Genomic DNA, 115343 nt, shown 5'->3' with positions numbered 1-115343 from the left:
CCTGCTGTATTTGTATTAACCGTCCCTGTAACAACTATACTAGACGTTAAATTTCCATCTATATTATCTGAAGCAGTTGCTCCAAGCTCACTATAAGCATCACCAACTGTTAAATTAATTGTTGCTGCACCCACCAATGTAATAACTGGCTTAACCGTATCTGCAACTCCAGCAACGATATTTACCGTATAGTCTTCTACTTCTCCATACGAAAAAGCCTCGCATGAAGTTGGCACACCATTATACTTCATAGCCACACGTAATCTAGTACTTCCAGTAACTGCACTTGTAGACACTGTAAATGTTCCGCTTGCAGGTGTTACTGAAGACGCTGCTTTAGAAAACACTTGTTCTCCTGAGTCTGTAAAGTCTCCATCATTATTATAATCTATCCATGCCGCATATCCTTCTGCATAAGTACTTCCTGTCCAAGTTGGCGTAATTGTAATTGTATTTGTAGCCCCTTTGGTAAGGTTAGTAGATACACTTGTAAAATCTGAATATAACTGAGCTCCAGAAGTATTGTTTATAGATCCAACTTGCACACGACTAATATATTCGTCATTGACACTGTTTCCTTGAGACGCACAATATTGTGGTCCTGTGCTACATGGTGTACAAGAAGAACCACCACAATCAACACCAGTTTCATCTCCATTTTGAACACCATCTGTACATGTAGGCGTTGTTACACTTCCACCACACTTATCAGACAATGCTAAAGCGCGTCTTACACCTCCTGCATCTAATACAGCACGCATACGTGATTTTTGTCCTTGCGTAAATAAGTTCATACAAGAGTCATTAGTATAATCCATATAATTCTGAACCATATCCGTAGAGCTACAAGACACTTGTCCAGTAGGACACCCGCCATTTGAAGTTTGATGTGTTGGCGTATCACTTACAAAATCATTACCACAGTTTGAGTCACCCCAAATGTGTCGTAAATTTAAATAATGCCCAACCTCATGTGTTGTTGTACGTCCTCCATCAAAAGGAGCAGACACATTACCAACACGTCCAAAATAATTATAAGCCATAACCACACCGTCAGTAGCAGTACTACCTCCAGGAAATTGTGCATAACCTAAAATAGTCCCTCCTTGGCTAAGCATTTGAGGCACAATCCACATATTTAAATACTCCGTAGTATCCCATGGATTTACACCACCTGTAGACGTCCTTTTCATATCGTCTGAAGTCCCCCAATCTTGTCGTGTCACTTGCTTTCTGGTTATACCCGTTGTTGTATTTCCGTTTGGATCCACAGTAGATAAGCAAAACTCAATTTGCGTATCTGCAGCCTGTGACCACGTATTATCTGCATCAGGATTTGTACGTCTAAAATCTTCATTTAACACATCTAATTGTGACTGTATTTGGGCCACACTAATATTTTCTGTGCTGTTTCTATAAAGGACATGAATAACCACTGGAATAGTAATTATACTGCCGTCTACTCTAGCATTTTGATTTTCTGCAATTTTTTGCTGAGTAAAAGCTTCTATTTGATCCATTCTTTGTGATAAATTTGGATCAAGCTGTTTTCTGTATTCTAAGTTTTCCATGGAAGAACAATTTCGTTTCTGCTGAGCAAAAACTGAAAATGTCAATAAAAAACTTAATAATGATAAAGTAATTGTTTTTTTCATACTAATAGTTTAATGGATTAGACTATATACTGTTAAATTATTGTGAAAATTATAATAATTTAAACAATAAAACATCGTATTAATAATTATTCGATTAAAAACAACCTAAAAAATACCATTCGACTTTATGTGTGGTTTAACCCACAATCAATTGAAAGAAATTAATTACTTTTACCCTATATGAGCGACATTTTACTAAATATAGAGCACCTCTCTATTGACTTTAAAAACGAAAAGTCATACAAAACCATCATTAAAAACATTTCTTATCAAGTATACAAAAATGAAATTGTTGGTATTGTTGGCGAGTCAGGATCTGGTAAATCCGTATCATCTTTAGCCATATTAGGCTTGCTGCCAAAACGTATTTCTAAAATCACATCAGGAAGCATCACGTTTAATAACCAAGATTTAACCCAATTAAACAGCAAGCAGTTCCAAACCATTCGAGGACAAAAAATAGCAATGATTTTTCAAGAACCTATGAGTTCTTTAAACCCATCGATGACCTGCGGAAAGCAAGTAGAAGAAATCCTATTTCAGCACACCACATTAACAAAAAAACAAGTTAAAGCAGAAACACTCTTTTTATTAGAAAAAGTAAAATTACCAAATCCAGAACGGGTTTATAAAGCCTATCCGCATGAAATTTCTGGAGGTCAAAAACAACGTGTCATGATTGCTATGGCAATTGCATGTAAACCACAATTACTTATCGCTGATGAGCCTACAACTGCTTTAGATGTAACAGTACAAAAAGAAATTATTAGTCTTCTAAAAGCGCTTCAAGCAGAAACCAAAATGAGTATTATTTTTATAACTCATGATCTAAGTTTAATTTCTGAAATCGCAAATCGCGTTTTAGTGATGTACAAAGGTGAAATTGTAGAACAAAATACAGTAGATACCATTTTTAAACATCCAGAACATAGCTACACAAAAGCACTTATAACGTCGCGACCATCATTACACGTGCGTCTAAAAACGTTACCAACTATTACAGACGTATTAAACAACACCGTTTCTAATACTATAATTACCAGTGACATGCGTAAAGTACAGCATGAAAAAATATACTCAAAACCACCATTACTTCAAGTTATTAATCTTGAAAAAGAATACCTCTCTAAATCTGGTTTTTTCGCTAAAGCGGAAACTTTTAAAGCAGTAAACAACGTTAGTTTTAATGTATATGAAGGCGAAACACTTGGCTTGGTTGGCGAGTCTGGCTGTGGCAAATCTACCTTAGGAAACGCCATATTATTACTAGACAAAGCAACAAAAGGTCAAATATTATATAAAGGACAAGATATAACCCACTTAACTAAAGCTGAAACTATAGCCATTAGAAAAGATATACAAATTATCTTTCAAGATCCTTACGCCTCCTTAAATCCAAGAATAACCATTGGAAATGCCATTATGGAACCCATGAAGGTCCATAAGTTATATGCTTCAGAAATAGAAAGACGAGATAAAACTTTAGAAATATTAAACCGTGTTGGTTTGGACGACACTGCTTTTAACAGATATCCACATGAGTTTTCTGGAGGACAAAGACAACGTATTGGAATAGCACGTACTATTGCATTACAACCTAAATTAATAGTCTGTGATGAGTCTGTGTCCGCATTAGACATATCAGTTCAAGCACAAGTATTAAATCTTTTAAACGAATTGAAAGACAACTTTGGATTTACTTATATATTTATCTCTCATGATTTGGCAGTAGTAAAATATATGAGTGACCAACTATTAGTAATGAGTAAAGGTCAAATTGAAGAATTAGATGATGCTGATATCATTTACAACACACCTAAAAAAGCATATACAAAAAAGCTAATTAATGCAATCCCTAAAGGCTTATAGCATAAATAGTTTTTTAGTTAAATAAAAAATGCTGCTAGTAAAATTAACAGCATTTTTTAATCCACTTTTAAAATTTTTAAAAAACATAAGTAGGTTAGGTTTTTGATAAATTTGAAACAAAAAAGTATTAAAAACAGATTTGGTCTTTTAGACTTTGGTTAGTTTTAATGGTTTGGTTTGGGATTGTAAACATACAATCTCTTTTTAAATTTATCAGTCAAAAAGCGTAATTATTCGATTAAATACACTTTATTTTAACATTTACCCTTTTTTAGCCTTCTTAATCGTTAATACGCCACGTGTTGGATAATAACTTCTACCATAGTTAGATCTTCTATCCTCACCTAATCTTGAGGCCACCTGATTGGTCATTTTTATAACAAAGACCTCCTCTGCATTTGGAAACGACAAGTCGCGTCCATCCATATCAACTTTTTCCCCTTTAGAAGAATGATCCTTTTTTCTGTGATGATAATCTTCCGTATCATACAACTCATTATAGCAATGTATTAGCTCATGTGATAATAAAGAGACCGGAGAATTATATCCTTTATTACGTGTAAACCATTTCTTTTTATGATTTTTTCTAAAAACTACACCATGTGTATCATAAAATAAAACGGTATTATGACTAGGACTATATGCGTTTTTTTGAGCCGGAATAATTGTTATATTATTTACTACATCTGCTACTAAAACATCAATAACGTCAACCCTCTGTACTTGTTCGTCTTCTTCAAACGTAATGGTAAGCGCGCTAGTCTTCACTAAAAAGTCTAATGCAATTGTTGTGTTTCTTAAAAAACGATCTTCAATTAAATCATGATTCCTCTCAGCAACATAATTATAATCTACATATTGATTGGCTAACGTTTTTATGCGCATAAATCTATTTTGTATTAAAATGTAATAACAATGTTACTACTATTACAAATTCATTTCAGGAATATCTCCCTCAATAATCAATGTTCCTTCTGTTGCGTTTTGAATATCCTCTACAGATACACCAGGCGCACGTTCTAACAACTTAAAACCCTTATCTGTTACTTCTAGCACTGCTAGGTTAGTGACTACTTTTTTTACGCAACCAACACCTGTTAAAGGTAAACTACATTTTTTAAGTAATTTTGATTCGCCTGCTCTATTAGTATGCATCATAGCCACAATAATATTTTCGGCACTAGCTACTAAATCCATTGCACCCCCCATACCTTTAACCATTTTACCAGGTATTTTCCAATTGGCAATATCTCCATTTTCGGCAACTTCCATTGCTCCTAAAATAGTTAAATCTACATGTTGCCCACGTATCATTGCAAAGCTAGTCGCGCTATCAAAAAAGCTAGCACCAGGTAACGTTGTTATGGTTTGTTTACCTGCATTTATAATATCAGCATCTTCTTCGCCTTCAAAAGGAAAAGGCCCCATACCTAATACTCCGTTTTCAGATTGAAACTCTACTTCTATATCGTTACGTACATAATTAGCCACTAAAGTTGGGATTCCAATCCCTAAGTTAACGTAGTAACCATCTTGCACTTCCTGTGCAATACGTTTTGCTATTCCTGTTTTGTCAAGCATGTTATTTTCTTTTTGTAATTTCTGCTTAAGCAGAAAATTATTAAAATTTATTCTTTAGTACGAACCGTTCTTTGCTCGATTCTTTTCTCATATTTCTCACCTTGAAAAATACGCTGTACAAATATCCCTGGAATATGAATTTGATTTGGATCTAATTCGCCAACAGGCACTAAATGCTCTACCTCAGCGACTGTAATTTTTGCTGCTCCAGCCATACACGGGTTAAAATTTCTTGCAGTTCCTTTAAAAATTAAATTACCTGCAGCATCTCCTTTCCAAGCTTTTACAAAAGCAAAATCGGCTTTAAACGCATGCTCTAATACATACATTTTACCATCAAATTCTCTAGTTTCTTTTCCTTCTGCCACTTCTGTCCCATAACCTGCTGGTGTAAAAATAGCAGGAAAACCTGCTTGAGCAGCACGACAACGTTCTGCCAAAGTCCCTTGCGGAATTAACTCCACATCCAATTCTCCAGACAACATCTGTCTTTCAAACTCATCATTTTCTCCAACGTAAGAAGATACCATTTTTTTTATTTGCTTCTTTTGAAGCAATAAACCTAAACCAAAATCGTCCACTCCTGCATTATTTGAAATACAAGTCACGCCTTTAACATTAAGCTTTACAAGCTCTGCAATAGCATTTTCAGGAATACCGCTTAGCCCAAAACCACCTAGCATAAACGTCATATTATCCTGTACACCTTCTAGCGCATCTGAAACTGAATTAACTGTTTTTAGAATCATTATTTTTCTAATTTTTTGTGGTTTAAATTTAAGAAATAAAAAAGCCATTCTGTTATGAATGGCTTTTATTTTTTTAAACTAAAAAGGTAATTAAAACTCTAGTTCGTCTGGAATATCGTCTTCTGGTGATACTCCTTCTTCACCATCTCCTTCATCTGGATTATAATTCTCACAATCAACTTCAATACTTAAATCTTTAGGTTTGATAAAATCTGCTTTAGACACTTCTAAAGTTTCATCTTCATAGCAGCTCTTCATGTACATCCCCCAAATAGGAAGCGCCATAGATGCCCCTTGACCATAGGCTATCCCTTTAAAATGAACCGCTCTATCTTCTGCACCAACCCAAACACCAGTCACTAAATTTGGTACCATACCCATAAACCAACCATCTGATTGATTTTGAGTGGTCCCTGTTTTACCAGCTATTGGATTATTAAGCTCATATGGATATCCCGTAATAATTTCTTTATACATTGGTAAATTTGCACGCCACTTACCTCTTAAACGACCTCCTGAACCAGACTCTACCACACCTTGCATTAGCTTAACAGTTACATACGCCGACTCTTCGCTTAATACATCTTTAGTCTCTGGAACAAATTGATATAAAACGGTGTCGTTTTTATCCACTATTGTGGTTATCATAACCGGCTTAGTATAAACTCCTTGATTAGCAAATGCCGAATATGCACCTACCATTTCGTAAACACTAATATCTGGCGTCCCTAAAGCAATAGATGGTACTAATGGAATATCTGAAGTAATTCCTAAATTTTTAGCTAATTCTGCTACTGGTTGTGGACCAACCTTATCCATTAATCTAGCCGTAATTGTGTTAACAGAGTTTGCTAAAGCCTTCTTTAACGTTACCTCTCCATCATAATCACCACCATCATTTGTTGGTGTCCACGGTTCTGGATTACCATATTTGTTAGCCTCAATAGTTATTGGCGCTAATGGTAATTTATCGCATGGCGACATGTGTAATTGGTTAATAGCAGTTGCATAAACAAAAGGCTTAAATGTAGACCCCACTTGACGCTTCCCTTGTTTTACGTGATCATATTGGAAGTGTCTATAATTCATACCCCCAACCCATGCTTTAACATGTCCTGTTTGCGGATCCATACTCATCATTCCTGGATGTAAAAAAGACTTGTAATAACGCATAGAATCTATAGGCTTCATGATTGTATCAACCTCACTAGGCCTTCCATCTTTTTCCCATTTAAAAACCGTCATTTTCGTTGGTTCGTAAAAAGAAGCCTCAATCTCTTTAACGCTTTTACCCGCTTTTTTCAAGAGTCTCCAACGCTCTCCACGACGCATAGCTGTTTTTAAAAGCTTATCAATCTCGTCATTATCTAAATCTAAAAATGGCGTAGTCTTATTACGTTCTGGTGTGTTTTGCACAAAAAATTCTGCTTGCAATCTTGGCATATGCCTAGCAACCGCTAACTCTGCATATTTTTGCATACGCGAGTCTATAGTTGTGTAGATTTTTAAACCATCGCTATTTATATCATACTTACTTCCATCTGGCTTTCTGTTTTTTGGATCGTTCATCCAATCTTTCATAAAAGCTCTTAGATATTCTCTAAAATAAGTTGCAGTTCCTGTACGGTGTGTTTGCGGCGAAAACCTTAAATCTAATTCTGTTTTTTGTAACGAATCTTTTACTTCTTTAGAAATAAAACCATAATTTTCCATCTGGTACAATACCACATTTCGTCTATTTTTTACACCTACTGGATTTCTTGAAGGAATTGGATTGTAAAACGAAGAGTTTTTAAACATCCCAACTAACATTGCCGACTCTTTAATACTTAAATCTTTTGGCTCTTTGTTGAAATAAATATTTGAAGCAGAACGAATTCCGTCACCGTTATTACCAAAATCATAAATATTAAAATACTGTGCTATAATTTCTTCTTTAGTGTATTGACGTTCCAAACGAATTGCAATAACCCACTCTTTAGCTTTTTGAATAATACGCGTAAAAATATTAGTTGACCCTTCACCATGTAGCAATTGCTTTGCTAACTGCTGAGAAATTGTACTTGCACCACCACTTCCTGGCTTTAAAATTGCACGAAGCGTACCACGTCCATCAATACCAGAATGCTCATAATACCTTGCATCTTCAGTAGCTATTAAAGCTTCAACCAAATGGCTAGGCAGCTCATTAAAAGGCACAGGCGTCCTATTATCATTAAAATAAAACTTAGCCAATGTTTTTCCGTCAGACGAAATAATTTCTGTAGCTAAATTTGTTTTAGGGTTTTCCAATTGTGTGTGATCTGGTAATTTACCTAAAGCACCCCAAGATGCTAATAAAAAGAACAACACTATTGACAGTATACCTCCTAAAAATAATATCCAAAACCATCTGATATATTTTTCGAAACCTACTACTTCTGCTTTTTTTGCTTTTGCCATACTAACTTTTAATATCTCTTTTAAATATACACTTTGACTAAATTATGTCTGTGTGTGACACTATTTTACTCTGTTTTTTCTATTCTAAACCCAACATCTGTAATACCTTCTAGACTAACAACACCATTAACCTCTCCACTACCTCTCATAGCCTGTTGGATGCTTACAGTATACGTCCCGTCTTCGTTAAAAACAACCCCATCTTTATACCACAACTTGTTTTCTTTAACAGCAGACAAACCTTGACCTAGCCATTCGCCATTTTTCTCTGTCATTTTATATTCTAATGTATCCGTTACTGTTTTACCGTGAGGAAAATCCATTTGAACAATTAAATATAAATTATTGTATTTGTAAGCGTTGGTGTTTCTAACGTTTACAAACAAATTATACGGTTTAATAGAGTCTGGTGCGTTTATTTTAAACTGTACTACATCTTCTTTATTCCAAGAAGTAGAGACGCTTTTATACTCGTCAAAGACTGCTTTAGAATCGCAAGAAGACAATACAATCAAAAATAAAACAACTACAATTCTACTTACTCTCATTAGGTTTATTGTTATTGTTTTCTGGTTTCCTTTTGTTTGGTTTACGTTTTGGCCTAGGCTTAGGCTTTGCACTATTGGCTTGATTTTTAGCTTTTGGCGTATTGCTTTTATTAGCAGTATTCCCTTTACTAGCATTCGTGTTGTTATTTTTAGCCTCAACCTTGTTCTGAACCGGCTTTTTATTTCGGCTTCTATTGTTTTTACGTTTTTTATTGCCTTTTGGACTATCAAAACGTGTTAAACTATCTTGACCAACTACATTTTCAAACTCTGTTTTCTCGTCTTCTACCAAGTCAACCGCGTATTCTTCAAGGCTTGCAACTTTTTCTCTTTTTTTATTAATTGCAATAATTTCGCTAGCTTGATCTGTAGTAATTAGGTGCCAATTCATCCATTCTCCTTCATAAGCATACCACATATGCCCTTTAAAAATGTCTGTTTTTTGACAAACTGCAGTTCCTTTTTCTGTATATAATTTGGTGTCTGCTTTTGGGAATGCTTTTAAGGCATCTAAATACGAATCCAACTCGTAATTTAAACAGCATTTTAGTTTACCGCATTGCCCTGCTAATTTTTGAGGATTAAGTGATAATTGTTGGTAACGTGCGGCACTTGTACTTACAGATCTAAAATCTGTTAACCAAGTAGAACAACATAGTTCGCGACCACAAGAACCAATACCACCAAGTCTAGACGCTTCCTGGCGGAAACCGACTTGTTTCATTTCTATACGTATTCTAAACTCTCTTGCGTATATTTTAATAAGCTCTCTAAAATCCACGCGCTCTTCAGCTGTGTAATAAAAGGTTGCTTTACTACTATCACCTTGAAACTCTATATCAGAGATTTTCATCTGAAGTTTTAAATCGATAGCAAATTGACGTGCTTTAACCTTCATAGGCTCTTCCTTGTCACGTGCTTCGCTCCAGATATCTATATCTTTTTGAGAGGCTTTACGATAGATTTTTAAAATATCGTTTTTAGTATCTATTCGTTTACGTTTTATTTGAACACGCACTAATTCGCCCGTAAGGGTAACCATACCAATATCATGTCCTGATTGCGCCTGAGTGGCAACAATATCTCCGATACTTAAGGTTAAATTTTCTGCGTTATGATAATAATGTTTACGTCCGTTTTTAAAACGAACCTCCACCCAATCAAATGGTTTTTCGCCATTTGGAACAGACATATTTGCTAACCAATCAAAAACGGTTAATTTATTGCAACTATCTGTACCACATGTTCCGTTATTTTTACAACCTTTTGGTTGTCCGTCTTTTCCTGTAGCGCAACTTTGACAAGCCATACTATTTATGTGTATATATTGAATCTTAAGGTGTTACCCTAAAGATGAAGATTAATAATTAGTTGTTTCTGCGTAAGCAAACCTCAACTCTTGCTAATTTGTAAAGATAAGATTATTTGTCTGACTTTAAAACATAAAAAAAACGATAGTAATTATCGTGTTTTTAAAAGTTTTATACTTTTCTAAAAAAACAATTAATTACATCTATTTTGTTATAAAGACTTAATTTTTAAGTCAATTGCGGTTTTAACCACAGTGACAACTTGGCAAAAGACCTCTTTTTCGATAAACTGCAGGATTTATTAAAAAATAGTTTTGTCAAGTCGTTTTTTTTTTTTGAATTTTAAACCCTATTACAATAATTTAATTCGTAACTAAAATTTATTTAATTCAAAATGAAAAAATCAAAACAAATTTTTAAACTATTTTTATCAACATTCGCCATTTTATTATTAAAGGGAATAAGCCTATAGCTGAAACCGAAACCGTAAACAGATTTGATAATAATGGATTAAATGATAAATCTGACGCCTTCCGACATGCTTTTTTTAATGCTTTAAATGCTGCTGAAATAGGAAAAAGATTAGCTAAGCGCTTTGCTAATGCTCACGAAACAGAAACTCCTGAAATTTTAATAATAGAAAAAGAGATGGATTTATTTAATAATGAAGTAGGTTTAAATATCGGTGATGAAGCTGGATTTTTTGCTTCAAATGAAGAATTGTCAAATCTAGTCTACCAAACTCATTTAGAAGGAAATATACTATATTTAAATCCTTTAGACTTTTCTCTTTCTCCAAGATATGATATTAACAATGATGGTGTGCAAGATTGCCTAAATTGCCTGAACGGTATCATATCTTTAACGCAACTTATTGCAACCGATTTACCTTAAATTATGAATCATAAAATTTTAACAATAGTACTAATAATATTATGTTTTTTTTCTTGTAATATAAAACAAGACAAAAAACATAATATTATTAAAACAATTAAGTTTGAAAATATTAGTCAAGAAAAATGTTTTTTCTTTCATAAAAAGAATAATGACACTTTATTTTTTGAAAGAAAAATTTCAATTATTGAAAATAATATTTCAGATACAATTTTAATAGGTCATTCTATTTTATTACCTAAGCAAATTGGTCTGATTAGTTATACTAAATTTAAAGATAGAAATGATATGGCTCTTGATTTGAGATATGAGAACCCTAAATCTGATAGATTATGTATTAAGCCTTATGGTAAAAATAAAAGTGTTAATGGAAAATTAAAAATTGAATTTAGTTTTTAGTTCCGGATATTATATTGCAGGAATTTCTTTCTGGAATAACCCACTAACTTTAGAATCAAATGATGGACATCATGGTTTGAGTGATATCACCAATATCACCTACAAACTTTTAATGCCTATACACTAATGAAAAAACTATTATTTATTGGAATTTTATTATTCATTTAGTGTAAATACGGAGTAGATTTTAATTTATCAAATAACACGAAATCAAAAATGGGTTTAATAATCTAATTATAAAAAACATTAAAAGAGACAATAAAGGACTCTTTAATGATAGATGAATATATTAAAGTTGCTAAAACAGTTTATTCAAATAATGTTATGGAGTTTAGCCCCGGTGGAATTTACACTCAAAAAACAGAGTCCAAAATTACGCAGTATGGGAAATATAAAACCAACCTCTTAGATAAAAAAATTAATATTACTCTTAAAGATGATATTAATTTTGAAATGGAATATAAATTTGAGAACGCTCTTTTATATTTATGATAGACAAACTAAATTTATACTTAAAAAATTATAATAAAAAAAACGCCAGCTTTTTAGTTGGCGTTTTTTTATTCTATTCTTTTTTAAAAGTCTCAAATATATTACGTAAATCCTTTTTATACGGTAAATGATCTGCACGTCCTTTTTTAAAGATATCATTACTATTACCTTGCCCTTTTCTTAATTCTTTCTGCTCTTCAAAAGGCAATGCGTGTATTTCTTTACAGGTTGTAGAACAACAATTATCCATTTCTGCTTTACAATTATCACATTGGATAAATAATAAATGACAGGCATCATTGGCACAGTTAACATGTGCATCGCATGACGTACCGCATTGGTGGCATTTAGCAATAACATCGTCACTGATTTTTTCTGAGCGACGCTCGTCAAAAACAAAGTTTTTACCGATAAATTTATTGTCAATACCTTCTTCATTTACCTGTCTAGTGTATTCAATAATACCACCTTCTAACTGATACACGTTTTTAAAACCTTTGTGTTTGTAATAGGCACTTGCTTTTTCGCAACGTATACCGCCTGTACAATACATTAGCAGGTTTTTTTCCTCTTTATGTTCTCTTAAATCCGCTTCAATAATATCTAAAGATTCTCTAAACGTGTCTACATCTGGTGTTACTGCACCATCAAAATGTCCAATTTCGCTTTCGTAATGATTACGCATATCCACACACACCGTGTTTGGATTAGCTAACATCTCATTAAAGTCTTTTGCTGATAAATGTACCCCTTTGTTGGTAACATCAAACGTGTCATCATTTAAACCGTCCGCTACTATTTTATCACGAACTTTGACTTTAAGCTTTAAAAAAGACATGTTGTCTTGCTCTACAGCAATGTTAAGTCTAACATCTTTTAAAAAATCAATACTATCTAAATGGATTTTAAAAGCGTCAAAACTATCTGCCGGTAAAGACAATTGGGCATTAATCCCTTCCGTTGCGATATATATACGTCCTAAAACGTCTAGACTATCCCATTTGATAAATAGTTGATCTCTTAATTCTTGTGGATTGCTAATGCGAGCATACTGATAAAAAGACAACGTCAAACGGTCTTTCCCAGCTTTTTCAATAAGTTCTGCTCTTTCAATAGCGCTTAATTTGTTGTACAGTTGCATGCTATACTTAGTTTTAAGTGTTAATAAAAAGTTTTTGCAAAGGTATTGTTTTTGTTGAAATAAGCAAGTTGTTAACCACTTATAGCCATTTAAAACACGACATCAAATATCTTATTTTAATAAAAAAGGGCCAAAAAAAAGTCCTTTACGCTTTGCAAAGGACTTTTAATAGACTAACTCGTTATTACTATTTAATTTAATGTATTAAACAATATCCCGAGCTAACCTCCATCGGCTTTACAGCTGCTGTTAATAAAAATAGCAACTGAAACGCCTAATGTTTTTGTGTGTACTAACTTTTTTAAATATTTCATACCCTTAAAATTTAAAGGATTAACATTTTTAAAAGCGGATTAAATTTTCTTTTTCATAGCATATCTTTTCCACTTCAATAAGTAGATGCAAAAACTTTAAAAAGGTTGCGTGAGAAAATTAAAATTCTTTAAAAAAGTAGTATTTTAGCATAGAAAAATTTTTTTAATAAAACTTGACGTATGAGTAAAGAGAAAGAAGCAAAGCTAAAAGCATTACAATTAACCTTAGACAAATTAGACAAAGCCTACGGAAAAGGTACGGTAATGAAAATGAGTGATGCTGCTGTTGTTGATGTAGAGGCTATCCCATCGGGATCTTTAGGTTTAGATATTGCATTAGGAGTTGGTGGTTACCCAAGAGGTAGAGTTATAGAAATATATGGTCCAGAATCTTCTGGAAAAACAACATTAACGCTTCATGCCATTGCAGAAGCACAAAAAGCTGGAGGTATTGCTGCATTTATTGATGCAGAACATGCTTTTGATAGATTTTATGCTGAAAAATTAGGTGTTGATATTGATAATCTTATTATTTCTCAGCCTGATAACGGAGAGCAAGCTTTAGAAATTGCTGACAATTTAATTAGATCGGGTGCAATTGATATTGTTGTAGTCGATTCTGTTGCTGCATTAACTCCAAAAGCAGAGATTGAAGGCGAAATGGGTGACTCTAAAATGGGATTACACGCACGTTTAATGTCTCAAGCCTTAAGAAAGTTAACTGCCTCTATTAGCAAAACTAATTGTACAGTAATATTTATTAACCAATTACGTGAAAAAATTGGTGTAATGTTTGGTAATCCAGAAACAACAACGGGTGGTAACGCTTTAAAGTTTTATGCTTCTGTAAGATTAGATATTAGAAGATCTACACAAATCAAGGATAGTAACGGAGCTGTATTAGGTAATAAAACTAGAGTAAAAGTTGTAAAAAACAAAGTTGCTCCACCTTTTAGAATGGCAGAATTTGACATCATGTATGGAGAAGGTGTTAGTAAAGTAGGTGAAATATTAGATGTTGCTGTAGAAAAAGAAATCATTAAAAAAAGTGGTTCATGGTTTAGTTACGGAGAGACCAAATTAGGTCAAGGACGTGATGCTGTTAAACTAATTATAAAAGACAATCCAGAACTGTTTGACGAGCTGGAAGAAAAAATTAAAATAGCTATTAAAGAAAGTATCTAAAATTAAAAATCCCGATTATATCGGGATTTTTTTTGGTTTAAGACGCAACCTTTTAATAATTTAAGCATCTATTTAATAACAAATATTTAGTTTACAAAAAATGAAAAAGCTTTTAACCGCTTTGACAATGTTAATTGTCTTGTCCTGTAGCTTAGATGACCAAGAGCAAAATATGCACCTAGAGACCCTACCAATAGATAGTGCCTCCATGCCTGAATACTTCCAAGAAGGACAAACTTATCAAATAGACTTAAATTACACAAAACCAACAACGTGTCACTCCTTTTACGACTTATATTATGTCAAGGATGGCAATACTAGAACTGTTGCAGTTATTAACTCTGTGCTTGATAATACCAGCTGCGAAACGGTTGATTTAGAAATGGAAAAGTCGTTTAATTTTGTAGTTAACAATTCCGAAACCTATGTTTTTAAATTTTGGCAAGGAGAAGATGATGAAGGAAATGATATTTATTTAACCATGGAAATACCTGTACAATAATAAAATACTAATTAATACGATATCCAAAATTGGGTTTAGACCAACTCATACACAACTGCAAGTCCAATGATACTAAAGCACAAAGCGATTTATATAAGCTTTTTTCAAGCAAATTATTTTCGGTTAGCTTAAAGTATTCAAGCTCCTATGCCGAAGCTGAAGACAATTTGCAGGATGCATTTATTACTATTTTCAAAAAAATAAAACAATATAAAAATAAAGGTAGTTTTGAAGGTTGGCTGAAGCGAATTACTATAAACACCGCTTTACAACGTTATAGAAGTCAAAAGGTTTTTGAAATAATTAACGAAGAAGCTATAGTAGACGAAGAAATAGATATAGATGATGATGCTGTTAGTATTGATTATCTGTTGCAATACATACAAGAATTACCAGATAGATACCGGCTAGTATTTAACCTTTATGTTTTAGATGGTTATTCACATAAAGAAATCGCAGAACTACTATCCATAACCACCGGAACCACAAAATCTAACTTGGCAAGAGCTAGACAATTATTAAAAGAGAAAATATTAGCACACAAAATGGGATTAAACTCTCAATCACTATAAATGAGTAACAAAAAGAACATAGATAGACTATTTCAGGAAAAGTTTAAAGACTTTGATGTTAAACCAGACCCAAAAGTTTGGCAAAAAATTCAATCTGAATTAAACGAAGAACAGGAAGACAAACCAGTGTTTATCCTTCCATTTTGGTTAAAATTATCGGGTATTGCTGCCAGCGCATTATTACTAATGTTTATTGGAAAAAGCATTTTTAATACAGACCAAAATACAATTACACCAACTGTAGTAAATACTGAAAAATTAAACAAAACAAAGAGTAAAGAAGAAATAGATCAAACGCTAAATACTACTCTTGACGACAAAATAAAAACTAGTCAAGACGACTCAAAAACTTATAAAACTGCAGTTTCAAAAACAATAACAACACCCAAATCTACAGACAAAAATAAATTACCTACAGATCAAAAAGTTAGCAATAATACTAATAGCGTAAGTAGTCGTGCGGTTAAAAAATCTTCTTATAACAACAACAATAGCTTAAAGGCTGCACAAAACTCAAACCCGTCGACACAAAGTGAAGCAAAAAACACTTACGCAACAACGGTAAAAAATTCAACAAAACCAACTACAGTTATTCGTGAAAACACAACAAAAACAGAAAACCAAAGTAACACGGTTATAACTCAAAATACAACTAAGACACTACTTAACAACAAAGAAAGTATTGTATCAAACACTACTGTATCCGAAACTCCAACACAAACGATTACCGATACATTAAAAACACAAAAACCATCTATTGAAGATGCTATTGCAGAAAACATTGCAAAGGAAGACGACGTTGATACCGAAGAAAAAAATAGTAATAAATGGGTTGTTAACGCCAATATTGCTCCTGTGTATTATAACATTATGGGAGAAGGGTCCCACTTAGATGAACAATTTAACGACAATAACAAATCTGGTGAAATCAATTCTAGTTATGGTGTTAAAGTTGGGTATGCCTTAAACAAAAAACTAACTATTAGATCAGGTGTTAACCGTCTTAACCTTAGTTATGATACGGACGACATTATTGTTTACGAAAAATTTAGTTCGTCAAACAGCATAACCTCAATAGGTAACGAATCAAATTTAAAAAATGTTAATTTCGTTTCCATACCTTCTGGACAACAATTAAGTATGATTAGCGCGAGCAACGTAAACACAATGGAAGTAAGTAGAAGCCTTAATGCTGCTATAAGTCAGCGCATGAGCTATTACGAGATTCCGTTAGAATTAGAATATAAATTACTTGACAAGCGTTTTGGATTACATCTAATAGGCGGATTAAGTACTTTTGTTTTAAATGACAACCAAGTGGTTTCTGAATTAAATGGATCAAATGTTAAAATTGGAGAAGCCAACAACATCAATCCCGTTAGTTTTAGCACCAATATAGGAATTGGACTAAATTTTAGGTTTAGTGATGCAGTGATTTTTAATGTAGAGCCAACATTTAAATATCAGCTAAATACGTTTAACAATACCTCAGGCGACTTTAACCCTTACATTATTGGTTTATATACCGGGTTAAATTATAGATTTTAATTTTTAAGTGCCCTATATTTAGGGAAGTATATTGAAAAGCTGCTCTGTGCCAAGAGTGGCTTTTCTATTTTTGGAACGCTTTTAGTTGCTCTAAAATAACTTGTCTAGACTTATAGTTTAAAGCTCTAGTATCTTCTTTGGCTAAACCTTCTGTTGGAATAAAATGATGCATCTTTGCTCGCATAACACCTGGTCCTCCGCTAAAAAAAGTATATGAAAAACGTTTTTTATTATCAGCAAAAGTAATTGGTACTATTGGCGTATTGTGGTTTATCGCTAAACGGAAAGCACCGTCTTTAAATTCTCCTAATAAAATCTCCTCATCAGGAACAAGACCTTCAGGAAAAATACAAATACTCAATCCTTGTTTTAAACGTTTTTGAGCTCTTAAAAATACAGCTTGTCTACTTTGCGCACTGCTGCGATCTACTAAAATACAGGTTCTTTTATAGAAAAACCCAAACAATGGTATTTTAGACAACTCTGCTTTACCAACAAATACAAATGGATTTTTGGCGGTAACTAACATCAACATAATATCTACCATAGAGGTATGATTAGCTATAAACATATAACTTTTATTAGCTTCTGGTTTCTGAAGATATTCAGTCTTTGTAACAAACCCCATACCAATTAAAATAAATCTAGCCCAAATACGTGCTAACTTAAAAAAATAAGGATACCAAGATTCTTTTAAAATAGAAACTAACAAAAACGGGAACATGATAATAATTGGTAATGCTACTAAGATGTAGAACCAAATACGGTATAATGTCCAAAAAATATATTTAAATACAATCATTATACGTCAAAACTAACTAAATTAATTGAGGTATTCTACTAAAAAAATTACCTTTGCTACTTAGAACATATTTATAATTATGCCAAGAATACTCACAGGAATACAAAGCACAGGAACACCACATTTTGGAAACATCATGGGCGCGTTACGTCCTGCAATAGCATTATCTAATGATGCTAAAAACGAATCGTTTTTATTTATTGCAGACATGCATTCTTTAACTCAAATTAAAGACGCTGAGACACTTAGAAACAACACCTACTCTACTGCTGCAACCTGGCTTGCATTAGGATTAGATATAGAAAAAACAGTGTTTTATAGACAAAGTGATATTCCTCAAACTACTGAATTATCTTGGTATTTAAGTTGCTTTTTTCCTTTTCAACGTTTGACTTTAGCGCATAGTTTTAAAGACAAAGCGGACCGTTTAGAAGATGTAAATGTTGGATTGTTTACCTATCCAATGCTAATGGCTGCAGATATCTTGTTATATGATGCAAATATAATTCCTGTTGGAAAAGACCAATTACAGCATATAGAAATGACACGTGATGTTGCATCAAGATTTCATGCCAAATTAGGAGAAACTTTTGTAATCCCAGAAGGTAAAATCCAAGAAAGCAACATGCTTATTCCTGGTACGGATGGTGCTAAAATGAGTAAAAGTAAAGGAAACACTATTAACATCTTTTTACCAGAAAAAAAATTACGAAAACAAATAATGTCTATCGAAACGGATAGTACAGCTCTAGAAGATCCAAAAGATTGGTCTACATGTAACTGTTTTGCTTTATATAAATTATTAGCTTCTGAGAGCGAAATAGCAACTATGAAAGCTAATTACGAAAACGGTAATTACGGCTATGGGCATGCTAAACAAGCGTTATACGAATTAATCTTGGTTACTTTTGAAACTGAGCGTGAACGCTACAACCATTACATGTCTAATTTAAACGAAATAGATGACGCCTTAGCAAAAGGGGCTGAAAAAGCTAAAAAAGTAGCTAACGACGTTTTAGTTAGAGTAAGAGAAAAACTTGGGTATTAATTTTAGGACCTAAATAACCTCAAACAACTTACCAGGAAGTGGTCTAATCACCCCTTTTAATTCCATATTAAGTAAAATGCCAGCTAATTTATACGTTGGCATTTTGCAATTAATAGCAATAGTATCCAACAGTTCCTTTTCTTTATCTTTTAGATAATTGTAAACCAATTTTTCATCAGGTTCCAACGCGATAAATAACTGTTTTTGCACTGGTGCTTTTTGCAAGTTCTCTAATTGCCAATTTAAGATATAAGGGACATCTAATGGTGTAGACAACAAATGGGCACGTTGCTGTTTTATTAAGTTATTACAACCAATACTTTGACTATCTGTAACACGTCCTGGCACAGCAAAAACGTCTCTATTATAAGAGTTTGCAATGTCTGCAGTAACTAGACTCCCGCCTTTTTCGGCAGACTCAATAACAATGGTTGCCTGACTTATTCCGGCTATAATGCGGTTTCGTTTTAAAAAATTATTCCGATCAAAATTATCGCTACTCCAAAAATCAGTAAAAAAACCACCGTTATTTTCTACTTCTGCGACATACTTTTTATGCACTTTAGGATAAATTTGATTTAAACCATGTGCTAAACACCCTATAGTTTGTAAATTATTTTTTACCGCAGCTTTGTGCGCGGTTATATCCGTACCGTAAGCAAAACCAGAAACAATAATAGGCTTATAAATAGCCAATTCTTCTACTAGTTTTTCGCAAAAAGCAATCCCCGATGTTGTTATTTTTCTTGCACCAACAATACTTATAATATGTTTGTTATTTAAATTAATGTTTCCGCTTTCAAATAATACTAATGGACTATCAATACAATGCTTTAAATTTTCAGGATAGGTTTCGTCTGTAAAATGATGATGTTTTATGTTTTCATCCTTAATAAACTTTAACTCATTATCTGCTGCTTCCAAATGATTAGATTGGTAGAGTTCACTTAAAATAATTTCGCCTATACCATCAATTTTTAATAGGTTTTGTTTTTTTTCTTTAAAGACACCTTCTGCACTTCCGCAATGGTTAATTAGCTTTTTTGCTGTTGTATCTCCTATTTTAGAAACGTGTTGTAGGGCTAAATTGTACCGTAATTGATCGTCATTCATTGTTTATTGCACTGATTTTGAATCTACAAGAAAAGAAATTTAACTCTGTTAATAACTAATACCGTCAAAATTTTATTGGTTTTCAAAATTTTCTAACTTTGTTTCTATGCAATTAGAACATTACATAAGCGATTTACTATACAGATATGACTGTGTTACGATTCCAGAATTTGGGTCGTTTTTAACACAACGTCAATCTGCGCAAGTACATGATAATACCAATGCGTTTTATCCACCAAAAAAAACCTTGTCTTTTAACGAACAAATACAAACTAACGATGGGTTGTTAGTACGTTACATAGCAGATGTTGAAAAAATACCTTTTGAAACTGCTTTACAAAACTTATCTAAACGTGTTAAGTCTTTAAAGTCTTATTTAACGGAAGGTGAAACATTAAGTTTTGAAAACATTGGTGATTTAGTATTTAATGAAGCAGGTAAAATAGAGTTTAGCCCATCATACCATCTTAATTATTTAACGGATGCTTTTGGTTTATCTCAATTTGTATCTCCTGCAGTTACTAGAGAAGTTTACAAAGAAGAAGTAGAAGCTATTGAAAAAGTTATACCACTTACTGTAACTCCAGAAAAACGTAATAACAGATCATATTTAAAATATGCAGCTGTAGCAGTTGTAGCTTTAGGGTTATTTGGTTTTGGCTTTAACAACCATATTAATAGTGTAGACCAACATAATCAAATGGCGCAAGAAGAAGCTAACGCGCAATTAGACAGTAAAATACAAGAAGCTACTTTTGTAATTAGCAATCCATTACCTGCTATAACATTACATGTAAACAAGCAAAGTGGTAATTACCATATTGTAGCTGGTGCATTTAGAGAAGAAGAAAACTCTGATAAAAAAGTAGCACAATTACAAGACGAAGGATTTAAAGCACGTAAGATAGGTAAAAACAGACATGGACTACACCAAGTAGCTTATGCCAGTTATACGTCTAGAGAAGATGCTTTTAAAGCTTTAAACAGTATTAGAAAAGAACAAAACAAAGATGCTTGGTTGCTTATTAAAGCAATAGACTAAACGAAGCCCTTATTTTATATAAAAAACCTCAAAGATTTAAAAATCTTTGAGGTTTTTTATTTCTTAATAAATTGTAAAATCTGCAATCTAGATATTTAAATCCGCTTACCTTTGTGGCTGAAAAGAAAAAATTATGATGAACGCAAGAACTGCCGAACACTCTAGAACAGTAATGACAGATTTAGTTTTACCTAGTGAAACTAATCCTTTAAACAACCTTTTTGGTGGCGAGTTGCTAGCTAGAATGGATCGTGCTGCTAGTATTAGCGCTAGACGACACTCTAGACGTATTGTTGTAACCGCTTCTGTAAACCACGTCGCATTTAACAAAGCTGTCCCTTTAGGAAGTGTTGTAACTGTAGACGCTAAAGTCTCTAGAGCCTTTAAAAGTTCTATGGAAATATATATTGATGTATGGGTAGAAGACAGAGAGTCTGGAAATAGATCTAAAGCCAACGAAGCTATTTATACGTTTGTTGCTGTGGACGAAACCGGAACACCTGTTGCTGTACCAGAGTTAATACCTGAAACAGATTTAGAAAAAGAACGATACGCTGCTGCTTTAAGACGTAAACAATTAAGTTTACTATTAGCAGGAAAAATAAAACCTAACGATGCTACAGAGCTTAAGGCTTTGTTTGAATAGAAACAAAAAACCCAATGCAATGCATTGGGTTTTTTATTGTTTAATATGCTGTAAAATACAATCCTGTTACATCTTATAAATCCATTCTGCAGGATTTACAGATTTGTCGTTTTTATATAAACTAAACCATAAAATAGTTTCGCCATCTCCATTGGTAAACACCTCTCCTATTTCTTGTTTAGAAACCACTTTGTCACCTGGTTTAACAGATATTTTCTTTAGGTTATGATACGCCGTAATGTAATTACCATGCTTAATTAAAACCGTTGGATTTCCTCTTTTCTGAACTATAATTTTTAAAACTTCGCCTTTAAATACCGTTCTTACAATTGCATTTTCTTCGGTAGCAATACGCACACCAGTACTATTTATTGATAGTGATGCATCAGTAGGATGACGCTGCACACCATACCTTACTTTAACCAAACCTTTCTCTACAGGCCAAACTAACTTTCCTTTATTACTTAAAAAATCTGCTGCCAAAATTTTAGCCTCAGGTGTTAAAGCAAATGTTGTGGACGATTTAGCTGTCGTGTTTTTTGTACCTGCTTTTTTGTTAGAATTAGCAATGGCTTCTTTAATAATACGGTCAATCTCACGATCAATCTCTCTAGCCTCTTTTTGCTTTTCTTTAATTTGTGCGGTATATTTATTTAGGTCCTTTTTAATAGAAGCCATGATAGTCTCATGCTGCTTCATATCTACTTCCAATGCTTTTTGCACCTCTCTGTTTTCTGCAATAAGTTTGTCTTTGTCCGCTTTTTGCTGGCCTAATTCTAAATTTAATGACTGCAATTTTAACGTCTTCTCTTTAATATTCTCGCCTTGTTCCTTTTGGTATTTAGAGTACTGATTCATGTACTGTAAACGTTTGTAGGCTTGTCTAAAATTATTAGACGATAGTAAAAACATCACACGACTTTGATTGCTTTTATTTTTGTAAGTATTACGGATTGTTTTTGCGTAATTATCCTTTAAAATAGTCAACTCTTCTCTTAAACTAGAAATCTTCTTTTGATTGGTATTTATAGACCGTGTAATTAAATTAGCTTGTTGGTTTGTGACTTTAATTAGGTTACGTCTAACGCTTAATTTGTAATTAACATCCTCTATTAAAGACGTCTGACTTTTCTGTTTTGATTGATTTGAAAACAACAAATTATTAATTTGTTTAATTTGGTTTTTAATCTCTAAACGCTGTGCTTCTAGTTGATCTATTTTGTTTTTTTGCGCTAAAGCGGAAGTACTGCCAAGCACTATAAAACAGAAAACTGGCAAAAGGAGTAAACGAAGCTTCATAAATTACAACTCTATTTTTTTATAACCAGAAGGAATAGTAAACGGAAAACGAATCTTCTCGTTTAGCTTAACCGATTTTAACTCAAGATTAATCTCTAGTTGTTCTTGGTCTTCTATAGCTAGTATTTTGGTTTGTTCAGGTATTGTTTTTTTATCTACTTCTTGATACGTTAAGTAATCAATATGTAAAATACGCTTTTCTTGAGGTTGCGCTATTTCTTGAGAGTCCATTTTAAAATGACTTGGGTTTACAAATAAAAATAACTCGAACAACTCGCGTTGCTTTTTAGGTTGCAGTATATACGATTTATCGTTTGCAGACAAGTCGTATTTATCATCGTTTAAATCAAAAAGAGATTGACCTAATAACATATTTTGTACTTTATCAAAATCTAAATCTGTACCTAAAAGATCACTTAAATAAGCAAAATCGCCATCAAAATAAGTGTTGTCCCATTTGTTATAAAACGCTACTCTAGTTGGTGTAATTAACGCCCTAACAATACTAACAGGTGTAGACGTAATTAATATTTTTTTATCTTTTTCTATTTTAAGACTAACGGTATGATTTTGCGATTTTCCTTTTTGGATAACCTCTATTTTTAGTCTTGCGAATAACGTTGTAAAATCAATACCTGCTTTGGTGCTATTTTTAATAAGTTGTTTAGCGGTTAATTTAGTATTTATCTCTCCATTAGACACTACTGTTTTAACCCCTTTACAGCCAGTAAATATTACGGCTATAAGCAGTATTACAAAAGATATGCGGGTTTTTAATGCCATTAATTTGATCCTTCTAATTTGTTAGCTTTATCTGTAAACGTTTTTGCTTTAGATAAATTGTTGTTTGCGGTATAGGCTTTAGCTAATTGCTTATAAAAATCTATTTCCATTTTTGTGTCTTCAATAATATAATCTAATCCCATTTCTAGGCTATTAATAGCATCCTTTGGACGGTTTAAATAATTTAAAGCAACACCATTGGCCAGATACAAAACAGGTTGCGATGGAAATATCTCTAATCCTTCCGCACTTTTTTGTTCTGCTTGGGTAAACTGTTGTAAATCTATATGCAACAGTATAATGTTTCGTAAAATACCAAAATTTTCTTCTTCCTTTTGAAGTGCTTCTTCGTAAAAATTAAGTGCTTTTTGCTTTTCACCTTTAAGTAAATAATACTGCGCTAATTCGACTAAAGTCTTACCACTAGATTCAATTTTAGTCAACATAGATGTTACATCTACCAAATCCTGTTCGTATTGTTGGTTTTTAGCCACAAATTTGACAAAATCAGCCAACACCTTAATTTTAGATTCTGGATTGATCTGACTGCTTTGTAAAGCTATTTTCATGGATTTGATTGCTTTATCATTGCTACCTTCCTGAAGATAAAATTTATAAAGCGCTAAATGCACTAACTCTGACTTTGGATTAACTTCCAAAAGTTTTTTAGCAGTTTCAAATGCTTTTTTAAGTTCGCCACTTTCACTATAGCGGTATATTAACCTTAAATAAGTGTCTTCAGAATCTGGATGCTTATCCACACGTTCTTCTAGATTTTCTATTTGATCCTTTTTTTGCCCCGTAGCATTATAAATTCTGTTTCTTAAAATATCACGATCTTTAGTAATACCTAACTCCTCATCTAACTCGTCAAGTACTTTTAAGGCTTCTTTAAAATCGCCGGTTTGCATATAGATATTAGCTAAATCTTCTCTATAGCTAGGATGATATTTTACTAATTGCTTTACCGTTTTAATGGCTTTTTTGTATTCTTTTTGCTGAATGTAAGTCGAGTATAACTCATCCAGAAACCACTCGTTATCCGGAATTTTACTGACAGCAATCTTAAGCGCATCTTCTGCTGCACCAAAGTTTTTTAGGTTATTATAATTTTTACCTAATTCAAAATACAAAATAGCATCAGAATCGTCCATCTCTATACACTCCAGTAAATTATCTACTGCGCGTTGGTAATTCTCAATCCCTTTTTGCTTTAAAGCTTCAAAAAAATGTTCTTGATATGCATCAGACACATCACCTAAATCGTCATCAGGTTTAGCATTTAAATCCTCTTGCGCACTACTAACTTGCGGAAACAAAAGTGTCCCGAAGCAAATAAGTACTATGTAAAATTGTCTTTTCATTTTTAAAGATTCTTCGCTATGCTCTTAATGACGTGGTTTACGTAATAGTCTGTAGTATTACATTATTATGATTCTAATACTGAGTAATCTCCGATACTAATTTTAGTGAATTTACCATCAAACTTAACATGATTACCAATCATAGCTTCGTCTAAATTAGCATTTTTTATAGTAGTATGGTTTTGTATTAGGCTATTTTTAACTGTTGAATCCTCTATAACACAGTTATTTCCAACAGATACAAATGGTCCAATTGTTGTGTTTTTAAGCACTACGTTTTCTCCAATATAACAAGGTTCTATAATTGTTGAATTTGTATTATTAACAGTAGATGCTATTAATTGCTCTTCTCCATCTGCTTTCAAAAATCCTAACATACGTTGGTTAGTTTCTAAGGTTATGGCTTTATTACCACAATCCATCCACTCACTAACTACTCCTGTTTTAAAGACTTTACCTTCAGCCATCATACCTTTAATACCATCGTTAATTTGGTATTCTCCACCATGTATAATATTATTATCTAACACGATTTGAAGTTGGTCCTTAAGTTGGCTTACCTCTTTAAAATAATAAATACCGATAACTGCTAAATCGCTAACAAACTGTTCTGGTTTTTCTACCAGTTCTATAATTTCTTTTTGATCATTTAATTTAACAACACCATAGGCTTCTGGCTGCTCTACTTGTTTAGCCCAAATAACTGCATCCGCGTCTGGATCTAAATTAAAATCAGCCCTAATTAACGTATCTGCATATGCAATTACTGCTGGACCAGATAATGAGTCCTTTGCACACATTATTGCATGACCTGTCCCTAAAGGTTGGTCTTGTCTGTAAATAGATGATTTGGCACCTAAACCTGTTGCTAACGCTTTTAAACTAGCCACAACATCCTCTCCAAACCAAGCTGGATCGCCTAAAACAAAAGCAATCTCTGTAATTGGTTGATTTAAAACTTTAGCAATATCTTTTACCAAACGGTGTACAATTGGTTGTCCTGCTACTGGAATTAATGGTTTTGGTACTGTTAAACTATGTGGTCTTAGACGAGATCCTCGTCCTGCCATAGGTACTATTATTTTCATATTATTAGTCTTCTGAAATTTGAATTTTATATTTTTTTGCTATTCTATTGAAAGCATCTACTTTTCCTTGATTTTCTAACTCTGTATACAATATTGAAATAAATTTCTCTGCATCTTTTATATAAGGTGAGTTTATTTTTTGATACAATAAATAAGCTTGCATCATATTATCTAAGGCATTTTCCATATCGTTATCTAACGCATAAATCCTACCTAAACCAAAATAAGTTTCAGGATTGTTTTCAAAAACCTTACCATATTGTCGATATGCTTTTTTTGCTTTATCAAATTGCTTTAAATAACCATAAGCTACCGCTATATTCATTAAAGGCATACCTCCTTTTGGATCAATTCTGAGTGATTTTTTATAACACTTTATAGCCTCTTTGTAATTTCCTAATTCTCTATACGTACGTCCTAGATTATCCCAAGCAAAAGCAAATGTTTTATCTTCTTTAACTGCTTTTTTATAGAGGCTGATTGCTTTTTTATAATTTTGATTATCAAAAGCAACCAATCCTTGGTTATAAAAATCCATTGCCTTGTCTTTATCAGAATAGGAATTTTCTGTTGTTTCGTCTTCTGCAAAATAAACCGTTTCCATATCCCCGCAAGTTTCTAAAAGATACGCTTCAATCTCTTCATAATCTGAATCAGAAACTAATGAAATATTTAAATTATCCGATGGTATTATTAGCGAATCTATTTTTGAAATATCTTCCAATTGCCTTAAGGTGTCACTTACTTTTTCAGACATCTCGGACATTGACTTACTTAACTGCCACGCCATATTAGCAGACGTAATGCATGATTTTATTTGTTCACTTTTCTCTTCAGTACTTAGATTTGTTTGAATTTTACCAATACAATCACAAGCATCATAAGCAACATCAACTATTTTCTCTGAGTTATCTTGTGCAAATCCAATGCTACTTATTAATAGCGCTATTAGTACTGTAATTGGTTTCATATTTGGTTTTATTTAGTTCCTGTACTTCCAAAGCCACCTTCACCCCTAGAGGTCTCAGATAATGTTTCTACTTCTAGCCATTCTGCACGCTCATGTTTAGCAATTACAAGTTGTGCGATGCGTTCTCCATTTTGAATAGTAAACATTGTATTAGATAGATTAACAAGAATCACACCAATCTCTCCTCTGTAATCAGCATCCACAGTTCCAGGTGCATTTAATACTGTTACTCCGTTTTTTGCTGCTAGACCACTTCTTGGTCTAACTTGTGCCTCAAAACCTATTGGTAACTCTATAAATAAGCCTGTTTTAACGATTGTACGTTCTAATGGTTGCAATTGTATTGCTTCTGTTATATTAGCTCTTAAATCTAATCCTGCAGACGCTATGGTTTCATAATGTGGCAATGCATGACTAGACTTATTTATTATTTTAATTTGCATAATTATATTGAATTTGCTCTGAAGTACAGAACCGTTTAATTACTTTTTAATAATCGTATTATTTCTTTTTTTTCAAAAAGCGCTATTAGTCCCAAAAATACTAAAACTAATATAGTATTTATATAATAATTAGCGTCGGTACTTAAAGCAACTAGAGACAATACTATTGCAATGGATAAATAGCCAAGAATCTGTTTTAGATTATAAGGTACTGGATAGTATTTTTGACCTAAAAGATAAGACAAAACCATCATAGTTCCATAAGCCGCCAATGTTACCCAAGCTGCTGCCATAAAACCAAATTTTGGTATCAAAATTAAATTGAAACTGATGGTTACAATTGCACCAATAATTGACAAATACATACCGTACCTAGTCTTATCCGTCAACTTATACCAAATACCTAAGTTAAAATAAATACCTAAACATAAATTGGCAAGCAATACGATAGGAACAATTTGCATCGCTTCCCAATAACTTGAATCTTTTACCAACCACGCTTTAAAAATGTCTAAATAAGCAATTATAAATACTAACATTAGACTACCAGCAATTACAAAATACTTCATTATTAACGCATAGGTCTGTTTTGCGTTTTTCTCCTTGGCATGAGAAAAGAAAAAAGGCTCTGCTCCTAAACGGAAAGCTTGTATAAAAATGGTCATAAATACTGCTATTTTATAACAACCACTATAAGCACCATTAATATCCTTATCTAATAAGTGAGGAATAATCCATTTGTCAAAATTTTCGTTAACCACATAGGCTAAACCTGCAACCATAATAGGCCATCCATAACCAAGTAGTTGCTTAAATATAGTTTTACTAAACTGTAATTTTACTTTAAAAAAATAAGGTATAAGTAATAAGAAAGTAACTGCACTAGCCGCCAAATTAGAAATAAAAATATACTGTACTAAATTGGATGGCTCATAATTAGGGAAGTTTATACCAAACTTGGGTATAGCCCAAAAGAAAAAATAGTTTAACACTACAAAAATCACAATATTACTAAGCTTAACAGCTGCAAAGCGCATTGGTCGTCCTGTTGCACGTAAGTAAGCAAACGGTGCGACTACCAATACATCTAAAACCAAAATGCCAATTAATAAATTAAAATACGTTTGATTTAAATCTAACCAATTTGCTAACTGAGAACTAAAACACAATACAACAACAAGAAACGTAACTGTAGTGACTATTAAACTAATAAACGTAGTCGAAAAAATTTTATCCTTCTCTTGAGATTTACTAAAAAATCTAAAAAAAGCGGTCTCCATCCCATAAGTTAACAATACATTAAAAAAAGAGGCATAGACATAAAACTCTGTCGTATCTGAATAGCTAACTGTTTCTAATTTACCTGTGTGTAGTCTGACCAAAAGGATATTCATCAGACGAGGTAAAACCGTAGCTAAACCATAAATTATTGTGTCTTTAAAAAACTTTTTTAGAACGCTCAATGTGTTTTATAATTTGAATTAAAAGAGTCTGTTTGTAACCAAGAAAATAAAGGCTAAATACTAGTTATTGCTTATTACGGTTTCTTGGTGGCGCACTTGGATATTGTTGCATTTGTTTTTCAACAATATTATCTATTTTAAAATACTTGGTTATACCATTTTCTATATAACTAATTACTGCTTGATTATCATTTAACTCAAAAGGCATTTCTGTAGTACTAGCTTTAAAATCTTCCCTTTGATTGGCTTCTGTAATAATACGTCCCATAAACAAACTACCATTACTTGGTTGTGATTGCAATAATACTTTTTGTCCTCTAAAATATAAGCTATCTAATTTTACAGACTGTAATGCTGTTGTCACAGGAATAAATACATTTATACCAGAACCACCACCTTGAATACCTGCGATCCATTTTTGGTAATACGCCTTACTAGTTTTAAAGGGTGCGTCTTGCTCTAATTTTTGAGCAGAACTACACTGTACAAAAAACAAACTGGCTAAAACAGAAACACTTAAATATTTAAAAAATTGCATGATAAATTGTATTTAGTATAAAGGTACTTAATCAAAACGTATTCCATAAAAAAACCTTATTCAAATTGAATAAGGTTTTAATAAAATTATAAAATAAAACACTTAGTATACTATGTGCTCCTATTATCTTAGTTATTTAATGCTTCTGCACCACCAACAATCTCAAGGATCTCATTAGTAATAGAGGCTTGACGTGCTTTGTTGTAAGTTAACTTAAGTTGATCTCTTAACTCAGTAGCATTATCTGTTGCCTTGTGCATTGCTGTCATACGCGCACCATGCTCTGAAGCAAAACTATCTCTTATACCTTTGTATAATTGAGTCTTAAGTGACTTTGGTATTAACTCCTCAATAATTTCTAGCTTAGATGGCTCAAAGATATAATCAGAATTAGCTTCTACTTCACCTTCCATTGGAATAATTGGTAAAAACTGCTCAGTCATTACTATTTGAGTTGCTGCATTTTTAAATTTATTGTAAACGATTTCAATTTTATCAAATTCGCCTTCACTAAATTTATTCATTAACATCTCTGCAATATCAGCAACGTTATTGAATGTTAAATCATCAAATATTCTGCTTTGATTTTCGATAACAAGTCCCTTTTTAGAAAATGCATCGTTAGACTTTTTTCCTATTGCTAAAACAGATACTTTTTTACCTGCATACACATTAGAAATCAAGTTTTGTGTTTGCTTAATAATGTTAGAATTAAAAGCACCACATAAACCTCTATTAGAGGTTATAGATACAATTAATACATTATTAACGTCGCGTTGTTCAGCAAATTTACTTCCTGCATCTTCATCTAAAGTTGCACTTAAACTTTGTAAAAGCTCAGTTAACTTGTCCGAATAAGGTCGCATTGCTGTAATAGCATCTTGAGCTTTTTTCAATTTAGCAGCAGATACCATTTTCATGGCACTAGTAATCTGCATCGTTGAAGATACTGAAGCTATTCTGTTACGTATTTCTTTTAAATTAGCCATTTTTATTATCCTAAGTCCTTTCCTAAAAAAGGACTTTTTAAAATGTTATACTTTACAAACTCTCGTTTCTCTTTAAAAAGAGATAGGAAGAATACTATGCTCTATACTTAGCAGATAATTCTTTAGCAACAACTGTTAACACATCTGTAACTTCATCTGTTAATTTTCCAGCTTTTAAACTATCTAATATATTTCTATGTTTAGCATTTAAAAACTCTAAATAATCACGTTGAAATTCTTTAACTTTTTCAACAGGAACATCTTTTAATAAGTTTTTAGAACCAGCATAAATAATTGCTACTTGATCTTCAACTTTAAAAGGATCGTTTTGTGCTTGCTTTAAAATCTCAACATTACGTTTTCCTTTGTTGATTACATTTAAAGTAACTGCATCTAAATCTGAACCAAACTTAGCGAAAGCTTCAAGCTCACGGTATTGTGCTTGATCTAGTTTTAAAGTACCAGACACCTTTTTCATTGATTTAATCTGTGCATTACCTCCAACACGAGATACAGAAATACCTACGTTAATTGCTGGACGAACACCAGAGTTAAATAAATCTCCATCTAAGAAAATTTGCCCATCTGTAATAGAAATTACGTTAGTAGGGATATATGCCGAAACGTCTCCTGCTTGTGTTTCAATAATTGGCAAAGCAGTAAGAGAACCACCACCTTTTACGATTGGTTTTAATGAATCTGGTAAATCATTCATCTCTCTTGCAATTGCATCATTATTAATGATTTTTGCAGAACGTTCTAATAATCTTGAGTGTAAATAAAATACATCTCCAGGATACGCCTCACGTCCCGGTGGACGTCTTAATAATAAAGATACCTCACGGTAAGCAACTGCTTGTTTTGATAAATCATCAAATACAATTAAAGCTGGTCTACCAGTATCTCTAAAATACTCTCCAATAGATGCTCCTGTAAACGGTGCATATACCTGCATTGCTGCTGGATCTGATGCGTTAGCTGCTACTATCGTAGTATACGCTAATGCTCCTTTTTCTTCTAATGTTTTAGCAATAAGTGCTACTGTTGCAGCCTTTTGACCAATTGCAACATATATACAATATACAGGTTCTCCTGCATCGTAAAATTCTTTTTGATTTAAGATAGCATCAATACAAACTGCAGTTTTACCTGTTTGTCTGTCACCAATAACTAACTCACGTTGTCCTCTACCAACTGGGATCATAGCATCAATAGCTTTAATTCCTGTTTGTAATGGCTCTGTTACTGGCTCTCTGTAGATAACTCCTGGTGCTTTACGCTCTAGAGGCATCTCATAAGTTGTTCCAGTAATTGGTCCTTTACCATCAATTGGGTTACCTAGTGTATCTACAACACGTCCAACAATACCTTCACCTACTTTAACAGATGCGATACGATTAGTACGTTTTACTGTAGATCCTTCTCTAACTCCTACTGAAGTTCCTAAAAGTACAATACCTACATTATCTTCTTCAAGGTTAAGTACGATACCTTCTAATCCACCGTCGAATTCTACTAATTCACCATATTGTGCGTTAGCTAATCCGTAAGCTCGTACAATACCATCACCTACTGTTAATACTGTTCCAACCTCGTCTAATGAAGCGCTAGCTTCAAAACCTGAAAGTTGTTGTTTTAAGATTGCTGATACTTCAGCTGGTTTTACTTCTGCCATCTTTATTGATATTTAGACCCTTCGACAAACTCAGGGTAAGTCTTAGTTTATTGTAAATTCTCTTTTTAACTTGCTTAATTGGTCAGCGATACTAGCATTATACTGTGTATCTCCAACTCTTAGAATAAAACCACCTAAAATGCTTTCATCTACTATATTTTTAATTGCTGCCTCTTTACCTGTAAGCTCCTTAACTTTTGCTAAAACTTTAGCTTCTAAAGCTTCTGTTAAAGGCACTGCTGTAGTAACGGTTGCAATTTGACTACCTTTTTGTTGCTCAAACAAAGTTATAAACTTTGAGGCTACATGTGGTAATAGGTCTACACGCTTATTAGTAATTAAAGTATCTATTAAATTAACCGTTGCCTGGTTAATACCTTTAAAAATTTCTAATAACGCTGATTTTTTAATACTTGCACTAATTACAGGACTGTAAAGCATGTCTTTTAAGTCTTTACTTTGCGCTACTGTATTATTTATTAGCTCCATGTCAGTATTTACAGCCTCAGCTATATTATTATCTGTAGCTAAACTTAAAACCGCTTTTGCGTAACGTATTGCTGCTCTTTCTCCTGCCATGTTTTGACTAGTTTAATTTAGCATCATTTAACATAGACTCTACTAATTGTAGTTGTTTGTCTTTGTTAGATAATTCTTGACCTACTACTTTTTCTGCAATTTGTAAAGATAAACCTGCAACATGACCTTTTAATTCTGCCATAGCTGCTTTCTTTTCGCTTTCAATAGCAGCTTGTGCTTGAGCAATCATATTGTTTGCTTGTGCTTGAGCTTCCGTTTTAGCGTCTTCAATCATTTTATTCTTTAATTCTCTTGCTTCTTTAAGCATAGACTCACGTTCTGCACGTGCTTCTTTTAATAACTTCTCGTTATCTGCTTGAAGATTTTGCATTTCTAATTTAGCATTTTCAGCTGAGTCTAATGCATTTTGTATACCGTCTTCACGAGTTTGTAAAGCGTCTAGAATAGGCTTCCATGCAAATTTTCTCATTAATATAATTAATATTAATAAGATAACACCTTGCATTACAAACAAGCCTACTGAAAAATCGTTTAATAAAGTTTCCATACTATATAGATTACTATAATTGTCTTTTTGTTTAATTTAAAACAGTTTCTGCAACCAACCGTTGCAGAAAGCTGTTTCTTTTTGTTTTAGGATTATGCTCCTAAGATTAACGCACCGAATGCTAAACCTTCTAATAAGGCTCCGATAATGATCATTGCAGTTTGGATTTTTCCAGCTGCTTCAGGTTGACGAGCAATACCTTCCATTGCTTTTCCTCCAATTTGACCTAATCCGATTCCTCCACCGATTACGATTAACCCTGCTCCAATTAAATTGTACATACTAATTTGGTTTTATAAATATTAATTAAACAAATTCTTGTTAGTGATGATCGTCGTGTTCTTCGACTGCCATTCCTATAAATAACGATGATAACATCGTGAAAATAAACGCTTGTAAAAAGGCTACTAAAATTTCAATAACCGAAATAAATAATGCCAACACTAAAGACATCCCTGTTGATCCAACAGCTCCAAATGATTCTTTCATTGTTATCATTAATGCTATTAAGCTCATTACAACAAAGTGACCTGCTGTCATGTTTGCAAATAAACGAACTAATAATGAGAAAGGTTTAATTAAAATAAAACCTACTAACTCTATTACTGCTAATATTGGACGTAAAATTACAGGCACCCCTGGCATCCATAATGTGTGCTTCCAAAAATCTTTACTTGCACTAAATAAATATATAACTGCTGTAAAAATTGCTAAACATGCTGTTACTGCAATCTGACCTGTAACGTTAAATCCTATTGGTGTTAATCCTAATAAGTTTAAGATCCAGATAAAGAAAAATACAGTTAGTAAAAACCCCATAAATTTACGGTATTTTTTCTCTCCAATATTTGGCTTTGCAATATCATCTCTTACATATATTACTAAAGGCTCTAAAACTCTACTAATACCTTTTGGTACTGAATGTCCTTTTTTATACCCTCTTGCTAATGCACTAAAACCTAATAACATTAAAACTCCAGTTAATAACATTCCAACTACAGATTTTGTGATTGAAAAATCTATAACTTTATGTGCATTTGTTGGATGATGTTTCTCATCAAAAGCTACTGTTGTTGCTCCTGCATCCAACTCGTATATTTTACTGTGTAGTTTTACTAAACGTGTATCTCCTTTAGTTACAATTTCGCTTCCACTATCATCATGATGAAAAGCAGAAGACATAAATGTTTTTAAACCATCTTTAGTCCAAACGATAACTGGTAATGGAAAACTATAATGCGTTCCAGACTCATTATGAGTGAAAAAGTGAAAATCATGAGAATCTTTTAAGTGATGTTTGATATACTCCTTAATTTCTTGAGCAGTGTTCACTTGATTCCCTGGTTCTTGTTTAGTATCGTCTCCATAAGAAGAGACTGAAAATAACATTAGAACTAATATTGTTATAAAATTGATAGATTTTTTTGCCAACATCATACTTTTTGTAACTAATAAATTTATGGTCTGTAAATTTTGTGCAAATGTAAGTAATAATTTAAAAAGGTAAACGCTTTTTTTAATTAGATTTTTTTTATGTCCAACCTTATCGCTATAACACTATACTTCACACACTTACTTGCTTTTTAATAATTTGGCAATACAAGCTGTTTCTGCTATTAAAAACAAAAAAAACGGTATTACTAAGCCTAAACGATCTGTTAAGGTCAAATCTTTGATTGAAAAGATGGTGCTTTTAAATAATAATATAAAAGTTCCTATTTTTAAAAACATCAATGTAAGATAAGCTGTCCCTATTTGGTTAGGCATTTTATCGTGTATAATCTCAATACCTAAATAGACTATTAAAACAGCAATCCCATGAAAAATATAAAGCTTTTGTAAAGAGTACGGTACGTTATCGTCCGTTAAGTAGCTTTGAAGATTATAGGCTACTACTAATATTACAAGTATTGAAGCAACGACATATAAAATACGTTTATTCATTTTTGTTTTTTTGATTGTTAGTGATTTTTATAACTTGTTTGATTACCGCATACATGGCTATAAACACAGCTATTAATGTTATTGTTTTAAAATAAAATTGATTGTCGCTACCATAATTAGTATCCAACCAACTACCCAATAGACTTCCTAGCCAAATGGTAATTCCCATTTGGAATGCTATTGAAGTAAACCTAATATAAGGATTAAGCTGTTTTTTTGGTTTTCGAGCCACTATTTAGATCTTTTACAGTGGTTTTCATAACGCAAGACACATTAAAAGTTGCCCCAGGCTCTACCGCTAATTTCTGAGTAATTACATCCCCTTCGATATACGCTGTAGATTTTAACGTAAGTGTTTCTGTAAGCTCTAAAGTACCGGTAAGTTTACCTTCAAAATACGCATTACTACACTTTAATTTCCCTATTATTTCTCCTTCTTTACCAATAACAACTTTTCCAGAAGTTTCTATATTACCTTCTATTGTACCGTCAACTCTTATATCACCATCACTAAAAAAGTCTCCTACTATTTTTGTGCCTTTTGCTATTATATTTTGAATAGAAAACTGCTCTTGCTGCTTGTTTTTCATTTTAAAGGGAAATTATTTAATTGCTAAATATTCGTTTAGATTTTTATGTATTTGAAGCGTCTTATAGTTATCAGACGAAATTCCAAAATAAGGTCTGCTAATTTTATACTTATCCTCTGCTTTCAATATATCTGCAAAGCCTTTTGCGCCTTCAACACTTTTTAAACCATGCACAACAACAAATGTTGTTTCTGCATTAAATATATCTACAGACGTTGACATATTATAATACGTAATTTTTTGCGTTACCTCATCCAAAATCTCTTTGAAGCTACTAATGGCTTCTAACTCATTGTTACTAAACTGAAACACGACTTTAAACTTAGTAGACTCAGTATCTGGTTTAAACGTTTTATCACTAACCGATTTTAAGCTAGCTATAATAGATTGCGCCTGAATGGCTTCTTCTGTATTAGCAAATGTTAAAGCAACATCGTTAAGCCCATCAATATAGGCTTGATATCCGTTTAATCTTCCCTCTGCAGTTGCTTTAAGCAATGCAAATTTAGGAACCATACCATCACCATCAAAAAAGGACATATACTTTTTAGAACGCGTAATGACTTGCTGGTATTCTTGTCCTTCTAATAACTTATAAGTGTCTTCATATAAACTTTCCGGACTACTATCATCTCTTGTTGCTGCTAATTCTGGGTTTTTCAAAATCTCAGCATATCTAGAATTTGCATGATTAGCAATAATGTCTGCTTTGGCGATAGAAGCCTCATCATTTTGTCCTAAGATCTCGTAAATCTTAAACAAATTATATTTTGATGGTAAGACTAATTTCTCTTCTGGATTACTATCTAATAAGTTTAAAAATTTACTTTTAGACAAGTTATACTCTTTAAACTTCTCTTTATAGATTAACCCTAATTGGTAATACGCATAATTACGATCTTTTTTAATGCTATCTAACTCTTTTTCTGTTGAAGGTAGTTGCGACATATAAAAGTCAGGATTTAATAACACATTATCTTCATCCTCCAGTGCAGAGACATCTAAATCCGATTGATTAGCAAATCCTCCTGCTCTAGCAGAAGACCATCTCCAATTATCTTCATTTTTACGATCTCCCCAAATACGTGAAAATTCGTTTTTACCATATGCAACAGTACTTGGATTATAAAAGTAAAAGTTAGAACCCGCTCCTGGCAAACCACCTCTTGGTGTGATTGTATTATTAAACAAATTGTCATTTGTTGCTAATCCACTTTTACGTGCTTCTATTTCTAATTTTTCTTTTACTGCTTCTAAGCGCTGTTTTAATGTATTGGTGTAGTCTGTAAAAAACGCTAAACGTTCTGCTTCCGGCATTTTTACTAGTCTAAGAATACTGTCATTAACCTCAGCAATACCTTCGTAATAAATAACATCATCTAAGTTTTCGCGTTTACGCTTAATAGTACGGAATGGCTTACTGTTTTCTACCATGCTTGTCATTGTACTATCAAAGTACGCACCTGCAAATTTGTAGTTGTTTCTGTCAAAGTAAAAATCGCCTAAAGTCTCATAGTTTTTAGCAACTAAAATTCTATCCTTAGATTTTTCTCTTAAAGACTTATTGTAATACGCAACCGCTAAAGAATCTGATTTATTAGCTAAATGATACTCGCCAATTTGATGATAAATCTTATCTAAATATGGACGATTTTCTCTATCTTTTTCTAACTTACTTAAGTGCTTTAAAAATGCTATTTTATCACCTTTATCGTAATCAAAGTTTTTTGCTTTTTCTATTTGAGCCGCCATTAAGTAACGACGTGGAATTTTTCGGTTTAAGTCAATAACCTCATCAAATGCAAGGTTAGCACTGTCTTTATAAGTTAGCACATTGTAAAGTTGTCCTTTTATAAAGTTGAAACGTCCTTTTTCGTCATTAACTTTAGTTGCTTTTGATGCAATTTTAATTTGGGTTAATGCGCTGTCTAAAGATTTTGTGTTAATATAAGCTTGTGCTAAGATTGAAGTCGCATCTGCTAATTCTTGTCCTTCTAACTCTTCTTGCTCGATAAGACGTTTAAGATTTGTAATAGCCAGCTCGTCATTTTCTAAACGCATGTTGGTTTTTTCTCTCCATACCTTTGCAGTGTTAATCTTATCTGACGCTGGATATTTGTAAAGGATGTAGTTAAAAGCTTCTAATGCTGGCACAAAACGTTGATCAAAATATCTTGCTTCTCCTAACAATAAATAAGCTTCGTCAATTTGCGGGTTATATTCTTTACCCTGAATATTCATTCCGTGTTTCTGAATTGCTTTTACCGCTTTTTCTTCTGCTTTTGTAAAATCTTGATTTTTTGATTGACCAGGCAATACAATCTCTTCACTAACTTGCATACGCTCTACCGGTAAAATCTCCCAATAGTTGTCCTTGTAGTCGTTGTTTAGATTATCTCGACCTTGTTTTAAGGCTTCAAAACCATTAAACAAAGCGTTATATTCTGCAGTAACTGCATGAAAACTACGATTTATGAAGCTGTTTTTTTTTCTTGAACAACTAGTGACTGTTGCTAAGATTAATCCCGAAACTATACAAATTTTTAATGCTATCTTCAATGCGGTTGTATTTTGTGTAATACATAACTAATTAATGCAGAAAATAGTATTAATACAGACTGCAAGTCCGTAAAAATAAGCATCTTTTTTACTTTTTTCGAAAAAATGAACTGAAACTTACCTTTAAGCCATGTCTACCGCACCCGAAAAGTGTGCTTCTAATTCTTTTAAAGTAGCCTCACTAGTTTGTATATCCTTAATTACGTGCCCCTTATCTAACACAACAATACGCTCGCACACATCTGTAACATGCATTAAATCATGACTAGACACCAACACTGTTACGCCTTTTGTCTCCGCTAAATCTTTAATAATTTCCTTTAGTCTAATTTGTGTTGTTGGATCTAAATTAGCAAAAGGTTCGTCTAAAATAATCACTTCAGGATTACCTATAAGCGCAGCAACAATACCTGCCTTTTTTTGGTTTCCTTTACTTAAATCGCGAAGATATTTTTTCTGACCAAGAATTTCGCCATGAAAGAAATCTGCAAACTGAGCCACTAAATTATCTACATCTTGCTTGTTTTGACCACGCAAATCACCGATAAAATAAAAGTATTCTTCTGGGGTTAAATAGCCTATCAAAAAACTTTCGTCTATAAATGCAGAAGTAAACGGTTTCCAGTCTTCACTTTGACTTACTAAAATACCATTGTTTTTAATATCTCCTGTTGTTGGTCTTATTAAATCTAAAAGCAAACTAAAATAGGTTGTTTTTCCTGCTCCATTATTACCTACAAGCCCAAAACTTTGACCTTTAGGAATGTCTAAACTAGAAATATTTAATACTTCTTTTCCGCTATATTTTTTTGAAAGATTTGTTGTTGTTATCATGATGTAGTAGTTGTAAAGGTTGATTTTATTGATTAATTGTCTTCATTAAAAGCTTTGACCATCTCATATTTAGAGGCCAAGTACTTTTTGGTAATAAAGCGCATTGTTTTTAGATGAAATATAATACCTATTAATCCTAAAGCTATTAGTGCAGAAATACCTGCATAAAAACCAACAAAATAGGTTAACGATCCAAAAACGGCTAGCGGAATTAATAACAACGGAATACCAATAATCCATTGTACTGCTCCAGTCCCTTGGTAGTTAAAAGCTGCACGTTGGTTTAGGTCTATTTTTTTTCGATTAAAAGACCCACCAAGCATAATTACGTAAGTATTAATACCAATATTATAGACGGCTGCTGCAAAATGTGCGACTAAGATTTTCCATCCAAAATACACATACGGTATACTTAACACAAACATGATAATAACGCTTAACATCATTAAGGTGTATTTAGATTTTAAATACTGCTCATACTTGATGTTCTGGCTCATTAACATTTTGTAATACCCACTATCCCATGCCGGAATAAATTGCCCAAAGTTGATTAAAAATATCCCTGTTACAAACACACCAATAAAACCATACATTATTGGCATATCTCTGTACATTGGTTGTGGGTAAAAAAACAATCCATACAAAAGTCCAATTACCAAAATAAACACTGCAGACCTTGGACGTTTATTACGCCAGATTAGTTTTAAATCTAATTGCATAAATGGTGCAACCTCTCCGAAACGTTTAGTCCAACCTAAATCTGAAGTCGTGACTTCTTTTATTTTTGTTTTAAGTGAATTGTCTAAGTATAATTTTTTGATCAGTATTTTATGATTAAAAACAAATAGCCCAATTAATATCGCCAAAAGCACCAATAAATACAAAGGATTATTAGTAATAGCTAACATGGCTGATGATAATAAATCAGCAAAATTGACAATATTAAAATGGTTTAACCCAAATAATGCTCCTGCAAAAAGTATGATTGGAAGGAATGAAAACTCTGTATCTGCCGAGAAACTTTCAATAATAAAATTTAAAAAATTATTAATCAACGTTAGTAATAGCATCGCTAACAACCATGTAATAACTCTAGTAACATCATAATCCTTTGTTATTAAAACAATACTAAATGGCACAATTGCAAATAAAGGCAGAAAGTTAAAAAAAGATAACGCAGACTTACCTAAAACATAATTAACCACTGTACGCCTTTTAATTGGCACGGTTAATAAAGGTTTTACGCTCATAACTGGTAGTTTTTGCAAGAAGAAGCGCAGCATTAAATCTGCTAAAAACCAGAAAAACAATAATGTATTGACCACCACAAAAGGATCTTTGTCTGGAAACGTATTTTTAAGCGCTGGATAAATAAAAACACCTAAAGACAAAAAGACAGCTATAAAATATAAGGCAAAAAACCCCATCAATATTTTTATAGCTAAGCCTTTACCAAAGTTGGAAGACCGTATAAAAGATTTCCATTCTAGACTTAAAAATTTACTAATCATAGTGGTTAATGTTTGGTTGGTTTAATAGATAAGTATACAAATGTGTAAAAATGTTACAAACAAAATTCTGGATAGGTTTCATTTAAAAGTTGTTCTGCTTTGTTTGGAATCACTTCAAAACTAATATACATCCAAAGACAAAACAGTGTAGAGAAAATAGAGACACCTAATAAAGCATAAGGATTATCTAAAAAATGATTAGAAAAATTATACCATTGTGGTAATTGGGATAACAGTATTATGGCAGATCCACCTGCTTGTCTAAATATTATTTCTTCTAACATCCATTTTTTATTGGACAATGCTTTACGCTGTTTAAATTGTCTGTTTAACTGTGTGCTTTTATAGATTGTAAAAACACATATTATTACAAAAAGACCAATTAAAAACGATTTTGCAAAAATGGTAGACAACCCTAAATAAATACCAAAAAATAAAGCTAGCGTAGTAATTAATTTAGGAAACGTAAACCACTGCTTAAGTTCTGTCCATAAGTATTTAAAGTAGCGTTTATTCATTGCTTTTTGACGACGTTCTAACACGTCCATAAAGCCAAAGACTCCAAATTTTTTGAAAGCTTTATCTCTAGCATCTTCAAAAGACAAGCTGGTTTGCGTTTGCCAAACAGACTCAATATCGTTAGCTAAGTGATCTACTAATTCGGTTTGTAAATCGTAATGCTCCACGTAATGTTGCCTTGTAAAGGCGTATAGGTTTTCTATTTGAGGTGGGGTTAACTTCATATTAAATTATACTGTTGCTTATAATCATTAAAAATTTCTAAATATACTTTCAAACCTGATCGCACTAATGGATAGCACACAATGGTTAGTATAAATAAAATGTAATAGGGTTTACTGGCTTGATCATCATAAAAACCATTAAATGATAACAATACCAAATTGTAAATATTCCATGGTAATCCAATTATCCCAATGGATAATACAATATTTAAAGATCGTCTTGCCATTTTACTTATAGCCGAATGGTAACCACTATATAAAGTAGGTATTGTTAAAATTATAAATCCTAAGATCAAAGTTGCCTTAATATTTAAAATAAAACATAGGTAAAACATCACACAAAATAATAGATACTCTAGTAAAAACTTTGGCGATTTAATTAGTTGTTTTAACCCTTGCCAATGTAACCGTCTATACTTTTTACCAATGTCTTTTTGCTTTTGTTTTTCAAAATCCTTAAAGCCCTGGTTGTCGGCATACAAACCTTGTTTCATTAACTTACCATGATAAATACCATGTACTTTAGTTTGGTTACCAAACGCTTGATGGGTTACCAGTAAGGCTTTATCAAAAGACATCCCGTTAATATTCATATAATCCTCTACTGACAATGCAATATGATCTAACAATTCTAATCGTACATCCCAGTATTTTACCTCATTTTTAATAAGGTAATTATCGATGTATTGTATTTGCTCTTTGGTTAACTTCATTAAAAATTATGCTGCTATTTTATATTGATAATACAGTGCTTTTTGGTCTTTATAAATGTGTCTTGACACAACTTCCGACGCAATACAAAACAGAAAAGAAATCACCCATAAAACAATAAACCAAAGTATGCCTTGACCTTCAACAAAACTTGATTTAAAAAGTGTAAGAGAAAAACTAAATAACTGAGTCAACATATTTACAAACTGCGAAACGGATTGCATATAACTTAATGACAAATGTTTTTTATTATCTATTGTTTTACGCCTATAAGACCACCAAAATGAAAGAATAGTAAAAGCAAATAATACACCTACTAAACTATTAAAAAAGTATACTTTAACCTCAACAACATTAAAAAGGGTGATTAATACATACATTAAAGCTGCTGTAATAATAATTTTAGGCAAACTAAAAAAGGATATTAGGTACTTAAAAACCCTTTTATAAAAAGATTTTTCAATTTGCTTAGTTCTATTAGTTATTAACGGTCTGAAGCCTTTTGTCCCAAAAGCTATTTTCGCTTTTGTTACTGCATCCTCAAAAGGCAACTTTGGATTGTCTTCTAAAATTTGAGCAGCAGCATCAGCTAAATGGTCAACTAATTCGATTTTCAAATCAAACCATTCTATACCACTTTTTTCAACGTAGGTATCTATATATTGTATTTGCTCTTTGGTTAAATTCATGATTTAGATAATAGTTTTTGAATACTCTAAAATCCTATTCTTTTTGTTTCGTAACTCGATTCCTCCCGCTATGTTAAATAAAATTGCTAAAAACCAAAAGGCGATAAAAAAATATTGATTTTCTAACAGTGTTTTAGCTGCTCCCATGGTATATAAAAACAAAGACGGTAAAGCCGTTATTGAATATAAAGGCTGTGCCATTTGCAACTTTTTAAAAGTTTTAAGATGAGAAAAACCCGTTATAAGCGCCCAAAAATGTATAATTGATAGACTAACCATAAGTATTAAAGTAAATGCTGTATTTGGCTGCAAATGCTGCATCCAATACACTGCAAATCCAAATACTATAGTAAAGGGAAGATAATTAGGCTTATAGAAAAACATAGCTAAACGTCGCCACATTTCTCTTTGATAACTCCAATGGATTGTTTTTTGACGTTTCTTTTCAAAGTCTTTTATAAAATCAATTTTAGATTTAAGATAATCTACTAATTGCTCTTCTTTATTTGACGCTTCAAATCCTGATGCTAAATGATCGATAAGTTCTAATCTAACATCTACAAATTTCACCTTAAGTTTAATCAGGTAATTATCTATTTGTTTTATATTTTCTTCGGTTAAGTTCATTCTTAAACAAGTCTTTTATATTCCTTTTTATAGTTTCTCATAATACTAACAGCTGTTTTTACAAACGTATAAATCAGGGTACAAGTAATAGCAAAAACGCCTGCAACAATCCAATAACCGCTTTCTTTTTTAGCTTCATGCATCATAACGACTTGAAAAAAATTAATTAACTGATACAAAATCACAAATACAAATCCAATGCGCTCTACACCAGAAAATCGATCATAATTAAAAACCCTTAATACAACTAGATAAACAAGTCCTAAAGCTATAAGGGATAATAATGGTAAACTAAAAAAAGTAGTCTTTAATGTTTCAAAACCATAATTATTCATTAAAAAACGAGTCCCAAATAATACAATTAAAAACACTAAAAAGCCACCTACGTTCAAAATATTTAACCCCATTAGTTTCATTAAATTCTTATCCGTGTTTTTTATAAAAGTCTTATTATTCTGTATCAATTTAGCTTTATTACAAATCATATACGCTTTAAAAGCATCGTAAAAGGATAAACCTTTCTCCTGATCCAATTCGACTTCTATTGAAGATGCTATGTGATCAACCATTTCCATTCTGATATCTGCATAAGATATCTCAGAATTCTCTAAATAAGTATCTATAAACTGTATGTTTTCTTGACTTAACTTCATACTAATCCAAACTAAATTTAGGATTCATAAAGGTTTCCATCGTTTTAATATAATCCTTAAGTTCTTCCAATTTACTAACCGTTTCTTTATTACCTTTTTCGGTAAGTTTGTAGTATTTACGCAAACGGTTATCTACTTTTTTAACTTCGACATCCAACAACCCTTCGGCCTCTAACTTATGTAACGCAGGATACAGAGCACCTTCGGTAATATTAAGTTCACCTTTAGTAATTGCTTTCACTTTTTGCGTCATTTCGTAACCATACATTTTTTCGCTTTCATTTAAAAGCTTTAAAATAATAGTGGTCAGACTACCCTTATATAATTTTGAATTTGCCATATTACAAACATACATAATTTTCTTATGCATAATAAACTTATGTATTAATTTTTTTCTAAACAGCGGGCAAAACGGTAAAGCTTCATTATTTTTACATAAAAATTAAAACCATGTCTCAATTTAATACACTAACTATTTCGGATATCACACGTCAAACAGACCAATGTGTTACTTTGACTTTTAATGTACCAGACCACTTAAAACAAGACTACGCGTTTAAAGCTGGACAATATATTACACTAAAAACTAAAATTAATGATGCAGAAGTAAGACGTGATTACTCATTATGTTCTTCTCCGTCAAGCGGAAAACTTACCGTTGCGGTTAAAGCAGTACCAAACGGAACCTTTAGTACTTACGCTAACAACAGTTTAAAAGTTGGAGACACTTTAGACGTTGCAAAACCTCAAGGTCGTTTTGTTTTTGAACCAAAACCTACAGAAGAACGTACCATTGCAGCCTTTGCTGCCGGAAGTGGTATTACACCAATATTAAGTATTGCAAAAACAGTTTTAGAACAAGAACCTAAAAGTCACTTTGTACTGGTATATGGTAACAAAACACAAAATGACACCATATTTTTAGAAGAATTATTAGCACTACACCATAAATATGTAGATCGTTTTTACATTCAGTTTTTATACAGCCAATCTCAAGAAGAGAATGCCTTATTTGGACGTATCGAAAAAAGTACAGTTAACTTAATTGTTAAAAACAAATACAAACATGTTACCATAGATAACTTTTACCTTTGTGGACCAGAAGCTATGATTAACACTGTAAAAGAGGTGTTAATTGAAAATGATATTGCCAAAAGCAGTATTCATTTTGAATTATTTACAGCCGCTACACAAGCAACAACTGAGACTGTAACCACAAGTGAAGGCAACTCTGAAATTACGGTTACTGTAGATGATGAGTCTGAAACGTTTATCATGTCGCAAAAACAAACCATACTTGAAGCTGCATTAAAACAAGACTTAGATGCACCATATTCTTGCCAGGGCGGTGTATGTAGTAGTTGTATTGCTAGAGTTGTAGATGGTAAAGCAGTTATGAGACAAAACAACATATTAACAGATGCAGAAGTTGCAGAAGGCTTAATACTTACTTGTCAAGCGCATCCTACAACACCTACTTTAACTGTAGATTATGACGACGTATAATACATAATTATGCAGTTAGTCGATTTTAAATGATTTTAATCGAAAGCACTTTAAAACCGACCTTCAAAAAATAGAATAAGTAGTCAATCCCATAGATTTGTATCAGATTATAACACTAAAATTTGTTAGTTTAAGGGATAATATTAATTTTATATTAGTAGTTAAAATCAGAAGCCTCAATTTATATTGAGGCTTTTTTTTGTGTCCTATATTTACAATAAAAAAATTCCGTCCACTTGACCATTATTTTATCCTGTACTTCAATATTAGCAATGCAAACCAATATATAAGATCAATAAAAAAAAACATAATCACGCAGGCAAGGACTTTATATAACATTTTAATTTACACTAGACAATCTAGTATTGAATTAGCATTCAACAAGTGTTTAAATCGTGATAGTAATTTCTTTTTGAATAGAAAACAATCAAAAAACAGTTATTCACCCCTTTTAATAGCTTTTAATCGAAAGCACTTTAAAACCGACCTTCAATAAAGCCGATAAGCAGAACATCGGCTACATTTGTAACAGATTATAACGCTAAAATTTGTTAGTTTAAGGGATAATATTAATTTCATATTAGTAGTTAAAATCAGAAAGCCTCAATGTAAATTGAGGCTTTTTTTATGCTTTTAACACCGCTTTTACTCGGTCTATAATTTGCGACGGTTGTATCGTCCCCGCTACCGTTTTGTAGTCTTCGGGATATTTATTACCATAAATAGAAGTTGGCAATTTTGGATAGGCTTCTATATCTGGCACTACATTATTAGCATTTGGTTGGTTAAACGCACCAAAACCAGCATACGGATGTGTTACCCCCCAAATAGTAACCACGTTTACACCTAGCATAGCTGCTAAATGCGCGTTACCAGAATCCATACTAATCATAACGTCCAAATTAGAGATTAAATCCAACTCTTGGTTTAATCCATATTGTCCAGCGACATTAATAACGCTTTTATTATCTACCAGCAATGTATCTAGCTGTGCTTTATCAGCCTTGCCTCCAAATAGAAAAATAATGTAATCTTTCTGTAATTCCGCAATAACAGTCTTCATTTGCTCCAAAGGATACATTTTAGAGGCGTATTGAGCAAAAGGCGCAATACCAATCCATTGTTTCCTGTTTTGCGTATCAACAGCTTCTAAAATAGTTTTCGGAATGGCTTTCTTATCAGAAAACTCAGGGTTACTTAAGTCCAATTTAAACCCTAAAGCCTCAAAAACATCCGCATAACGTTGGTGGGTGCTTTTTAAAGGCGCAAATAAATCACCAGAAACCAATGCTTTTTTCTCGTTACGACCTTTATCCAACTGTTTTACAGTTTTCCCTATTAAAAACAACTTTAATATTTTTGTTCTTAACACATTGTGCAAGTCCGCAACAGCATCCACCTTTAGCTTACGTATTGCTTTTGACAATTTAAAAAGTCCCAAAACACCTTTATGTTGGTCTTTTAAATCTATAGCAAACACCTCAACATTTTTTAAATCTCTAAAAAAAGGCGCAAAAAAAGGACGTGTTAAAACTGTTAATTTAACATCAGGATATTGTTTATTAAAAGCGCGTAACACAGGTACAGTCATAGCAACGTCTCCCATTGCTGAGAGACGAATGACTAAAATATGTTTTAGTGTTTTTGACATCTAGAAACGTCTTATATAAAAGACAAGTGTGTCTTATTATTTTTGATTTCTTAATACAGGATTAAGCTCGTCGTCATTATACATTTTCATTTGCTTATACACTTTCATGTACTTGTCTCCATTTTGGATATCCGTTAATAACGTATCAATTGCAGTACTTAAATCTACACGTTGCTCTAATAAAATATCAAATTTTATTTGACAAGCCGCTTTATGTATATCAGAAGCATCGGTTCTTGTTGCTTCTTCTTCCATATGGTATACTTTTAAAGCTAAAATTGACAATCTATCAACTCCCCAAGCCGGACTTTCTGTATTAATAGTCGCATCACTTTTAGGTGTTACGTTTTTATATTGTTCTAAAAAATAACTATCAATATACTCCACCATATCCGTACGATCTTGGTTAGAAGCATCAATTTTACGCTTTAACGTTAAGGCTGCAACTGGATCTATTTGTGGATCACGAATTATATCCTCGTAATGCCATTGTACAGTATCTATCCAACATTTACGGTATAAAAGGTGCTCTAATAAATGTGTGCTTTTATCATAAATATTAGTAAACGGTTGGTCCACTGTATTAATAATATGGTACTTTTTTATAACGTCCTGAAATATGGTATTTGCTTTATCTGTAAACATCTTCTAATTTTTAAGACTGTAAAATTACATAAATTAAAATGAATTTTAGTTGGTACGTGTTTTGGCTTTTTAAATAATAGAGTAACTTTACTTTTTAAAGATCCAATAGTCATGCATATTCATAATTTATCAAAAGAAAATTCTATTTTAAATCAATTTATTGCTGAAATCAGAGATGTTTCTGTCCAAAATGACAGCATGCGTTTTAGACGAAACATTGAACGTATTGGTGAAGTTTTGGGTTATGAATTAAGCAAAGCTTTAGAATTTGAAACGAGATCTATTACTACTCCTTTAGCAACTATAACAACAGAAACTCCAAAAAATGATGTTGTTTTATGTTCTATACTTAGAGCAGGCGTCCCATTACACAATGGACTACTTAACTATTTTGACAAATCAGAAAATGCTTTTATATCTGCATACAGACATCATTTAGACAGTCCAGAAAGTTTTGAAATTGTTGTTGAGTATCTAGCGTGTCCTGATTTAACAGGAAAAACACTAATTCTTGCAGATCCCATGTTGGCTACCGGACAATCTTTAATTGCAACTTATAAAGCATTAGAGCCTTTTGGAAAACCAAAAAATGTCCATATTGTAGCTGCTATTGGTGCCGAGCCTGGTGTCGCGTTTTTAAAAGAAAATCTACCAGAAGACACTAATCTATGGATTGCTGCAATAGATAAAAGCTTAAATAACAAAGGCTATATTGTTCCTGGTTTAGGAGATGCTGGAGACTTAGCGTTTGGTGCAAAATTACAACACTAATAACACGACTGGAATAATAATTAGTAGTCCTAAAAAGACTTCTTTAAACCATTTTTCCTCAATTGTTTCTATGTAGTTGGTAATAATAACTGCTAATGGTGCAAATAGGAACAAAAATTCGCTGCCATTTTTTTGAGGTGCAAATACCGTTATTGCTGCAGCAAACATGCATGAAAAAAATAGTAATTTATAAGATGGCCTGAAGCTTCGCATTTTTTTTCTAATATCTTTTAGATAAAATAAAGACGACCATATCCCAAAGGAAAGCAACATGGTTATAACAGTTATAAACTGAAGCGAGTTATAATTACTAAAATCAAAATTAACTGCTGGGTTAATGTGTAGTGCTAAAAAATAATCATCATAAAAAATTATAGAATAGCAAATAGCCAAAACAGCAACTGCTGCCAAACCTATAAACGGAACCAAATAGTGTTTTACTGTGGTTTCAGAAAACAATAATAATGCGATAAATATTAACGGGAAAAATACAATTGCCCAAAAATAAAACAACGTCGCAATACCAATTAGCAAACTTGTGTCAAACAGTTTTTTAATAACTTCTTTCTTAGACCTAACACTAATTAAACGCCTCAAGGCTAACAATATAAAAAAGTTAGACACCATGATTTTGTAATCCGAAAACACCTGAGGTATAGCCAAAAAAAACAAAGCAAATAGTAAAATTTCGTAGTTATTTTGTTGTGATAATAAGTTTTTTGATACTATAAAATCCAGCACTAAAATTGACAAAAAAGCGATTAAAAAAACCCCTCCTAAAACCCAAATAACAGGTTCTTGAACTACTACATTTGGGTACTTAAAAGGCAACAATAAACAAGCAATTAGTGTAATACTAAAAACAATTAAAAAATTAATTGGTTTGGATTTGCTAAAAATAGTTGTAATCATTAACTCTTTTTGTATTTTTGTATTATAAATATACTATTATATAATTATGAAAGATTTTTTTGAAGCTATACAAAGCCTATTTGTTGACGTATTATTTGCTCCTTTTGACATGCTAAAAGCATTAGAATTAGAAAACTGGTGGGCAGCAAACTTTATGTCTTGGATTTTTATCACTATCGGATTTGTAGCTTTTGTATATTGGATGATCCAATTAAAAGGTTACGCAGCTAATAATGAAGAAGACAAAAGTATCTCTTCACACTCATATCTATAAAACTTATAGGTCAAACCCTATATCTTTTCTATAATACATCTTATCAAAGCTTAGTTTATCTATGCTTTGGTAAGATTTTTTTATGGCCTCTTCGTACGTGTTTCCATAACTAGTTACAGCCATAACACGACCTCCAGAGGTTACAATAGCGCCATCTTTATTTTGTGCTCCTGCATGAAACACAATAGAATCGGTTACGTTTTCTACTCCTGTAATTACTTTTCCTTTTTGATACGCTTCCGGATAACCACCAGACACTAGCATAATTGTAGTTGCTGCTCTTGGGTCTACCTCAATAGTAATTTGATCTAACGTTTGATTAGCAATAGCTTGAAAAACCTCAACTAAATCGTTTTTAAGTCTTGGTAAAACGACTTCCGTTTCAGGATCACCCAAACGCACATTATACTCGATAACCTTAGGCTCATCACCTACTTTTATCAATCCAATAAACACAAACCCTTTGTATGGTAAATTGTCTTTTTGCAAACCAGCAATCGTCGGCTTAACCACTTGCTCTTCTACTTTATCTAAAAACGCTTGGTTAGCAAAAGGCACTGGAGACACTGCTCCCATTCCTCCTGTATTTAAACCTGTATCCCCTTCTCCGATACGTTTATAATCTTTAGCTGTTGGTAATACTTTATAGTTTTTACCATCTGTTAATACAAAACAACTTAATTCTATCCCGTCTAAAAATTCTTCAATAACAACTTTAGTACTTGCTTCGCCAAACTTAGCATCTACAAGCATGCTTTTTAATTCGGCTTTAGCCTCATTTAAATCATTTAAAATAACAACTCCTTTACCTGCTGCCAGACCATCTGCCTTTAAAACAAAAGGAGGACTTAAAGTTTCTAAAAACGCATACCCCTCTTCCACAGTCTCTTTATTAAAACTTTGGTAAGCGGCTGTCGGGATATTGTGTCTGTACAAAAACTCCTTTGCAAACTCTTTACTACCTTCTAAGGTTGCAGCTGCTTGTTGTGGTCCAATAACTGCCACATTTTTAAGCGCTTTATCTGCCAAGAAAAAATCATGAATACCTAATACTAAAGGATCTTCAGGACCAACCACTACCATAGTAATATTGTTGTTTAATACCACATCTTTTATCGCTTGAAAATCGGTTACACTAACAGGGACATTTTTTGCAATTTGTGCTGTTCCAGAGTTTCCTGGTGCTACAAAAAGTGAGTTACATTTTGGACTTTGTTTAAGCTTCCATGCAATTGTGTGTTCTCTTCCTCCTGATCCTAAAATTAAAATATTCATCGTAGTAATGTTGTGTTGTTGTTGTTTCCACAAAAATAATTATTTAAAAGAATTTGATTGACTTTAAATCCAATAGTTTTTTATTTCTTTATTTTACAGAAAATATATTGCATTGAAACAATTTGAATGGTCTTTACGGTTAAAAGGATTCCCTGTTAATGAAGCTAAAAAAACACAGGCAATTATTGATGGGTTTACCAAAGCTGATTATGCCAACTATTTAAGCAAACAGTTGCAGGCTATTGTTGCGTTTCATTTAGAGCACACCCCTTTTTACAAGGCATTATGTGGCGATATAAACACTTCAGATTGGCACACATTACCTGTGTTGACTAAAACCGACTTACAGCAGCCTTTGGCTGATCGTTTGTCTGACAAATACACTGTAAAAACGGTACACAAACATAAAACATCAGGCTCTTCCGGAACCCCGTTTGAATTTGCTAAAGACAACTTTGCGCATGCCATGACTTGGGTGACGTTTATGCAACGCTATAGTTGGTTTAATATTGACTTAAACACCTCTAAACAGGCGCGTTTTTATGGCATTCCGTTAGACACAAAAGCATATTATAAAGAACGGTTAAAGGATTGGTTAGGGAATCGGTTTCGGTTTTCAGTATTTGATTTGAGCGATGCTGCTTTAGACAAAGTACTGCACAAATTTATGCGTACTAAGTTTAATTACATTAACGGTTACACAAGTGCTATTGTACAATTTGCGAAATATTTAGAGCGTAAAAACATTATTTTAAAAGACGTTTGTCCCACTTTAAAAGTTTGTATTGTCACTTCTGAAATGTTATTTGAAGACGACAAAAAATTGTTAGAAAAACAGCTTAATATTAATATTGTTAACGAATACGGTGCAGCCGAATTAGGGTTAATTGCTTTTGAAGACAAAAACGACAATTGGATGGTTAACTCTAACCATTTATACATCGAAATATTAGATAACAACAATCAACCAGTACCTTTTGGTCAACCCGGAAAAATAGTAATTACAGACTTATACAACCGTGCACATCCCTTTATAAGATACGAGCTAGGCGATTTAGGGCAACTGTCCACAAAAAGCACGTTACAGCATCCAATTTTAGAATCTTTAACAGGACGCACAAGTGATTTTATTTCGCTTCCAAGCGGAAAAATTGCAGCAGGCTTAACCTTTTATTATGTGACTAAAACCGTCATGACGAAAGAAGCTAATGTAAAAGAGTTTATAATTGAACAAATTGAAATTGATACCTTTAAAATTGATTATGTTGCTACCGAAGCCTTAAGTAAAACGCAGCAAAAAGCAGTACAATTAGCTGTAGATAAGTATTTGGAACCTAATTTAAATTTGATTTTTGAACAGAAAGCTGTTTTAGAACGGGAAGTTAGTGGTAAACTGAAACAGTTTAGGTCTGGATTGTAGGTTAAAATCGGTATTCTACCCTTAAAAGCAGCATACGTGGTAGTAACCTAACCTCTGTTGTTGAAGATCCTAAATCGCTTATAGAAAAACTAGTATACCGTTTGGTATCAAATAAGTTTTTACCGGTAATACCTAATGTTAGTTTTTTATCAATCAATTTGTATTGCGTTTCAAAATCTAAAAAATAATAAGTATTATCTGTATCTAAACTCCCAAAATGATAACGTTCGGTTTTTACTTTTGCATCAAACTTTTTACTAAAGATAAAGTTAAGATCTAAAAAAGATTGATTGTTAGTAAACTTACTATTAGCAAAAGTTTGAATTTTATTGGTTGTCCAAGCAGTACCTAAATGGTAATTAAAAACCCCTTTAAAAGCAGACCGTAATTCTAATCCATAATTATAATTACTAGACACCACTGTTCTTAAATTAGAATTGTTTACTACGTTTTTAAACTCGTTTTTAGTATACCCTAAATCTAACTTAACATTAGACGACATAAACTTAAAGTAGTAATCAAACTTGGTGTTAATAGTTAAAAACTGACTGTCTTTAATAAGTGTTTTCTGGGTTTGCGTATAGTTTTGATTAATTAGCGTGTTGGTTGACAAAAAATCATGGTTTTTAGTATAAAGCACCAAAGTGTTTGCAAAAAATCGATTTGCCCAATTACCCAATTGATAATTAAGCATCATACTAGAGGCTTTTAACTGGTTAAACGTATTTGTGCCTTTACTAAACGATCTAAATCCTGTTAACACATAATCACTGTACACGTCTAATACATTGGCATTAGTCGTATTGTAAGTATAAGTGGTTAGTATTTTATTATTACTATTTATAGTCCACTCTGCTCCTAGACTTGGATTAATATAAAAAGGGGTTTGTTGGGTAGACGTATTGTTACTGCGTAATGTATTAAACAACTGATGCGCTTCAAGGTTACCACTAAATGCAATATTATCTAGTTTTATCCTATATTTGCTTTTAAAATATAAATCATTAACCTGATATTTAGTCTGATTTTGGTAATCTATTGGCTGATGTAATGACACATTATCTTCCAATAGTGTAAAACTAGTGTTTAATTTATCCTCTCTAAACTGATTACCAAGTTGTAACTCTAATAAATGTCCATTTGATTTACGGTCTAAAATATGGGCATTTACACCAACAAACTGCATTTGGTTACTACTAACCTGAAAGACATTATTTGCAGTATTATACTCCGGAAATAAATCTTGATATAAAAACTGATTTATAGTATAATTTTGTGGCTTTTTTTCGGTTATAAATCGACCAGTAAGCAACAGTACCTTTTTGTCTTTAAACTTATTAGTATAATTTATTTTTTGATCAAAAAAAGTATTGTTTTGTTCTAAATTTTGAAGTGTAGACACACCATTAAACACTAAATTAGCATCATTATTATAATTTCCATTATTGTACTTTGTAGTGGACTCTAACATTTTAGTCTTAGAAGGCTTGTAAATAAAATCCAACTTCCCAAAAGCTAATTGTCTTTTATTATCCAACTTATAATCTTCCGTGTTAGTAAAACTGTTTGTATTGGTGGTAATATTATCCACTTGATTTCTAAAAAAAGAGGTTTCATCCCAATTAAAAAATCCTAACGTTTTTATCTTTAATTTATCAGATGGGTTAAATATGGCATTTAAAGAGACTAACTCGGCATTATTAAAATTGGTGCGTTCTTTTTTAAAATTAGAATCCGAATCCGATAACCCTATTAAATTACCAACCGACTGGTTATCTCCGATACTTCCTGGCTGATTAAACCTAAATGGTTTTATTAATTGCTGAATGTCTCCAGTAGCATTATATCCAATACTATTGGCATTAGCTAAAAAATAGTATTTATTTTTCTTTCCAAAATTCATTAAATTGGCCTTGTATTGATAAAAACTATCGTTACCAACATTAGCTTCTAGATTACCAAACCAAATGCGTTTTGACTTATCGTTTAATTTTAAGTTTAAAGCCACCTTATCGCTTTCTTCAATGCCTTTAAGTAAATGATTGTTGGAGTAGTTTTGCAACACCTCAACCGCTTCAATGGGATAAGCAGGCATGTTTTTGGATAATATTTTATACCCTTTTTCAAAAAGATCATCACCATCAATCATTAGTTTTTCAATCTCTTTATTACCAACTTTTATAGTACCCTCACTATCTACAGTTAAACCGGGTATTATTTTTAATAAATCTTCAACTGTTTGCTCGTTGCCTTTAGTAAAAAATTTAGTTTTAAATGTTATGGTGTCTTTTTTAATAACTATTGCACGTTCCGACTTAATAACAACCTCGTCCAGCGTAAATGGTTGTTCTTCCAACAAGACGTTTATGGTCTTATTGTGTTGACCCTCATCTAAAACTAACGGTACAATTTTAGTTTTATAGCCTAAGGCATTAAAAACCATATTAAATTGACCTTGGTTTTGGGCTACCAACTTATAGTTTCCATTATTGTCTGAGTACGTATAACTAATTATACGATTGGATAGTGTGTCTTTTATTGTAACACTAACAGAATACAAACTACCATTACTATCCGATACAGCACCAGACAACGTTGTCTGCCCAAAACCAATGGTTTGGAACACTAACAGTAATGTTATAAAAATTAGTTTTTTCAATATTACTATTGTTTTTTGTCTTCCCATTCAAACAACAACTCACGTCCTTGCCTTTTATTAAAGGTGTCTACTGAAACATTTGTCCCTCTGTCTTGTCTTGATTTTAGATTGTTTTTAAAGTTATTCATCTTTTTATTAAACACCTCTTCTCTTAATGCTACAAACGCTTTTAAATCTATGTTTACATCATGCTTATCTTGATTAAGCGTTTTTTCATTAATTACTTTTTTACTTATTTTAGTTACAATCCATTCAAACTTATGTGTTTCGTCATACATATCTAAAATTAAACCTGGTAATCCATGAAATTTCCATGGTCCAAAAGTAATGGCAATATCATTAGTATACCATGCTATATAATTACGACCTCTAAAACTTGTTGTTGCTTTATTACATATATATGTGCCTATTTTAAGGGTGTCGGCATGGCTTAGATCCCACTGCAATTTTGGGAGTGCTTCGGTTACTAAATACAAACTCTTGTCAAACGTTATAGTCTCTGTAGAGGATAGCTTATTTGTATTAAGGTTTGTATAGTTTCGTTTTATGACATTTTTTTTACCAACAACAATAGTTTCGTTTATTTCCGAATCATCCCGATCGTCTTTTGTTGCTTTATCTTCATCAAAAGGCATTTCGTAATAATTAGATTTATTTTCTTTTAGGTACGGTATTAAAATTCCTTTTTTAGAGAGAGGAATATAATTATTGAAATTAACCGTGTATTCTATTTGGTATTGGTTGTTCAGGGTATCTATTTTAGTAGCTCCCTCGTTGTTTTGAGCCCTAGTTAGACTAACAAAACATAAAATTATTATTAAAATGTTGATTTTCATAGTGACATTTTAGTTGTTTTCGAGTGCTTTAACTTCCCATTCGTAACTAATTTCTTGTTGGGTATTTCTATTTGGCAGATTCATCTCAACCGAACTGTTTCTTGGTAATTTAGACCTCATTTTTTTTTCGATGTCTTTCAAATACTGTGCTTTGGCTTTAATAAAACTTTGAAGCTCCATGGCTTCATCTGTATTAATTGAATCTATTATCACCGGAGAAACACTAACTTTTTTTGCTCGATAACTAACTATATTCTGCTCATCATTAGCCTCTAAAATCAATCCTGGTAAGCCTTGTAATTTCCATGGGCCAAATCTGACTGGAATATCTTGCGTAAACCAAGCATGATAAGTCCTTCCTCTAAATTTTCCAATAGCCAACTGACACTTAAATTCTCCAATTATTTTGGTACTGTCTTGAAGCTTCCATGGAACAACAGTTGTTTTTTCTTTTGTAATAGGTGTTTGTTTAAAGAATATTTCTTGATTAAATAATGAGTCTTTTTCCAAATCATTTAAAACAAAGCGATCAGTCTTTGAACTCAAAATGACTGTCAAACCACCTGTTTCCTCATCAGTAGTCATTTCTGAATCACCTTCAACCTTTTTAAGCGCTGTAAATATAGATTGTGTCGCATTAAAACGTAACGTTTTAACAGTATGAAACTCCCCTGAGAAATTTTTACTGACATCATACTCCACATATCCGCTAGTTTGACAGAGGGTATTTACAGAAAACAAAAGACATATAGCACTAACTTTATACATGTTTCTAGTGTTTGTTTAGATTGGAAATAACAACATAGCTATTACATAAGTACTATAAAGGCATGTCTAATCCGTATTTAAATTGACACGAAGTATCAAATAAACACAGTGTGTCAACCAAAAATTAAAATACTAGCGCTAGTTAAAATTAAAATGCGTCAAAAATTGGTTTTTTAATGACTAAATCAAACGAGTTTCTAATTGACAAAGCTAAACTATGTTTTTTCTTACAGATAGCTAATAAATTAATCGATTTTTTTATGCCTTTTGTCGAAAACATGCTGTTTCGCTCAATTCTTGCTGTGGTAAAAACCACACCTTTGTGTTTTTTAAGTGTTTACAAACGTAATTACTGTGTTTTTCCTACAATTTGTAAGCTACTTTAAACATGATAATTCTTGGTAAAATAAAAGATTGACTATCCTGAATCAAAAAGTCACTAAAGTTATTGGTTTGTCTAAATTTAACATCAAAAATATTAGTGGCACTAAGCTCAAAACCCCACGGACTATCTTCGGTTTGATAAAACAAGCTGGCATTAGCCATATCAAATTGATTGGTGTTGTTTGTTGTTTTGTTATTAAAGGTATCTAAGCTGTAGTCTGCTTTAAAAATAAAGTTGTTTAAAAAATCATATTCTAAATTGGTAAAAAAACTGGTATTTAAAAATTGAGTAAGATTTCCTCTAGATTTATAATTACTAGTAACATACTTATAACCAACCTCAATATTGGGATGGTTTTTAAAATTGGTTTCTAAGCTTAGCGTATTATTAAAATCTTTAGAACTATTTAAACTAGTATTTTGATTTACAATTTGATAGTAATCATTATAACTCCATCTAGAATTAAATTTCAGCTTTAGCTTCTTAATACTTTTAGAAATACGACCGGATACATTAACAGTTTGCTCCGGCTGATCAAACATAACAGATGTACTAAACTGCTCGATACCCTGTAATTGTATTGTGTTTTTTATGCTTTTTATACGCTTATTATACGTTGTACTTAGGTTATAATTTAACCCTCTAAACAAACTAAATCTATGATAACTAATACTTGCCGAATGGAATAATGTGTTGCTTAAATTAGCATCCCCTTTATAGACGCTATTAAAATTGTTTAACACAAAATTATTAGCGATCCTGGTAACAGCAGGAAAAGTAGCGTCTAGCTTGTATTTTACACTTATTTTCTCAGAATTACTAAATTCTATTTTACTTGTAAATTGCGGTAAAAACAACGTTTTAGAGTTAGCATTACGATTGGAAAAGGCATTGACTTGCCAGTTATAAAAATGAAGATATGCTGCAGGCTTAAATGTCGCAATCCCTATTTGAAACTTGTACTCCAAGCCTAAATACGTATCTATTAAATTATAATGCAACTGATTATTAAAACCGGCAGTTTCAAAATTATTAATAGTCCCATCACTAAGCTGTTGTAAATCTGTAGTATTAAAACTATTAAATGCTGCATTTATACCCAAAGACATGTAAACGTGATTAAAATTATTTAGCACCCAATAGTCTTTTAAAATAGTATTGAAACTATTGGTGTTTACTGTTTTAGTCTGCTTTATATTATAATTTATATCCGTTTGCAAGGGTATTAAACCCTGTAATATTTGTTGGTCCGTCAACCAATTAGTTATAGGCTGATCGTTTTGATAACTATATGTACTTTGCAACGTTGCAGTGTGCGTTTTAGATAGCTTCCTGCTATAACTTAGATTTTGCTTTAGATTTAATCCTGTAACATTGTTAGTGGTGCTAATGGTATTATCCTGTGATGGATTAATAGTATTTATTACCCCTAAACCTTTGTTATTAGTCACTTTTACTACCGTGCTTACATTTAGGTCTTCTTTTACGGTTGGTTTATACTCTAAAGTTACTTTTCCTATTGTAAAAAAATTATCCAACGCATTGTTATCAAAACGTTGCTCCGTAAATGGCTGATCAATGTTTTGATAGGTATTTAGGGTATTACTTGCTGTCGTGTTTTTTTCGTTATTAACAATCGCGTAAGCACTTAAATCTGTAGCAGCGTTAATGGATTGCCTGATGTTAAATGCCCCAAATTGGTTGGTGCTAGACTTATAGTCTTGATTATCTAAAAACTGCGCAAAATCGCTGCGATATAGTTTAAAATAGCTTCCTGCATCCGTTAACAACTTACCAATACCACCTTCAAACTCTAAATAGTCTTTTATGGTAAAACTTTTAACGCCTGTGTTATTAAGATCACCAATAACGTTAACATTGGTTTTGGGGCTGTAATAGAAAACACTTGGATGCAACACATAGCGGTCTTTAATACCTGCACCAGCCTCTATGTCTCCAAACATAAAGTTTTTTTTGTCCTCTTTTAATTTGATATTTAAAGCCATGTCATCGCTATCTTGCAAACCTTTTAACATAGCCACATCACTATAGTTGTCTAAAACCTCAACTTTATCTACTGCATCCGCAGGAATATTATTAATTGCTAATTTACTATTACCCGTAAAAAAGGTTTTATTCTCCACTAAAACTTTAGTGACTTTAGTACCATTAACCGTGACATTACCGCTACGATCCACGTCTACACCTGGTAATTTTTTAAGGACATCCTTAAGTTTACGCTCTTCACCTGTTACAAATTTATCCGTTAAATAAATAATGGTATCCTTTTTTACCACCATGGGCGGTGTATACTTTATAGTCACCTCATCTAATTGGTTTAGATTTTCTTTTAAAACGATATCTTTGAAGGTGTCTTTTTCTAAATTAAGATCTTCAATATTGGGTAAAAACCCTAAATAACTTGTTGTGACGGTATAATTTTGATTTTTTTGTAACTTTAAGTTATAAACCCCATCCTGATTTGTGATTGCAAAAGTAACATCTACACCGTCTGCACTTGGCACTGCTAATAGATTAGCATATTGCAAGGGTTGCTGTAAACTGTCCAAGACTTTACCTTGGATGGTAATGGTTTGGGCTTGTAGAGAAAATCCTGCTGTTAGAAGCAGGAATATTACAACATTGAACTTAAGGTTACAAACCATATCTATAATTAATTTCTAGACATATTTGTAGCTTTTTTAACTACTTTATTAAACTCAATTTGAGAGATGTTTTTTCCTTTTTTGGGTAATTCTATTTTTATTTGATCATTACTAAATGAAATAGATTTTAAATAAGTCACAATACGTCCCTTTGTTAATTCCATAATTAATCCAGGTAAACCAGCATAACCTTCAGGTCCAGAATTAATATTTATTTCTGGAGTATACCAAGCAACAACCTCAACCTCGACATCTCCCCTTCTAGTTTCTACTATTTCTTTTTTTGTAGCTTTAAAACATTTGTAACTACCTACGTTTTTTGACTCTTTAGTTAACGTCCAACTGTTTATTGTGTCTTGTGATTTTACCAAAAAAATTTCTCCTAAAAAATCTTTTCTTATAACAGTCTCTTTGGTATTTAAATTAAAATAAATATCACCCTGGATCCCTGCTACAATTCTTGCCATTTTCAATCCCATTCCATCAACCTCCGATGATTCCAAAAAAACATTCTCTTTAAATAGAGTAAAATGCTTATTAAAAGATAGTTGATATTCTAATTTAGACAAATTCTCTTCCATTAATTTTATATGCCCTTTTACCTCTACAGAAACATTAGTTTCTTCAGTAATTGACTTTTTTAAATAAATAGCTATACCATTTTCGCTTTGTCCAAAGCAAACAAATGAGTAAAAAAATAAAAATATAATTATATTGATTTTCATATATAAATGAGTAAAAAATATTGACTGACCTATAAAGATCAGTCAATGTGATAATAAAACGAAATAGTTAGAGAAGTAATAGTATTATTGAACAATAACTTTAATCTTTTGAATATGAATTTTGTTACGGTATTTAATTTATAACCCAATTTGTTTTAATTGCAATTTGATAAAGTCATTACAAGAAATAATTTTTCCTTTTTTTGGATAAAAACGACTTGGATCAACTTCTACATTATATTTAATTTTATCAGCATATAAGATAATTTTACCTATTTGCACTTCTAAAATTAAACCAGGTAGATTATTAAAACCAATAGGCCCAAAACCAATAGGTACATCCAAAGTATACCAAGCAATAACTTCTTCTTCAATTAAACCTGATCGTGTCACTTTGGTTACTAAAGTTGTGGCTTTATAAACCTTGTGTCCATCAATGTCTTTATTAACATTATGTAAATCCCATTTAAGGCTATCCATATGACTTTCGATTAGATACAATTTATCGTAGGTTGTCGTTTGTCTGACTGTTTTTTTATCTTTAAGACTGGCAAAAAAAACACCATCAGTTTCTCCTAATGAAGAACTAAGCTTTGTAATTAACTCGGAATTATCATTATCGCTATTTAGTATTTTGGTCTCCTCAAAAAAAGATACACTGTCATTAAACACCAACTTATACTCTTTAGTTAACATGTCGTTTTGAACTATTTTCAAAAGTTTTAAAGCTTTATTTTCAACTGAAGCATTTTCATCATTATTTAAATTATCAAAATTTATCGTTGTAGATTTTTTATAAGTTACTTCTATATTGTTTTGTGCATTTAAAATAAGAAAGAAAAAAAATAGTATTGAAGAAAAGAAAAATTTCATAATTTTTATTGTGTTTTAATTTTGTTAAAAAATTAAGGAGATTATCATTTTCACATAATCCCCTAATTTTTATTGCCTATAAATTTGACATTGCTTCACAAGCCATTCTAAAAGATTCAAATTGTTCAAAAGTCATTTGTTTCCCCATGATTCTTTCTACTTCAAAACCTAATTCAACACAAGGTTCTGAGTACTCTATCTCTTCAATCAATATTTCCGGAGCCATACTCATCATAAATACCGCAACAAAAGTTAATCCTAATAATTTTTTCATAATTTCTAAAATTTTAAATCAGTATTTTATTTTAACTGATTGGTTAATAATTTAATAATTAGCCGATAAAATTTAGTCGAGAGGATTAATTAATAGTTAGTCTTCTATCAATTAAAATAGTAATGTTAAGTCGAAATAAAAATAAAAAAACTAGCGCTAGTTAAAACATTAATGCTGTGTCAAAAAAAGATAATTTGCTCGACTAAAAACAAACCCACTTTTTATAACACAAATCGAAACTAGGAATTATATTACAAAACGTGTGTTTTTTAATCGTTTTTTTTGCGCCTTATCGAAAACAGTGTGTTTTATTCGTTTTTAGATGTGGTAAAAACCACACTTTGCTGTTTTTGACGCTATTACGGTTATAAAAAGCTGTTTTTTTTATGATTTATAATTACCCTCTTGGTTTGCAATTGCAAACGTAACTGCGCAAACCTCCGAAACAGATACTGCTAATAGATTAGCATATTGCAAGGGTTGCTGTAAACTGTCCAAGACTTTACCTTTTATGGTAATGGTTTGGGCTTGTAGAGAAAATCCTGCTGTTAGAATCAGGATTAAATTTAAAATAATTTTGTAATGCATTAGATAATGTTATAATCTTTTTTATTAAAATTTATTTCTAAAAGCTGTCATATATTTTTGATTAAATTCATTTAAAGAAATAGTAGTTTCCTTACTAATTTCAGGGTATTCTATATTAACATTCTCTTCTTTTTTATAAGAAACCATAAGAAATGAGATAGGGCCTTGCTTTAGCTCTAATATTAATCCTGGCAAAAAACCATAACCTAATGGCCCAAAGGAACATGGGATATCACTTGAAAACCAAGCTTCAATATTAAGCTTATTTTCTTTTTTAGAATTAACATTAATAATAGTTGATGTACCAATAGCCTTTAAGCAATTAAACTCTCCTATTTTCTTTGTTGAATCACTTAAAATTTTCCAAGTTATTTTATCCTTGCCTTCATTGATATAGTACTTTTCTTCACCTACAATTTTTAATCTTAAAGAGTTAATTGAATCTTTACGTTGAAAATACACACCATCAGATACTATTTTTTTCGCAATATCATATGGCATTTCAAACCCCTCTATTGGTAAAGATTTAACAGCTTCAAATTTCGAATATTTTTCATTGTATTCGAGTTTCAGTTCAATATAGTTTGCCTGTTTTCTAACTTCATCAAAAAAATCAACAATTTGCTTTTTTGCGTCCGGTTTATCTTTATAAATATCGGCAATCTGCACACTATATTTTATTTTTCCAGATGTTTGAGCAAGAGTCAAAATACAGTTACCCAAAACAAATAATAGAAATATACTTTTTTTCATATATAAATAATTAAAAAAAACTAAAAGCCTTAATTAGTTTGATAAACCATTGTATTCACTTTCGCTTATTATTCTTCCTTTTAATTTAGGTGTTTTTATAACGGTATCTTTTTTAGTATTTAACTTAAGGTCCGTCATTTGATATATAATATCTCCAATTTCTAAATTAATAATCAAACCCGGTAAATTGCCATATCCAGCAGGACCAAAACCAACAGGAATATCCAAAGTATACCAAGCAGTAACTAGTTGAACAATTAGCTGATCACCATTTTTTCCTGCCATATATTTATACTCTGTTGTTGCTTTAAAACAGTGCTGATTACCTATTTGTTTTGCTATTTTGGTTAGCTTCCATTTTGTGTCATTTATATCTCCTTTTATAATTAATGCCCCCCTTCACTTTTTAGGGTGTTTACACGCAAGTGGGTTACTAAGTTTGTATAAATAACGCCTGTTGCACCCATAGCTTCTGTTATATTAAAGCCAGAATTGGCATCATTAGTCATTATTCTGTTTTTTTCAAAACTTGAGGCTGTAGTGTTAAATTTTAAGGTGTAACTTATTGGCACCGCCAACTCAATAAATTTTTTATGCGCATCTTTTATATGTTGCGCAGTAGTATCCATCTTTTTTTTATTTGCTAGTTCATTTGCAAATGGATTATTGTGGACTGAACATGAATATTGTACTTCTGCAGAAATGTTTTGAGAAACTATTGATGTAGAAAAACAAAGAAGATTATTATAAAAATATTTTTTAACATGTAATTTAAGCTAATTTTTAATTAACCTTTCACTCATTTCTAACCCAATGTCATCAAATTCTTCAATAGATACTTTTTCTCCTTTAGTAGGTTTAGTTATTTTAATATTTATAATTTTTAAATTAATTTTTTTAGTTTGGTAAATAAATTTTCCCACTTTTAATTCTAAGATTAAACCAGGTAAATTACAATATCCAGCAGGTCCAAAATTTGCTGAAATACTAGGAGTGTACCAAGCTATAACCTCTTTTTCATGAACACCACTACTGTTTTTTATTTTTTTAACAGTCGTTGCTTTATAACACACAAAATCATTAATTGTTTTTGTTTCTTTTGTTAATTTCCATTTTATAGAATCAATTTTGCTTTCTACTAAAAAAAGTTCTCCAAATGCCTCTTTTTGATCTAAAATAATGTTTTGGCTAAGATCAGTATAGATAATCCCTTTACCTCCTATTATAGACGCTAAATTTAGATTACCATCGTCCTCTTTAAGTTTTTTTACTTGTTTAAATTTAGATTTATTATCCTTAAAATCCAATGTAAACTCTACTATGTGATTACTTTCTAATATTTTTTTTATTATATCTTTTCTTTTTGACGGAAGTGTATCATATTTTCCAGAATTATAACTTTCACTAACCTTTTTTAAATCCATAGCACCATGATAAGTTATGCTTCCGTTATTTTGACAAAAACTTTGAATAGAAAATATCATTGTGATATAAAGTACTGCTTTTTTCATAGTTATTTTTTTATAAAAGAGGTTATTTTAATTAAAATATAACCTCTTTTAAATATATTTTAAAGCCCCATGCAACTATCATAAATAGCGCCATGAATTGCATGTTGTAAATTTGGATGTAAGTCCTCTCCTACTTCCACTTGTAAAGCTTGAACTGCTTCAAGACCTTCTTGGTAACAATCATCTTGTTTGTTTTTTTCTAACATTTGATTTGAAGAAGTCATACTCATCATAAATAACGCAACAAAAGTTAATCCTAATAATTTTTTCATAATTTCTAAAATTTTAAATCAGTATTTTATTTTAACTGATTGGTTAATAATTTAATAATTAGCCGATAAAATTTAGTCGATAGGATTAATTAATAGTTAGTCTTCTATCAATTAAAATAGTAATGTTAAGTCGAAATAAAAATAAAAAAACTAGCGCTAGTTAAAACATTAATGCTGTGTAAAAAAAGATAATTTGCTCGACTAAAAACAAACCCTCTTTTTATAACACAAATCGAAACTAGGAATTTTATTACAAAAAAGCTTTTTCTTAACCGCTTTTTTCTTACATTTCATCGAAAACAACCCAAAATACTCATTTTGTACTGTGGTAAAAACCGCACCTTTCTGTTTTTGATGGTGTTACGGTTGTAAAACGTGATGTGTTTTTGTGATTTATGAAGTGCTTTTTAATTTACTTTGTAGATACAATCAATTTTGATTTAACAAAAAACTGCTCCCTTATAAAAATAAGCATTCGGTATAAAGATTTAAAAGTAGAAAAACCTAATCCTTTTTTATATACCCAATAATTATGCTGCAACAACTCTATTTTATTTGAAGACATAGAGTCGGGTCTAACACGATAGTAAGCCAAAGACTCCTGAATACCTAGAGCAGGTTTACCGGACTTTTTAATGGCAGACAACCATAATAACCAATCTTGACGTTTACGTAGGTTAGGCGCCATTATTTTGCCTAATATTTTAGCATTATAAACACCTGTTAGGTTACCAATGTAATTGGTTTTTAAATATTTGTTATAGCTAAGCTTTGGTAATACTTTGACTAATTTATGAAGCGGTTTGCTATACTGATCAATTTGCTCATAACTAGTGTAAGACACTGCGCAATTATTAGCTAACATAAACTTAATTTGAACTTCCAATTTATTAGGCTTCCACAAATCGTCAGCATCCAAAAAAGCAATAAAATCTCCACTAGCAGTAGTAATCCCCTTGTTTCTGGAGACTGCCGCACCAGCATTGGTTTGATTTTTTAAGACTATAATATTAGAAAACTTATTACTGTACTTATTGGCTAATGCTAGAGTATTATCTGTAGAGCAATCGTCTATTAATAACAACTCCCAATTAGAATAGGATTGATTTAATATACTAGCTACTGTTTCCTCTAGAAAGTCTTCTGAGTTATATATTGGTGTTATTATGGAAACTAATGGTGTCATTTATTAATAAGCTTCTTTCTGACCTCTAAAAACATTAATCATAGTTTTAAAAATGATTTTAATGTCTAATACTAGCGACCAGTTTTCTATATAATAATTATCAAATTTAATACGATTAATAATGTCTTCGTCATTTTTAATTTCGCCTCTAAACCCTCTTATTTGAGCTAATCCAGTAACACCTGGTTTTACGTTATGTCTAAAGATAAAATTATACTTATCAATTTTTTTAGAGTAGTCGTCCGTGTATGATAACATATGTGGTCTAGGACCAACCACACTCATATCTCCTTTTAAAACGTTATAAAATTGAGGAAATTCGTCTAAACTAGTATGACGTAAAAACTTCCCGATTTTGGTAACTCTACTATCATTTTTAGTAATATAAGTCCCTTCTACTTCTTTATTAATTTTTAAAGATCTAAACTTATAACAATAAAACTCTTTATAGTTTATACCGTTACGTTTGTGCTTATAAAATAATGGTCCTTTAGATTCTAACTTAATTAAAACAAACAAAATAGGTGTTAACCAAGACAAGACTAAAACAAGAATTATTAAAGCAAAAATGACATCAAAAAGGCGCTTTACAAATTTATTAAAGTCATTATTTAAAGCCACTTCAGGCATTGACAAAATAGGCAAGTAATTGTAATAGTCTGTTTTTAATCTTTTGGTAAGTAGCTTATTGGTTGTAGGTATAAATTTAATATTACAGTGATTAATCTCTGCATACTTAACGTAGTCATTAACTTGTTTTTCTGTTAACTCGTCAATTGCACAATAGATTTCGTCAATTCCTTTGTCTTCATTTAAAAACTTAAAACTCTCTGCTATATTACCAGTAAACTCGTGATTATCAGAATTAGCAAATATCCCCTTAATACTATACCCTAAAGCTTTACGTTTTGTAAACAACTGCGTCAATTCTTGCGCACCTTCACCTTTTCCAATAATAACAACACGTCTTACATTACCACTTAAAAATGTACGGAACGACTTTAAGCCATAAAAACTTACTAATTTAACGGTACTAATCCCCACAAAACAGGACAACAAATACTCTAATGTTGTGTACGATTGTACATCAATACTTCTAAACACACCCATAAAAGCATATACTATTATTGTAAATGCTAAGCACTGTTTAATTATAACTGAAAAAATATTAATGGGCGATGTGTACCTATAAACTTCGTAAAATTTTAGAAAGGACGAAGATGCCAACCAAAGAATAGTGACATATATAAAGTATAATACATGTTTATTATTAAATAAATCTATCGTAAAATAATCAAGTTTTGATTGATTAAAATTGAAAAAGTAAAACGCTAAACCATTAATGACTACAAGATCAAAAATGATAAGAAAAGGTCTTAGCAACCAAGAGTACCTTCCGCGTTTATACTCCATAAGCTATTACTTGTTATAGTTTGAAAAATCTTTATGCTCGCTTTTATGTAGTTCTGCTTCAGTTAAATTTTTAAAGTAATCATACGTTTTTTTCATCCCTTCTGCTCTACCTACTTTAGGCTCCCAACCTAATAGGTTTTTAGCCAAAGTAATGTCTGGTTGACGTTGCATTGGATCGTCTACAGGTAAATCTTTATATATCACCTTTTGAGTTGTTCCTGTTAGACTAATAATCTCTTCTGCAAAATCTTTAATTGTAATTTCGTGCGGGTTACCAATATTAACAGGGTTTACATAATCACTTAATAACAATCTATAAATACCTTCTACCTGATCTGTAACATAACAAAATGAACGTGTTTGAAAACCATCTCCAAACACAGTCAAATCTTCTCCACGAAGTGCTTGCCCCATAAATGCTGGTATTACACGACCATCATTAAGTCGCATTCTTGGTCCATATGTGTTAAAGATTCTGACAATACGAGTCTCCAATCCATGAAACCTATGGTAAGCCATGGTTATAGACTCTTGAAAACGTTTAGCCTCATCATAAACACCTCTTGGTCCGATAGTATTTACATTTCCATAATAATCTTCTGTTTGAGGATGTACTAATGGATCTCCGTAAACTTCAGAAGTTGATGCTATTAGTAACCTTGCTTCTTTTGCTTTAGCTAAACCTAATAAATTATGCGTCCCTAAACTACCCACTTTAAGTGTTTGGATAGGAATTTTTAAATAATCTATTGGACTTGCAGGAGATGCAAAATGAAGGATATAATCTAAATCCCCTTCTATATTTATAAAATTTGTAACATCATGCTGAATAAAAAGAAAGCTTGAATTTGAAGACAAATGCGCTAAGTTTTTTGAATCCCCTGTTATAAAATTATCCATTCCGATAACAAAATACCCTTCGGCAAGAAACCGATCGCATAAATGTGACCCTAAAAAACCTGCTGCTCCTGTAATTAAAACTCTTTTTTGACTCATTTATCTTCCTATTGACACATATTTAAATCCTTCGTTTATGACGTCTTTAACATCATACAAATTACGACCATCAAAAATGGTTGGGCTTGACATTACCGTTTTCATTTTACTAAAATCTGGTGTTCTAAATATACTCCACTCTGTTGAAATAATTAAAGCATCTGCGTTTTTTAACGCATCGTACATACTATCTGCAAAGTTAATTTTATCTCCTAATTTACGTTTAACATTTGGCATAGCCTCAGGATCAAACGCGCTAATATTACAACCCGCTTCTAAAAGTGCATCAATCATGTATAATGATGGCGCTTCTCGAATGTCATCTGTTTCTGGTTTAAAGGCTAATCCCCAAACAGCTATGTTTTTTCCTTTTAAATCATTATTAAAATGAGATTCTATTTTAGGAATTAACACCAATTTTTGTCGTGCATTAACGTTAATTACTGCATCTAATATTTTAAAGTTATAATTGTTGTCTAATCCAGATTTATGAAGTGCTTTTACATCCTTTGGAAAACAGGATCCTCCGTAACCAATTCCTGGAAACAAGAAACGTTTACCAATTCTAGAATCTGTACCCATACCAATTCTAACCTTGTCTACATCTGCACCTACTTTTTCGCAAAAGTTAGCAATCTCGTTCATAAACGTGATTTTAGCTGCTAAAAACGAGTTAGACGCATACTTGGTCAGCTCTGCCGACTTTTCATCCATAATAATTATTGGATTACCTGACCTTACATAAGGCTTGTAAAGCTTTTGCATAAGCGCTGTGGCACGATCACTACTTGACCCTACAACGATGCGTTCTGGCTTTAAAAAGTCGTCCACAGCAAATCCTTCTCTTAAAAATTCTGGGTTAGATACGACATCAAAATCTACTTTTGCGTGTTTGGCTATCGCTGCTTTTACTTTATCAGAAGTACCTACTGGAACAGTACTTTTATCTACAATGACTTTGTAATCTTTAATTAACTTTCCGATGTCATCTGCTACACCTAGAATATATTTTAAATCAGCAGACCCATCTTCATCTTCCGGAGTAGGTAATGCTAAAAATATAATATCACCGTGCTCTAAACCTTCTTCTAAATTAGTTGAAAATTTAAGTCTATTGGCTTTTATATTACGTTCAAACAATACATCCAAATGAGGCTCGTAAATTGGCACCTCTCCAGCTTTCATTTGTTTTACTTTATCTTGATCTATGTCTATACAAAGTACTTCGTTACCTGTTTCGGCCAGACATGTTCCTGTCACTAAACCTACGTAACCTGTACCAATTACTGCTATTTTCATTATGTATTATACTATTTTTTTATCAAAAACTTCGAAATCTGAATTCATACTTAAAAATTCAGGTACTATTTCTTTCATTTTTATGACTATCGCGTTTTTATTGTCCTCATTTGCAATTGCGATTAATTCTAAAACATCTTTCTCGATCTGCATATGAGAGCAATTTTCCACCTTAGCAATCATGATTTTTTCATTATAAGTTGGAAGTGTTGTAGATTTATCGCTCAATAGTTCTTCGTAAAGTTTTTCTCCAGGCCTTAAACCGACTACTTTTATGTCTATTTCTTTGTACGGTGTAAATCCTGCTAATCTGATAATTTTTTTAGCTAGATCAATAATCTTAACCGCCTCTCCCATATCAAAAATAAAGATCTCTCCACCATTACCCATTGCACCTGCTTCTAAAACTAATTGGCAGGCTTCCGGAATAGTCATGAAATATCTAATAATATCAGGATGCGTAATTGTTAATGGACCCCCTTCTTCTATTTGACGTTTAAATAAGGGCACTACAGAACCATTACTTCCCAATACGTTTCCAAAACGAGTCGTTACAAAATGTGTTTGACATTTTTTTTCAGAAGCCACCTTGTTTTGTAACGCTTGGATATAGATTTCGGCAATCCGTTTAGAAGCTCCCATAACATTACTAGGGTTTACAGCTTTATCCGTAGATACCATGACAAATTTTTCAGCATTAAAACGACAGGATAAATCAGCTACATTTTTAGTACCTAATACGTTAGCAAATATAGCTTCAGATGGGTGTCTTTCCATTAAAGGAACGTGCTTATAAGCTGCTGCATGATACACTACCTGTGGTTTATATTTACTAAAAACATCCTCAAGCACATCCACTTTTCTTACATCTGCAATAATAGCTTCAAATTCTAGACCAGGAAAATCATGCTTTATTTCTAACTGAATGTTATATAGAGGAGATTCAGCTTGATCTAAAATCAATAACTTACTTGGTTTATAACTTGCAACTTGTCTAGCAATCTCACTCCCTATAGAGCCAGCTCCACCAGTAACTAAAATACACTTGTTAAAAATTTCTTTAGCGACCAATTTATTATCTAACTTAATTGGATCTCTTTCTAAAATATCTTCAATTTGTATCTTCTGAATTTGATTTGAAAGCGTTGTGTTTTTCTCAATATCCGATAGTAAAGGCGCTCTAAACACCTTATAATTATGTTCTAAACAACTATCTACGATTTTAATATTTTCCTCTTTGGTAAGTGTGCTATCTGCTATTATTAAGGCTTGTGCATTATTTATTCTTAATAATACTGCGGTTTTGCGATTTAAGTGAGTGATTGGTAATCCTAATATTTCTTTACTTTTATTTTTACCGTCTTTATCTATAAAACCTAATACCTTATATCTAGAAGGTTTCTCTGATTTTAAAGCACTTGCTATTGCTATTGCATTTTCCCCTGTACCATAAACTAAAACATTTAATCGAGCTTCTTCTTCCGAATATTGTTGGTAAACTTCAAAGACTTGTTTCACTAAAATTCTAAATAAAAACAATCCACAAAAAGATACTATTGAATAGATAAAGAGCTGTGGTATCGAGAATAAATCTTCTCCATATAAAAACAAGTATCCATAATAAACTCCCAATGCAGCCAATAATGTTGCTAAAGACGCTAAAAAGAATTTTGCAGCATCAATAAAAGTTGAGTGTCTAATTAACCCCGCGTAAGTCCTAAATAGAATAAAAAACAACACATTAATTAACACTATAATAAGCTCTTCTTTAGAAAACCCCAAGTTAAAAAATGAAGCTTTCTGAATTTTGCTAACAATTATCTTTGTAAAAAACAAAGATATCATCAAAATCGAGGTGTCAAAACAAAGTATTGCCCACCTTGGTAAGTAATTAACGTTTTTAAAATCTATTCTTTTTTGACTAGATTGTAAAACTTGAAATAAAGCTTGTTTTAGTTGTTTAAGCATGTTAATTTTTTGAATCTATTAACAAATATCATAATTATATTTACAATATAGAAATAATAGAACGTTTAAAGAATAGATTAAACACTAAGTTGTTGTTTACTTAGTAGTTTCATGCCTACTTAGGAGATTTAACAAGAAATTTAAAATTATTATGCAAACTAAATACCCAATTAAATTTGAGACTGAAGTAATTAAACTACCTCTTAAAACAAAAAACTGAAAAGGGATTAATATTAAATATAGTGTTTGAAAAGCCTTATTACTATTGGTTTCCCAATATCTATAGTCAAAAAAACTGTTTATTATCGCTAAGAATAATGTAAAAAGGAACACACCTACATATCCTAAATTTATGTATCCTTCAGCAAAATAACTAACTGCAACATTTGAATGCCCTTTGTGTTTTAATACATCTGCTAAAACGTGACCACTACCTACAGCCTTATCACCCCATAAGGATCTAGGTATAAAAAAAAGAGCAACACCTAATAATTGATTTCCATTAGTAATTATATTATTGGTAATGACATTAACGGAGTTTTGATATGAATCAAAATGAATTTCTGTAAACATCCCTAAGTCTAATATTTTTTCAGGCACTAGATTAGAATTATGTCTAAAATGATTTAAATAAGGAAAAACACTTAAAAACAAAGTAACAAATCCTAGTGCAAAAACTTGTTTTTTTAATATAGGTCTGAAGTATACAAGTAGTAGTGGCAAATAAATAACGGCTGTTTTATACCTTGATATTCCTGGAGGAAAATTACACAAAACAATAATTACTAAAAGTGTTATTTCGACTTTAAGATTTTTTTTACTTATTAATTTATAAAAAATTAACAGCAACATTGGTACACCTCTAATGACATTTATTATTGATAAATATGAAGAGGTATAATTAGCTCTATTTTTAAATAAAAAACTTCGTTGACTTAGCTGCTTTAGGTCAAAAGAAAAATAACTAAAGACCGTTATTAGCGTTAAAACTGATAGAATCAAAATAATTTTGCTCGAAAACACAGTGGTAACATTAATATTTGTTTTGTTTTTTTTAAATATTTTTTTGCTTATTAACCATTGGTAAGTAAAACTGTAAATTAGTATACAAACTATAAATATAATGTTACCTGTTATAAAATCTGTTTCAGTTAGTTTACTATTATCACCTAAAAAATAACTACCCTTTTTATATTGTAATGCAGGTGCTAAACCAATAAAAAACAAAACGAATATATAAAACATATTGTTTAAAGAAAACACATGCTCTTTTTTTGATAAAATTTTTAGAATTGAAAAACAACATATAAAAAAGCTACTTAATAAAACCTTAAGACTATAGTTAATCTCATTATTCTTAAATATAACAAATGCGACAATGAATATTAAAAAACTTGTCAAAAAATAATTGCTATATTTTTTTAACATATTGATTTTATAACGGTTTTTATTCTGTTTAAATCTTCCAAGCTTATATTAGAACCACTTGGTAAACATATTCCTTTTTCAAAAAGAGTTTGACTTAACTGATCTCCAAAGTATAAAAAACCTTTAAATACTTTTTGCATATGCATTGGTTTCCATAAAGGTCTTGTCTCTATATTATTAGCATGCATTGCATCTTGAAACTGTGCTTTAGTAAAAGGTGCGTCTTCATGAATTAAAATACAACTTAACCAAAAATTTGAATAATAATCTTTACTTGGTTCTTTTTGAATTTCGACTCCTTTTATACTTTTAAAAATTTTTGTGTAAAATTCATTTACGTTTCTTCTTAAGTTAATATGTTTATCTAAAACCTGCATTTGCCCTCTTCCAATACCTGCGCTAATGTTACTCATTCTATAATTATATCCTATTTTAGAATGCTCATAATGTGGTGCACGATCTCTAGCTTGAGTTGCGTAAAAAATAGTTTGATTTTTATCTTCTTTTGTATTACAAACTAAAGCTCCTCCTCCTGAGGTTGTAATAATTTTATTTCCGTTAAATGATATGATTGAATAAGTTCCAAATGTACCACACTTTCTTCCTTTGTAGCTTGACCCAAACGATTCTGCTGCATCTTCAACTATTGGTATCTGGTATTTATTAGCAACTTCTATCAGCTGACCTGCTTTACAAGGCATTCCGTACAGATGAACAATAATAATTGCTTTAGGCTTTTTACCATTGGCTAATCTATCCTTTATTGCTTCTTCAAGATGTATAGGACATATATTCCACGTATCTGGATCACTATCTACAAAAACGGGTAATGCTCCTTGGTATATTATTGGGTTTGCAGATCCACAAAAAGTAAAAGTCTGGCAAATTACCTCATCGTTTAAACCCACACCTAACTGCACTAACGCTAAATGTATTGCTGCTGTGCCTGATGACAAGCAAGCTACTTTTTTATCTTGACCTAGATAGTCTTCTAAATTTTTTTCAAAACCTATAATGTTATCTCCAGATGTTGTTACTTGGTTTTTTGCAAAAGCATCTCTAACAAAATTAATTTCGTTTGTAGAAATATGAGAGGAAGATAACGCTATTTTGGTATTCATTAAACGCTTTGTTTTATTTTTTTATTAGTAATTTTTTTAATTACAAAATATAAAATTGACAAGAATATAAATACGAGACTAAGTCCAAAAGGCCAGTATACTTTATTTATTAGTAATAATATAAGAACACTATTTATTAATAATTGAAACAAAAAATAAATAGTTGATACTTTTAAGTGAGGTAACCTTAAATCGTTTACTAGTTTTTGATATAAATGCTTTTTATGTGCTTCAAAAATATTTTCTTTATCCAGAAGTCTTTCAAAAATAGTCCATCCTCCATCTAATAAATAGACTGAAAATATCAATAAAATCAAAGGATTATTTGATGCTAAATAAAACTTTATAGCAAAATAAATCAAAGAAAAACCAATTGAAATACTCCCTACATCTCCTGCAAAACATATGGCTTTTTTTCTGAAATTAAAAAATCCAAATACTACTAAAGCAATCATTAAAATCGCAAGTAAATTAGGGTCTTCAAAAGCAATATAATATTTGTTTAAATAAAAAAGTGCCGCATAACTTACTAATGCATTTAAAAAGGTTATACCATTTATACCATCCATAAAATTATATATATTAAGATAACCTATTGAGAAAATATAAATTAAACCCAATATGCATATACTTGTTATAGAGTTAAATTGAATTAAACCTAAGCTGTAAAAAATTAAAGTAAATGCTATTAAATGTATAAGTATTCTAATTTTTGAGGATAGGGTCATTAAATCATCTAAAAAACTTATAACTGATACTAAAACTACTCCAGCTAGTAAATAATAAAATTGCACATCTGGTGCATACAAAATTGGGTAAATTAAAACAGCGAAAAGAATAATTATCCCGCCACCTCTTATGGTTGGTTCAATATGTGCACTTCTATGATTAGGTGTATCTTTTATATTTTTTGCTTTAGCAATTTTAATATATAGGATTTCTAAAACAAATAAAACGATAAAAACGATTAGAGACTTAAACATTGTTTATAAAAAAGATTGAATGGTTCGTGTTATTCCGTCTTCTGTCGTTGTAGGCATAGGACCTATAACGGAAGTGATTTTAATGTTAGAAACCACATAATTATCGGTTAGCTTACCTAATTTATCCGAATCTATTGGAAGTGACAAAAAATCTCCTAATGAAGCTAAAGTATGAATCATAAATTTTGGTAGCTTTAAAATTCTTACAGGCTTATTTATAGTTTTAGCTATTATACTAACAAGATTATTTGTTGATATTGGTTTATCATCTGCTAATTGAAAACATTTCTCTTCTGGTTTTAAGAGTAGTAGTTGTTTTATACTATAACACAGATTATCTATAGATAAAAAAGATCTTTTATTATCAAAACTACCTAGTGGGTAGGGCAGGCCTTTTTTTATTATTTTATAAAGTAAATTTAAATTTCCTTTATTATTTGGCCCATGGACCATACATGGTCTTAGTATATATACTTTTTTGCTTTCTGGTAGTTTTTGAGATAAAATATACTCTTCTGCAGCTCTTTTAGATTTACCATAGACTGTTTTAGGGTTAGCAACACTGTCTTCTGTCAAAACACCTTCGACTGTATCTGCTATTGCCTTTACAGTACTCATAAAAACAAAAATTTCGCATTTACTTTCTAAAAATAAATCAAATAGTTTAATTGTAAGATCTGTATTAACCTCAGTATATACAGAATCATCACTTGTATTTTTCAAATCGTGAGCTTTTCCTGCTAAATGTATAAATGCAAAGTAATTATCAAGAGTATTGCTATCTATGTTCTGATAATTTAATATATTTTGTGTTTTATTTTCTGTCCTTGATAATCCAGTTATAGTATAGTCCTTATTTAAATATTGCTTTAAATTTAAACCCATAAAACCAGTAATACCAGAAATTATAATATTACCCATTAGTTGTGTTTTTTAAATAAGCTTCTAATTTGTCAAACAACAAATCTTTAGAAAAATTATTTAGATAATAGTTAAACGAATTACCCTCTATTTGGTAAATTTTCTCTTCTGGCAAGTTACTTATTTTTATTACGCTATTGGCTAAAGATTGAAAGTCTCCCGCATTAACAGCAATTCCAGACTCGCTTTCATTTATTAGATCTTTCCCTTCTCCATTTAGCATACCTAATATTATTTTTTTTGAGGCCATGTAAGCTTGTACTTTAGCCGGTACTGTAAGTGCAAATGTTGGTTCGTCTTTTAATGAGACTAACATGGCGTCTGCTTTTTTAAAAAAGCTTGGCATTGTTTTTAATGCGTGCCTTCCTAGCATATGTACCCTTTCTAGATTGTCTTCTTTTATTTGTTGTTTAATCCAATCACTTTTACGACCATCTCCTACTAAAATCCAGTTTATGTTATATTGTTTTGTTAATGAAGCTGCTTTTAAAACAGATTCAAAATCTTGTGATTCTCCTAGATTACCAGCAAACATAACATTAAACCCTTCTGGTAAAGTAATATTATTATCTTCAAGATTGTTTTTATTAATAAAAACATCTTCTGCCCAATTAGGAAAGTAAGCTACTTTACTTGGCTTAATATCAAAATTTTGAAGTATTGATGTCTTAAACATCTTAGAGCTAACCAAGATCAAGTCAGAATTTTTATAAATATAACTAACAACTTTTTTTAAATTGTTATAAATAAATCCACCTTTAATATTAGAATTAGCACTAACACTATCTGGCCACAAATCTAACACCCAATTAATATATGGTGCATTAAACTTTTTTGCACACCAAATAGCAGGTAAAGCAGACGTAAGAGGTGATGGATGATGAGAAAAAACAACATCATAGTTCCCTTTTAATCTAAAATGAATTGTAAAAAAACTAAAAAACAAGAATGATAAATAGTTTAAAGCTAAATATTTACCTGAACCATTTAATCTAGGAAATAAAGGTGTTCTATAAACCTTAACACCATCAATCTCTTCGTATTTTTTTTTAAAAAAAGAATAGCCTTCGGCGAATTTTCCACTAGGATAATTGGGTTTACCTGTTAATACGGTTACATCGTATCCTTTTTTTTTAAAGTCAAAAGCAATGTCATTTACTTTAAAATTTTCAGGATAAAAATATTGCGAAACTATTAGTACTTTCATTCTATTGTTTTGACCAAACCACTCTGTTAATATAGTCTGTGTAAGATATAATTATTCTTACCATTTTTTCAGAAACGTTTGGCATAGAATAGTCTGCTACTTCTCTAAAATTACGCTTCGGACTGCGCTCTTGTGCATCTAAAGCAGCTAAACCTTGCATAATACGTTCTGGGTTTAAGCCAACCATCATAACTGATGCTTCTTCCATTGCTTCTGGACGCTCATGTGCATCTCTAATATTTAAGGCATGAAAATTAAGTATTGACGATTCTTCTGAAATTGTTCCACTGTCTGACAATACTGCAAATGAGTGCATTTGTAATGCGTTATAATCGTTAAAGCCTAACGGTTTTAAAAATTGAATGTTTTTATGTGTTTCTAATTTTTTATCCTCTAACATATTACGTGTTCTAGGATGTGTTGATACAATTATTGGATAGTCGTATTTTTCTGCAATTTGATTTAATGACTCTATTAAACCATTAAAATTCTTAGGATTACTAATATTTTCTTCTCTATGTGAAGAGACTACAAAGAATTTTTGTTTTTCTAAACCTAATTTTTCTAATACAGTTGAAGCTTCAATTTTAGACTTAAACTTGTTAAGCACCTCGTACATTGGACTTCCTGTTTTTATTACTCTGTCTGGAGATAAACCTTCACGTAGTAAATACTCTCTAGCAATATCACTGTATGTTAGGTTAATATCTGAGACATGATCTACAATTTTACGGTTTGTTTCTTCTGGTACACGTTGATCAAAACATCTGTTTCCTGCTTCCATATGGAACACTGGAATTTGTCTCTTTTTAGCAGGAATGGCACACAAACAAGAATTGGTATCTCCTAACACTAAAAAAGCGTCTGGTTTTTCTTGCTCTAAAATAGGGTCTATTGTAATTAGAATATTACCTACAGTTTCTGTTGCATTTTTTCCTGCTGCATTTAAAAAGTGATCTGGTTTTCTTAACCCTAAGTCTTCAAAAAAGATCTCGTTTAGCTCATAATCATAGTTCTGACCTGTATGCACTAAAACATGCTCTATTGCTTCATTTTTATCTAGCGCTAATAATGTGCAGGATAATCTTATAATTTCTGGCCTTGTACCAACTACTGTAACTACTTTTAATTTTTTCATATAACCAATTTACACTACAAAAATAGTCTTTTTATTGGGCTTTGAAAAAATAAAACAAGTAAGGTTTAAACCTCTACAAAATAAGTGTCAGAATCCTCAGGATTATAAGGCTCGTTAATCCAAAACAACGTAATTAATTCTGTGTCGCCAATATTAGTAATATTATGTGTGTACCAGACTGGCATGTCTACATAAGCAGGCTCAGTACCATCTAGCTCAAAATTAAAAACTTCATCTGTATTAATTTTACGTAGTTGTATTCTTGCTTTTCCACTAATAACCGCAAAACGCTCTACCTTACGCGTATGGTAATGATTACCTCTAGTAATACCAGGAACTGTAGTAGAGTAAGAAGATTGCCCAGATGTATTGGCTCTCATAATCTCCACAAAAGCACCACGATTATCAGTATGTTTTACAAACTTACGCGGAAAATAATCTTTAGGTATAAAACTAGTAAAAGTATTAAATAAGGCCAACTCAAAAGGATCTCTTAAATCTGCAACTACACCATTATCCATATAACTTTCTTTATAATGGTTTAATAAATTTAAAACTTCAGACACTTTTTTGGATACTGTATGAGTGACTTGTATAGTTGTACTTGTTTGCTTTGAATCACTAATTACTTCTTTATAAAAAGCTTCTGCTAGTTCGTTTATATAAATAAGTTTTACTTCTCCATCACTATTAATTGTTGGTGAGTCTCCATTTACTATTTGGTGACAAAATGTTGCTACAAAAGAATTATAAAACGGTTTTCCAAAAGGTCCAAAAACATTTGGTATTACTAAAGAGCTTACTTGTGCACCCGAAGCACTTGCCCAAGTTTCTAACGCTTTTCTTCCATCACGTTTAGATTTCCCATAAAGATTATCTTTTTCTTCTTGTGTGGACGAAGAGAATATAATTTTAGGTGTTGCTTTTGTTACTTCGCAGGCTGCTACTAATTTAGTTACTAAGCCCACATTGGTATTGTAAATAACTTGCTGATCCTCATGCCTATTCATTGCAGCAATGTGTAAAATAACATCGCATTGGCTTACAAAGGCTTTTAAAGCTGCCTCATTTTCGAAAAAAGAACGCTTAAAACTTACAAGTTTAATGTTTTCTTTTGTTCCTAAATAGTTATATAAATGACTTCCCATGAAGCCTGCTTGACCAGTTATCCCTACTTTAATCATTGTTCCCAATTTACCCATTTATTACTATCAAATCTATAATGATCGTCTTCTATTTCGCCCAAACTATAGTTTGACATAATCATTAGTTTTGAATCTTCTGTTACTGCTATAAATCCGTTTGCAAAACCGTTTGGCATATAAAGTACTTGAGGTGTGTTTTCGTTTAATTCAAACTCAAAAACTTCGCAATTATCCGATGGGTTTTTCCAATCGTCAATTTTTACAAGCTTTACTTTAAAGGTTCCTTTTACACAAAAAAACCATCTGCTTTCTATTTGGTGCCCTTGCCATGCTCTTATAGTTTCTATACTTGGATGTGTTGTAATATACATGCGCTTAATCACTGACATGTCAAAGTCATTTACAAATTGTAGTGTCCCTCTTTGGTCAGAGAAAGCACCACCCTCAATAAGTTTTGGTAAAGCTTCTTTCATTTTACTTAATATCCTCTCTAATAAAATCTAGTTTTAATAATAGTTTTTTCATACCTTCTACATCTAACTGATCTGTATTATGAGAGTGATAATCTTCTATAGTATTCATGTCTACTTCACCTTCTGAAAAGAAGTTCGCGTAGTTTAAGTCTCTATTATCTGCGGGCACTCTGTAGTAGTCGCCTAAATCTTCTGCTTTAACGCGTTCTTCTCTTGTAAGTAAAGATTCGTATAGTTTTTCTCCGTGACGTGTACCAATTACTTTAAGCTTGCTATCTGATTTGTATAAATCGATTAAGGCTTTTGCTAAAGTCTCTACTGTTGCTGCTGGTGCTTTTTGCACAAACATATCTCCAGGTTCTGCATTATCAAAAGCAAATAGCACTAAGTCTACTGCGTCTTCTAAAGTCATCATAAAACGTGTCATTTTAGGGTCTGTAAGGGTTAGATCTTCTCCTTTTGCCATTAACTCTACAAACACTGGAATTACTGAGCCTCTTGAGGCCATTACATTACCATAACGTGTTCCTGAAATAACTGTGTTTCCTGCATTTCTTGACTTTGCAACTAATACTTTTTCCATCATTGCTTTAGAGATACCCATTGCATTAATTGGATAAACCGCTTTATCAGTACTTAACACAACCACGCTTTTAACATTGTGGTTAATTGCTGCTTCTAAAACATTTTCTGTCCCTAAAACATTAGTTTTTACGGCTTCTATTGGAAAAAACTCGCAAGAAGGTACTTGTTTTAAAGCTGCTGCATGATAAATGTAATCTACACCTCGTACTGCAGTTTCAACTGAGCGATAATCGCGTACATCACCAATATAAAATTTAACTTTAGGGTTGGATAAACGACGTCTTAACTCGTCTTGCTTTTTTTCATCTCTTGAAAAAATTCTAATTTCTTTGATATCAGAATTCACAAAACGATCCAATACTGCGTTTCCAAACGAGCCTGTTCCTCCTGTAATTAATAACGTTTTGTCTTTAAAATTGCTCAATGTTTTAGTTATTTAAATTTTTAAATAAATATTCTAATGTTTGCTTAGAACATTCCTCCCAAGTGTATTGCTTTGATTTTGATTTTGCTTCTAATGCTGATTCTTGTCTATCTGTTGGATTATCTAAAAATGCTTTTAAATTTTGATAAACACTTTGTTTTTTTGTTGGATCAAAATAAAATGGATGCTTACTTCCTAAAAACTCTGGCATTGGCTGGTAATTAGAGCATAATATTGGTAATCCAGATGACATTGCTTCTATTAAAATATTAGGCATGTTCTCGCAAGTTGAAGCAAAGATAAACCCATCTGATGATTTATAAAAATTTTCAACCTCATCATAGTTAACCTTTCCATGATAATTTACAACTTTATTATATGTTTTGTCAGATTCTATTTCTGACAAGTATTTTTTATAATATTGTTGATAATCTCCTCCAACTAAATTTAACTTAATATTGTAGCCTTGCTTATATAGATCTAATACCACTTTTATTAAATCTATTTGGTGCTTATATACTGTTATTGGCGAAATATACAATAAATTATAAGGGTTGTCTTTTGAATATTCTGAAATATGTTTTTGAACCTTTACTTCTTGAGCAAATTTTTGATTAACACCATGATGTATTATTGGTGATTGACTTAGGTCTTTATTTAAAAAACCTAAAATTGTTTTTTTAGCATATTTCGAAATAAAAATAATACCATTTGAGTTGTTAAATGCCTTTTTCTGAAAATGACGAAGCAGCCTAAACTTAGTTTTCATGACAGATGTTTTTCCGTATCTATCACTTTCTAAGGAGTCCCAGATTAACATATTTTGGCTCATTTCAATATGCGGCTTGAAAGTGCCTATATATGTTCCAGCTGGATTGAATAAGACAGCATTATCTTTGTTGTTTTTTAAATACTTTTCAAAATGAATTTTTTTCCAAAACGTAATATAAAATGTTCCTTTTTCTAACAAAGGATGTGTTTTTTTACTAATCCAATTTTGATTTTCAATTTTGGTTAGTGTGCTGTTATTACTAAAGACCTCGATAACATCAAACTGTAAAGTGTCTTTTGTTATGTTATTTAGTAGCTCTATTAAATGGGTTACACCTCCTCCATCTCTAATATTAGAAGCATCAATGATTAGTTTATTTTTCATTGTTTTAGTATTTTTTATTACTATTCAAAAAATACTTAAAATGTGCGACTGACCAATTAGGCTCACAATGTCTTCTGTTTATTACTGTATTATTAAAGCTGTAATAATTTTTATAATTTGTACCACTAAAGATGTACTGATAATATTTTTTTGCTAATTCTAACGCCTCATTAGTAAGGTGCTGTTCTTGACCATATGGAAAAGCAAACATATTGCAATTGTTATTGGTTTTTTCTTCAATGTATGTTTTACAATATCCAAGTTGATATTGTAATTGATCATTAGTCATATTCATGCCTAGATCTAAATGATCCATAGTGTGGGCTCCAATAATGTGACCCTCTTTTATTAGTTCATTAACTTGCTGCCAAGTCATTGGTTTTTTATTCTCTGTTTTAGTTCTGTCTAAAAACCCTTTATTATAGTCTTTATCTCCATCTATAAAATTTGGATTTACAAAAAAAGCAGCACTTATATCAAATGCTTTAAGCACACCATTAATTTTTGTGTAACATTCTTCAAAACCATCATCATAAGTAAAAGCTACTAATGGTTGATTAGGTGTTTGCTTATTGTCTATTAGAGACACTGCTTCTTCAATACCAATAAAAGTAACATGTTTACTTACGGCTTCTAATTGCTTGTAAAACACTTCTGCTTTTACATCTTTATCAGATATATAATGGCTATTAATAATATGTACGCCATTTTTAGGCGTAGCAATAGCACCAAATAGATCTAAATATGTTTTTCTTAATAATGCTCTCATAGCTTACCAAGGAATGTTAGTTAAATTAAACAGTTCTGCAATTTTTTGCTTTTCAGTAGCATAATCCCCTGTTAGTTTTGACACAACTTCTTCTTGAGTATCATTTTTTGCAGTTGATGTATTTATTTTTTTATATAAAGGGGATACTATGCTTTTTATCATACCTCCTAAATATACACCTACTTTTCCTTTATAAAGGTAATTTAAATAAAACTGCCTTAAGGCATCATAAGTATATGACAAAACTTTTGATTTTATTTTTACTGTTTTGTTATAGTGCCCAAATTGATAATTTGTATAAAATTTATTATCTATTCCTGTTTTTTGGCAAAAAGAATCTAAAAATTGTTTTGGGTCTGCTATTAAATCTTCATAAAAAAAAACATGTATTTTGCAGCCTTCTAAAGTGTTTTTAAAGTTTGTTAGGTAGTTGCTATAAAAACCAGTTGCATGTGCCATTAAAGATAGGTTATTATCTCCATTATAGGATTTGCTTAACTCATAAAATTGTTTAAAATCTACATCTTCATTTAATAAGTTTTGCTGCTTACCAAAATTAAACCAAGATTTAAACCTTGTAACAGGGTTACGTAATATTAAAACTACTTCTCCATCATTATTATCTAAAAACGATTTTATCTTTTTTGAAGTGTTATTATAAAACATATAATCTGGCGAAGCTTCTAATTTAATTTTTTGGCTTGCATTACTTTTAAAAAAATTTTGATAATTTAAATGGTTATCTTGATATGGAAATATAGATGTTAACTTGTGGATATCCTGTACTTCTTGATCTAAAAAATAATTTGTTTGCTTTATATATGAGCCACAAACATTTGGATGATCTGATAGGTAATTAAACAAAGATGTCGTTGCTGCTTTATTTGTACCTGCTATAATTATGTGTTTCAATGTGATTTATTTTTTAAACCAAAGTTTTGTTAGATCTCTGTTTAGTAATTGAGATGTTTTTTTAACATCTTCTAAATAATCACTTTCTAATTTTTGACGTGTCTGTTCATCCATTGGCTTATATTTTACCTCTTTAATATTTGCCTTTAATAATGCATTTTTAATTTTTGACCTTACCGTAATACTAAATGCTTTTTTTATAAAAGATGGTATAAACGTATTATTAATTAGTTTTTGAATTAAGGCTAATTTTGGGACACCTGACTTATTTGTATAATTAAACTTAAACTCAAAGTTATTATCTAGTTTTAAAAAGTCTAATATCTCTTTTACTTGTTCTTTTTTATCCTTTACCAGCTCTTCAAAAATAACCACTTTTACGTTTTCTTTACCAAATGCATCTATAATATCCTTTAATTGGTTATGATATAATCCATGGTTGTAATGAGCTAATGCCCCTATTTCACTTCTACCTGATTTATCAAACAATAAGTCTGGCGTATCTGTATAGGTGGCTAAACTATTTTTGTTAAATAGTTCGTTTTCGTACTGTAATGCTTCCTCAAAAGAGGTTTTAATAGAAGCTCGACCTGTTTTAATAGCCTCCCAATACGCAGAGTATGCTCTGTTTACAGGGTTTCTTAAAACAATTAAAAACTTAGAGTTATTTAATTCAGGGTGCTTTTTTACGCGCTTAACAAATAATTTGGAAAAAAATATGTAGTTGACATAGCTATGTAAAACATACTTTTCGCTGCTATATTTTGTGTAAAACGTTTTATCTAACCATGATAATCCTTTACTATAAAACCGATCTGAGACAAAAAACGGAAATTCTTTTAATTCTGGAACTAAAAAAACATCGTCATGCTGTCCTAACCAATCATATAAAGAAGTTGTACCTGATTTTTGGACGCCTATTAAAAATAAATTTGGTGTTTTCATTTTTTAAACGGGATGTAAAAACTAATTATATTATACTTTTTATAAATTACAATAGCTGATAATAGGTTCCATAATATAGTAGAAACCATAATTGCTAATGCAAGTCCATTAAGTTTAAATTTGGGTGTTAACAGAAAACCTAGGACTAATAAAACAACCAAAGATAATCCTAAAATTTTATTAAATGTCTTTTCATTACCAGACATTTGAAGTAATACACCTACAGAACCAAAAAAAGCACTAAAAAACTGACCTATAGCTATAAAAATAAGTGCTAAAGATGAACTTTGATAATTAAATCCAAAAATATTTAAAACTAGTTTTGGAAAGATTAATAAAATTAATAAAATAGGTAAAGCACTAACAAATATATAAGATGTGGTTTGACTTACATATTTACTTAGTTTTAAATAATCCTTACTTTTAAAATATTTTACAAATGTTGGTGCAGAAACACTATTAATAATACCTAAAGTAATAGAAGATATTGCAGTAATTCTAAATATCACTTCCAAATTTGCTACATCATTTAATGTAGAAAACACAGTTATTAAAATAATTGAAGCCCAATTAAAAAATTGCATTGAAGATTGCGCTATTAAAAATTCAAATCCCTTTTTAATGTTTAGTAAATAGTCTTTACAATTAAAATTTTGCTTTAAGTTAAATCCTAAGTTATTTATTTGAAAACAACTATATATCGATGTAATTAAAACAGATATCAAATAAACATAAATAAGATAGTCAATGCTGTTTACATTTAATATTTTATTTATTATTAAAATTAAAAAGAAAAAGCTAATAAAAGTAATCCCACTTATAATAAGTTGAAAATGTATAAATTTATTTTTAGCTCTTAGAATATGCGCATTAAATGTTGAGATTGACAAAAATGGAATACCAAAACTTATAATTCTTGAGTATACATAAATATTAGGCTTATTAAATATATATACAGCAATATATTTAGAAAAAGCAATGCTAAAAATGGTTAAAATTATTGAATTTATAACTACACTTTTTAACCCTTTGGAGTATGTTTTTTTTGCTTCAAAAGAATCCTCGAGAATAACTATTTCTTTAAAAACACTAATGTTTATTCCAAAAACACTAATAAGTGAAAACATTTGTAGCAAAGTAAAACACACAGTATAAACACCAAATATATTTTGACTATAAAACACATTAATTATATAGATACAGCTAAAAGCAAAGACTAAACCTAAAACTCTTGCTATTAAAACAACAAAACTGGATTTAAATAAAGTAGACTTAATCATTTAGCGCTTGATTATTAATAAGAAACTTACAGTTAACACAAATAATTGCAAATATAACCGTTCTTAATTTAGCTACAATCTAATAATAAGATTTGTTTCTATTGAACTTTAAGTTCTTCCTTATTAATAAATAATAAGGTAAAAAAAACACTTAGAGCAAACCAGTCTTGAAAACTTGGAAGGCCATTATTACCTCCAATCATCATCCTAAATAAGACCAAAATTGGTAAACCATAAATAAAACAATATTTATAACGTTTGCTAAATTTAACCCTGTTATAAATTTGAACCACTAGTTCAGATACAGTGAAAAATGTTAAAAACAAACCCAAAATACCTGAGGAAAACACACCTGCCAAAATAAAATTATGAACATAAAAAAGCTTATCATGACTTTCAATTTTTGTACCAAAACCACTACCAAGTAAAGAGTGGTTTAATGTATTTCTAATTGTGTTTATATACATTTCTATTCTTGCATCTTTTGCTAAATCTAAAAACCTATTAAAAACACTAATATCAATAAACATCATAAATATTATAACAACAATAGGAGTTAATAACAGAAAAATCAAAAGTTTTAAAGAAAGTTTATTTAAAGCAAATTTTAAAAAAAGAATGACAGAAAAAATTAATAAAGTACTTCTAGACTGAGAAAAAAGTATTAGAAAAATTAAAAAGAGTTTTAATGCCTTTTCGTAACGACTAGGGTTTGTAATATAATCTAAAATAGAGTATATAATAAGTGCAGAAATACCAAAAACATTTCTAAATTTTGGTATATGAAAACCCTCATCTCCCCAAGTCTTTATAGTAAAGTCACTAAATTTAAAATTTATAATTTTAATAAAATACTTGTAGTTTGAAACACTAGAATCCCCAAAAATAATTCCTTCTATAGCATTAAAAAAAAATAATTCCCCCATTGCTATATAAATAAATAAATTCAAAGCTATAAATGCATAAATAGCCCATTTTGAATATTTAATTATCTTAATCAAAAAAAAATCTTTTTCCCTTAAAAAAAAATCAGATAAAAGAAGAAAAGATAAAAAATATATAAAATTTTTAAAAAAAAGAGAAAAGCCAGAAACAATATCATTGCTCCAAAAAATAGAAACAAAAAATAAAATAAAACATAGTAAAAATAAAAACGTCAGAGGAATCGATTGTTTAGACATTTTAATATTAGGGCTCTTAAAAAAGAGTTTTTTAACTAACAATATAAAAACAGAAATGTGAAAAAACCTTATTTCAAAACCACTAAAAGAAAACAAACTAATCCAAGGAATTAAAAAAGTGATAAAACAGAAAAAATATACGCTATCATTAGTGATATTTTTGATATTTATTTTGTAGGACATCAACGTTTTATGGTATTAGAATAAAAAAAACAATAAAAGAAACAGAAAAATGATAGTCCAGCATATGTTACTAAAGAGCTCTCTGTTAAAAACAAAACTAAGTTTAATAAAATAAAAACATTACTTAAATCAGTATAAAGCATTACACGCTTAACCCTGAAAAATTGAAAAATAATATAAATAAATAATAGAAACCCTATTATGCCTAATTCTAACAGAATTTGCATATACATATTATGAGCATCTATTTTATGTAATTGTGATTCATAACCAAAAGCGCCATATTTAGGAAACTTTAATTGTAATGCTTCTTGAGCATTTTTTTTACCTAAGCCAAATGGGTTATGCGCTACAGTTTCGATAGCTATTGGCCATATAATAGCTCTATTATCAACTTTTTCAACTGCTTGAATTAGTTCTAAGTGTTCTTTTTTATCATAATTATAGATCAACATTCCGCTCAAAACGATAAAGGAGCTAAATATAACAAATAAAATAGTTTTGTAAAATTTAGGTTTTATACTCAAGATTAAAACCAAAATCATACAAATAAGACCAGTTACACTAAAAATTTGTAGAATACCTAAAACTAGACAAAAAATGATAAGGGCGCGATATTTAATAAAATTTTTAAAATTTAACGAAATAAATAATGCGAACGAAAAATATACTGATAAAAAAGTACCATTCATGTTTTGAATGAAATTATTACCTAAAAAATAATTGGTCAACAAAAATGAACCTTTTGATATAGCTCCTTTAGCATTTACATCCACTAACATAGGGTTAAAAGAGAAAGGACCTATAGAAATAGAATTATAAAACGCTAAAAAAGTTGATGACAAAAAAATAAAGAAACAACCGTAAACATAATATTTTAATACATTTTTATAATCTTGGTCTATCAATTTTATTGTCGCAAAAATTATTGGGAAAGCAATTAATGATGCTTTTTGCTCGAACATATTGATCCCAAATTTGCCTTCATCATAATTAGCTATTATGAACAAGAAATAAAAAACAAAAAATGGAGTATACCTAAAAAGTTCTTTTAAATCTATATTTTTTACAATTATAAAAGAGTAAAAAACCATAAGAATTATTAAGATTGTAGATAGTTTTTGATTTACCGGTAATAAGAAACAAAATAAAAATAACAACAATTTTCCGATTAAATTGTAGTTAACCGTTTTTGATAATTTAATTACACCTATAAACCCCTTCATACCCCCTAGAGACTAAAAAAAAGACGGTCAATAATTCCATTTCTTAAAATTAAAGCAGGTGAATGATTTCCGTTTACAACAAAAGTCTCAATTGTTTGATTTTCAGGGTTTATTTTTACAAATTTATTTTTAGCAAAGTATCTATTTAAATCTTTTCCATCAACTACTATCTCCACCTCATCGTACGAAAGCACAATCTTTTTTACAAATATTTTTATTGGTGAACTTCCAAATCTAAGCTGAAGGTTTTCCATAATAAAATCTCCAAACATTTCAAAATCTGTATTTATAAAATCTTTAGAAGCATTAAATTTTTGAGTGACTGTGTAACTTGAATATTGATTGTTTTCAAGCTCTATTTGAATAAAAGCACATTGGAGCATTCCTTTTGTATCAGATTTATACTCAATTTCAACTTTTAATTTATTATCTAATTTAACATCTTCAACAACAGGCACTACTTCCTCTCTATTATTTTCTTTACAATTAACAATTAATGTAATGCAAAATAACATCAATATAATTTTTTTCATTTTATAAATAATTTTTAATTTATACAATCATTCCTGCTGCTACAGTTTCATTAGTTGCATCATCAACAAGTATTATACTTCCAGTTGTTCTGTTTTCTCTATACGCATCTACCATTAATGGTTTTGTTGTACGTATTTTAACTTTACAAATATCATTCATATTAATCTCTTTATCATCGTTAATACGTTCTAGAGTATTAATATTATATTTATAAACTACTTCTTTAATCATGGCTTTTTGATCATTAGAAGTGTGTTTTATAGTGTATTTAGCTCTTGGTTTAGCAGAAGCATTGTTTAACCAACATAACATTACCTCAATGTCTTGTGACGGTTCTGGTTTGTTGTTAGAACGCACAATCATGTCTCCACGACTAATATCAATATCATCTTCTAGTGTTATAGAAACAGACATTGGTGCATACGCTTCTTCTAATTCCTTATCTAAAGTATCTATACTTTTTATTTTAGAAGTAAATCCTGAAGGCATTACTGTTACATCATCTCCTTTTCTAAAAATACCACTTGCAACACGTCCTGCATAACCTCTATAGTCTATAAAACCTTCACTTTGCGGTCTTAAAACAGTTTGCACAGGAAAACGAGCGTCTACTTTATTAATATCGCTACTAATATGCATCGTTTCTAATGTATGTAACATTGGAGCTCCTTGGTACCAAGGCATGTTTGTAGACTTATTTACCACATTATCTCCATCTAAAGCGCTCATTGGAATAAAACGTACATCTGTTACTAGCATTTTTGAAGAAATATCTTCAAATTGTCTAATGATATCATTATAAATTTCTTCCGAATAGTCTACCAGATCCATTTTGTTTACACAAACAATAATATGCGGTATTTGTAATAAAGAAGCTATAAATGCGTGTCTTTTTGTTTGCTCTATTACACCATGTCTTGCATCTATTAAAATAGTTGCCACGTTTGCTGTAGAAGCTCCTGTAACCATATTACGTGTATACTGTATATGTCCTGGAGTATCTGCAATAATAAATTTACGTTTAGGTGTTGTAAAGTATCTGTAAGCAACATCTATAGTAATACCTTGCTCACGTTCGTCTTTTAAACCATCTGTGAATAAGGCTAAATCTACACCTTTGTGGCCTTTCTTTTTACTTGTATTTGTGATAGCTTCAAGTTGATCTTCGAATATAGATTTAGAATCATATAATAGGCGACCTATTAAAGTACTCTTTCCATCATCTACACTTCCTGCTGTTGTAAAACGTAATAATTGATTGTTATCTAACATTTTTTGCTTTTTATATAATAGATTCTTGTTTTCACAAAAATTACAAATTTTTAATTTCTAGAAATATCCTTGGCGTTTTCTATCTTCCATTGCCGATTCAGAACGTTTGTCGTCACTTCTGTTACCTCTTTCTGTGTTACGCATTCCTGCAACTTCTGTAGCAATTTTTTCTAATGTATCTGCTTCAGATTCGTCTCCTCCAGTAATTGTTATATCACCTAAAGTTCTAAAACGTATTTTTTTAGTTACTACTTCCTCATGTTCTTCTAGCACTAAAAATTCTGAATTAGGAATCCATGTATCTTGTCTCCAAACTACTTCACGTTCGTGAGCAAAATATAAAGAAGGTATTGCAATGTTTTCTCTTTTTATATAGTTCCAAACATCCATTTCTGTCCAGTTGCTAATAGGGAACGCTCTAAAGTGCTCGCCTTCAAAATGCTTACCATTAAATATGTTCCATAATTCAGGTCTTTGGTTTTTTGGGTCCCATTGTCCAAAATCATCTCTATGCGAAAAGAAACGTTCTTTAGCTCTTGCTTTTTCTTCGTCACGTCTTCCTCCTCCTATTGCACAGTCTATTTTATTAGACTCTATGGCATCTAAAAGTGTTGTAATTTGAAGTGCATTACGTGTTGCGTTTTTACCTTTTTCTTCTGCTACACGACCATCGTCGATAGAGTCTTGAACAGATCCAACAATTAACTTCACACCTAAATCTGCAATAACAGAATCTCTAAACTCAATAGTTTCAGGGAAGTTATGTCCAGTATCCACATGCATTAAAGGAAACGGTATTTTAGCAGGGTAGAAAGCTTTCTTAGCTAAATGAGTTACTAAAATAGAATCTTTTCCTCCAGAAAACATAATTACTGGGTTTTCAAATTGTGCCCAAACTTCACGTAAAATAAAGATTGCTTCACTTTCTAATTCATCTAAATAATTTAAGTAATACTTACTCATCGCTATATTTTAATTTAGGTTTTATAAAGTTCATGATATCATGAACAGCTTCTTCAACCGTTTTTTCTTCGGTTTTAATTTCTATATCTGGATTTTCTGGAGCCTCATAAGGTGCAGAAATACCTGTCATGTTTTTTATTTCACCAGCTCTGGCTTTTTTATAAAGGCCTTTAACATCTCTTCGCTCACACTCTTCAATACTGGTGTTTATATAAACTTCGACAAAGTTAACATCTTTAACGATATTTTTAATATTCTCTCGGTCTTTTTTATAGGGAGAAACAAATGCTGCTAATGTTACCAAACCTGCATCAACCATTAAATTTCCAATTTCGGCTATTCTTCTGATGTTTTCTGTTCTATCTTCTGGAGCGAAGGTTAAATCGCTATTTATACCTTTTCTAATGTTATCTCCATCAAGGGTATAGGTTTTTACACCTAATTTATAAAGTTCTTGCTCTACAACATTAGCAATTGTTGATTTTCCTGAACCAGAAAGTCCTGTAAACCATATCAAAAAAGAGGTGTGGTTGTTATTTTCTTGTCTATCTGTTTTTGAAACTTGATAGTTATGTGAAATTATATTTTCTTTCATTAGTTTATTTTCTACCTAAAAAATAGTTTCTGATTTTTCCTAAAGGTAATTTTAACCATATTTTTTCATGTACATAATATAGTACAAATTTAGTAAACAATTCTGTTAATGCAATATAAAGAGCTATTTCATTAAATCCTTTTAATACAATTCCAGAAATGATAAAAGTCGTTGTAGTAGCTACAATCCGCCATGAAATGGATTTATATAAAATTTCTTTATTTGTTGTTGCTTGTTTACCAAGACGGCGTAACCATATTCTTTCGTGAAAATAAAATATTGCTAATTTTAATAAAAACTCTGATGCTCCTATTTTAATAGCATCTTCTATACTACATTCTCCTAATAAGCAGGTTACAAAAAGAACGACTAAAATAGTATCTGCTAGCGCAATAAAACGCCAAGATATTCCTTTTAGAATACTACGTATATGTGATGATTTTTTTAAAGATGCCATGTTTAGTTTTTAGACACTAAAAACCATGGGTTTAGCAGGTTTTCCTTGTTATATAAAAGGGATTGATTTGTTTCTTGCGAAATTACGTCTATTCCTACAGCGTTGCAGATTGCCTGTCCTGCAGCCGTATCCCATTCCATTGTTGGTGCAAATCTTGGGTACACATCTGCATTACCTTCTGCTACTAAACAAAATTTTAATGAGCTTCCTTTTGAAACGACCTCAACATCTTTTCCTTCATTTTTAATAGACTCTACAAAATCTAATGTTTCTTGACTCATATGAGAGCGACTACCTACTACTTGAACAGGGTTAGATTCTGGTGCTTTTGGTTGTAATACTGTTGCTGCGTTAATGACTTCTTCTACAGGAGCATCGTGTGAATCTAATTGGGTTTTAAAAGCTTCTTTAGTTGTTACATTTGCAACATATATTGTTTTTGTTGCTGGCACATAAATAACACCTAATTCTGGTTTACCATTAGTGACTAATGCAATATTTACAGTAAACTCTCCATTACGTTTTATAAACTCTTTTGTGCCATCTACAGGATCTACAACCCAACAAGTAGTCCAGTTTTTTCTAGTAGCATAGTCTGTTTGTTTATTCTCTTCGCTAATAATTGGAAACTCTGTGTTTATTAAATATGAGTTTATTATATCATTCGCTTTTTTATCTGCTTCTGTTAAAGGCGATTTATCGTCTTTAATTTCAACATCAAAAGCAGTATCATATACCTCCATAATTACTTTTCCTGCTTTTAAACTAGCCTCTATAGCTATCTGTAAATTTTTATTCATTTTTAATTAATTTGTGTTTTGTAATAACAATATTATTTTATAGAATGATAATCAAAGATATTGATTATTATATATATTAATCCACAATTTATTTTGTTGGCGCTATTAAAGCCTTCCATTTATATCTTCTATATTCAAAGTCCCTTTTACATCGTAAACCACTGATTTTGGTTTTTTATAAGCACTTAATTTAATTTTTTTAAACTGAATATGGCAAACCGTATGCACTATTGCATCATAATGATTTCCTTCTAGTTTTGATTTTAAATCTAAATTAAGTTTTTGCTTGACCTCATTTACCGATGCCCACGGATCATAAACATCAACCTCCATATTAAAAGATTTTAGGTTATTATAAACGTCAATAGCTTTAGAGTTTCTTATGTCCGGACAATTTTCCTTAAACGTGATGCCTAACATTAACACTTTTGCACCTTTTATTGCAATGTCATTTTTAACCATTAATTTTAACACTTGAGTAGCTACGTATTCTCCCATACTATCATTTAAGCGTCTTCCTGCTAATAATATTTCTGGATGATACCCTACTTCTTGTGCTTTTTGAGCTAAGTAATAAGGATCAACTCCTATACAATGTCCACCAACTAGACCTGGTTTAAATGGTAAAAAATTCCATTTTGTTGCTGCTGCTGCTAAAACATCGTGTGTGTCTATCTCTAATTTGTTAAATATTTTAGCAAGCTCATTAACAAAAGCAATGTTAATATCGCGTTGTGCATTTTCAATAACCTTTGCTGCTTCTGCAACCTTTATTGATGGTGCTAAATGAGTTCCAGCTGTTATTATTGAGGCATATAGATTATTGACTTTTTCTCCTATTTCTGGTGTTGATCCAGAGGTTACTTTTTTAATTTGTGTTACTGTGCGTTTTTTATCTCCTGGATTAATACGTTCTGGTGAATAACCACAATAAAAATCTTTATTAAATGTTAGTCCACTTTCTTTTTCTAAAATCGGCACACACTCATCCTCTGTAACTCCAGGATATACAGTTGACTCATAAATAACAATATCTCCTTTCTTTAATAATTTTCCAATTGTTTTTGAAGATTCTATTAAAGGTATCAAGATTGGTCTGTTATTTTTATCAACTGGTGTAGGCACTGTTACAATAAAAATATTGACAGACGATAAGTCTAATGTACTGCTAGAAAACAATAAACTACTAGTTCCTTTTTTGGACAAAACATCGTCTAATGTTGTTTTGTTGACTTCTAACGTGTTGTCTATTCCCTTATTTAACTGATCTATCCTTGTTTGATTAATGTCAAAGCCCACGACCTCGTACTTTTTAGCAAACTCTACAGCTAATGGTAATCCAACGTATCCAAGACCTATTATCGCAATTTTATCTCTCATTTATCTCTTGTTAACTGACTATGATTATCTGTTTTTGTTAGAAAACCAAGAGGTAGTCAATTGTATCCCTTTTTTAAACTTATATTTTGGATTATATCCTAGGTAATTAAATGCTTTAGATATATCTGCTAAAGAGTGTTTTACATCCCCTGTTCTTTCTGCACCATTTTCAATAATACTAGTAGATATAACTTCTATTTTTTTTAAATTATTTGAAATAGCTCCTATTAATTGATTCAAGTTAATACGCTCTCCACAAGCTACATTATATATTTGATTAACAGCTTCTTTATTTAAACTTAATGCCGATTTTATATTTGCCTGAACTACGTTTTCTATGAAAGTAAAATCTCTAGAATGTTCTCCATCTCCATTTATAGTAATGGTTTCCCCCTTTAACATCTTTCCTATAAACTTAGGTATTACTGCTGCATATGCACCATTTGGATCTTGTTTTGGCCCAAAAACATTAAAATATCTTAAACCAATGGTTTCTAAACCATAGGTTTTATAAAATACGTCTGCATATAACTCGTTTACATACTTAGTAACGGCATAAGGAGATAATGGTTTACCAATATTATCTTCACATTTAGGTAAAGACGGACTATCCCCGTAAGTACTTGATGATGCAGCATAAACTACTCTTTTTACAGAGCTAGAATCTTTGGCTGCCACTAAAATGTTTAAAAACCCATTAACATTTGCATTATTCGAGGCTATAGGATTATTTATTGACCTTGGAACAGAACCTAAAGCTGCTTGATGCAATACATAATCAATATCTTGCATTGCGTGTTCACAATCTTGCAAATTAGTAATATCTCCTTTTATAAATGTGAAATTAGAATACTTCTTAAACGGTTTTAGGTTGCTTAATTTTCCGGTCGATAAATTATCCAAAACCAAAACTTTTTTTGCATTATATTTAAGTAAATACTCCACAAGATTTGAACCAATAAACCCGGCTCCTCCTGTGACTAAAAAAGACAGATTTGATAGGTCTTCTTCATGATATTTTTCTGAATACATATATAAAAAATTATTAAGATTGAATTGCTTTAATATGATTATCCAAACTAACCTTCCAATTAGGTATATTTATATTAAAAACAGAACTAATTTTTGTTTTATCTAACACACTGTATTTTGGTCGTTTTGCTGTTGTAACAAAAGCAACCGAAGTTACGGGATTAACTTTAATTTTTGTTTTAGATATTTCAAAAATAGCTTTTGCGAAGCCATACCAAGTGGTTTCTCCTAAGTTACTAAAATGGTACAGTCCAAAACCCTTTTTTCTACTAATTACAATATTGATGATTGCATCTGCTAAATCGTTAGCATTTGTTGGTGTGCCCTTTTGATCATTGACAACATTTAACTCGTCTTTTTCTTGAGCCAATTTAAGCATCGTTTTGACAAAATTATTTTTAAACTCTGAGTATAACCAAGATGTCCTAATAATATAGTAGCTGTCAAGTATCGCTTGTATTGCTCCCTCCCCATCCAATTTTGTTTGACCATAAACCCCTAATGGCTCTGTTAAGTCTGTCTCCTTATAAGGCCTATTAGTATTACCATTAAAAACAAAATCTGTAGAGATATGAATTAATGTTACTCCAAATTTATTTGATGCTTCAGCTAGATTTTTAGGGCCAATAACATTTATTTCATAAGCCTTTTTATGATCTACTTCGGCATTATCTACTGCTGTATAAGCAGCGCAATTTATACAATAGTCAAAATTATGATTGCTAAAAACAGCCTCAGTTTGGATAGGATTAGTAATATCCAAAGCTTCACTATCTAAAAAAACAAAATCTAAAGTGTTTTGCTCTTTAGATTTATTTTTTAAACATGATCCTAATTGACCAGCAGATCCTGTTACAAGAATTTTTATCATTTAAACAATTGTTTTATCGTTGGTAAGACTTTATCTTTTTCTGAAATTATAAATTGTTCAGCGTTAAGATTCCAATCAATATTTAAGTCACTATCGTTATAAATCACACCATTTTCTGAAGCTTTATTGTAAACATTATCACACTTATAATTAAATACTGCGGTATCGCTTAAAACAATATATCCATGAGCGAATCCTCTAGGAACAAACAACTGTTTTTTATTTTCTTCAGATAATTCAATTGTTATATGTTGTAAAAAGCTTTCTGAATTAGGTCTCAGATCTACTGCAACATCCATAACTACGCCTTGAGTAACCCTAACTAATTTAGCTTGAGAAAACTCTCCTACCTGAAAATGCAAGCCTCGTAAAGCTCCTTTTTTAGAAAAAGCCTGATTATCTTGAATAAAATCTACTTTTTGATTTATTAAGTAATCAAATTCACTTTTTTTATAACTTTCAAAAAAATACCCCCTAGAATCTCCAAAAACAGTGGGCTCTAGAATGTAACAGTCTTTTAGTATTGTTTTTATCGCTTTCATTCTACTCTTGATTAACAAGACTTATTAAGTGTTCTCCATAACCACTTTTTAATAATGGTGTTGCTAAGTTAATTAGTTGTTGTTTAGATATAAAACCACTACTATAAGCAGCTTCTTCTATTGCACCAATCTTTAATCCTTGACGTTCTTCTATAACTTGTACAAATTGTGACGCTTGCATCAAAGAGTTGAAAGTCCCGGTATCTAACCAAGCGGTTCCTTTATCTAAAATTGAAACTTGAAGATTACCTTGATTCAAATATGCTCTATTGACGTCCGTAATTTCTAATTCACCTCTTTTACTTGGCTTTATATTTTTTGCGATTTCTAATACACTATTATCATAAAAATAAATACCTGGAACTGCATAATTTGATTTTGGTTTTTCCGGTTTCTCTTCAATTGATAAAGCCTTTCCTCTGTCGTCAAAATTTACAACACCATAACGTTCTGGATCTGTGACATGATAAGCATAAACAATTCCTCCAGTAGGATCTATATTGGATTTTAATAACTCTGTTAGTCCTGTTCCATAAAATATATTATCTCCTAAAATAAGTGCCACCTTATCTTTACCAATAAAATCAGCGCCAATAATAAAGGCTTCAGCCAATCCGTTAGGTTTATCTTGAATTTCATATTGAAAGACACAACCTAAATGACTACCATCACCAAGTAATTGTCTAAATAAAGGTAAATGATCTGGAGTAGATATAATTAATATTTCTCGTATACCTGCACCTATCAAAGTAGACAAAGGGTAATAAATCATTGGTTTGTCATAGATAGGCATCAATTGTTTACTTAACACTTTAGTTAATGGGTGTAACCTTGTACCAGACCCTCCTGCAAGTATAATTCCTTTCATGCCTAATTACTTTATTTATTATACTTTTCTAAATACCAGTTTATTGTTTTTCTAATTCCTGATTCAAAATTTTCTTCTGCACGCCATCCTAAATTTTTTTCAATTTTTGAAGCATCTATAGCATATCTAAAATCATGTCCTGGTCGGTCTTTAACAAATGTTATTTGCTCTTTATAAGATTTTTCAGCAGGCATTAATTCATCAAGTATTGAACAAATGGTATCTACGATAGTTAAATTATTACGCTCATTTTTACCACCAATATTATAAGTTTCTCCTGATTTACCAGTCTTATATACTAAATCAATCCCCTTGCAGTGGTCTAGAACATATAACCAATCCCTAATATTAGTTCCATCACCATAAATCGGAATATTTTCTCCATTAATAGCCTTTCTAATAATTGTTGGAATTAATTTTTCGTCGTGTTGTTTTGGCCCATAATTATTTGAACAATTAGTTGTTATTACGTTCATTCCATAAGTATGATAGTAACTTCTGACTACAAAGTCTGAAGCTGCTTTTGAAGCACTATATGGACTATTAGGTGCATAATGCGTGTCTTCAGTGAACAGTCCTGTTTCACCTAATGTTCCATAAACTTCATCTGTTGAAATATGATGAAATCTATTGTTTTCTTTTCCTTCTTTATATTTAAAAGGTGAAGACATCCAATGCTTTTTGGCAACATCAATAAGATTAAATGTACCCGTAATATTAGTGTTTATAAATGCCCCTGGATTTGTAATAGAATTATCAACATGTGATTCTGCAGCAAAATGAATAACACCTTCAAATTGATATTTTTCAAAAAGTTTTTCAATTAGACCTCTATCGCAAATATCTCCTTTGACAAAAGTGTAATTAGAATCACTTTCAACTTCTTTTAAATTAGTTAAATCTCCAGCATAAGTTAGACTATCTAAGTTAACTAAATTGATATTAGGATTTGTCTCTAAAAAAAAAGTAACAAAATTAGATCCTATAAATCCCGCTCCTCCAGTAACAAGTATTGTTTTCATAATTAATTGCGACTCTACTTATTTTGAGATTCTAAAAAACGTTTTAAGTTTAACATCATTATAGTGATAAAAATCAAAATAAAAGCAATAATTGGAAATGTAAATTTAAAATAATCTGTCCATTGCGATACATCATAACCAGATGGTGGAAAATCAGAAACTACATCAATAATATTTCGATTTACATCTAACTCATTTTCTAATTTTGTCCTTTGTTGAGTTAAACTAAATAATAAAGTCGTTAAGTTTGATTCATCAACTAACAATTCATTAGGTTGTGAATTACCCATATAAAAATTAGTCCCACTGCCACCATTATCGGACACGGATTTATCAGACTCCTTAATTCTAATGGCTAAATAACTATTTTTTAAAGAATCTAACTTCTGTATTTGACCAGTAATGTCTTTTATTTTGGCGTTAATATTTATAAAATTTATTTGCTTTAAAGAATCCAAATAAGGGTTCTTTCTTAAAAAAGAAACAAAATTATTTTTTAAACTTTTATAAACATTTTTATCAGTTGCTAAAACACCGATTTTATGTGATTTAAAACTATAATTATTAAGTCCTTCAAGGTAATCTTTAAAAGTCGATTCTGCTCGAGAAACAGAATCTAAACCTGATTTATACTCGATATACATTTTCATTTGAGTATTTTGATCAATATCTGGTTCAATATAGAAATTTTTGATTTTGCCTGCTTCCTCCTCACTAATTCCTAATTGCCTAGATATTTCCTTATTATCATGATCAATTGCGGCTAACTGATTTAGGTTTCGCATGTTTTCATAAACCTGACGTGTAGAATTAAAATTAGTGTTAATAAACATATTAGCCCCATAATTTTTCTCCTTTAAACTATCCAAACCATAACCAATAGCAAAACTAACTACAACTCCTATAGCATACCATTTTGCAGACTTAAATAAATGCAATAAAAGTGCAATTATAAGTTTATAAATAGTTTTAAATATTCTCTCAAAAAAAGAATACACTTTACCAAAAGCATTCCCTATTAGGTTAAAAAAGACTAATAAATCAACTTCTTCGGATTTATTGTCGTTATTTTTAGGTAATTCTTGACTCATGATTTAAATTAATTATTGGTTAAATATTTGTTGTAAAATTTTTCTTGTAATAAGGTAAGTTGGTTTTACACCAGAAGTACCTAAACCTCCAGAAGCTAGCGTCCCTCCTGTTTCTAATGGGTTATCACTTGCGTAATAAGCATATCTAACTTTTACGTCAGGATTTATACTACCTCTAACTTTAGACGCTGCCTGAATTGCTTTTTGATAATGCGCCCCTTCCATTTCTAATCCTATCACATTCCAGGTAGAATTATAAAAGAATTTTAAAATATCTTTATTTTGTAAAGAGGTTCCTAGCACCGTAATCATGGCACCTTCAAAAACAGAAACGCCTTGACCTTCTAAATCAACCTTACTTAATTCGTTTTTAAAAGGGTAATTATCTGCAGTACCTTCAAAAATATGTGCTGAAGGTATCATAATATCACCTTTACCTCCTTCTAAGATACCTGCTTTACCCATAATAGAGACAGATTCTATATTTAGATGTGTCTTGCTGCCATCTTCACTAAAAGGCTTTAAAAACTCGTCTATAGTCTCATATGCTTGCTCTCCAAAAGCGTAATCCATAACAAAAAGCACTGGTGCTTCTTTATCTTTTTCTTGTTTTGGTAAATTTAAATCTGTTTTAGATAAATCTATTTTAGCTGTATCAAAAATCTGAACATCAATATTAGTCCCAGAAGTATCTTTTATAAAGATCATCCCTTGTTGCTCTGCTTTTTGAGTTACTTTTTTTCTTAATGCTTTATTATCACTTTGACTTAATGCTTCATAAACCTTAAAAATTTCGGTTTTAGATGTTTCTGCTTTCAATGCTATTGGTGCATAAAGCGTATTCATAACACTATGTAAGTTGGCACTAATTATATGTATTGGTCTTTCTAAAAGGCCTTCTTTTTTTAAAGTCTCTTTTATTGTATTCGCCCACATTTCACCATGAATATGGTGCCCTAATCGTTCTCTTAAAACCGGGCTAAAAGTTACGGTACGCTTACTATTTTCAACAACTTCTTCAATCGCTAATTTACCTAACCAATACACTATATGTAATAAACGTTCTGGCTTGCTTGGTAATGCAAATACGTCATATACTGTAGAGAGTTCTTTAAACGTACGACCTAAAATATTTGCTGTATGCGTAATAGCTATTTCACGTTCTTTTTGTGTTAGCTTTTTCTTATTTAAAACTGCTGCTTCTAATTTTTGCCAATCTCTAGTTGTAGCACCGTTTTCATCAATAATAACACGTTTACTAATCTTGTGAGATTCGACAAATAAAAATGTAAGGTGTGTTAAAATATCATAAATTTCAGAACGTCCTCTAGTGATTTCAATATTCATTTGCTCGTCATCAATACGATAACAATTTCTTCTACGCTTAGGCGGAATTATAGCTTCAAAATGAGAATCTTTATAACCTTCATCACTTGTAAGGTTAATAAAACGACACTCTTCAATACCGTGAGGCAGTCTATCTATAACATAAAGTAAGCCTTCTAATTCTGCTTTTTCATCTGCTACAGATCCATAAATTTCTGGCCTCAACACTAATAGTGCTTCACGAAGTGTCTCTCCTGACACACCCATAGGCTTATAAAAACCTCTGTTAAACAAGTGACGCATAGTAATATACATACGCTCTATTGCATTTGAGCTTTCTTGTGCTCTCGTTCTTTCATGTTGTTTAATCATACTACTTATATAATGTATTTAACGTTCAAAGATACTATTATTTAGTCAAAACTTGTGATTTTAATGCGTCAGCAATTTTACGATCATTTGCTAATCGCGGTATTTTATTTTGACCTCCTAACTTACCTATTGATTTCATGTAATTTTGAAATCCATTTTTTTCAACCTTTGTAATTTTCAGGGGTTGTAAAACTTTTCCTGCTACCAAATCTAAATAATAACTGTTCTGTTCTTGCAAAGACTTGTCTATTTTTTTCGCTAAAGCGGAAATATCTTTAGGTTCATTCTCAAACTCTACAAACCATTCATGATACGGTAATCCTGATTCTGGACTTATTTGTGGTGCAACCGTAAACTCGTTAATTCTAACTTCAGACCCTTCAGTTGCGTCCTTCATAGCCTGTTCTACCTCTTTACCTATAACATGTTCTCCAAATGCCGAAATAAAATGTTTGATACGTCCAGACACGATAACTCTGTATGGTTTTGTTTCTGTAAACATAACGGTGTCTCCTATGTTATAAGACCAAAGTCCTGCATTGGTAGATATTATCATAACATAATTAATACCAACCTCAACATCTTTTATAGTGATACGTTTAGGGTTTTCATCAAAAAACTCATCAGCTTTTACAAACTCGTAAAACATACCAGAATTTAATTGCAGTAGCATTCCTTTTTTGTCTTGCTTGTCCTGAAATGCAAAAAAACCTTCACTTGCAGGATACAATTCTATACTATCGACTTTCCGACCTATTAAGTTCTCAAATTTAGCACGGTAAGGCTCATAATTAACACCGCCAAATATAAAAAGGTTGAAATTTTTAAAAATATCACCGACCTTTTGTCCTGTCTTAAGTTGCAGTTTTTCAAAATACATTTGCACCCACGATGGTATTCCAGAAATTATAGACATATCCTCGTTTACGGTTTCTTCTACAATAGCATCCACCTTAGTTTCCCAATCTTCAATACAATTGGTTTCCCAAGAAGGCATTCTATTTTTTTGAAGGTATTTTGGAACAAAATGTGCTACAATACCAGACAAACGACCTAGTTGTACTCCGTTTTGCTCTTTTAAAACAGGACTACCTTGTAAAAATATCATTTTACCATCTACAAACTTTGCATTTCCTGTTTCATGAATGTAAAGCAATATTGCATTTTTTGCAGCATTTACATGGTTTGGCATACTTTGCTTTGTAATGGGGATATACTTAGCGCCAGACGTCGTCCCTGACGTTTTTGCAAAATACAGCGGTTTCCCTATCCAAAGGATATCTTCTTCGCCTGCCACAACACGGTCTACGTAAGGTTTTAAAGCTTCGTAATCTCTAATAGGCACTCGTTTTATAAAATCTTGGTAATTATTGATACTTACAAAATCGTGATCTATACCAAAAGCAGTACCTGCTGCTTGACTTATTAAATCTTTAAAAACTTTATCTTGTGTTTCTATTGGGTTATTTGCCCATTTTTGTATTTTCTTATAAACGCGTTTTGCAAACGGTTTAGCTAAAGCTGATTTTAGTGAAAGCATTATTTAAAATCTATAAAATTAGTTGGGTTTACTGAATAGCCATCGCTCCATAATTCAAAATGCAAATGTGGTCCAGTAGATAGCTCTCCCGAATTACCAGACGCAGCAATTACTTCTCCTGCTTTTACTAAATCACCTTGACTTTTGTTTAATGAAGCATTATGCTTATATACAGATATTAGTCCGTAGCTATGTTCTAATATAATTACATAACCTGTTTGCGTTGTCCACTCTGCAAAAATAACAGTACCATCCGCTGTTGCTTTTATAGGCGTGTCTTTTGCTAAAACAACATCTACTGCATAGTGTTTTGTTTTACTATTGTAATTTTCGCTAATCGTACCATTTGCTGGCGGAAACAAAACAAAACTAGCTCTAGATTTTGCGGTTTCAAACAAGTTATATTTATCTTCCTTGTCTACTTTTTGTCGTAATAAAGAATCTTCTTTAATAGGGTTTAAATCCACTTGACTTGCTTCAAGTTTTGCTGCTTGAATTATCGAGTCTTTATTAAATTGAACTGTACTAACCTCGCCTTGTAACACCTGCTTAATAGACGTAAAATACTTTTCGTTTAAATCTATAACACGTTGCAAAGAGTCTGTTTTAAAACTTAATTTAACAGCTTTCTTTTTAAGTGAGGTTGAGGAGTAACCAGGGATATATTCTTTTAATGGCGTAAATGCTATTAAAATTGTTGTAAAAACAATTAAAAATATTGCAGACAGCGTGCCTAAAACAAACACATTTAGACGCGTTAAATTAAGTGATAGTCTTTCTTCAAAAGTATCGTCGTTTAATATTACCAAACGATACCTGTGTAGTAACTTCTTCTTAATTTTTTTAGATTTTTTTTCGGGTTTTACCATATTAAAAACAAAAGTAAATAAAAATTTGTGCTAACATCTTTAGGTTAAGCTAAAGTTAGTCTTTTAACGTTATTATTAAAGTTTAATTATTAACTTTGTGGTCTAAATTTTAAGTTATGATTTCAGCAAGTATATTTTTAGGTATGGTAGGACCTTGGCAAATCGCAATAGTAGTGGTTTTGGTTTTATTATTATTTGGAGGAAAGAAAATCCCAGAATTAATGCGTGGACTAGGTAGCGGAATTAAAGAGTTTAAAGACGCTAGCAAAGAAGAAGAAAACGAAGAGAAAAAGTAAATTTTACTTTATCATATAAAAAAAACCAATGCATTGCATTGGTTTTTTTTATGCTCTTAAATTTTGTTTACTTGTTTATTTCTAAAGATTTTATAATAGATTCAAGCTCTAAAACATAATCACGTTTACTTACTGATGGTGCAAAAGTAAACCCTTCAATAACCACATAACGGTTATTAATTTTATCTTCAACCATATAGTTTAAAAATGGTCCTGCATTATAGCTGTCTTTAATTTCCCAAGTACTTCTAACTTCATAAGCGGGCTTATTATCTATAATTGTATTGTATAGAAACGGTGTATACGCCTCCTCTGTCATCATATAAGATCCATCTGTTGGTCCCGGAACATATTTTTGACCCACACTGTCTCTAATTCTAATAACCTGCTCTATAATATCACCTTCTTTATCTATAGCAGTTAAAGGGATTTGATATATCATAAAGTTATTAGTACCAGTCGTTAAATTTTTTCTAATCCAGAAAAAATTACCATCTTCTCTTGCTACTCTATAAGCAGAAGGAAACTGAAGTTTTAAACCTAAAACCTTTTCAATATTATTATTAACGTGAGGCGAATTACTAGTTAGCTTTTGACGTGCCTCTATTTCTTGATTTTTAAACGTTTCTAAGATTTTGTCTTTGTTAGCGCTTAACAATTTTATAATTTGGTTATTGTCTTTTCCACTAACTACCACCAATTTTTGAGGTCTTGCAAAAGCATCAGATAGGACTTTAAACCCTTCGTCTTCCCCTTTTTCAATTTTTAAAACAATTCTGTTTTGAGTAGCAAATCCAGAAAACACTTGTGGTGGCATTTGATTTATATCAAACATAGGTTCTGCTTGAGGCAATCCGGGAACAACCGTTGTTAACACCTCTCTAACTTGATCACCAACTCTACCTTTCCAAAGATCATTATCTATAACAACGTTTACATTGTATAGGTTTCCTGAAGATTGTGGTACTAAACGTTGATTTTTAGAAGAACCTTCTTTACACGATAGTATTGTGCATACTAATAAAATTAAAATAGCGACTTTTTTCATTTCTATACTGTTTTAGAGATCAATTATCCTTTTGAAACTAATAGTTTCATTCCTGGTTTTAATTTATTACCACTAATATCATTCCAATCTTTAATATTTTGAACCGAAACTCCAGAAAATTTTTGTGAAATACTCCATAGACTATCTCCTTGTTGCACTGTATACGTTTTTGCGTTAGCTGGTATTACTCTTTTTTTAGCTGTAGCTGAAGCTTTAGCACGATTTACAGGCACCCCATTTCTAGGATAGATAGTTAATCGTTGTCCAATTTTTAGATTATTATTTCTTAAACCGTTCCATTGTTTAATTTGACTAACTCTAACTCCAAATTTTCGGGCAATTTTCCCTAAGTAATCCCCTTGTTGTACTCTGTATCTAGTTTTAGAATCAGAATCTTGAAATTGAGGTAGCGGTTTTTCACGCTTATCAAATTCTGCTTTAGCATGTGCATACAACTGCTCTTCGTTATTTACAAACGCTCCAATAATAGTCCTTGGTAATCGTAATGTGTAGTTTTTACCTTCTATAAAAGGAATAACATCCAACTTATAAGCCGGATTTAAAAACTGAAGCGTTTCAATCTCCACACCTGTATATTCCGACACCTGATCTAAGGTTATCATTTGCTTGACATGGATGGTATCTGTTTCTATCAAATGAAACTCCGGTCTATGTTGCACAAATCCATGCTCCTTAGCATATTCAAAAATATACATTGTTGCCAAAAATGCGGGTACATAACCTGCTGTTTCACGTGGAAGATTTGGCCTAATATTCCAATAATTTTGATAGCCTCCAGAACGTCGTATTGCTTTACTAACATTACCTGGACCTGAGTTATAAGCTGCCAAAGCTAAATCCCAATCACCAAATAATTTATACAATTTAGATAAGTATTTAGACGCCGCAATTGTTGCTTTAATTGGATCACTACGCTCATCCACATAACTACTTACATCTAAACCATACTCTTTTCCGGTTGCAAACATAAATTGCCATAATCCTGTTGCACCAACTCTAGAGCGGGCACGAGGTTTTAAAGCAGATTCTACTATCGCTAGATATTTCATCTCTAACGGAATATCGTAGTTGTCCAACTCACGTTCAAACATTGGAAAGTAGTAATTACTTAATCCCATTAAACGTTCAAAAGAATGATGACGATTTTTTAAAAACGACTTAATAACACTTTCTAAACCTGGGTTATATTCTACATTAAAAGGTGTTCTAGCATTTAAGCGCTGTAATCTTGCTTTTAAAGTATCTGTTGTTAACTCAGGATAGTAAACTGCATCATATTTTAATCCAGAAACGTCTCTATAAATAGTATCAAACAATGTATTACTATACAATTCTTCTAACCATTTTTTATCTATATCTGCAGCAAACTCATGGTCCTGAAGCACTTTAGGTAACTCTAAAACCTCAATAGATTTTATAGATTTTTTAAAATAGGCTTGACCGTCAATTATTGTATCAATAACGTAGTCTTCTCCTTCTTGTAATTGGTCCTGTCTTAATCTGCTTTGTTGTATTGTATCTTGGGCAAAACCAAAATTAATTCCCAAAAACAGTAAAAAGAAAGCACTATATATTTTTACTTGATGCATGTACTTTTATTTATTGCATAACGATTAAAAGTGCTCTATTATTTTAAAATAGCAGCAATACCAGGAAGTGTCTTCCCTTCTAAGCTTTCTAACATTGCACCACCTCCGGTACTAACGTAGCTTACTTTGTCTTCAAATCCAAATTGTTTTACTGCTGCGACAGAGTCACCACCACCAACAAGAGAAAAAGCTCCATTTTTAGTTGCTTCTGCTATGGCGTCTCCTAACGCTATTGTACCCTTTGCAAAACTTTCCATTTCAAAGACACCTAAAGGTCCATTCCAAAGTATTGTTTTGCACTGTAATACAACATCATGAAACATTGCTATAGATTTTGGACCAGCATCTAAACCTTGCCATCCATCTGGTATTTTAGTTACATCAAGAACTTGTGTTTCTGCATCGTTACTAAAGGCATTTGCTGCTAGTACATCCACTGGAAGGTGTATTTGTACGTTTTTAGCTTTTGCTTGCTTTAAAATCTCTAATGCTAATTCCATTTTATCATCTTCACAGATAGAGTCTCCAACGCTTCCGCCTTGTGCCTTTATAAATGTAAAGGTCATACCACCACCAATAATTAGGTGATCTACTTTGTCTAAAATGTTTTCTATAATTGTAATTTTAGAAGATACTTTTGCTCCTCCAAGTACCGCTAAAACAGGTTTTTCGCCAGTTTTCATTACTTTATCAATACTCTTAATTTCTTTTTCTAATAGGTAACCAAAACATTTCTTTTCTGGAAAAAACTGAGCAATTACCGTTGTTGAAGCGTGTGCTCTGTGAGCAGTACCAAACGCATCATTTACATAAATATCTCCTAGTTTTGCTAATTTTTCCGCGAAAGCGACATCACCCTTAGTTTCTTCTTCATGAAAACGCAGATTTTCTAAAATTAAGATTTTTCCTGGTTCTAGATTGGCTGCAGCACGCTCTGCTTCTTCACCAATACAATTTGATACAAACTGAGTTTCTACACCAATAATATCTTCTACTTTATTAGCAATATGTTTTAAAGAAAATTGGTCTTCTACTCCTTTTGGTCTTCCTAGGTGAGACATTAAAATACAGCTTCCGCCATCTTCTAATATTTTAATAATTGTTGGTTTTGCAGCTTGTATTCTAGTCGCATCAGTAACCTTAAAATCCGCATCTAAAGGGACGTTAAAATCTACACGAATTAATGCTTTCTTATTCTTAAAATTAAAGTCGTTTAGTGTTTTCATCTGTTTTGTATGTTTTTAGTCTAGGTTTGATTTTAAAACCCACGTATCTCTATATCTATAATTTGTTTTTAGCTCTTCTGCTAATTCAAAAGCTTCTTCTGCAGTATCACTTCTTAAAATATAAACGTAATTCCAACTATTTTTTGGGTTAATAAAAGCAGTCGCTTTTAAACCATTTTTTATTAATTTATTGGTCCATTTCCCTGCTCTAATAGACTCTGCAAATACACCTGTTATTACATAATAACCGCCTTCTATACCCGCAATTGTTGTCGATTTTTTGTTTTTTAAATATCTAAATGCTTTAGATCCTAAACCTCTTTTACGATATTGATATGGCTTACGTTTTTCTTTGGTATTAAAACTTGGGTCTGACTCTGGTTGTGCTCTAACAATTTCTGGCGATACAGATGCTGTTTGACTAGCATCAGGGTTGTTTTCTTGAACAATATCGTCAAAATAGTTTTGAGCTATTTCCGTTTGAAAGGCTGTAAAATATAGATAAAAACGGTCCGATTGGGTTTTAAAACGCAGTGTTGTCTCACTTGTATTGTTGTTTATTATGGCATTATTGTAGTTAGGAATGTCCAATTTAGCAATATCAAAACCAAGTGTGTTTTCGCTGTTTGGCAGCCTATCTCTGTTTTTCATACTATTATTAGTAATAGAACTATTGAAGAAGTTTTGCTGAAAACGCGCCCCATTACTCAACGATTGAAAACTACCATCACGTTGTTTTACAATTGCAAATTCATCACCTTCCAAAGCAGCATCACCTTCTAAAGCAGATAATACCACTTTAGTTTTAACGTCTCCTTGCTGTACAGATTTAAAGTTTTTAAATGTAATATCAAAAGGCTCTTCTTTATTAACTAAAGCAAAACCGTGGTATGTAGAAATATATTTAGGATTGTCCGTAGGTGATTGGTATATCACATACAACATCCAACCCCCTGCACTACCACCAGATAAATAACCTTCTGTTGCTTTAATGTTAGCCACAGCATAGTCTCCTGATTTATTTTCGGCAGACTTTAAAAGTCTTGTCACATTTGCATAACAAGCGTATGGCGAATTAATAGCATGTGTCGGATTGGTTGCCCCGTCATAAATTATCTCTCCAGAAATATCTTGATACTCTTGGTTTGGTAACTTAAATTTAATTTGATTAATAATTGGCGAACGCGCTCCATTTCCTCTAAAAATGTAATTCCCTTTTTGTTCTTTACGCGTTCCTTTTTCGTAAGCATACGTTCCTGTCCAATATAGACCAGCGTAGGCTATTTTTTTAAAATCTTCAGGTAAAGATAAAGTGGCTTGACTAGAACTAAATGTTTCTGGGTCGTTATCAATATCTACATAACGCATTTTTGTATCATCGTTATTGACCTGCATATCATTAAACGCGTCTTTATCATCTTCGCTTAAAATATTATTACCAATAACAGTAACATCTCCAAAAATGTAAAATTCGTTTTGAGATTTGAAAGTAACACCATCAATAGACGCAGAATCTATTGCTGTGGTTTCTTGTGCATTAACAAGCCCTAAACCCATTACACAAAATAATAAACCTGATAGCCTTTTCATTTTAAAAATTAAAAGTGTGAATATTCTTCAAATATATACAAATACAACCATACTATAAATATGTACTGATAAAATCAATCTTTAATAAAAATAGTTTTTAATTACCAAGAAAACTATATTTGCCCTATGCTTTTCAGTGATATTTTAGGATTAAATCATATTAAAAAACACTTAACTACAAGTGCTGACAATGGTCGCATACCTCATGCGCAACTATTTATTGGCCCTGAAGGTTCAGGAACACTGCCTATGGCTATTGCCTATGCGCAATATGTGTTGTGCAAAAATGCGGCGGGAGAAAACAGCGGAGAAAACGAAGCTTGCAATATTAAGTTTAAAAACTTTTCTCATCCAGACTTGCATTTTGCCTTTCCGGTAACAACAACTGATAAAGTAAAAAAACATCCTGTATCTTCTTATTTCCTTACGGAATGGAGGCAGTTGTTAAAAGAACAACCTTACGGAAACTTATTTGATTGGTACAGACTTCTTGGTGTTGATAACAAACAAGGACAAATTGGTGTTGACGAAGCTTTAGATATTGTTAAAGCATTAAGCTTAAAATCTTACGAAGGTGGCTATAAAATTATGCTGATTTGGATGGCTGAAAAGATGAATACCCAAGCAGCCAACAAACTATTAAAACTTATAGAAGAGCCGCCAAATAACACGGTATTTATTTTAATTGCTGAAGAAGAAGAACAAATTATTAATACCATAAGATCCCGTTGTCAGATTATACATTTTCCGCCATTAGCAGAAAATGATATCAAAGCTGGAATCCAAAAACAATTTAGTCTTGATGATGCTACTGCTACTAAAATTGCACATCAATCTGACGGAAATTACAACAAAGCCTGTGATTTAGTCTATCACGACACAGAAGATGACCAATTTGAACAATGGTTTATTTTCTGGATACGTGCGGCCTTTAAAGCTAAAGGAAATAAAGCGGCTATACATGATTTAATTGGATGGAGTGAAGACATTGCTAAAACTGGTCGTGAAACACAAAAGCAGTTTTTAAACTTTTGTTTAGACTTTTTTAGACAAGCCATGTTATTAAATTATGGTGCTGAAGAGTTGGTTTATTTTGAAACCAAAAGCAAAGGTTTTGACATTTCTAAATTTGCACCATTTATCCACAACAATAATATTATGGATATCTCTAACGAGCTAAATGATGCAATTTATCATATTGAACGTAACGGAAATTCTAAAATCATCCTTACAGATTTAAGTATAAAACTAACACGTTTACTTCACGCTAAACAAGATTAAAATGTCTGAAAAAAAAACTTTTTTTGTCATAATAAATCCTGTTTCTGGAAACGGGAAAGGCAAAAAAGTTTGGAACAGCGTTAAAGACAAACTCTCACAACATTTTAATATTACATCTCAGTTTACCAATCACAGTAATCATGACATCCAAATTACACAAGATGCCTTAAATAAAGGGTTTCGTAATTTTATAATTATTGGTGGAGATGGCACATTAAACAAATTTATTAATGGCGTTTTTAGTCAAAAGACAATAAATCCAAATCAGATTAGCTTTGGTGTATTGGCTATAGGTACAGGAAATGATTGGATTAAAACATATAAAATTCCTAAAAATAGACACCGTGCGCTTCAGGCTATAATTAAAGGAAATACAAAGACTCAAGATGTTGGTTGTTTAACCTTTTTAGATCTAAATAATTCTAAAACCTACTTTTTAAATCTATGCGGTATTGGGTTTGATGGTTTGGTGGTTGACCTTGTTAAAAACGACAGGTCTTTTGGTAAATTAACCTATATTTTTGGCGCATTAAAAGCACTATTTAATTTCACGTATTTTGACACTAAAGTCACGTTAGACTCAGAAACAAAAACGCATAAAAACTGTATGATGATACAGTTAGGAATTTGTAGATATACGGGATCAGGAATGCAGCTGACAAAACAACCTGATCCAAATGATGGTTTGTTGGACGTCTCTATTGCCACTAATTTTACTAAATGTCAAATTGCAAAAAATATAATAGGATTATTTACTGGTAGTATTTTAAAGCACGAAAACATTACAACGTTAAAAACTAAGCATATCACATTAGAATTTAATGCAAAAAAACCGCTTATTCAGGCGGACGGAGAGCCTATGGCAACCAGTAATATAAAAGCATCTATACTACCACAAGCTATTACCTTTTATCTCTAAAATCCATGGTATTATTTAATACCTTTGAGCAAAAAAAATACAACAATGGACAACATCTTAAATAACATTACAGAGTTACTTTTACTTGCTTTTTTGGCAATTACATTTCTACAATCAGGATTAGACAAAGCCTTAGATTGGAAAGGTAATATTGCTTGGTTAAAAGGGCACTTTGAAAAAACGTTTATGGCTAATATGGTACCGTTAAATGTGGGGATTATATTTGTTTTAGAAACTATAGCTGGCCTATTTGCGCTTATAAGTATGGCAACCATTATTATAGATGGTAATACTGTGTTTGGCTTCTATTCGGCTATTTTAAGCGCGATAGTGCTTCTTTTACTATTATTTGGACAACGTGTTGCTAAAGACTACGATGGAGCAAGAACAATAGTGATATACTTTATTCCAACTATAATGGCATTATACCTACTAAAATAGATTAATACTCTGTCATATTTACTTTGAACACCCAATTATCTTTAAAAAGACTTTTATTAAGTAGTGTTTTATGTTGCATATAGGCATCATAGAAGTTTTCTGTATGAAACACATATACATAGTATAACTCTTGTTGATCGTCTATTAAAATCTCGCTGGCATACCCAGAGTCTCTTAATTGATTTTGCCAAGCAATTGCATTTTTAGGTATAGAAAACAGTTTATTAATAACATAATACCCTTTTTTAACACCTTCTATTTGCGCGGTATTTTTTTCTAAAAGTAATTTAAAAGCCTGAGTTTCTAGAGGTTTATCTTCTAATTCTAAGGCTTTTACATACGTATTACTAGCAATAATTACATCTCCACTAACTAACATTTCTTGTTGAATTCTTGATGCAGAAACCCCTAAAGAAACACTATTAACTTTTTGATTATCAGTGTTTTCCATGGTTTTTATAGGTTGTCTCAAAACTAATGGTTCCGATACAATAGCTTGTTCTGGTAACGGTGTAACAGGATTAACCGTAACCACTGTAACGGATTGCACCTTAGGATTGGGTATTATTACTGGCTTTGGCGGTGTTACATCCCCTGGTATCGTTATAGTAGGTTTCTTTAAAGCTATAGTACCCTCCGCATCTAAATCCATTTGCACCTCCACCATAGGACGCGATTTATGAGAAGAGAATACTACGGAATTAGAAGGTGCTTTTGATTCTATTTGATTAAAATAATCTTCACTAATCTCGGTTTGAAAAGCGGTAAAAAACAAGTAAAAACGATCTTGTTTTGTGTTAAAAATAAGTTCAACCTTCTCCGTATTATTAGTAATAATAGCGTCTTTATTATTTGGCAAAGTTACTGAAGCAATATCAAACCCTAAAGTATTGTCACTATCGGGCAATCGTTGCTGATTATCTTTATTTGAAGAGGTAATCTGACTACTAAAAAAATTATTATGTACTCGATTTTCGGATTTTAACTTCCAAACTTTTTGAAGTTGCGAGTTGGCAATTACGCACTCATCATCAGTTAAAGCAGAATCCCCTTCTAACGCAGCCAATGTAATATCTGTACTAGTTTTACCTTTTTCTGGCGTTTTAAAATCCTTTAAATTAATGATTACTGGATCACTCCCAACGTGTGTAAACCCATTAAAGGTAGTAATATATTTAGGCTTTTTTGTTGGTGTTTCATACACCACATACAGCATCCAACCAGCAGCACTACCTCCAGCTACAAAACCTTCTGTAGCATTAATATTACCAACAGTATATTCGCCATTAACCTGTTTCGCGTTTTGTAAATGTTTAGTCACATCAGCAAAGCAAACATAAGGTGAATTTAAAGCAAAAGAAGTCTCTTTCGCACCATCAAACAAAACTTCTCCCGTGATATTTTTATAATTATCGCCTGGCAATTTTAGCTTTATTTTACTTATAACGCTTCTGTTTCGCTGACGTTCTCCTTGAAAGAAAAACTGAGAATTCTCCTCCCTTCTAGTCCCCTTTTTATAACTATAAGTTGCTGACCAATACAGTACAGCATAAGCAATATTTTTATGATTATCTGGTAATTGCAGACTCGCAGAACTGGACGAAAAAGTAGTATCATCTTTATCAATATCCACGTAAACCATATCAATATCGTCGTTAGTTAAACGGTGATCATTGTAAGGTTCAGTAGCGTCTTTACTAAGTATATTATTCCCGATAGCCACAGCTTCTCCATAGATATAAAACGCTTTTTGAGTTTTAAATGGAATAGCCTCCTGAGCATAACTAGCAGAAAACATAGCAAAGACAATAGCACAAGGCCAAAGCAAGCTTTTCATAATTTGAATTGAAAATGATTAATAGCGCAATAAATATAACTAATTAAAAGAAATACTCTGATATTTAAACCCTTATATAACAAAAAAGGCGATTAACTGTTGTTAATCGCCTTTTGACTTTACTATTAATGCCTTATTTACTTCTTATAAGCAGCATTTAAACCTTCTATTATCTTATTTGAAATATCATTTTCATCCTTTGAGAACATAACACTAGGTGCATTTTCTACTGTCCCTAAGATGTAATCATAACTATTAGATTTACCATAATCCTTAACAAAATTCTTTACTTTAACAATCAAAGTGTCTATTTCCACTTGATACTCTTTTTGAAAAGCTTGTTGTTCCTTTTGCCATGCTTGTTGTAACCCTTGTGCTTTTTGTCTCAATACGCTCTCTTCTGCACTCTGCTTACTTTTTGGTAATGTTGCAATTTTTTGAAAATT

General features: G+C 31.5%; 114 protein-coding genes (2 of these 114 cut by a window edge). 18 read left to right on the top strand and 96 right to left on the bottom strand.

Annotated elements, in window-relative coordinates; translation table 11 throughout:
• Positions 1–1655, bottom strand: partial view of a GEVED domain-containing protein gene (locus CXF54_RS06040; RefSeq protein WP_101202854.1) — the 5' portion only. The gene continues 1006 nt to the left of window position 1, outside the view; 1655 of the gene's 2661 nt are visible here — the first part of the coding sequence; the start codon lies at positions 1653–1655; its stop codon lies off the left edge, out of view.
• A gap of 180 nt (positions 1656–1835) precedes the next feature.
• Between CXF54_RS06040 and CXF54_RS06035 the strand changes: the two genes are divergently transcribed.
• Positions 1836–3524 carry an ABC transporter ATP-binding protein gene (locus tag CXF54_RS06035; RefSeq protein WP_101202853.1) on the top strand — a complete coding sequence of 563 codons (1689 nt, stop codon included), beginning with the start codon at positions 1836–1838 and terminating at the stop codon, positions 3522–3524.
• 261 nt (positions 3525–3785) lie between these two features.
• Here CXF54_RS06035 and CXF54_RS06030 read toward each other — a convergent pair whose 3' ends face one another.
• From CXF54_RS06030 to CXF54_RS06005, 6 genes are all read right to left on the bottom strand, one after another.
• Entirely contained in the window at positions 3786–4409 is a 624-nt protein-coding gene (locus CXF54_RS06030) for a hypothetical protein (protein ID WP_101202852.1), read from the bottom strand.
• 42 nt (positions 4410–4451) lie between these two features.
• The gene (locus CXF54_RS06025) at positions 4452–5105 is read right to left on the bottom strand and encodes a CoA transferase subunit B (protein ID WP_101202851.1); all 654 of its coding nucleotides are present in this window, start codon (positions 5103–5105) and stop codon (positions 4452–4454) included.
• Positions 5106–5152: 47 nt separating this feature from the next.
• Positions 5153–5854: a CoA transferase subunit A gene (locus tag CXF54_RS06020; RefSeq protein ID WP_090837387.1), complete on the bottom strand. Its 702-nt coding sequence runs from the start codon at positions 5852–5854 to the stop codon at positions 5153–5155.
• A 90-nt stretch (positions 5855–5944) separates the two neighbouring features.
• Positions 5945–8296: a penicillin-binding protein 1A gene (locus CXF54_RS06015; protein WP_101202850.1), complete on the bottom strand. Its 2352-nt coding sequence runs from the start codon at positions 8294–8296 to the stop codon at positions 5945–5947.
• A 65-nt stretch (positions 8297–8361) separates the two neighbouring features.
• Positions 8362–8844: a gliding motility lipoprotein GldH gene (locus tag CXF54_RS06010; protein ID WP_101202849.1), complete on the bottom strand. Its 483-nt coding sequence runs from the start codon at positions 8842–8844 to the stop codon at positions 8362–8364.
• Positions 8831–10153: a stage 0 sporulation family protein gene (locus tag CXF54_RS06005; RefSeq protein WP_101202848.1), complete on the bottom strand. Its 1323-nt coding sequence runs from the start codon at positions 10151–10153 to the stop codon at positions 8831–8833. Before CXF54_RS06005 ends, CXF54_RS06010 begins: the two co-directional genes overlap by 14 nt.
• Before the next feature lie 424 nt (positions 10154–10577).
• Between CXF54_RS06005 and CXF54_RS15925 the strand changes: the two genes are divergently transcribed.
• Together CXF54_RS15925 and CXF54_RS05995 are read left to right on the top strand one after the other, a co-directional pair.
• Entirely contained in the window at positions 10578–11048 is a 471-nt protein-coding gene (locus tag CXF54_RS15925; RefSeq protein ID WP_410503939.1) for a DUF6973 domain-containing protein, read from the top strand.
• Positions 11049–11051: 3 nt separating this feature from the next.
• Positions 11052–11447 carry a hypothetical protein gene (locus tag CXF54_RS05995; RefSeq protein WP_101202846.1) on the top strand — a complete coding sequence of 132 codons (396 nt, stop codon included), beginning with the start codon at positions 11052–11054 and terminating at the stop codon, positions 11445–11447.
• A 565-nt stretch (positions 11448–12012) separates the two neighbouring features.
• Here the strand turns inward: CXF54_RS05995 and CXF54_RS05985 are convergent.
• Complete coding sequence (locus CXF54_RS05985) at positions 12013–13080, bottom strand: rhodanese-related sulfurtransferase (protein ID WP_101202844.1); 1068 nt, start codon at positions 13078–13080, stop codon at positions 12013–12015.
• A gap of 494 nt (positions 13081–13574) precedes the next feature.
• On the opposite strand from CXF54_RS05985, the gene recA reads away from it, so the two are divergent.
• From recA to CXF54_RS05965, 4 genes are all read left to right on the top strand, one after another.
• The gene (gene recA / locus CXF54_RS05980; protein ID WP_090837275.1) at positions 13575–14579 is read left to right on the top strand and encodes a recombinase RecA; all 1005 of its coding nucleotides are present in this window, start codon (positions 13575–13577) and stop codon (positions 14577–14579) included.
• A gap of 100 nt (positions 14580–14679) precedes the next feature.
• Positions 14680–15081: a hypothetical protein gene (locus CXF54_RS05975; protein ID WP_090837274.1), complete on the top strand. Its 402-nt coding sequence runs from the start codon at positions 14680–14682 to the stop codon at positions 15079–15081.
• A gap of 29 nt (positions 15082–15110) precedes the next feature.
• Positions 15111–15653 carry an RNA polymerase sigma factor gene (locus tag CXF54_RS05970; protein ID WP_090837272.1) on the top strand — a complete coding sequence of 181 codons (543 nt, stop codon included), beginning with the start codon at positions 15111–15113 and terminating at the stop codon, positions 15651–15653.
• Positions 15654–17201: a hypothetical protein gene (locus CXF54_RS05965; RefSeq protein WP_101202843.1), complete on the top strand. Its 1548-nt coding sequence runs from the start codon at positions 15654–15656 to the stop codon at positions 17199–17201.
• 64 nt (positions 17202–17265) lie between these two features.
• Here the strand turns inward: CXF54_RS05965 and CXF54_RS05960 are convergent, their stop codons facing one another.
• A complete protein-coding gene (locus CXF54_RS05960) occupies positions 17266–18003 on the bottom strand; it encodes a lysophospholipid acyltransferase family protein (protein ID WP_101202842.1) in 738 nt (245 codons plus the stop codon).
• Between the two features lie 79 nt (positions 18004–18082).
• Here CXF54_RS05960 and trpS point away from each other — a divergent pair, with 79 nt between their 5' ends.
• A complete protein-coding gene (trpS, locus tag CXF54_RS05955; protein WP_090837266.1) occupies positions 18083–19051 on the top strand; it encodes a tryptophan--tRNA ligase in 969 nt (322 codons plus the stop codon).
• A gap of 9 nt (positions 19052–19060) precedes the next feature.
• Here the strand turns inward: trpS and dprA are convergent, their stop codons facing one another.
• The gene (gene dprA / locus CXF54_RS05950; protein ID WP_090837265.1) at positions 19061–20164 is read right to left on the bottom strand and encodes a DNA-processing protein DprA; all 1104 of its coding nucleotides are present in this window, start codon (positions 20162–20164) and stop codon (positions 19061–19063) included.
• Between the two features lie 106 nt (positions 20165–20270).
• Here dprA and CXF54_RS05945 point away from each other — a divergent pair, with 106 nt between their 5' ends.
• Together CXF54_RS05945 and CXF54_RS05940 are read left to right on the top strand one after the other, a co-directional pair.
• Entirely contained in the window at positions 20271–21206 is a 936-nt protein-coding gene (locus CXF54_RS05945; RefSeq protein ID WP_101202841.1) for an SPOR domain-containing protein, read from the top strand.
• 136 nt (positions 21207–21342) lie between these two features.
• Positions 21343–21852, top strand: a complete 510-nt coding sequence (locus CXF54_RS05940) for an acyl-CoA thioesterase (RefSeq protein ID WP_090837261.1) — start codon at positions 21343–21345, stop codon at positions 21850–21852.
• A gap of 66 nt (positions 21853–21918) precedes the next feature.
• On the opposite strand, the gene CXF54_RS05935 is transcribed toward CXF54_RS05940, so the two are convergent.
• The 26 genes from CXF54_RS05935 to CXF54_RS05810 form a co-directional block, all read right to left on the bottom strand.
• Positions 21919–23151 carry a murein hydrolase activator EnvC family protein gene (locus CXF54_RS05935; RefSeq protein ID WP_101202840.1) on the bottom strand — a complete coding sequence of 411 codons (1233 nt, stop codon included), beginning with the start codon at positions 23149–23151 and terminating at the stop codon, positions 21919–21921.
• 3 nt (positions 23152–23154) lie between these two features.
• Positions 23155–23934 (bottom strand): DUF4292 domain-containing protein, encoded by a 780-nt coding sequence (locus CXF54_RS05930; RefSeq protein WP_101202839.1) that lies wholly within the window; start codon positions 23932–23934, stop codon positions 23155–23157.
• On the bottom strand, positions 23934–25298 hold the full coding sequence (locus CXF54_RS05925) for a tetratricopeptide repeat protein (protein ID WP_090837256.1): 1365 nt from the start codon (positions 25296–25298) through the stop codon (positions 23934–23936). The genes CXF54_RS05930 and CXF54_RS05925 overlap by 1 nt, the downstream gene beginning before the upstream one ends.
• Before the next feature lie 65 nt (positions 25299–25363).
• A complete protein-coding gene (locus CXF54_RS05920; RefSeq protein WP_101202838.1) occupies positions 25364–26386 on the bottom strand; it encodes a sugar phosphate nucleotidyltransferase in 1023 nt (340 codons plus the stop codon).
• Positions 26387–26390: 4 nt separating this feature from the next.
• Complete coding sequence (locus CXF54_RS05915; RefSeq protein WP_101202837.1) at positions 26391–27356, bottom strand: tetratricopeptide repeat protein; 966 nt, start codon at positions 27354–27356, stop codon at positions 26391–26393.
• Positions 27357–27364: 8 nt separating this feature from the next.
• A complete protein-coding gene (gene dut / locus CXF54_RS05910) occupies positions 27365–27799 on the bottom strand; it encodes a dUTP diphosphatase (RefSeq protein WP_101202836.1) in 435 nt (144 codons plus the stop codon).
• 35 nt (positions 27800–27834) lie between these two features.
• Positions 27835–29262, bottom strand: a complete 1428-nt coding sequence (locus tag CXF54_RS05905) for a polysaccharide biosynthesis C-terminal domain-containing protein (RefSeq protein WP_101202835.1) — start codon at positions 29260–29262, stop codon at positions 27835–27837.
• A 64-nt stretch (positions 29263–29326) separates the two neighbouring features.
• The gene (locus CXF54_RS05900; protein WP_101202834.1) at positions 29327–29800 is read right to left on the bottom strand and encodes a hypothetical protein; all 474 of its coding nucleotides are present in this window, start codon (positions 29798–29800) and stop codon (positions 29327–29329) included.
• Between the two features lie 128 nt (positions 29801–29928).
• On the bottom strand, positions 29929–30789 hold the full coding sequence (gene atpG, locus CXF54_RS05895) for an ATP synthase F1 subunit gamma (RefSeq protein ID WP_101202833.1): 861 nt from the start codon (positions 30787–30789) through the stop codon (positions 29929–29931).
• 94 nt (positions 30790–30883) lie between these two features.
• Positions 30884–32464, bottom strand: a complete 1581-nt coding sequence (atpA, locus tag CXF54_RS05890) for a F0F1 ATP synthase subunit alpha (protein WP_090837245.1) — start codon at positions 32462–32464, stop codon at positions 30884–30886.
• A gap of 42 nt (positions 32465–32506) precedes the next feature.
• Positions 32507–33043, bottom strand: a complete 537-nt coding sequence (gene atpH, locus CXF54_RS05885; RefSeq protein WP_090837244.1) for an ATP synthase F1 subunit delta — start codon at positions 33041–33043, stop codon at positions 32507–32509.
• A 7-nt stretch (positions 33044–33050) separates the two neighbouring features.
• Positions 33051–33551: a F0F1 ATP synthase subunit B gene (locus CXF54_RS05880; RefSeq protein ID WP_090837242.1), complete on the bottom strand. Its 501-nt coding sequence runs from the start codon at positions 33549–33551 to the stop codon at positions 33051–33053.
• Between the two features lie 92 nt (positions 33552–33643).
• Positions 33644–33832, bottom strand: a complete 189-nt coding sequence (gene atpE / locus CXF54_RS05875) for an ATP synthase F0 subunit C (protein ID WP_090837241.1) — start codon at positions 33830–33832, stop codon at positions 33644–33646.
• A gap of 40 nt (positions 33833–33872) precedes the next feature.
• Positions 33873–34940, bottom strand: coding sequence for a F0F1 ATP synthase subunit A (gene atpB / locus CXF54_RS05870; RefSeq protein ID WP_394364786.1), 1068 nt, complete (start codon positions 34938–34940; stop codon positions 33873–33875).
• 183 nt (positions 34941–35123) lie between these two features.
• Positions 35124–35495, bottom strand: coding sequence for a DUF6168 family protein (locus CXF54_RS05865; protein ID WP_101202832.1), 372 nt, complete (start codon positions 35493–35495; stop codon positions 35124–35126).
• Entirely contained in the window at positions 35488–35727 is a 240-nt protein-coding gene (locus CXF54_RS05860; RefSeq protein WP_262496848.1) for an AtpZ/AtpI family protein, read from the bottom strand. The genes CXF54_RS05865 and CXF54_RS05860 overlap by 8 nt, the downstream gene beginning before the upstream one ends.
• Entirely contained in the window at positions 35699–36085 is a 387-nt protein-coding gene (locus CXF54_RS05855; protein WP_090837233.1) for a polymer-forming cytoskeletal protein, read from the bottom strand. The genes CXF54_RS05860 and CXF54_RS05855 overlap by 29 nt, the downstream gene beginning before the upstream one ends.
• A 12-nt stretch (positions 36086–36097) precedes the next feature.
• Complete coding sequence (locus CXF54_RS05850; RefSeq protein ID WP_101202831.1) at positions 36098–38644, bottom strand: tetratricopeptide repeat protein; 2547 nt, start codon at positions 38642–38644, stop codon at positions 36098–36100.
• A 123-nt stretch (positions 38645–38767) separates the two neighbouring features.
• Positions 38768–39478, bottom strand: a complete 711-nt coding sequence (locus tag CXF54_RS05845; RefSeq protein WP_101202830.1) for an ABC transporter ATP-binding protein — start codon at positions 39476–39478, stop codon at positions 38768–38770.
• Positions 39479–39510: 32 nt separating this feature from the next.
• Complete coding sequence (locus CXF54_RS05840) at positions 39511–40989, bottom strand: DUF5687 family protein (protein ID WP_101202829.1); 1479 nt, start codon at positions 40987–40989, stop codon at positions 39511–39513.
• A gap of 53 nt (positions 40990–41042) precedes the next feature.
• Positions 41043–41732: a hypothetical protein gene (locus CXF54_RS05835; protein WP_101202828.1), complete on the bottom strand. Its 690-nt coding sequence runs from the start codon at positions 41730–41732 to the stop codon at positions 41043–41045.
• Positions 41729–42445, bottom strand: coding sequence for a hypothetical protein (locus tag CXF54_RS05830; protein WP_101202827.1), 717 nt, complete (start codon positions 42443–42445; stop codon positions 41729–41731). Before CXF54_RS05830 ends, CXF54_RS05835 begins: the two co-directional genes overlap by 4 nt.
• A gap of 6 nt (positions 42446–42451) precedes the next feature.
• Positions 42452–43132, bottom strand: a complete 681-nt coding sequence (locus CXF54_RS05825; protein ID WP_101202826.1) for a hypothetical protein — start codon at positions 43130–43132, stop codon at positions 42452–42454.
• 3 nt (positions 43133–43135) lie between these two features.
• Positions 43136–43759, bottom strand: a complete 624-nt coding sequence (locus CXF54_RS05820; RefSeq protein ID WP_101202825.1) for a hypothetical protein — start codon at positions 43757–43759, stop codon at positions 43136–43138.
• A 2-nt stretch (positions 43760–43761) separates the two neighbouring features.
• Positions 43762–44412, bottom strand: coding sequence for a hypothetical protein (locus tag CXF54_RS05815; protein ID WP_101202824.1), 651 nt, complete (start codon positions 44410–44412; stop codon positions 43762–43764).
• A gap of 1 nt (position 44413) precedes the next feature.
• On the bottom strand, positions 44414–44752 hold the full coding sequence (locus CXF54_RS05810) for a PadR family transcriptional regulator (protein WP_101202823.1): 339 nt from the start codon (positions 44750–44752) through the stop codon (positions 44414–44416).
• Between the two features lie 110 nt (positions 44753–44862).
• On the opposite strand from CXF54_RS05810, the gene CXF54_RS05805 reads away from it, so the two are divergent.
• Positions 44863–45918 carry a ferredoxin--NADP reductase gene (locus CXF54_RS05805; RefSeq protein ID WP_101202822.1) on the top strand — a complete coding sequence of 352 codons (1056 nt, stop codon included), beginning with the start codon at positions 44863–44865 and terminating at the stop codon, positions 45916–45918.
• A gap of 625 nt (positions 45919–46543) precedes the next feature.
• Here the strand turns inward: CXF54_RS05805 and CXF54_RS05800 are convergent.
• Entirely contained in the window at positions 46544–47569 is a 1026-nt protein-coding gene (locus CXF54_RS05800; RefSeq protein ID WP_232782575.1) for a glycosyltransferase family 9 protein, read from the bottom strand.
• Between the two features lie 36 nt (positions 47570–47605).
• Positions 47606–48214 carry a DUF4254 domain-containing protein gene (locus CXF54_RS05795; RefSeq protein ID WP_101202820.1) on the bottom strand — a complete coding sequence of 203 codons (609 nt, stop codon included), beginning with the start codon at positions 48212–48214 and terminating at the stop codon, positions 47606–47608.
• Positions 48215–48325: 111 nt separating this feature from the next.
• On the opposite strand from CXF54_RS05795, the gene upp reads away from it, so the two are divergent.
• Positions 48326–48985: a uracil phosphoribosyltransferase gene (gene upp, locus CXF54_RS05790; RefSeq protein WP_101202819.1), complete on the top strand. Its 660-nt coding sequence runs from the start codon at positions 48326–48328 to the stop codon at positions 48983–48985.
• Here upp and CXF54_RS05785 read toward each other — a convergent pair.
• Positions 48974–49897, bottom strand: coding sequence for a DUF6427 family protein (locus CXF54_RS05785; protein ID WP_101202818.1), 924 nt, complete (start codon positions 49895–49897; stop codon positions 48974–48976). The two genes, upp and CXF54_RS05785, sit on opposite strands and share 12 nt — an antisense overlap.
• Positions 49898–49943: 46 nt before the next feature.
• Between CXF54_RS05785 and CXF54_RS05780 the strand changes: the two genes are divergently transcribed.
• Entirely contained in the window at positions 49944–50171 is a 228-nt protein-coding gene (locus CXF54_RS05780) for a DUF6341 family protein (protein WP_090837210.1), read from the top strand.
• Positions 50172–50174: 3 nt separating this feature from the next.
• Here CXF54_RS05780 and purD read toward each other — a convergent pair whose 3' ends face one another.
• Positions 50175–51446, bottom strand: a complete 1272-nt coding sequence (gene purD / locus CXF54_RS05775; protein ID WP_101202817.1) for a phosphoribosylamine--glycine ligase — start codon at positions 51444–51446, stop codon at positions 50175–50177.
• A 112-nt stretch (positions 51447–51558) separates the two neighbouring features.
• Here purD and CXF54_RS05770 point away from each other — a divergent pair, with 112 nt between their 5' ends.
• Positions 51559–52866: a phenylacetate--CoA ligase family protein gene (locus CXF54_RS05770; RefSeq protein WP_101202816.1), complete on the top strand. Its 1308-nt coding sequence runs from the start codon at positions 51559–51561 to the stop codon at positions 52864–52866.
• Position 52867: 1 nt separating this feature from the next.
• On the opposite strand, the gene CXF54_RS05765 is transcribed toward CXF54_RS05770, so the two are convergent.
• From CXF54_RS05765 to CXF54_RS05520, 50 genes are all read right to left on the bottom strand, one after another.
• Positions 52868–55552 carry a carboxypeptidase-like regulatory domain-containing protein gene (locus CXF54_RS05765; RefSeq protein WP_101202815.1) on the bottom strand — a complete coding sequence of 895 codons (2685 nt, stop codon included), beginning with the start codon at positions 55550–55552 and terminating at the stop codon, positions 52868–52870.
• A complete protein-coding gene (locus tag CXF54_RS05760; protein WP_101202814.1) occupies positions 55531–56361 on the bottom strand; it encodes a GLPGLI family protein in 831 nt (276 codons plus the stop codon). The genes CXF54_RS05765 and CXF54_RS05760 overlap by 22 nt, the downstream gene beginning before the upstream one ends.
• A gap of 9 nt (positions 56362–56370) precedes the next feature.
• Positions 56371–57129 (bottom strand): GLPGLI family protein, encoded by a 759-nt coding sequence (locus CXF54_RS05755; RefSeq protein ID WP_101202813.1) that lies wholly within the window; start codon positions 57127–57129, stop codon positions 56371–56373.
• A 363-nt stretch (positions 57130–57492) separates the two neighbouring features.
• On the bottom strand, positions 57493–60180 hold the full coding sequence (locus tag CXF54_RS05750) for a carboxypeptidase-like regulatory domain-containing protein (RefSeq protein WP_101202812.1): 2688 nt from the start codon (positions 60178–60180) through the stop codon (positions 57493–57495).
• 8 nt (positions 60181–60188) lie between these two features.
• Complete coding sequence (locus CXF54_RS05745; RefSeq protein WP_090837203.1) at positions 60189–60905, bottom strand: GLPGLI family protein; 717 nt, start codon at positions 60903–60905, stop codon at positions 60189–60191.
• A gap of 138 nt (positions 60906–61043) precedes the next feature.
• A complete protein-coding gene (locus CXF54_RS05740; protein ID WP_101202811.1) occupies positions 61044–61778 on the bottom strand; it encodes a GLPGLI family protein in 735 nt (244 codons plus the stop codon).
• A gap of 76 nt (positions 61779–61854) precedes the next feature.
• The gene (locus CXF54_RS05735; RefSeq protein WP_101202810.1) at positions 61855–62052 is read right to left on the bottom strand and encodes a hypothetical protein; all 198 of its coding nucleotides are present in this window, start codon (positions 62050–62052) and stop codon (positions 61855–61857) included.
• Positions 62053–62436: 384 nt separating this feature from the next.
• A complete protein-coding gene (locus CXF54_RS05730; protein ID WP_101202809.1) occupies positions 62437–62640 on the bottom strand; it encodes a hypothetical protein in 204 nt (67 codons plus the stop codon).
• A 24-nt stretch (positions 62641–62664) separates the two neighbouring features.
• The gene (locus CXF54_RS05725) at positions 62665–63393 is read right to left on the bottom strand and encodes a GLPGLI family protein (RefSeq protein WP_101202808.1); all 729 of its coding nucleotides are present in this window, start codon (positions 63391–63393) and stop codon (positions 62665–62667) included.
• Positions 63394–63426: 33 nt separating this feature from the next.
• A complete protein-coding gene (locus CXF54_RS05720) occupies positions 63427–63723 on the bottom strand; it encodes a GLPGLI family protein (RefSeq protein WP_232782578.1) in 297 nt (98 codons plus the stop codon).
• A 56-nt stretch (positions 63724–63779) separates the two neighbouring features.
• Entirely contained in the window at positions 63780–64022 is a 243-nt protein-coding gene (locus CXF54_RS05715; protein ID WP_101202806.1) for a hypothetical protein, read from the bottom strand.
• A 147-nt stretch (positions 64023–64169) separates the two neighbouring features.
• Positions 64170–64904 (bottom strand): GLPGLI family protein, encoded by a 735-nt coding sequence (locus tag CXF54_RS05710; protein ID WP_101202805.1) that lies wholly within the window; start codon positions 64902–64904, stop codon positions 64170–64172.
• A gap of 59 nt (positions 64905–64963) precedes the next feature.
• Positions 64964–65176: a hypothetical protein gene (locus tag CXF54_RS05705; protein WP_101202804.1), complete on the bottom strand. Its 213-nt coding sequence runs from the start codon at positions 65174–65176 to the stop codon at positions 64964–64966.
• A 412-nt stretch (positions 65177–65588) separates the two neighbouring features.
• Complete coding sequence (locus CXF54_RS05700) at positions 65589–66362, bottom strand: glycosyltransferase family 2 protein (RefSeq protein ID WP_101202803.1); 774 nt, start codon at positions 66360–66362, stop codon at positions 65589–65591.
• A gap of 3 nt (positions 66363–66365) precedes the next feature.
• A complete protein-coding gene (locus CXF54_RS05695) occupies positions 66366–67775 on the bottom strand; it encodes an exopolysaccharide biosynthesis polyprenyl glycosylphosphotransferase (RefSeq protein WP_101202802.1) in 1410 nt (469 codons plus the stop codon).
• 6 nt (positions 67776–67781) lie between these two features.
• Entirely contained in the window at positions 67782–68771 is a 990-nt protein-coding gene (locus CXF54_RS05690; RefSeq protein ID WP_101202801.1) for a UDP-glucuronic acid decarboxylase family protein, read from the bottom strand.
• Complete coding sequence (locus tag CXF54_RS05685; protein ID WP_101202800.1) at positions 68772–70070, bottom strand: UDP-glucose dehydrogenase family protein; 1299 nt, start codon at positions 70068–70070, stop codon at positions 68772–68774.
• A gap of 6 nt (positions 70071–70076) precedes the next feature.
• Positions 70077–72038, bottom strand: a complete 1962-nt coding sequence (locus tag CXF54_RS05680) for a polysaccharide biosynthesis protein (protein ID WP_101202799.1) — start codon at positions 72036–72038, stop codon at positions 70077–70079.
• A gap of 96 nt (positions 72039–72134) precedes the next feature.
• Positions 72135–73283: an O-antigen polymerase gene (locus CXF54_RS05675; RefSeq protein ID WP_410503935.1), complete on the bottom strand. Its 1149-nt coding sequence runs from the start codon at positions 73281–73283 to the stop codon at positions 72135–72137.
• Between the two features lie 176 nt (positions 73284–73459).
• Positions 73460–74587: a DegT/DnrJ/EryC1/StrS family aminotransferase gene (locus CXF54_RS05670; RefSeq protein WP_101202797.1), complete on the bottom strand. Its 1128-nt coding sequence runs from the start codon at positions 74585–74587 to the stop codon at positions 73460–73462.
• Entirely contained in the window at positions 74587–75570 is a 984-nt protein-coding gene (locus CXF54_RS05665) for an MraY family glycosyltransferase (RefSeq protein WP_101202796.1), read from the bottom strand. The genes CXF54_RS05670 and CXF54_RS05665 overlap by 1 nt, the downstream gene beginning before the upstream one ends.
• Positions 75571–75573: 3 nt before the next feature.
• Positions 75574–76491, bottom strand: a complete 918-nt coding sequence (locus tag CXF54_RS05660; RefSeq protein ID WP_101202795.1) for an NAD-dependent epimerase/dehydratase family protein — start codon at positions 76489–76491, stop codon at positions 75574–75576.
• Complete coding sequence (locus tag CXF54_RS05655) at positions 76484–77698, bottom strand: glycosyltransferase family 4 protein (RefSeq protein ID WP_101202794.1); 1215 nt, start codon at positions 77696–77698, stop codon at positions 76484–76486. The genes CXF54_RS05660 and CXF54_RS05655 overlap by 8 nt, the downstream gene beginning before the upstream one ends.
• Position 77699: 1 nt before the next feature.
• Positions 77700–78836, bottom strand: a complete 1137-nt coding sequence (gene wecB, locus CXF54_RS05650) for a non-hydrolyzing UDP-N-acetylglucosamine 2-epimerase (RefSeq protein ID WP_101202793.1) — start codon at positions 78834–78836, stop codon at positions 77700–77702.
• Between the two features lie 65 nt (positions 78837–78901).
• Positions 78902–80020 (bottom strand): NAD-dependent epimerase/dehydratase family protein, encoded by a 1119-nt coding sequence (locus CXF54_RS05645; protein WP_101202792.1) that lies wholly within the window; start codon positions 80018–80020, stop codon positions 78902–78904.
• Positions 80017–80454 carry a WxcM-like domain-containing protein gene (locus tag CXF54_RS05640; RefSeq protein WP_101202791.1) on the bottom strand — a complete coding sequence of 146 codons (438 nt, stop codon included), beginning with the start codon at positions 80452–80454 and terminating at the stop codon, positions 80017–80019. The genes CXF54_RS05645 and CXF54_RS05640 overlap by 4 nt, the downstream gene beginning before the upstream one ends.
• 1 nt (position 80455) lies before the next feature.
• A complete protein-coding gene (locus tag CXF54_RS05635) occupies positions 80456–81463 on the bottom strand; it encodes a polysaccharide biosynthesis protein (protein WP_101202790.1) in 1008 nt (335 codons plus the stop codon).
• A gap of 4 nt (positions 81464–81467) precedes the next feature.
• Complete coding sequence (locus tag CXF54_RS05630) at positions 81468–82619, bottom strand: glycosyltransferase (protein WP_101202789.1); 1152 nt, start codon at positions 82617–82619, stop codon at positions 81468–81470.
• A gap of 4 nt (positions 82620–82623) precedes the next feature.
• Complete coding sequence (locus CXF54_RS05625) at positions 82624–83388, bottom strand: polysaccharide deacetylase family protein (RefSeq protein ID WP_101202788.1); 765 nt, start codon at positions 83386–83388, stop codon at positions 82624–82626.
• 3 nt (positions 83389–83391) lie between these two features.
• The gene (locus CXF54_RS05620; RefSeq protein ID WP_157823402.1) at positions 83392–84300 is read right to left on the bottom strand and encodes a sulfotransferase domain-containing protein; all 909 of its coding nucleotides are present in this window, start codon (positions 84298–84300) and stop codon (positions 83392–83394) included.
• A gap of 6 nt (positions 84301–84306) precedes the next feature.
• Positions 84307–85245 carry a sulfotransferase family protein gene (locus tag CXF54_RS05615; RefSeq protein ID WP_101202786.1) on the bottom strand — a complete coding sequence of 313 codons (939 nt, stop codon included), beginning with the start codon at positions 85243–85245 and terminating at the stop codon, positions 84307–84309.
• Positions 85242–86525, bottom strand: coding sequence for an oligosaccharide flippase family protein (locus CXF54_RS05610; RefSeq protein ID WP_101202785.1), 1284 nt, complete (start codon positions 86523–86525; stop codon positions 85242–85244). Before CXF54_RS05610 ends, CXF54_RS05615 begins: the two co-directional genes overlap by 4 nt.
• Before the next feature lie 98 nt (positions 86526–86623).
• Complete coding sequence (locus tag CXF54_RS05605; protein WP_101202784.1) at positions 86624–87889, bottom strand: O-antigen ligase family protein; 1266 nt, start codon at positions 87887–87889, stop codon at positions 86624–86626.
• Complete coding sequence (locus tag CXF54_RS05600) at positions 87889–89115, bottom strand: O-antigen ligase family protein (RefSeq protein ID WP_101202783.1); 1227 nt, start codon at positions 89113–89115, stop codon at positions 87889–87891. The genes CXF54_RS05605 and CXF54_RS05600 overlap by 1 nt, the downstream gene beginning before the upstream one ends.
• A 5-nt stretch (positions 89116–89120) precedes the next feature.
• Positions 89121–89648, bottom strand: coding sequence for a hypothetical protein (locus tag CXF54_RS05595; protein WP_101202782.1), 528 nt, complete (start codon positions 89646–89648; stop codon positions 89121–89123).
• Positions 89649–89667: 19 nt separating this feature from the next.
• Positions 89668–90921 carry a sulfate adenylyltransferase subunit 1 gene (locus tag CXF54_RS05590; protein WP_101202781.1) on the bottom strand — a complete coding sequence of 418 codons (1254 nt, stop codon included), beginning with the start codon at positions 90919–90921 and terminating at the stop codon, positions 89668–89670.
• Between the two features lie 57 nt (positions 90922–90978).
• On the bottom strand, positions 90979–91884 hold the full coding sequence (gene cysD / locus CXF54_RS05585) for a sulfate adenylyltransferase subunit CysD (protein WP_101202780.1): 906 nt from the start codon (positions 91882–91884) through the stop codon (positions 90979–90981).
• Positions 91877–92479, bottom strand: a complete 603-nt coding sequence (gene cysC / locus CXF54_RS05580; protein ID WP_101202779.1) for an adenylyl-sulfate kinase — start codon at positions 92477–92479, stop codon at positions 91877–91879. The genes cysD and cysC overlap by 8 nt, the downstream gene beginning before the upstream one ends.
• Before the next feature lie 4 nt (positions 92480–92483).
• Positions 92484–92936, bottom strand: a complete 453-nt coding sequence (locus tag CXF54_RS05575; protein ID WP_101202778.1) for a DUF2061 domain-containing protein — start codon at positions 92934–92936, stop codon at positions 92484–92486.
• A gap of 2 nt (positions 92937–92938) precedes the next feature.
• Entirely contained in the window at positions 92939–93736 is a 798-nt protein-coding gene (gene cysQ / locus CXF54_RS05570; protein WP_101202777.1) for a 3'(2'),5'-bisphosphate nucleotidase CysQ, read from the bottom strand.
• A 105-nt stretch (positions 93737–93841) separates the two neighbouring features.
• Positions 93842–95116, bottom strand: coding sequence for a nucleotide sugar dehydrogenase (locus CXF54_RS05565; protein ID WP_101202776.1), 1275 nt, complete (start codon positions 95114–95116; stop codon positions 93842–93844).
• 24 nt (positions 95117–95140) lie between these two features.
• The gene (locus CXF54_RS05560) at positions 95141–96148 is read right to left on the bottom strand and encodes an SDR family oxidoreductase (RefSeq protein ID WP_101202775.1); all 1008 of its coding nucleotides are present in this window, start codon (positions 96146–96148) and stop codon (positions 95141–95143) included.
• A 13-nt stretch (positions 96149–96161) separates the two neighbouring features.
• Complete coding sequence (gene rfbD / locus CXF54_RS05555; protein ID WP_198551043.1) at positions 96162–97019, bottom strand: dTDP-4-dehydrorhamnose reductase; 858 nt, start codon at positions 97017–97019, stop codon at positions 96162–96164.
• The gene (rfbC, locus tag CXF54_RS05550) at positions 97016–97561 is read right to left on the bottom strand and encodes a dTDP-4-dehydrorhamnose 3,5-epimerase (RefSeq protein ID WP_101202774.1); all 546 of its coding nucleotides are present in this window, start codon (positions 97559–97561) and stop codon (positions 97016–97018) included. Before rfbC ends, rfbD begins: the two co-directional genes overlap by 4 nt.
• Before the next feature lies 1 nt (position 97562).
• Positions 97563–98429, bottom strand: coding sequence for a glucose-1-phosphate thymidylyltransferase RfbA (gene rfbA / locus CXF54_RS05545; protein ID WP_101202773.1), 867 nt, complete (start codon positions 98427–98429; stop codon positions 97563–97565).
• Positions 98430–98440: 11 nt separating this feature from the next.
• Positions 98441–99451, bottom strand: a complete 1011-nt coding sequence (gene rfbB, locus CXF54_RS05540) for a dTDP-glucose 4,6-dehydratase (protein ID WP_198551042.1) — start codon at positions 99449–99451, stop codon at positions 98441–98443.
• Positions 99452–99465: 14 nt separating this feature from the next.
• Positions 99466–100542 carry a hypothetical protein gene (locus CXF54_RS05535; RefSeq protein WP_101202771.1) on the bottom strand — a complete coding sequence of 359 codons (1077 nt, stop codon included), beginning with the start codon at positions 100540–100542 and terminating at the stop codon, positions 99466–99468.
• Positions 100543–100554: 12 nt separating this feature from the next.
• Positions 100555–102240: a DUF6909 family protein gene (locus tag CXF54_RS05530; protein WP_090837135.1), complete on the bottom strand. Its 1686-nt coding sequence runs from the start codon at positions 102238–102240 to the stop codon at positions 100555–100557.
• Positions 102241–102277: 37 nt separating this feature from the next.
• Entirely contained in the window at positions 102278–103780 is a 1503-nt protein-coding gene (locus tag CXF54_RS05525; RefSeq protein ID WP_101202770.1) for a GH3 auxin-responsive promoter family protein, read from the bottom strand.
• Positions 103780–104649 carry a M23 family metallopeptidase gene (locus CXF54_RS05520; RefSeq protein ID WP_090837132.1) on the bottom strand — a complete coding sequence of 290 codons (870 nt, stop codon included), beginning with the start codon at positions 104647–104649 and terminating at the stop codon, positions 103780–103782. Before CXF54_RS05520 ends, CXF54_RS05525 begins: the two co-directional genes overlap by 1 nt.
• A gap of 116 nt (positions 104650–104765) precedes the next feature.
• Between CXF54_RS05520 and tatA the strand changes: the two genes are divergently transcribed.
• Complete coding sequence (gene tatA / locus CXF54_RS05515) at positions 104766–104945, top strand: twin-arginine translocase TatA/TatE family subunit (protein WP_101202769.1); 180 nt, start codon at positions 104766–104768, stop codon at positions 104943–104945.
• Between the two features lie 67 nt (positions 104946–105012).
• On the opposite strand, the gene CXF54_RS05510 is transcribed toward tatA, so the two are convergent.
• The 4 genes from CXF54_RS05510 to CXF54_RS05495 are packed head-to-tail and all read right to left on the bottom strand — an operon-like array spanning position 105013 to position 110419.
• A complete protein-coding gene (locus CXF54_RS05510) occupies positions 105013–105993 on the bottom strand; it encodes a DUF4837 family protein (protein ID WP_101202768.1) in 981 nt (326 codons plus the stop codon).
• A gap of 23 nt (positions 105994–106016) precedes the next feature.
• On the bottom strand, positions 106017–107603 hold the full coding sequence (locus CXF54_RS05505) for a LysM peptidoglycan-binding domain-containing protein (RefSeq protein WP_090837126.1): 1587 nt from the start codon (positions 107601–107603) through the stop codon (positions 106017–106019).
• Positions 107604–107641: 38 nt separating this feature from the next.
• On the bottom strand, positions 107642–108829 hold the full coding sequence (locus CXF54_RS05500) for a phosphoglycerate kinase (RefSeq protein WP_101202767.1): 1188 nt from the start codon (positions 108827–108829) through the stop codon (positions 107642–107644).
• 15 nt (positions 108830–108844) lie between these two features.
• Entirely contained in the window at positions 108845–110419 is a 1575-nt protein-coding gene (locus CXF54_RS05495) for an SPOR domain-containing protein (protein WP_157823401.1), read from the bottom strand.
• 126 nt (positions 110420–110545) lie between these two features.
• Between CXF54_RS05495 and CXF54_RS05490 the strand changes: the two genes are divergently transcribed.
• Genes CXF54_RS05490 through CXF54_RS05480 form a run of 3 tightly spaced genes read left to right on the top strand, consistent with a single transcriptional unit; the run spans position 110546 to position 113060 of the window.
• Complete coding sequence (locus CXF54_RS05490; RefSeq protein WP_090837122.1) at positions 110546–111700, top strand: ATP-binding protein; 1155 nt, start codon at positions 110546–110548, stop codon at positions 111698–111700.
• 1 nt (position 111701) lies between these two features.
• Positions 111702–112619, top strand: coding sequence for a diacylglycerol/lipid kinase family protein (locus tag CXF54_RS05485; RefSeq protein WP_101202765.1), 918 nt, complete (start codon positions 111702–111704; stop codon positions 112617–112619).
• A 45-nt stretch (positions 112620–112664) separates the two neighbouring features.
• A complete protein-coding gene (locus CXF54_RS05480) occupies positions 112665–113060 on the top strand; it encodes a DoxX family protein (RefSeq protein ID WP_101202764.1) in 396 nt (131 codons plus the stop codon).
• A 1-nt stretch (position 113061) separates the two neighbouring features.
• On the opposite strand, the gene CXF54_RS05475 is transcribed toward CXF54_RS05480, so the two are convergent.
• Together CXF54_RS05475 and CXF54_RS05470 are read right to left on the bottom strand one after the other, a co-directional pair.
• Positions 113062–114897, bottom strand: coding sequence for a hypothetical protein (locus CXF54_RS05475; RefSeq protein WP_101202763.1), 1836 nt, complete (start codon positions 114895–114897; stop codon positions 113062–113064).
• Between the two features lie 137 nt (positions 114898–115034).
• Positions 115035–115343, bottom strand: the 3' portion of a protein-coding gene (locus CXF54_RS05470) for an OmpH family outer membrane protein (protein WP_101202762.1). The gene runs 192 nt beyond the window's last position; only the last 309 of its 501 coding nucleotides appear in the window; the start codon falls outside the window, past its right edge — the gene reads right to left on this strand; its stop codon occupies positions 115035–115037.

Source organism: Olleya sp. 1-3, assembly GCF_002836085.1.
Classification (GTDB): domain Bacteria; phylum Bacteroidota; class Bacteroidia; order Flavobacteriales; family Flavobacteriaceae; genus Olleya; species Olleya namhaensis.
The sequence above is the reverse complement of the archived record's forward strand: the minus strand, read 5'-3'. Positions and strand labels throughout refer to the sequence as shown.

Coding starts and splice junctions, on each gene's coding strand:
- CXF54_RS05795 (WP_101202820.1), bottom strand. CDS start 48,214: ATGTTTACAGATAAAGCAAATACCATATTTCAGGACGTTATAAAAAAG.
- CXF54_RS05575 (WP_101202778.1), bottom strand. CDS start 92,936: ATGGCATCTTTAAAAAAATCATCACATATACGTAGTATTCTAAAAGGA.
- CXF54_RS05655 (WP_101202794.1), bottom strand. CDS start 77,698: ATGAAAGTACTAATAGTTTCGCAATATTTTTATCCTGAAAATTTTAAA.
- CXF54_RS05595 (WP_101202782.1), bottom strand. CDS start 89,648: ATGAAAAAAATTATATTGATGTTATTTTGCATTACATTAATTGTTAAT.
- CXF54_RS05660 (WP_101202795.1), bottom strand. CDS start 76,491: ATGGGTAATATTATAATTTCTGGTATTACTGGTTTTATGGGTTTAAAT.
- cysD (WP_101202780.1), bottom strand. CDS start 91,884: ATGAGTAAGTATTACTTAAATTATTTAGATGAATTAGAAAGTGAAGCA.
- atpH (WP_090837244.1), bottom strand. CDS start 33,043: ATGGCAGGAGAAAGAGCAGCAATACGTTACGCAAAAGCGGTTTTAAGT.
- tatA (WP_101202769.1), top strand. CDS start 104,766: ATGATTTCAGCAAGTATATTTTTAGGTATGGTAGGACCTTGGCAAATC.
- CXF54_RS05930 (WP_101202839.1), bottom strand. CDS start 23,934: ATGGCATTAAAAACCCGCATATCTTTTGTAATACTGCTTATAGCCGTA.
- cysQ (WP_101202777.1), bottom strand. CDS start 93,736: ATGAATAAAAATTTACAGATAGCTATAGAGGCTAGTTTAAAAGCAGGA.
- CXF54_RS05835 (WP_101202828.1), bottom strand. CDS start 41,732: ATGAAGTTAACCCCACCTCAAATAGAAAACCTATACGCCTTTACAAGG.
- cysC (WP_101202779.1), bottom strand. CDS start 92,479: ATGAAAGAAAATATAATTTCACATAACTATCAAGTTTCAAAAACAGAT.
- CXF54_RS05475 (WP_101202763.1), bottom strand. CDS start 114,897: ATGAAAAGCTTGCTTTGGCCTTGTGCTATTGTCTTTGCTATGTTTTCT.
- trpS (WP_090837266.1), top strand. CDS start 18,083: ATGCCAAGAATACTCACAGGAATACAAAGCACAGGAACACCACATTTT.
- CXF54_RS05675 (WP_410503935.1), bottom strand. CDS start 73,283: ATGTTTTATATATTCGTTTTGTTTTTTATTGGTTTAGCACCTGCATTA.
- CXF54_RS05750 (WP_101202812.1), bottom strand. CDS start 60,180: ATGGTTTGTAACCTTAAGTTCAATGTTGTAATATTCCTGCTTCTAACA.
- atpE (WP_090837241.1), bottom strand. CDS start 33,832: ATGTACAATTTAATTGGAGCAGGGTTAATCGTAATCGGTGGAGGAATC.
- CXF54_RS05730 (WP_101202809.1), bottom strand. CDS start 62,640: ATGCATTACAAAATTATTTTAAATTTAATCCTGATTCTAACAGCAGGA.
- CXF54_RS05490 (WP_090837122.1), top strand. CDS start 110,546: ATGCTTTTCAGTGATATTTTAGGATTAAATCATATTAAAAAACACTTA.
- CXF54_RS05665 (WP_101202796.1), bottom strand. CDS start 75,570: ATGTTTAAGTCTCTAATCGTTTTTATCGTTTTATTTGTTTTAGAAATC.
- CXF54_RS06015 (WP_101202850.1), bottom strand. CDS start 8,296: ATGGCAAAAGCAAAAAAAGCAGAAGTAGTAGGTTTCGAAAAATATATC.
- CXF54_RS05940 (WP_090837261.1), top strand. CDS start 21,343: ATGAACGCAAGAACTGCCGAACACTCTAGAACAGTAATGACAGATTTA.
- CXF54_RS05710 (WP_101202805.1), bottom strand. CDS start 64,904: ATGAAAAAAGCAGTACTTTATATCACAATGATATTTTCTATTCAAAGT.
- CXF54_RS05765 (WP_101202815.1), bottom strand. CDS start 55,552: ATGGGAAGACAAAAAACAATAGTAATATTGAAAAAACTAATTTTTATA.
- CXF54_RS05695 (WP_101202802.1), bottom strand. CDS start 67,775: ATGGAGTATAAACGCGGAAGGTACTCTTGGTTGCTAAGACCTTTTCTT.
- CXF54_RS05820 (WP_101202825.1), bottom strand. CDS start 43,759: ATGAACTTAACCGAAGAAAATATAAAACAAATAGATAATTACCTGATT.
- CXF54_RS05645 (WP_101202792.1), bottom strand. CDS start 80,020: ATGATTAAAGTAGGGATAACTGGTCAAGCAGGCTTCATGGGAAGTCAT.
- CXF54_RS05960 (WP_101202842.1), bottom strand. CDS start 18,003: ATGATTGTATTTAAATATATTTTTTGGACATTATACCGTATTTGGTTC.
- CXF54_RS05800 (WP_232782575.1), bottom strand. CDS start 47,569: ATGTCAAAAACACTAAAACATATTTTAGTCATTCGTCTCTCAGCAATG.
- CXF54_RS05825 (WP_101202826.1), bottom strand. CDS start 43,132: ATGAATTTAACCAAAGAGCAAATACAATATATAGATACCTACGTTGAA.
- CXF54_RS06030 (WP_101202852.1), bottom strand. CDS start 4,409: ATGCGCATAAAAACGTTAGCCAATCAATATGTAGATTATAATTATGTT.
- rfbB (WP_198551042.1), bottom strand. CDS start 99,451: ATGAAAACAATACTTGTTACTGGAGGAGCGGGATTTATAGGATCTAAT.
- recA (WP_090837275.1), top strand. CDS start 13,575: ATGAGTAAAGAGAAAGAAGCAAAGCTAAAAGCATTACAATTAACCTTA.
- CXF54_RS05830 (WP_101202827.1), bottom strand. CDS start 42,445: ATGAAGTTAACCAAAGAGCAAATACAATACATCGATAATTACCTTATT.
- rfbD (WP_198551043.1), bottom strand. CDS start 97,019: ATGATAAAAATTCTTGTAACAGGATCTGCTGGTCAATTAGGATCATGT.
- atpA (WP_090837245.1), bottom strand. CDS start 32,464: ATGGCAGAAGTAAAACCAGCTGAAGTATCAGCAATCTTAAAACAACAA.
- CXF54_RS05505 (WP_090837126.1), bottom strand. CDS start 107,603: ATGCATCAAGTAAAAATATATAGTGCTTTCTTTTTACTGTTTTTGGGA.
- CXF54_RS06035 (WP_101202853.1), top strand. CDS start 1,836: ATGAGCGACATTTTACTAAATATAGAGCACCTCTCTATTGACTTTAAA.
- CXF54_RS05945 (WP_101202841.1), top strand. CDS start 20,271: ATGCAATTAGAACATTACATAAGCGATTTACTATACAGATATGACTGT.
- CXF54_RS05965 (WP_101202843.1), top strand. CDS start 15,654: ATGAGTAACAAAAAGAACATAGATAGACTATTTCAGGAAAAGTTTAAA.
- CXF54_RS05920 (WP_101202838.1), bottom strand. CDS start 26,386: ATGAAAATAATAGTACCTATGGCAGGACGAGGATCTCGTCTAAGACCA.
- wecB (WP_101202793.1), bottom strand. CDS start 78,836: ATGAAAAAATTAAAAGTAGTTACAGTAGTTGGTACAAGGCCAGAAATT.
- CXF54_RS05640 (WP_101202791.1), bottom strand. CDS start 80,454: ATGAAAGAAGCTTTACCAAAACTTATTGAGGGTGGTGCTTTCTCTGAC.
- CXF54_RS05785 (WP_101202818.1), bottom strand. CDS start 49,897: ATGATTACAACTATTTTTAGCAAATCCAAACCAATTAATTTTTTAATT.
- CXF54_RS05525 (WP_101202770.1), bottom strand. CDS start 103,780: ATGCTTTCACTAAAATCAGCTTTAGCTAAACCGTTTGCAAAACGCGTT.
- CXF54_RS05560 (WP_101202775.1), bottom strand. CDS start 96,148: ATGTATTCAGAAAAATATCATGAAGAAGACCTATCAAATCTGTCTTTT.
- CXF54_RS05915 (WP_101202837.1), bottom strand. CDS start 27,356: ATGAAACCAATTACAGTACTAATAGCGCTATTAATAAGTAGCATTGGA.
- CXF54_RS05535 (WP_101202771.1), bottom strand. CDS start 100,542: ATGAGTCAAGAATTACCTAAAAATAACGACAATAAATCCGAAGAAGTT.
- CXF54_RS06020 (WP_090837387.1), bottom strand. CDS start 5,854: ATGATTCTAAAAACAGTTAATTCAGTTTCAGATGCGCTAGAAGGTGTA.
- CXF54_RS05625 (WP_101202788.1), bottom strand. CDS start 83,388: ATGAGAGCATTATTAAGAAAAACATATTTAGATCTATTTGGTGCTATT.
- CXF54_RS05590 (WP_101202781.1), bottom strand. CDS start 90,921: ATGTTAGATAACAATCAATTATTACGTTTTACAACAGCAGGAAGTGTA.
- atpB (WP_394364786.1), bottom strand. CDS start 34,940: ATGTTATTTTCAGTCTCTTCTTATGGAGACGATACTAAACAAGAACCA.
- rfbA (WP_101202773.1), bottom strand. CDS start 98,429: ATGAAAGGAATTATACTTGCAGGAGGGTCTGGTACAAGGTTACACCCA.
- CXF54_RS05705 (WP_101202804.1), bottom strand. CDS start 65,176: ATGAAAAAATTATTAGGATTAACTTTTGTTGCGTTATTTATGATGAGT.
- CXF54_RS05495 (WP_157823401.1), bottom strand. CDS start 110,419: ATGAAAAGGCTATCAGGTTTATTATTTTGTGTAATGGGTTTAGGGCTT.
- CXF54_RS05700 (WP_101202803.1), bottom strand. CDS start 66,362: ATGACACCATTAGTTTCCATAATAACACCAATATATAACTCAGAAGAC.
- CXF54_RS05805 (WP_101202822.1), top strand. CDS start 44,863: ATGTCTCAATTTAATACACTAACTATTTCGGATATCACACGTCAAACA.
- CXF54_RS05735 (WP_101202810.1), bottom strand. CDS start 62,052: ATGAAAAAATTATTAGGATTAACTTTTGTTGCGGTATTTATGATGAGT.
- CXF54_RS05855 (WP_090837233.1), bottom strand. CDS start 36,085: ATGAAAAACAAGCAGCAAGAGCAGTTTTCTATTCAAAATATAATAGCA.
- CXF54_RS05610 (WP_101202785.1), bottom strand. CDS start 86,525: ATGATTAAGTCTACTTTATTTAAATCCAGTTTTGTTGTTTTAATAGCA.
- CXF54_RS05630 (WP_101202789.1), bottom strand. CDS start 82,619: ATGAAAAATAAACTAATCATTGATGCTTCTAATATTAGAGATGGAGGA.
- CXF54_RS05680 (WP_101202799.1), bottom strand. CDS start 72,038: ATGCTTAAACAACTAAAACAAGCTTTATTTCAAGTTTTACAATCTAGT.
- dprA (WP_090837265.1), bottom strand. CDS start 20,164: ATGAATGACGATCAATTACGGTACAATTTAGCCCTACAACACGTTTCT.
- CXF54_RS06005 (WP_101202848.1), bottom strand. CDS start 10,153: ATGGCTTGTCAAAGTTGCGCTACAGGAAAAGACGGACAACCAAAAGGT.
- CXF54_RS05880 (WP_090837242.1), bottom strand. CDS start 33,551: ATGGAAACTTTATTAAACGATTTTTCAGTAGGCTTGTTTGTAATGCAA.
- CXF54_RS05935 (WP_101202840.1), bottom strand. CDS start 23,151: ATGAAGCTTCGTTTACTCCTTTTGCCAGTTTTCTGTTTTATAGTGCTT.
- CXF54_RS05725 (WP_101202808.1), bottom strand. CDS start 63,393: ATGAAAAAAAGTATATTTCTATTATTTGTTTTGGGTAACTGTATTTTG.
- CXF54_RS05530 (WP_090837135.1), bottom strand. CDS start 102,240: ATGATTAAACAACATGAAAGAACGAGAGCACAAGAAAGCTCAAATGCA.
- CXF54_RS05605 (WP_101202784.1), bottom strand. CDS start 87,889: ATGTCCTACAAAATAAATATCAAAAATATCACTAATGATAGCGTATAT.
- CXF54_RS05810 (WP_101202823.1), bottom strand. CDS start 44,752: ATGGCAAATTCAAAATTATATAAGGGTAGTCTGACCACTATTATTTTA.
- CXF54_RS05565 (WP_101202776.1), bottom strand. CDS start 95,116: ATGAGAGATAAAATTGCGATAATAGGTCTTGGATACGTTGGATTACCA.
- atpG (WP_101202833.1), bottom strand. CDS start 30,789: ATGGCTAATTTAAAAGAAATACGTAACAGAATAGCTTCAGTATCTTCA.
- CXF54_RS06010 (WP_101202849.1), bottom strand. CDS start 8,844: ATGAGAGTAAGTAGAATTGTAGTTGTTTTATTTTTGATTGTATTGTCT.
- CXF54_RS05845 (WP_101202830.1), bottom strand. CDS start 39,478: ATGATAACAACAACAAATCTTTCAAAAAAATATAGCGGAAAAGAAGTA.
- CXF54_RS06025 (WP_101202851.1), bottom strand. CDS start 5,105: ATGCTTGACAAAACAGGAATAGCAAAACGTATTGCACAGGAAGTGCAA.
- CXF54_RS05900 (WP_101202834.1), bottom strand. CDS start 29,800: ATGCAATTTTTTAAATATTTAAGTGTTTCTGTTTTAGCCAGTTTGTTT.
- CXF54_RS05840 (WP_101202829.1), bottom strand. CDS start 40,989: ATGATTAGTAAATTTTTAAGTCTAGAATGGAAATCTTTTATACGGTCT.
- CXF54_RS05520 (WP_090837132.1), bottom strand. CDS start 104,649: ATGGTAAAACCCGAAAAAAAATCTAAAAAAATTAAGAAGAAGTTACTA.
- CXF54_RS05745 (WP_090837203.1), bottom strand. CDS start 60,905: ATGAAAATCAATATAATTATATTTTTATTTTTTTACTCATTTGTTTGC.
- CXF54_RS05740 (WP_101202811.1), bottom strand. CDS start 61,778: ATGAAATTTTTCTTTTCTTCAATACTATTTTTTTTCTTTCTTATTTTA.
- CXF54_RS05480 (WP_101202764.1), top strand. CDS start 112,665: ATGGACAACATCTTAAATAACATTACAGAGTTACTTTTACTTGCTTTT.
- CXF54_RS05755 (WP_101202813.1), bottom strand. CDS start 57,129: ATGTATAAAGTTAGTGCTATATGTCTTTTGTTTTCTGTAAATACCCTC.
- CXF54_RS05690 (WP_101202801.1), bottom strand. CDS start 68,771: ATGAGTCAAAAAAGAGTTTTAATTACAGGAGCAGCAGGTTTTTTAGGG.
- CXF54_RS05600 (WP_101202783.1), bottom strand. CDS start 89,115: ATGAAGGGGTTTATAGGTGTAATTAAATTATCAAAAACGGTTAACTAC.
- purD (WP_101202817.1), bottom strand. CDS start 51,446: ATGAATATTTTAATTTTAGGATCAGGAGGAAGAGAACACACAATTGCA.
- CXF54_RS05925 (WP_090837256.1), bottom strand. CDS start 25,298: ATGAAAAGACAATTTTACATAGTACTTATTTGCTTCGGGACACTTTTG.
- CXF54_RS05760 (WP_101202814.1), bottom strand. CDS start 56,361: ATGAAAATCAACATTTTAATAATAATTTTATGTTTTGTTAGTCTAACT.
- CXF54_RS05815 (WP_101202824.1), bottom strand. CDS start 44,412: ATGAAGTTAAGTCAAGAAAACATACAGTTTATAGATACTTATTTAGAG.
- CXF54_RS05510 (WP_101202768.1), bottom strand. CDS start 105,993: ATGAAAAAAGTCGCTATTTTAATTTTATTAGTATGCACAATACTATCG.
- CXF54_RS05685 (WP_101202800.1), bottom strand. CDS start 70,070: ATGAAAATAGCAGTAATTGGTACAGGTTACGTAGGTTTAGTGACAGGA.
- dut (WP_101202836.1), bottom strand. CDS start 27,799: ATGCAAATTAAAATAATAAATAAGTCTAGTCATGCATTGCCACATTAT.
- upp (WP_101202819.1), top strand. CDS start 48,326: ATGCATATTCATAATTTATCAAAAGAAAATTCTATTTTAAATCAATTT.
- CXF54_RS05865 (WP_101202832.1), bottom strand. CDS start 35,495: ATGAATAAACGTATTTTATATGTCGTTGCTTCAATACTTGTAATATTA.
- CXF54_RS05615 (WP_101202786.1), bottom strand. CDS start 85,245: ATGAAAACACCAAATTTATTTTTAATAGGCGTCCAAAAATCAGGTACA.
- CXF54_RS05995 (WP_101202846.1), top strand. CDS start 11,052: ATGAATCATAAAATTTTAACAATAGTACTAATAATATTATGTTTTTTT.
- CXF54_RS05715 (WP_101202806.1), bottom strand. CDS start 64,022: ATGGATACTACTGCGCAACATATAAAAGATGCGCATAAAAAATTTATT.
- CXF54_RS05500 (WP_101202767.1), bottom strand. CDS start 108,829: ATGAAAACACTAAACGACTTTAATTTTAAGAATAAGAAAGCATTAATT.
- CXF54_RS05975 (WP_090837274.1), top strand. CDS start 14,680: ATGAAAAAGCTTTTAACCGCTTTGACAATGTTAATTGTCTTGTCCTGT.
- CXF54_RS05780 (WP_090837210.1), top strand. CDS start 49,944: ATGAAAGATTTTTTTGAAGCTATACAAAGCCTATTTGTTGACGTATTA.
- CXF54_RS05670 (WP_101202797.1), bottom strand. CDS start 74,587: ATGAATACCAAAATAGCGTTATCTTCCTCTCATATTTCTACAAACGAA.
- rfbC (WP_101202774.1), bottom strand. CDS start 97,561: ATGAAAGCGATAAAAACAATACTAAAAGACTGTTACATTCTAGAGCCC.
- CXF54_RS05985 (WP_101202844.1), bottom strand. CDS start 13,080: ATGCAACTGTACAACAAATTAAGCGCTATTGAAAGAGCAGAACTTATT.
- CXF54_RS05485 (WP_101202765.1), top strand. CDS start 111,702: ATGTCTGAAAAAAAAACTTTTTTTGTCATAATAAATCCTGTTTCTGGA.